Raw genomic sequence first — 112,637 nt, 5'->3', positions numbered from 1 at the left:
GCGCGTTCGTCTTGGGCATGGCGTTTACTTTCGTCAGCTATGTTCTATTGGATCATTTTTTGCGGCAGTGGATCGACGAGTTCTAACCGTCGCAACCGTGTTTGGGTAGCGGCCCCCACAGCTCAACCAATGGATCGCAAGGCTCCGGCCTGTCGATGCGCGGCTCGGCCCTCAACTCAAGCAGATCCTCCGCAACATCACCGTAGCCATGCGGCGGGGAATGACGCGCGAAACTCAATTTCACCGGCGTGGTCGGCCGCTCGCGCACGCTTGCTGTTAGCTCGTCTCGATGCGTTAGGTGGAGTTGGGCGTCCTTCGGGTGCTCACTCTCAGGGCAAGTGTGCGCTCTTAGGCACTGCGTGGACCAAGGCGATCGGAACTTCGTGCGCTACCGGGGCTTAGTCCTTTTCCACGAAATCTGCCGAAGGCGGCGCCAATGGCGCGCAACAAGAGTACGCGTTGGACCGAAGATCAAAAAGCGGAGCTGCTCAAGCTCGATGCAGCGGGAGATCCACCGCGGTTGATTGCTGCTAAATTGCAGCGCTCCGAACGGTCCATCTCCGTACGCCTAGCACAGCTCAGGAAATCTCCTCGACAAAAGGAACGCCGTCCTTAATTCGCCTCCTAAAGTCAGGCGACATCGCCGCTGGACTAAGGTCGCCATCTCAGCATTCAACGGAATGCAAAGATGTTTCGAGGCAATTGATTGCTCGATAAGAATGCATTCGCCTATCGATACCTAGTTGCTGCTGTGCCTTCACTCCGGAGACCAGCTCAGCGTTGCCGCCTTCAAAAACTTGAAATGCGCAATCGAGGAGCTGGGCTCCTTGCCTGCGCTGGCCATTCCGGTTTTCCCCTTGTACGAACAGATCCTGATGATGATTGTCCGGCCTCGCGCTCGCGGTATTCGTCATTTCCGTTAGCGAAGGGCACCGCAGCCTGCCATCACATCCTCGACCGGCGGTTCAGGCCTGATTGATCCCGCTCCGCCGCCTGCAAGGCGCTTCGATCGCGTCCATGATCGCTTCGATGCGCGCGGATACCGAATCCGAGGTACTCTGAAGGGGTCCTTGAGTACCGAACAGCCTCGGTCGATACTGCCGAAATTAAGAATTAGCCGGCCGAACAGTTGCTCGCGGCAGGTCCAAAAGCTGTTTGGCTAGCTTGAGATATCGATGCACAGCTTTCGAGTGCGGCTGCTCGAGCCCACTGCGACGGTGACTTGGTCTTGAGCTAGACGCGCACGTTAGCCTCACAGCGTTTGGGGCAAAGCAAATGTTAGCAGTTCAATCCGCTTTGTGCGTGTTAGTCATAGCTGCGGCAACGATCTTGGCTGACTATCTGCTGCTAAGACACCTCTTGGCCCAGTGGATTGACGAAGCGTGAGTTCGGGCGACTAACGAACCAGTCTATCCCCCCTATATTCTGGAAACCGGCTCAGCATCGCCGCCTTCAAGAACTTGAAATGCGCAATCGAGGAGCCGAGCTCCTTGAGCCTGCGCTGGCCGTTCTGGATCTCTTTGTCGAACAGATCCTGGTGGTGGCTGTCCAGCGCCTCGCGCTCGAGATACTCGTCATCGCCATTACCGATGGTCACCGCGGCGCGCGCCAGCACGTCCTCGACCCGGCGGTTCAGGCCCTCCTGCTCGCGTTCGGCCGCCTGCAAGGCGTTTTCGATGGCGTCCATGATGGCTTCGATACGCGTCCGGTCGGTCTCCGCATCCCGCTCGGGTGAACGCGCGCGGAACACCTGCTCGCCGCCCAGGCGATCTCTCAGGAAACTGTGGGTACGAGCCCGCAAGAACAGCTGGAACATGCGTGCCTTTTCCGGTTTGAGGCGCCAGACCAGAAAATGGGTCCGGCATGGTTAATAAAGGCTAAAGCTGCCGCCCTGATCTGCCCGGCTTTGCGCCATCCAGGCCTTCCAGGCGCCTTCGTGCTTGGCATAGAGTTCCCGCCAGCGCGCTTCGTCGCCCGCTACCCACAGGCCTCTGTCATCATGCGCGGCCTGCCCCCCTTCCTGAGGGAGGGCCGCCTGGCCGTCCAGACGCTCGAATTCAAAGGTCTCCTCGTGCGTCAGGCCGATCAAGACGCGTCGTCCCACCTCATCGACAAAATACCGGCGTGGAGCGTTGTTCTTCAAGCTAGTCACGGCGCGCCCCCTGCTTGACGATCCAGGGACCGGCCAACGCGTCGAGACGTCGACTATAGGCCCTGACAAAAAGGGGAGCAGCCACCAGCGGCACGATCAGAGCAATCAGCCAGATCATCAAGCACCCCCAATCAACGCAACACGAACGGCAATCATTTGTTTTGCAAAATTCGTGCGCAACCTAGCTACCGAGTGCCGCCCGAGCAACGGCGGATATGGCTTAACCTAACCAGACATGGTTACTCCCGTTGATCGTCGGATACACGACTCCTACACTTAGGTTGTAATTCCTTAGAATGCCCGTCGGGTGCTGGTCAGAGACGCAGCCGGCTGAGAGCGGGTGGGATCATAAGGGGCGTACAGCCGCCGGCGCTCACGACGCTTGCGCGACCGCCACGCGCGCATCGCGTAACCAAGACCGAAACCAGCGAAGAAGATCAAGAGCAGCATCAGCACGGGCGCCATCGCAATCTTTCCATTTGCGGAACGTTTCGATCTCCCCGGATGCCCTGTTCATTGGCGCTATTCTCATCGTCCAGTTGTGACGACATCATGATGAACGTCGCTGAATTCCTCGCCATGCCCGAGATTTTTTGGGCAGCATCTGCTCGCGAAGTGAACTTGGGTTTTCATCAACCAAGGAACCAGAGGAACAACTTCACCAGCAACAGCGTGATGAAATAGACCCAGCCTGCCATCGCAATTAGCGTCACGCTGAAAAATGCGCCTTCAAATGCCCGCTCTCTGATCTTTGCAAGCGGCAATGCAGTTAGAGCTCTCTGCAGCATGTCAGTGTTCGCGTTGTTGTTTGCGAAAGACATAGCAGACCGAATTCGTCGATCTCGTGACGCAAGGTGTCTCGCACAAACAATGCAACAGGATTCAATGCGCGGTTTGTGCGCAATTAGATTTGATGTTCAATCTGACTTGTCGCGGGAACTAGTTCGGTGTGAATCGATTGTCGCGCTCTCACCGCACGCAAGGCGATGAGAACTCCTACGCTTATCAGCGCGGAGTCATCGGGACGAACTCCGGCGTCTCGCCGTCCGGACCAGACCTGCCGCGGAAGATGAAGAGCCCTTTATCCGTCGACACGACATCCCCTGGTCGAAGCGTATCGTCGTTGAGCACGCGCTGGGTCGCGATTTTTTCGGGCGGATCGGGCGGGATCGCTGCCCGCAACGGCGCCTGCAGCTTCCAGTCCAATCGCGCCTGATCCGCGCGCTTGCGCGCGTCGGCAATGCGGCGCTTCCAGTCCTCGCGGGACATAAGGCTGTCCGGCGATAGCACACTCTGGGCGTCCACCGCATCGGCCGATGGAGATATTTCCGATGTCGAAGCTCCCGGCGATGCGGGCTGATCGCCAGCCAGCCCCTCTCCGCCGCCGGCGAGCGTCACCAGCATGAGCATTATCACGCCACAATGAGCTCGTTTTTGCGCCATCGATCGCGGCCCGCGGTCCAAAACATCTCGTCAACTTAGCTCGTTATCAATTTAGCGTCACTAGGCGGGTGAGACGACGCCGACCGTTCCAGTCGATGACGATTAAGGCTAATGGACCGGACCGATTTGACCACCGCGGTCGGTGCGCACTATCAATGGCCCGGACTGAGCCCCTGCCAAGCCGCGGAGACGAAATGACCAACCGACCGACTGTCCTCGTTACAGGAGGCGCCGGCTATATCGGCTCGCACGCCTGCCGCGCGCTGGCTGCGGCCGGCTATCAGCCGATCGTCTACGACAATCTCTCCACCGGCCATCGCCGCTTCCTATCTAGCCCGCTCATCACCGGCGACCTCCTGGACGAGGCAACGCTTGCGAGGGCCTTCGCCGATCAGACCATTTCCGCCGTGATGCATTTCGCCGCCGCGAGCCTCGTTGGCGAGTCCGTCGCCGATCCGCAGAAGTACTACATCAACAATGTGCAGGGCACACTGTCGCTGTTGAAGGCCATGCACAACGCCGGCTGCCATCGCATCGTATTCTCCTCCACCGGAGCGGTCTACGGCAACGCCGATAGCAAGGCGCTGCCGGAGAATTTCACCTGCGTACCGATCAACCCCTACGGCGCGTCGAAATGGATGATCGAGCGCATGCTCGCCGACTACCGCTCGGCTTATGGCTTCGGCGCGTTTTGCCTGCGCTACTTCAATGCCAGCGGGGCAGATCCCGCCGGTGGCATCGGCGAGCTGCGTGACAACGAGACGCATCTCATCCCGCGCGCCATGATGGCGCTGCAGGGCCATGTCGGCGACTTCGCCGTCTTCGGCGACGACTACGACACGCCCGACGGCACCGCAATTCGCGACTATATCCACGTCACTGATCTTGCCGCCGCGCATGTCGCTGCCTTGAGGCTGCTGCTCGACGGACATGCCGGCGGCAGCTTCAATCTCGGCACCGGCGCAGGCTTCTCGGTGCGGGAGATCCTGTCCGCGATCAGGCAGGAGACCGGGCGGGAGGTCCCCCGCGTCGTGAGGCCACGGCGGCCGGGCGACCCGACCTATCTTGTCGCCGATCCCTCCGCAGCTCGCGACGTTCTGGGCTTTAAGCCGCGCTATTCCGACCTGCCCACGATCATCCGCACGGCCTGGGCTTGGCACCAGACGGCGCACCCACTGAAGCGGAGCTGAATGTCGGAATGACGGGCCGATCACGCGACCCCCATCGCGGGTTTAAGAACCGGCTTGCACGCGTCCAGCCATCGCGTATCAAGGGCGGAGCAGCGTTCCGAGGGCACATGAAGGGCATCATCCTGGCAGGTGGAACCGGCTCCCGGCTCTATCCGGTGACCGCCGTCGTGTCGAAGCAGCTCTTGCCCGTATTCGACAAGCCGATGATCTACTATCCGCTGTCGACCCTGATGTTCGCCGGCATCCGCGACATTCTGATCATCACGACGCCTCAGGACCAGCCGCTGTTTCAGCGCCTCCTCGGCGATGGATCCGCGATCGGCCTTAAGTTTTCCTATGCGTTCCAGGAGCATCCGCGGGGTCTGGCGGATGCCTTCATCGTCGGGCGTGAGTTCGTGGGCGGGGATTCCGTCGCGCTGGTGCTCGGCGACAACATCTTCTATGGCAACCGTCTTCCCGAGATGCTGAGCCAGGCCGTCATGCGCACGCGTGGCGCCACGATCTTCGGCTACACGGTCAATACGCCGGAGCAATATGGCGTTGTCGAGCTCGACAGCAACGGTCGCGCGCTCTCCATCGAAGAGAAGCCGGCAAAACCGAGGTCCAACGTCGCCGTCACCGGTCTCTATATCTATGACAACGACGTCCTCGACATCGCGGCCGGCATCACGCCGTCTGCGCGCGGCGAGCTTGAGATTACCGACGTCAACAGGGTCTATCTGGAACGCGGCGATCTGGTCGTGCAATTGTTCGGCCGCGGTATTGCCTGGCTCGATACCGGCACGCATTCCTCGCTGGTCGAGGCCAGCCATTTCGTGCAGATTCTGGAGCAGCGCCAGGGGCTGCGCATCGCCTGCCCCGAGGAAATTGCGCTGCGAAAGGGCTACATCTCCCTTGATGCTTTCGAGAAGCTGGCGCAAAAGAATGCCAAGAGCAGCTATGGCGAATATTTGCTGTCAGTCTACCGCTCATTCAGGCACGAGGCGGGCAGCTCCTGAGCAGGGACTGCATGCGCTTTGATGGTCTCACCATCTTCGTGACCGGCGGGGCGGGCTTCATCGGCTCGGCCGTCATCCGTCTTCTGCTGGGAGGGACCGGCGCGCGCGTCGTCAACATCGACAAGCTGACTTACGCCGCCAACCTCGACTCGCTTCCGGGAGCCGCGGGTCATCCGCGCTACGCATTCGAGAAACAGTGTATCTGCGAAGGCACCGGCCTGCGTGAGCTGTTCGACAAGTATCAACCCGACGCCGTGATGAATTTGGCCGCGGAAAGCCATGTCGACCGCTCGATCGAAGGACCGGCCGAATTCATCCAGACCAACGTGGTGGGCACCTTCACGCTGCTCCAGGAGGCGCTGCGCTATTGGCGTACCCTCACGCCGCAGAAGCGCCCGCAATTTCGTTTCCTGCATGTCTCGACCGACGAGGTGTTCGGCTCGCTCGGCCCTGAGGGCCTGTTCAGCGAAACGATGGCTTATGCACCGAACTCGCCCTACTCCGCGAGCAAGGCTTCGTCGGACCATCTCGTGCGGGCCTGGCGGGAAACCTACGAGCTTCCCACGCTGGTGACGAACTGCTCGAACAATTACGGCCCCTATCAATTCCCGGAAAAGCTGATTCCGCACATGATCATCGGCGGTCTCGCAGGCGAGCCGCTGCCGGTCTACGGCGACGGCAAGAATGTCCGCGACTGGCTTTTCGTTGAGGACCACGCGAGAGCGCTGACGTTGACGCTCGCGCATGGCAAGGCCGGCGACACCTACAATGTCGGCGGCCGCAGCGAACGAACCAACCTGGACGTGGTCGAGCGCATCTGCGATCTGCTCGACGAAATTGCCCCAGGACCTACCGGCGCGCGGCGCAATTTGATCAGCTTCGTCACCGATCGTCCCGGCCACGATCGACGCTATGCGATGGACGCGAGCAAGATCGAGCGCGAGCTCGGTTGGCGTCCTGAAGAGAGTTTCGAGAGCGGGCTTGCCAAGACGGTCGGCTGGTTCTGCGATCACCGCAAATGGTGGCAGGACATTCTCGACCGCGGATATCAGCGCACACGGATCGGCCTTGCCTAGCGAAACTCCCGTGGTTGTACGGTGCTCCGCGCGCTGATTTCGTCGCGGTAAGGTTGAGCAGTTAGCTTAATGCGCGGTCTTTGTTGCGAGTTTTCGCCAATCGCTTATCCATCTCAGCACCGGGCTCCCCCAAGGCCCGGCCCCACCCAAGCAAAGCCGTCGAGCGAACATGGGTCGCTTGGCGGCTTTGTCGTTGTGTTGACGCTGAGAGGATCGTTTTCGTCATGGCCCGGAAGCCCTGGTCGTTCAAGGAAGACCGCCGGTTAATGGAGCTGGCCAAGTCTTCAATTACGTTGGAAGAGGCCGCGAAGCAGATGGGACGGTCGCCCGACGCGATCAAGCGCATGGCGTTGCGGCTTGGTCTGTCGCTCAAGTCCAAGGCCGTCAAGAAGAGCTGAGGCCGACAGGTAGGTTCCGGAATTGTTTCGGACCAGCGCTCGATTCAGGCGATCTCAACCTTTGGCTGTTGCCCGCCCCTGACGGCTTAAACCTTATCTTAGCGCCTCGGAGGGTAGGATTGGAGTCATCCTCTGTTAACCCCTCGCGGACCGGATGAAACCAGCGCGGCCGCCCGTCTCCCTCATCGCGCTCGTGTTCGCGAGCACGCTGCTCTTTGGTCTGGCTGGCCACCTGGCCGCGACGAGCTTCATCCGCCATCAGCAGGCGCGCCAGCTCGACGAATTGACCGGGGTGGTGCTGCGCCGTTCCGAGTTCGCGATCGACTTTGCCGCTGCTAGCCTCGACGAGCTCGCGGGCCGCGGACTTGCCGATTGCAGCCCCGCTTCGCTCCAGGCGATCCGCCTCCACGTCTACCAGCGTTCCACGGTCAAGGACGTCCGCCTCGTCAATGCCGACGGCTCGGTGATCTGTTCGGCCTATTCGGAGACGCTGGAATTCGACAAGGGCTGGGTCCACCGCGCAGACATGCAGGGATCACGCGATACGGGACTGCTCCTGTTCCGGGTCGAGCAGTTCGGCGGTGACGCCCTCGGCGTGCTCCGGGACATCGACCACAGGAAGGCGCTGGTCGCGATCCTCGGTGTCAATTCGAGCCTATTCGACATCATGCCGGCCGAACTGCGCGCGCACAGCGAGGTGCTGCTCGCGCTGAGCAATGGTGAGAAGCTAGGGGCGTTCATGCTCGACGCCGACAAGGCGCTACGCGAGGCCACCGATTTCGACAAGAGCTCGGCGCGCTATCCGCTTCGCACCACCATTCGCGTCGAACGCGCGGTGCTGGCGACGTGGAATTCTGAAGTCTATTGGCCCGCGATGGCGCTCGCTCTCGCGCTCGGCATCCTCTTCGGCATCTTGTTGTCCAGGAGCCGGCGCATGGAGGGTCCGGTCGCGGATCTCGACCGTGGCCTCGCGCGCGGCGAGTTCAAGCCGTATTTCCAACCGATCTTCGCGCTGCGCACGGGCCGGATCATCGGTTGCGAGATCCTGGCGCGCTGGCTGCGCGAGGACGGCTCGGTGGTGCCGCCGATGAATTTCATCCCGCTGGCCGAATCCAGCGGGCGCATCCAGGGCATGACCTGGCAGATCCTGGGCAGCGCGCTTGCCGACCTGCAGCCGCACCTGAAGGCGGACAAGGACTTCAAGCTGTCACTCAACGTCGTACCAAAGCACCTCTTGAGTGCCGGTTTCGTCGAGACGTTGCGCAGCACAGTGCTGGCCGCAAAGGTCTCGGCGCGGCAGATCGTAGTCGAGGTAACCGAACGCGAAGAGCTCGACGATCTCGCGCGTGCGGCGTCCGTGGTGCGCGAGCTGCGCGACTATGGCTTCCGCGTGGCCATCGACGACGTCGGCGTCGGCCACAGTGGCCTGTCGCGGCTGAAGGGATTGGGCGCCAACACCATCAAGATCGACAAGTTCTTCGTCGACACCATCACGGTGGATGCGTCGACCACGACCATCGTCGAGATGCTCGTCGAGCTCGCGCGCGACCTGCACATGACGGTGATCGCCGAAGGCATCGAGACCGACGAGCAGGTCCGCGCGCTGATCTCCTGCGGCGTCGAGGAAGGCCAAGGCTATCTGGTTGCAGCCCCCTTGCCCTTTGCCAAATTTATCGAGCTCCTCAAAACGCGCCGGTCGATCTCTGCCGATTCAGCAGCGGTGCTGGTCGCCTGAATCAATTTCGACACAATCCCATCCTCGGTACCGCGCAAGCGGTAGACCGATCCTCAGGGACAGAACGGTTGCTCCAGGGAGCGCTATTGCCGGTCCTCATATCGCTCGCAACGAGGATCGCCGCGTTTGACCAGTGCGAACTCGCTCAGTGGCGGGAAACACTGCTGAAGTGAATATTGATCGCCGTACGGAGGTGGCGAGCGGAAGCAAATCTTCACACCAATCGGCACCTCGTATTGCTTGCCCCCGATGGTATAGGTGCATGGATCGGTTTTTGGCTGCTGCACTTTCTCTTGCGCGCGAGCTGCAACGGGCAAGAGGAGCACGGACAAAGCAATGGCAAACACGCGCATAGGGAGGCTCCTCGAGTTTTCCCCTTTACCCCTCGCCGGCCGTCCGTCGCATTCTATGGCCACAGCCACGAACTTCGCAACGCAGAATGCATTCGGCAGGGATAAGGTCGGCAAGCACATTTGCAAACGTTTTTGGCCATTTTCAGCGTGTGCGCCGTATCGCGGCGATAAGGATAGCAGCCGAGAAAAAACGAGTCGCGGATTGCTCATGAGGCAAGCACGGCCGGTGCGCTGCCCATGGCGTGGTCACAAGGACGTGTGCCCCCTGAGCAGGACATTAACGATGTCCTTAACTTCCTCTGAGGCAAGGCTATCGTTGCATTAAGATAGGCCCATGACCCGGAACAAGCTTATTGCCGCAACGGGCATTTGCCTCGCGATCATCGTCTACGCAACTCTCGCCGCGCTGACGGGGCGTCCCGTGCTGATCGGTCATCACGAGGCCTATTGGGTCGTCGTGATCGAGCGCTTCAGCGCTTATGGACTGCTGGGCTTTCTGCTAGCGTTCGTGCTGCCCGGGCGCTTCACGCAGGCCTGCCTGCTCGTGATCGGCGTTGCCGTTTCGCTCGAACTCTTGCAAGCGCTGCGTCCTGACCGCGACGCAGCGTTCTTCGACGTGATCCAGAAAGCGGCCGGTGGCGTTGTCGGGGTCAGCATTGCGCAAACCGTTCTGGCATTTTTGCCTCGGGCACGCTCCTAATTCACGGGCCCGACGCGTAGCGACGCCGCTATGCGGCAAAAGGCCTTGCCGCAGGACGCCCCGCCTGCCTATTCTCCCGGCCACATCGAGGAGATCATTTGGTCATGAAGGGAATGGCGACGGCGCTGCTTGCCGCTTGGCTCATCGCTAGTGGGTCTGCATGGGCTCAAAGCACCAATTCGAACGGCATCCGCAGCGGATATGGCAGCCCCGTGAGCTCACCGCCGTCATCGGCTGCCCCCGCATCATCATCTTCATCTTCGACCCCATCGACAGGCACGCGTAGTCTGGGAACTGGCCAGGGCCGCACCGAGGGCGCGATGGGCCTCACCCCGCAGCTCCAGAGGGAACTCGGGATCGGTCGCCAGCAATAGCGCTAAACCCGTCTTTGCGCACGTCTGCTGCTACTTCGCCATCTGCCCGCGGAGCTCGCCCCCCGGGTTCGCCGCGGTGTGGATGTTGGCGTACCACTTGCCGGCCAGGAGATCCGCAGCCTGTGCATCCGAGAGCGTGGCTGTGCCCTGGATCGGGCTCTGGGCCGACTTGAACGGCAGCGCGATGCCGGCATTCTTGCCGGGCTCGCTCGGGCCATGGAAATGCGCGCCAACCGCGGGCCCGGTCAGGCCTGAATAGGTAACCGCATAGGTCAGGACCTTGCTGTCGGTATCGAAGGTCGCCTCGGCCTTGCCGGAGCCGGAACTAGAATTCGGCGGCACCTCGTTGCTGCCCTTGAGCTCGGCCGTGAGCTTGATCACCTCGGCACTGGCCGTCGTGCCCAAAACTGTTGCACCCAAGAGTATTGCACCTGCCAGACGCACGGCTTTCGTCATGACATCCTCCCCAACCTCCAGGTCGTATTGCGCTTCGACCCGTTCTGGTGGAACACCCGCGGCAACGGGAAATTCCGGCAGCAGATCTATGCCCGATTCGAAGGCATCGTGTCCGCCTGGCGCGGCGTCGACCATGTCATCCTTTGGGATGGGGCGCGGAGGACGCCTCAAGCCCCCCGCGCTTGTCGCCTTCTCCGGGCGTCAAAAGCTCGGCCATCTGCCGATGGGTATCGCGCAAGGCCTCGATCGCACCATCGAGATCGAACTCCGACTCGCGAATGCTGGCGAAGAAGCGGGCCGTCAACGCGAGATTAAGCTTCACGCGCGTCGCACCGTCACTGCTCTTGCGACGGTGAAGCGACAGATGTCGCGCCATGAGCCTGGCTTCCGCCGCGCTGCAATTGCAGAGCGTCGCGAGTTCATCGTACGTCATCCAGACCTGGGGCATGTTCCTGACCGCCGTTGCGCGACCCGCAACGTAGGGCGCATTCGTAAAGGCGGGGTTGCCGATCGCGACATCACTTTCCACAACGCCACCACGGCAGCGCTTACGCCGGGACGAGAGGGATCCACCCGCATGATCCTGGCTACCGGAGAGAGCCACTCGAGACCGCACAAATATCCGAAAGAGGTATAGGACGTACCCGAAAGGCCATTGGGACGCACGACGTTTGCCGCGCAGAATTTGCAATCGGTACGCAGCTGAACTTGATGGAGATCACCATGATCAAGTTTTTCCTCCCCGCGGTGCTTCTGACCCTCTCGATGTCCGCTCATGCTGGAGGAGCCGCACAGCCGTCACAGTCCAGCAGCAGCAACCTAAGTACCGCCGGAAACAGCCGCTTCCCCGTGGCCACGCAACCAAACAGCAACCCGTTCAGGAATCCGATCGCTCAGGGTGCGCCGCCTGCGGTTTCTGCCAACCCCGCCATAAACAGTAACCAAACGAATGTCCGCGCCCCGCAATGATTGGGGCTTGGGTACGTTACCGCCACTCCGCGGGGCCGAATTGCGGCGAGATGATCTAGCGTATTTCCACGCCCACAACGATCACGGACGTACCGCGGATCCTGTGATTTTCTCCCAGGACTTCCAATCTGAAGGAATCAAGAGATCCCGCCGCTGACGGCGCTCTGTAGTGGAAGGCCGGTCCGGAAATCCTCAGGCTGCCTGCTTTTGGTGGCTCAATGATCTTCACCTGATCGATCAGCATCGTATTGCCGCGAAGACCCTGCAAACACTCCGAAGATGAGCCGATGACAAAATTCCAATAGACGATATCCGCATTGAGCTCGAAGCCATCCAACTTCCAAATACAATTGCCGGCAGAAGCCGGTAGCACACCGAGTTCCAGCAGCATTGCGATCAGAGATGGAAACAGCAATCGTCGTCGATTCACCTGCGCCTCCTGAAAGCTTGCCGATCGCGATTTGCATCGTCGCAATGCGCGTGCTCGCGTCGGTTCGTTCGCCGCGAAGTCGAGGCACGACAGCACACTGCCGACACGAGAAGCTGGCAATTGATTTTACGGCGCGCTTCAGGTCATCCGAAAGAGGTAGGGACCCTAGCCCGAATGGTAGCGTGAAACGGTACCCGCCGAGAGCGAACTCAATGCACCGCGGCGTAGAGGATCTTGTCCTGCGTGGCCTCGGCGGCGTCGAACTCGGCGACGATGCGCCCGGTGCGGGCGACCAGGATGCGGTCGGAGACCGCAAGCACCTCCGGCAGGTAGGAGGAGATCACGACCACCGCCTTGCCTTCGTCGGCGAGCCGTCTGATCTCGGCATGGATGTGCGGAATGGTGCCGACATCGACGCCGCGCGTGGGCTCGTCGAAGATGATGATCGAGGGATCCTGCACCAGCGTCTTGGCCAGCACTACCTTCTGCTGGTTGCCGCCGGACAGCTCGATGATCCTTGCCTTGCGCTGGAGCGCGCTGATCTTGAGACGCTCGACCCAATAGTTGGCTAGCTTGCCGCGCCTTGCGCGCGACAGGAGGAAGCTAAAACCTTTCTTGGTGGCGAGCTTGCCGAGATAAACGTTGTCGTCGACCACCATGGTCTCGAAGAAACCGTTGGCCTTGCGATCCTCGGTGATGTAGGCAATGCCGTCGTTGATCGCCTGCCGCGGCACGCGGTAGCGGATCGGCTTTCCGCGCAGGCGAATGGTGCCGCCATTGATCAGGTTTCGCTTCAGCGCGCCGTAGATGACTTTTGCGATCTCGGTGCGGCCCGAGCCGATCAGACCGGCGATACCGACGACCTCGCCGGCATAGACCGAGAACGACATGTTCTTGACCGCCATGCCCATGGTGACGTTCTCGACGGTCAGCACCTTTTCGCGGCGCTGGTGCGTTTTCTCCTTGCGGCCATAAACGGCCTGCGCCACCTCGCGGCCGACCATGTGCTGCACCAGGCTATCGCGCGTGAGCTGTTTTGCCGGCGCGGTGATCACCAGCCTGCCGTCGCGCAGCACCGTGATGCGGTCCGCGATCTGGAGCGATTCCTCCAGCGCGTGCGAGATGTAGATGATCGACACGCCACGGGCGCGCAGGTCGCGCACCAGATGAAAGAAATGCACGATCTCTTCGGGCGTCAGCGATGCGGTCGGCTCGTCGAAGATGATGATGCGGGCCTTGTTGTAGATCGCGCGCGCGATCTCGACCATCTGCTTCTTGGCGGTACCTAGCATCGCCACGGGCGTTGCGGGATCGACGTGGAAGTTGAGCGATTGCAGGAGCTGCTGGGCCTGGATGTTCAGCGTGCGAAAGCGCGTCAGGAGCTTTTCGTTGCCGAGTTCGATGTTCTGCGCCGCCGTCATGGTCGGCACCAGGCTCGTCTCCTGATAGACCATGCAGATGCCGGCGTTCAGCGCATCGCGCGGCTGCTCGAAATTGGCGGGCTTGCCGTCGAGCCGGAACTCGCCGGAGGTGAGCCCGATCGCACCCGCGATCGCCTTGCACAGCGTCGATTTGCCGGCGCCGTTCTCGCCGACCAGCGCATGCACCTCCCCGGGATAGAGGTTGAAGTTGACGCCTTCGATGGCGTGCACGCCGCCATAGATCTTGCTGCCGCCGATGATCTCGAGCACGGGCTCGGCTGCGCCGTTGGCGAGATTGGCCCCGTCGCTCATCTGAGCTCTCCCGAATGGAGCAGAAGACAGCCGGTGCCGCGTGCGGCGATCACCACGCCCTGGCGCACCTTGCAGGCGGCCGTGACGCCGTGGAAGCGGCCGCCGGCACGGCTGTGCAGGCTTTCAGTCGCCTCGCCCTCGGCGTCGAGATGCACGAGCAATCCGTAGGAGCGCGGCGGCGCCCACGGCTTCTGGATGCCGAGCGCCTTGACGCCGCCGATCTGCATCGGCTCCAGGCAGTCGGCACCGCCGGCAAGCGCCGGCGCGATCCAGTAGTTCTCCGGCATCGTGCGCATCATCTCCTTGCGGAAATCGTCTTCCTTCAGCACGAACTCGATGAGATGCGTGCGCCGCGCGAACAGGCCGAGGAAGAAGCCCCGATTGCCGTCAGGATGCAGCCTTGCGGGATAGCCCGGCAGATTGCCCGCAATGACCTCGCCCTGCCCGAGGCCATCGGCGGTCAGCGGGAAGCGGCTGAGGCGATGGGCCCAGCTTTCGGTCAGCCACAGGCTGCCACCGTCCGCAGAGACCGCGACGCCATAGGGATACGGCAGGTTCCGCAACGGCACGGATGCGTTCCCAAGGTCTGATCCACAGGCGATCAGCCGGCCATTGCCTTGCTTCTCCATCAGATCGCGCCGCCACTGATCCGGCGTGCGGCCGGTCGAACCCTCGACCGCGAAGATGCGCCCGTCCGGCGCCGCTGTGACCGACAGCAGACCTGACAGACCACGGCCGTCGACGGTCTCCAGCCAGCGCGGGCTGGGGTTGGCTGGGTCAATCGCCGCGAGGCCACGTCCGGCGACGCAAACCAGCAGTCGCCCGTCCGGGTGGATCGCGAGCCCACCCGCCTCGCCGTCGAACTCGGCAACCAGCGTCCGTGTCGATAGATCATCGCCCGAGAGCTTCAGGACCCGCTTGCCGGCGGACAGGTAGAGCGCGCCGTCCGCGGCCGCGACGACGTCGTCGATGCCAGGCAAGGGCTCGCCAATCACCGTGCAGCCATCGAGCCGGTCGTTCGGGCTGAGCGCGCCGTCGAGCGGCGGGATCGCGTTCTGGCCGCCATCGCGATCGATGACGCTGCGGATGTCGCGCAGGAGGTGATCGAAAAATCCCATCGCTAACTCACCACCCTGCTCTTGTCGCCCCAATAGGCGTCATAGCCGGTCCAGCTCTCATCGACACCGTCGAGCTTGATGCGGCCGATGCGGTTGTTCTCGAGCCCGCCCAGATAGAGATAGCCCTTGTGCTCGCGCATCGAGGTCAGCGTCGAATGCGAGATGCCGGTCGGATCCCACCAAGATTCCAGCGCCTCGCCCTGCTCGTTGAACTTCAGCACGCAGCCGTGGTTGAGCGCCGGCGCGAGCCATTCGTCGGCAGGCACCTGCTTGACCATGCGCAGCCGGAAGCCCGGCTTGCGCACGGAGAGATCGAAGGTCGGCGTGCGGATACCGACCAGCGCCAGCCAGTAGGTGCCGTCGGAGGCGCGATTGATGTTGTCGGGGTTGCCCGGCAGCTCGTCGATCAGGACTTCGGTCTTGCCCTTCTTCGGTCCTTCGATCCAGTAGCGGAAGACCTTGCAGAGCGAGGTGCTCGCGATCAGCACAGACTTGCCGTCGTGCGAGACGCAAACGCCGTTCGGGAAATAGAAATGGTTGATGATCGTGCGCGTCGTCTTGGTCGCGGGGTCGTAGCAGACCACACGGCCGTTGGGCCTTGCTTCGAGGATGTCGAGCGTGTTGGTCGTCATCTCGTAGCGCGTGGTGCAGTCGCTGAAATAGATCTTGCCGTCGGGCGCGATGTCGAGGTCGTCGGCCATGCGCAGGCGGGAGTCGTCGTTGAGCTTGTACCAGGTGCGGTTGGTCTCGTCGGTGACCTTGAACACGCGCTGGTCCGGCGCGATGCCGTAGACGCCCATGCCGGCCACCGCGACGATCAGATTTTCGTCGCGGTCGAACTGCATGCCGAGCGGCCGGCCGCCGATATGGGCGAACACCTCGCGCGTCTCGAAGTTCGGCCCAGAGAAGCGGATCACGTTGCCGTCGCGGGTCGAGCCATAGACCCGGCCCTGGCGGTCGAGGATGACGTCTTCCGGTCCCTCGACCTGGTCGAGCCCGATCGCCTGCGCGCGGATCAGCCGGTCGTTTTGGGCATAGGGCGAGGCCGCCCCCGGCTGCACCGATGGCGCCGGCGCTAGCGCCACATAGGCGGGGTTCACGTAGATCTTCTGGATCGCCTTGCCGCGATTCTTCGACCATTTGACGTCGATGCCGACGGCGGCGAGCAGGATCATGCCCGTCACCGCCGAGGTGACGTAGCCGGGAATGCCCATGCGCACGAGGCCGTTGATGAGGAGGAAGATGATCAACGCCCCGATCATCGCCCGCCACACCGTGCCCTTGCCGCCGGCGAGCGAGATGCCGCCGAGCACGACCGCAGTCAGCGCCTGGAATTCCCAGCCCACGCCGGTCGTGGAATCCGTGCTCGCCTGCCGCGCCGCGTAGAAGATGCCGCTCGCCGCGCACAGCGCGCCCGACAACACGTAGGTCAGGAACAGCATCAGCCGGACACGAATGCCGGCGTGCCGCGCGGCCTTGCGGCTCGCGCCGATCGCGGTCAGGTGCCAGCCATAGCGCGAGCGCGACAGGAAAATATGGCAAACGAGCAGCACGACGAACAGCGTCGCCGCATTGACGGGAATGCCGAGCACGCTGCCGCCACCGATGAAATCCCAGGCATCGCTGTCAACGGAATTGGTTGCAAACACCTGCGCGTAGCCGGTATTGAGCAGGTTGACCGAGGCGCGCAGGATGATCAGCGTCACCAGCGTGGTGAGGAACGGCCGGGTCTTCAGAAAGCCGATCAGGAAGCCGTTGATGCTGCCGAGCACGGCGCCGACGGCCAGCGTCGCCACGACGACGAGACCGACCGGCCATTCCATCACCAGCAGGAAGAACAGCGCGGCGAAATTGCACAGAGCGAAGATCGCGCCGACGGACAGATCGATGCCGCCGCTGATCAGGCAAAATCCCATGGCGAGCGCCACGAAGCCGAATTCGGCGAACAGCCGGAGCAGCGATAGCGTGTTCTGCACCGAGGCATAGTCGGGAATCGTGAGCGCGAAATAGAGCCACAGGCCGATCATCACCGTGAACGGCACGACCGGCTCGAACCATTGCTTCAGCAAGAGCTCGGACAGCAGCAGGCGGGGCGAGAACCGCCGCGCCGACATTGTAAGAGACTCGGCAAAGGCTTCGATCGTCGACATGATCCTGGCACTCCCAAGCAGCCGGCGTGCGACGGCGCACACCGGCCAACGTTCAGGTCAGCTCTTCTTGGGAAGTGCGAAGCAGTTGGCGCCGGAGGCGTTGGTCTTATCGAGCCAGACCGGCCGCGTGTAGAACTCGAGATTCCGCGTGCCCGGCTTGTCGCCGAGCATCAGCAGCGTCTCGGCGGCGAACATCAGGTCATGGCCCTGCTCGGTCGCCTTGTAGCTCAGGAATTTGTAGAAATTGCCGGAGTTGACCTGATCGCAATCGAGCGAGGAGCCCTCGCCGGAGGCGAACACCTTGACGTCGTCGATCTTGCCGGCATTGCGGATCGCTTGCGCGGCGCCCGACTCCATGATGCCCCAGAAGCCGATCGAGGCGCAGAGATCGGGATGCTGCTGGATCACGGTGGCGGTGATGTTCAGCGCGGTGTTGGCGTCCCAATTGGCAGCCTGGTTCGAGACCACCTTGATGTTGGTATCCTTGTTCAGGACCTCCATGATGCCGCCGACCTGGTCGACGCTGGCCGCCGCCGTCAGCTCGCCCTGCACGATCTGGACCTTGCCGGACTTGCCGGTGCCCGTGCCGCACGCCTTGACCACTTCGGTCGCAAGCATCTTGCCGATCTCGCGCCAATCTGCGCCGACGAAGGCGCCTGACTTGTAGTTCGAGGACATGTTGATCTGGATGACATGCGTGCCCTGGCTCTCGGCGCGCTTCAAATCCTTCATCAGCAGCGTGACGCTCGGGTTCTGCACGATCAGCACGTCCGGCTTCTGGTCGACCAGCGCGGTCAAGGCCTGCTGCATCGCCGACGGGTTGTTGTTGGGATCGCGGACGATGAACTTCATGCCGCGCCACTCGGCCTCTTCCTGCACCACCCGGCCCCATTCATCGGAGAGGGGAACGCCGAGCGCGATCGGCAGGTATGCGATCGTCTTTCCTTGCAGCGACTTGTCGTAAGACGCGCGAAGCTCGCGCGCGGTCTTTGTGCCGCCTTCCTCCTGTGCTGCCGCCAACATCGGCAGCGCAACAAGCGCCGCAGCTGCCGCCGCGATCGTCCAGAACTTCCTATTCATGGGATCCTCCTCGTCCTGTTTTTGATTGTCGAAAACGGGATGCCTTGACCGGCATTCCTCGTTAGTCACCTTGCCGTGCCGTCTCCTCGTCCCGCGGATGCAGGAAGTTGTCGAGCACGATGGCAGCGAGCAGCACCACGCCCTTGATGATGTTCTGCACCTCGCTGTTGACGTCCATGATGGTGAAGGCGTTGAGCAAGGTGCCGATCAGGATGCAGCCGACCACGACGGAGAACACGCTGCCGCGCCCACCGATCAGGCTGATGCCGCCAATCACGACGACCAGCACGACGTCGAAGATCATGGTGCCCTGCGTGATCGCCATCTGCATGCTGCCGGTCGTGCCGACCCAGACGAGGCCGGCAAGCCAGGCCAGGAAGGCCACCAGCGAATATTCAAGGACGATCAGCGGCCGCAACGGAATGCCGGTCAGCCGCGCCGCTTCCGGATTGTCGCCCTGGGCATAGATGAACCGGCCGATCGAGGTGCGCGACAGGAACAGGTGCATCGCGATCGCCGAGACGGCGAACACCAGGATCGGCACGGGAATGCCGAACAGCCGCCCGGCACCTGCGAACATCAGTCCCGGTGCGTCCCTCGGCGCATAGACCACCCAGGCCGGCGCAAGCCAGAACGCGAGGCCATAGATGACGAAGCCCGCCGCGAGCGTCACGAACAACGGCGGCGCCTCCACGAACGCAACCATGACGCCGTTGATCACACCGATCAGCAGCGCGATCGCGAGCGCCAGCAGGACGGCGGCTCCGACCGGCATGCCGCGCTGCATTTCGATCAGGCCGATCGCCCAGCAGCCCGCCAGAGTCGCGACTTCGCTGAGATCGATCCCGCGGCTAATCACGATCAGCCCCATGCCGAGCCCGAGCACGCCGAGGATTGAAATGCTTCGCAACAGATTGAGCAGGTTGGAAATGGTCGCAAAACCGTTCAGCGTGAAGCCGAACACGATCAGCAGCACGATCGTGATCAGGAGAACGATCTGCTCCTGGTTGGGCTTGGCGATATTGAAGGGGATGCGAGGAGTGGTGGCCGGAACAGCAACACTGCGCGATGCCAAAGGCCACCGCATTTGTTTCCTCCCACTCTTATTTTGGTTGCGAGTGTAGGAGCGACAACCAGTATTCGTCAAATATATTTCTCAAATACGAGCAGATCACGCTCTCGCGATCATCGCATCGCCGACGATCGGTGTTTGATACTTAGTTTGATTTGACGCGATGAGACTCCCGTCTCGCTGCGGGTAAAATCCGAAGTGGCTACCATCACAACCAAAAGGTGGGGATTTCCACGAAACGGCATATTCGCAAGGCGCGGCAAATCTCGTTGCCGCGAAAAGCGGCATCAGGCCAGTGGACTCTTTGACGGCCCGGGTACGCGCGGCGGGCGCGGCCGCGAACGGCTGTCCACCGCCTTCGGCAACTTATCCGGCTTGAGCTTGACGACCGCGCATTTGGGGTCCGGCGGCGGCGCTTCATCCTGGCTGAAGATCAGTGTCGCCTCGAACAGCACGTCGGGCGCCTCCTTGGCGCGCCCCGAACAGGTCGCCATCGCGCCGGTGCAGATGCCGGAAAGTTTGACCTCAACCTCGTCCAGTCCAAACACAGTGGGCATGCCGTCGGCGTAACGGCGAGTGGTCAGCACAGCAGTGAAACGATCCTGGTCGACCTGGTAGGAGCCACCATAGGTGAAGAAGCTGTCGCTGCCCGATATCCGGCCCTGCGCGAGGTGCACGATCCCCGTCCCCTGGCCACGCGAGGTCCTGAACCATGCAGCGTATTTGCCGTCTTTCAGCATGGAAAACACCCGCAATAAAAGTCGCGCATATTTGCTACCAAGTCTGGGGCGCGACAATGGCGGATCGCACGGCGGTTCGGCCACGGTTAACGCTTCTCAAACCAATTCACACAAGTTGCACGCACTGACACGGCTCCTTACCCGGAAGGTGCTGATTTGCCAGACAGGCAAGCCGGTCGCCCTACTTCACCTCGGCGAGATAAAGACCCGTGTCGAAATAATCGGACGCCCGCACCGCGCTGGCGACGCCGGCATCCGCCATGAAGAAGTCGCTGACCTGCTGAAGCCACTTCACAACGGTGCCGTCAGAATAAAGCCGCTTCCACTCGCGCGATGAGTAGAGCTTCTGCGCCTTGAAAGCCTCGGTGATGTCGGCAACGGCTGCCTGCGTGTAGTGGTTCTTCTGCAAGCTTTCCGCTGCCGCCGCGCCGTTACGGACCATATGGTCGTTCGCCTCGACCCAAGCCCGGATGATGCGGACAAGGACATCCCTGTTCTCCGCATCGTAGCCCGGCCGCGCCACCCAGCCGCCGAGCACGGCAGATTGCGGGAAGAAGGCCGAGGCATCCACCAGCTTGACCGCGTCGGGAAGCGCCGTGCGCACGGTGATGTTGAAAGGCACCCATAACGCCACGGCCGGGACATCGCCGGCGATGAACGCCTGCACGGCGGCCGACATGCTGCCGTCGACGATCTCGACTTCGGACGGCGCGACATTGTTGGCGCGCAGTGCGCGGTCGAGAAAGATGTGCGCCGTCGTCTTCCGGGTCGTTGCGATGCGCTTGCCCCTGAGATCGGCAAAACGGCTCACGCCCAGCGCCGGCCGGACCCAGAGCTGGGCGGTTGCAACCTCGATGTCGTTGATGAGGAAGCCGCGGCCGCGGCCGAGCGCCAGGTAGTTGGAAATCACCCCACCGGCCGAGGCCACGTCGAGCTGGCCTTTCGCCATGGCCTCGAATACTTCCGGACCGGTATTGAACTCATGCAGTTCGAACTCGATCCCATGCCTGTCGAACGCGCCGCGGTCGATCCCGGTCCAGATATGGCCGTCGACGGCGACCACATGGAGGTAGCCGAGCCTGACCTTCGCGCTGGCTTGCGCGATCGCAGGCGCGGCGAGCGTGGATGCAGCCACAAGCGTCGCGGCACGCGTGAGCAGTTGCCGCCGGCTCATGGACAGCCCGCCCCTGGTGCCGCCGACGCTCATGCGGCCCGCCCCGGATTCCCGGCCGCTTTTCGGAAGCGCTGCGCATGGTATTGCGCGACGCTATCCTTGGGATAGTCGTGCAGGAAGCCGGACAACCGGACCACGGCGGTCTCATCTGCCTCCAGCGCAATCGCAGCGCGCACTTCGTCCCAGCGGCGGCACATCGCGATCTCGGCGTCGTCCGCGCGCGTGAGCTCCCCGCGCAGCTCGCTGACCTCGATCGCCTCCGCAAATCCCTTCGGCCTGATGCTGTCGACGCTCCGGAACAGGAACACGTGCCGAGCGCGATCGCGAACGGCGGAGCTGACCAGCACACGCGTACCATAGTTCTTGTTCAAACCTTCCAGACGCGAGGCGAGGTTGATAGTGGCACCGAGCGCTGTGTAGTTCATCCGGTCGCTGGAGCCGATGTTGCCGACTACGGCGTCGCCGACGTGAAGGCCGAAGCGGGTGTCGTAGGGCGGCCAGCCTTCGCGGCCAAAATCCTTGTTGAGCGCCTCGTTTGCCGCAATGCACGCCAGGACGGCACGGCAGGCATTGACGGTGTGATCGGGATCGTCGGCCGGCGCATTCCAGAACGCCATCACGGCATCGCCGATATATTTGTCGATGGTGCCCTGGTGCCTCATGATCTCTTCAGACAGCGCGGCGAAGTAACGCGAGGTGTAGATCATCACCTGCGACGGATCGGCCTTCTCCGTCTTGGCGGTGAAGTCGGCAACGTCGGTGAACAGCACCGTCACCTGGCGCCGCGATCCGCCGAGGCTGAGCGCGGATCCCGTCTCGATCAGCTGCCGCACGATCTGCCGCGGGATGAAGCTTGCGAAGCTGCGGACCACGCTGCGCATCGTGAACACCGAACGGCCGAGCTCCTCGACCTCTGCGATGACCGAGTGGATTCGCGGCCGCTCGGCGATCTGAAAGCGCTGGATCTCGTCGGTCTCCTCAGCCAGCTTGCGCAGCGGGCGCGCCATCAGCGACCCCAGCCAGAATGCGAACGGAAGCGTGCCGCCGACAAAGGCGAGCGCAAGCGCAAACAGCGTGCGACGCTCATCGATAATCCGGGAATAGAACTCGTCGAGCGGCGCGATCATCGCGAGGCGAATATTGGCGGAGCCCGCCGTCTCGAGCCGGTGCACGGCCGCGACGTAGACGCGTCCAGACGCGTCTGCAAAGAATTGCTGATCCGGCCCGCCTTCTCGCCACGATCGGATGACCGGCTCCGCGGCGGGCAATTTCAGTGCGCCGAGCTGCGGCAGATCGTCCTGCCGCTCCGGTATCTCCGCCATCAGCCGGCTCATCTCGGGATGCGCGACGATGTGGCCGGAATCGTTGAACAGGAATGCCAGGCCGGATTGGCCGAGCTTCTGCTGCGCCAGCATATCCTCGAACCGGTTGAGCAGCATATCGCCGGCGACGACACCGCGGCGCCCCTCCTTGAGCGGCGTCCGCAGCGTGTAGCCGGGCTCGCCCGTCGCAAAGAAGACGTAGGGGCCGGTCAGCAGCGTCTTGCCGTTCCTGAAGGCCTCGACATACCACGGCCGCGTCCGCGGATCGTAGCCATTGGGGCCGGCCACCTCGGCCACCTGGATCAGGTTTTCCGACAGGAAGATGGTGGCCGGCGCGGCGCCACCTGTGCGCGATATCAGGACCAGTCGGAAGGCCGCGTCCTCGTCGACATGCAGGCTCGCCCTGAAGGCCGGCTTGGCGCGGTCGATGACGTCCATCTCGAGGAACGAGCCATCCTCATAACCAATATAGAGATTGAAGAGGTGCGGATTATTGCGCAGCATCGCCGCCATCAGGCTGTAGAGCCGCGAATTGTCCGCGATATCTGCCTCCTGGATCGCCGGCAGGCCAGACAGGACGTCGAGATTGTCGCGAACGTTCTTGAACTGCTCATCGACGTGGTCAGCGCCGAGCTGCGCCACCTTCTCGATGAAGCCGCTCGCCGCCGTCCGCGTGATCAGCGTGACCCGCTCGAAGCTGAGATAAACCAGCGCCAGACCGACGAGCAGCATGACCGCCACGAACACCGTGATGATCGATGTCTGAAAGCCGATGCGAAATGAACGCTTGCCAGTGGTCCGGTCTCCGGTCATCGGATCGTCCTGCGCGCCTCCTCTAATATTTGCGAACGATCGGCTTCGCCGACGCCGGCTCTGGCGCGGCAGGCGAAATCGCGAACGTCACCCACGCTGTCCAGGTGCTGAGCCGGTTCTCGACCTCCAGGTCCTTGTAGCCCCTGAGATTGAGATAACCCTGGTAACCCTCGGACAGCGGAATGATGAATCCGACCTGCGGCCCGATGCCGATCGCCTGCCCCTTGAAGCCACCAAGCTTCGCCCCGGGGCCGCGGTCGTCCGTAAGCTGCTGGAAGAAATAGCCGGCAACACCAATGTGGACGTTTTTGGTCACGAACTGCGACGCGGCCCAGTCGACATGGAAATCGATGCCGTTCTGGTACTGGAGGAACGGATTCTCGAAATTGTAGGTGAGCCCGCCGACGACGGAGAACTCATGTCCGGTCTTTAGATCGAGATACGTGTAGCCGGCACCCGCATCGACCGCAGGGAAGCCGAAACTCAAATTGGCGAGGCGGCTGGAATCATAGGTGCCGCTCGGAATGTTGCCAACGACGTAAACCATCTCATTGTGGACGCCTTGATTCCATTTGAGGGTGCCCTGGTAGAACACGTCGGTCAGCGTCGTGCGGTTGTCTGATGCGCTCCCCGAGATGGTGTTTCCCCTTGGTCCGGTCAGCGTGGCATCGATTCCGATGCCGACATTTCCTGGCGCGGCGAGCACCGTGAAGGCAGCTTGGCCGCCGAGCACAGACATCGGCGACGTGTAAGTGATGCCTTGAACCAGTGCATCCACGTGCGCGTTGATGCCGGCCGCTACCGACCCGCGCGCCCCTCCACTGGTGACAAAATTCTGCCCCGCCCCGGCATTGCCCTGCAGATGGATGTAGATCGTCGAGTAGGCCCATCCCGGCATCCCCGGCACCGCGGCAAGGCTGCCGAAGATGCCCGGAAGCCAGAAGCTGACGCCGCCAGCGTCGGCGAGCGCGGGCTGAGGCGCGACGCCGGTTGTTGCGAGCGCCGCCAGCAGCGCGGCCTGTCGAATGTGTCCGATCATGTCGCGTCTCCCCACTTGACGTTGCACCCACCCAAATCACCTTCTCGAAACGAGGGCGCGGACCCGCTACTTCGTAGCCCCGCCCACAGTCGTCGCCACACGCTCGACGTCCGGCAGCTTCCAGCTGTGGTCGAACAGCGGCTTCTCCGGTCCGTAGAGGCGGAACAACAGCTCGAATTTTCGCGCGGCATCGGTCGGCACCCAGTTGGCCTCCTTGCCCTCCGGCGCCTTCGGGCCGAAATAGACATCGACCGAACCGTCGACATTCTTCTGGATGCCGGCGCTGATCGAGGCGCGACTTGCGCGGGGCATGTTGCGCACCAGCGCGTGCGTCTCGCGGTCATAGACGGTCGCCGACCAATATTGCTTGACGGGCGCGTTCGCCGGCACGGTCAGGCGATAGGTGGCGGCGCCGTCGAACGGCTGTCCGTCCCTGTCCTTGTTGGCCATCAGGTAGTACTGCGCCGTGCCGACGCGCTTGATGCCGGTGAAACCGAGCGTGTAGGTGACCCCTCGCACGTCGACGGGATAGGTGCTCGGGTCGGCGTATCCGGTGCTCGCCGCCTTCACCATCTCCGCCACCGCGGCCGGGAACCAGCGGATGCCCGGATTGATCACGGCGAAGCCGGCGTCATAGCGCTGCTCCAGCAGCGCATGCGCCTCGTGTGCGGCCTGATCAAGCAGCGCGAGCGTCTTCTGATCCGGGTTGAACATCTTACCCTTCTCGATGCCGATGGTCGCGAGTTGATCTATCATGGCTCGATCGCGATCGAGCCAGGGCTCGTTCTGCACCACGCGGTCGAGGTTGCGATAGAAGCTTGAGTCATAGGGAATCGTGGAATCGAACAGGACATCATAGGCGTCCGTGAAGTTGGTCGGCAGCGGATTTTGAGCTTGAGCGAGCGGATAGACCTTGACCAGCTTGCCATGGCGACTGACTTCGCGACATCCGCATCGCCATGGCCGGCGAGATTGGAGCGCAGCAGCGCGAAGCCGCTGAACGTGTCGGACTGAAGCGCAATGTAGCCCGCTGGCGCCTCGCCCTTGTAGCCCGGCGGCAGAATCAAATACTTCCCGCCCTGGCCCTTGTCGGCGCCTTCGGGACCTGCGTCCTCCAGCGGCATCTGCCAGGCGGTGACGATATTTCCCGCGATCGAACCGCCTTGCGCCGGCGGAATCTCGATCACGATCGGACCGTCTTTCACGTTCCAGAACGACATCAGATAGATCGCATCCGGATTGGGGGTCAGCGTCTGGTTCTTCCAATTCACCGGCTTCGACCAGTAGACGATCTCATTGACCTTGGCCTTGGTGCTGGTCAGCATCGCCTGGAGCATCAGATCGGTATTCACCGCGGGCATTGCCCAGATCATCGCCTCGACCGCGCGGCGCTGGATGTTTCGCGCGTTGAGGTCCTCGGAAGAGCGATCCTGTGCGTACGCACTCGCGGTCACCAGCATGATGGCAATTGCTCCAACGATGGTTCGCCTCATGATCGCCCTCCTTGTCCTCATCTTCAGCTCACCGGTTGCGGCTCCGGGAATTTCCACGTTCCGTTCAAGATCTCCTCGCGTGGCCGGTAGAGCCGCACGGTGTAGTTCCAGCCCTTCATGATCGGCAGGCAGTTCGGAATCTTGCCGTCGCAGCCTCCGAACTGGACGGCGACCGAGCCGTCCGCCGCTTTCGTTGCGGTGATGTTGTTGAGCGAGTAGGCGTTGAGATCGTTCTTCTGGAAGTAACCCTCGGCGTTGTAGAGGCTGATCGACCAGAAACCTTCGACCGGCACGTTGCCGGGGACGGTCAGCTTGTAGACCGTAACGCCATCGTTCCTGGCCGGCTCGACGCTGAGATAGGTCGCGTCCTTATCGGGATTGCCACCCCAGCCCGCAGCGGTCCCGATCAGGTGCCTGACCGGATCGACCTCGCTCTTGGCACCGAAAGCTCCCTTGAAACCGCCTGTGGCGGAAGCGAGCACCAGCAGCGCATCGCGAATCTTCTTCTGCGAGGCAGCATCCCAGTTCGGCACCTCGAAGCGACCGGCATCCTGCTGGCCGATCGTGGTCGCGTCCTGGAGCGCGTGAACCTTTTCGACATCCTTGGGGTCGTTGGGATCAACCAGCGTCCGCAACCCGATCAGCACATAGCGCGTCCCGACCTGCTTCCGGTCGAAAGTATAGCTCCCGGCACGATACTCCACGTCGCCGACGATATAATGGTCCTCGTTGACCACCATCAGGGAGCGAAAGCGCTTGCCCGCGTCCGGCAATGTGATCGTTGCCGGGCCGGCATCGAGATCGAACACGACCATGGAATACAGCGTGTCGCGATTAGACCGGATAACACCCTGCTTTTCGATCTGCATCGGCTCGCGATGGTGAAACAGCCTGCCGGTGCCCCCGGCATCCTTGATGCCATTGCCGAAATAGAGATCGGATTCCGCGCGGGCGAAATTGTCCACGGTGACGGGCACAGGCGATTGCGCCAGCGTCGGCGGACCGATGAGCATCGAAACCAGGATCGTGATAACAGCTTGTCTCATGTCATTGCCTCAAAACGGATTCACATAGTTGAGGATTGCGAGCTGCCGCAGGATCACGCGGCGAACGATGTGGGTCGGCTTCAGGTGCTCTGTGTAGATGGCCGCAGTCCCCGCGCTACCCGCCGGCAGCCGTCGCGTAAAATCAGCGTCGTCGAGCCTGACCCGCACCACGAAGGGGGCCGCCTCGATCGCGCTCGGCATCACGGCCGTGCCGGATGTCCGGGTCTGGCCGGGCGCGATCGCCTGCAGCACGCTCTCGACCCTGCCGGGGTAGATCTGCCCCGGCGCGAACTTGAAGGTGGCTTCGACTTCCTGACCGGGCGCGATGAAGCGCGCATCGATCTGATTGATCTGCACGCCGATGATGGTCACGGACGTGTCGATGAACGCCATCACCGGCGATAGCGGCAGGTTGGCGACGCGCGCGCCCTTGAGCAGCGCAAGGTTGGTGACATAGCCGTCGCTCGGTGCGCGCACGACGGTCTTGTCGAGATTCCATTGCGCGGATTCGAGCTGACCGGACAGCTGATCAACCTCCGACTGCCGCTGCTCGACATCGAACCCGCGCCCGGCATCGCGCTCGTAGAGCTGCGTCATCTGCCCGAGGCGCGTCCTGGCGAGCTTGAACTGTGCATCGATCGCCTTGACTTGCGCGGCGTAGGGTGTCGGGTCGATCTTGAACAGGACGTCGCCGGCCTTCAGCGGTGCATTCGCGACTACCGGCACATCGGTCACTTCGCCTGCGACGTCAGGCACGATCGAGACCGCGTTGCGCACGACGAGCGCATCGCCTTGCGGGGCGCCCCAACCCATCGGGACCAGCAGCCCGAACATCAGCAGCACCAGCACGATCGCCGGCGAGGCCTTCCAGAACAGGTTGAAGCGCACGATCCCGAAGTGCACGAGCACGAACAGCAGCACGAGGTAGGTGTTGAAGATCGCGATCCCCATTACGCATCCCCCGCCTTGCGTGAGGGCACGTCGACATGGGCCCAGATCAGCGCGATCGGCCATAGTGCGAAGCCGAAGAACAGCGTGACCCAGCCTGCAACCGTCACGGCTTGCGCCCATGGATGGTTGCGCGAGGTCGCGATGTGCCCGGGCAGCCATCCGGCGATGCATACCACGCCAATCGCGCTCGCGAGGAGAATCACCAGCACGATCCAGGCGAAGATGTCGTAACCGCTCATCGCGATGACCTCGCGCTCATCGATCCATCGGCAGCCTGGTCCGCCCTCATTGCGCTGCCCCCGCACTGCCGTGCTCGAATGCGAATACCGTTCTCCAATCCTGCTTCATGTCGACGACGGTCCAGCCGCGCTGCATCGCCTCGTCCAGCGCCTTGTCGAGCTTGCCGACTTTCGACTGGCGGTCGTAGGTATATTCGCGCTGCGCGTCGGTGTGATGGACGATGCCGAGAAAGCGCGCGCCGGGTCCGGCCGCGGTCCATTGCAGCATCTGCTGGTCGCCATCCGAATTGCCGAATGCGAAGATCGGCCGATGCCCGATGAAGCGGTTGATGCCGGACGGCTTGCCCGGCCCGCTATCGACGAACTCGACCTTGGCAAGCTTCATCAGCACCGGCCGGCCATCGGGACCGCTCTCGAACCGCGTGACGCCGGAGGAGCCGACCACCTGCTCCGGCGGAATGCCGTACGTCTTCTCGGTCCACACCCGCATGAACTCGACGCCGCCGCCGGACACGATGAAGGTCTTGAAGCCGTTGGCGCGCAGATAGCCGAGCAATTCGACCATCGGCTGGTAGACCAACTCATTGTAGGGACGGTTGAACCGCGGATGTCGCGCCTTTCCGAGCCAGTTGGAAACGGACTGCGCGTAGGCGTCCGTGGTCATGCCGCTGTGCGCGGCGGCGACCAGCGTCAACAGGCCTCTCTGGCCCTGCGCCGCCAATGCTGCCTTGTCGTTCGACAGGAACGCCTTGAACGGCTGCTGCCTCCATTCGGGATGCGCTTTCGCCATCGAGCGGACCTGGTCGAGCCCGAAGGCCAGCTGGAAATAGATCGGCTGCTCGCACCACAGCGTGCCGTCATTGTCGAACACGGCGATGCGCTCGGACGGCGGCACGAAAGCCGTGCCACCGTCTTTCGTCACGCGCGCGACGAAGTCGGTGATCGCCGCTTTCGCCGCGCCGTCATTCCAGGACGGCAGTGGATTGGCCTGGGCCGATGCATGCCACGCAAAGACCGACGCGAGCACTACGCCGACGAGTACCAGACGAAGCGGGGCTGCTGCGACGCACCACCGCCACCGCGGCAGCCGCTTGCACGCATCACGCTTCGGCTGCCTCGTCTTGATCCAGCTCGCCACCGTCAATTGCTCTGCACGGCGTCGAAGCTCTGCTGCATTTTCTCGACCATCTGATCGATGCTGAAGCTCGAAGGCCGCTGGCTCGGCGGATACTCCTTGAACGTCGTTAGGAACTGCCCGAGGATCGTCGGTCCGCCGATCATGACGCCCGCCGCGTCCGACATGAGCCAATCATAATAGACGTTGGACGTGACGTCGGCGCGCTCATAGGGATCGGAGCGCAGATTGAAGAATTTCGGGACGCGGAGCTTCGTGAACGGTTCGGCCCAGATCCGCAGCGTTCCCGTCGCTCGCTGCTCCTCGAAGACGATCTTCCAGTTCTCGATGCGAGCAGCAACCAGATCGCCATCGTCGTTGAAATAGATGAACTCCTTGCGCGCGCTGTTCGGCTGCTGTCCGGTGAGGTAGGCAAGCTGGTTGTAGCCGTCGAGGTGGACCTTGTAGGTTTTCCCGCTAACCTGATAGCCGGTGAGAAGCTTTTGCGTGATGTCTGGATCGCCGGCAACGGCAAGCAGCGTCGGCATCCAGTCCAGGCCGCTCACGATCTCGTTCGAGACGGAGCCGGCTGCGATCCGGCCGGGCCACCGGATCATGCAGGGAACGCGGAATGCGCCTTCCCAATTGGTGTTCTTCTCGCTGCGGAACGGCGTGGTCCCGGCATCCGGCCAAGAGTTCTGGTGCGGACCGTTGTCGGTGGTGTAGATCACAATCGTGTCGTTCGCGATGCCGAGATCGTCGAGCGATTTCAGGATCGTCCCGATCGTCGCATCGTGCTCGATCATCCCGTCGGCGTATTCGGTGCGCGAATTCAGCCCGGGCTTGTCGCGATGATCGGCGCGCACATGCGTGCGGAAGTGCATGCGGGTGGAATTGAACCAGCAGAAGAATGGCGTGTTGGCCTGGGCCTGGCGCTTGATGAAGTCGATGGCGGCGACTGATGTCTCGTCGTCGATCGTCTCCATCCGCTTCTTCGTCAGCGGGCCGGTATCCTCGATGGCCTGCTTGCCGACCCGTCCGAAGCGCGGGTGTTCGGTCGGATCGTCGCGATCGGTCGCCTTGCAACGCAGGACGCCGCGCGGTCCGAACTTCTGCAGGAATCCGGGATCGCGGGGATAGAACCAGTTCTCGGGATCCTCCTCCGCGTTGAGGTGGTACAGATTGCCGTAAAATTCGTCGAAGCCGTGCACGGTCGGCAGATATTCGTTGCGATCCCCCAGGTGGTTCTTGCCGAACTGGCCGGTGGCGTAGCCGAGCGGCTTGAGCAGCTCGGCAATCGTCACGTCGCGCGCCTGGAGACCGACGGCCGCACCGGGAATGCCGACCTTCGACAATCCCGTGCGCAGGGTGCATTGGCCGGTGATGAACGAAGATCGCCCCGCCGTGCAGCTTTGCTCGGCGTAATAATCGGTGAACATCATGCCTTCTCTGGCGATGCGATCGATGTTCGGCGTGCGATAGCCCATGACGCCGAAGGAATAGGCAGAAAGGTTGGCCTGCCCGATGTCGTCGCCGAAGATCACGAGGATGTTGGGCTTGCGACCGGGCGACGGGCCCGCAGTCGCCGCGGGCGCGGCCTTCTGGGCCTGTGCCAGTGCCTCCGACGTCAGCGTCGCGGCCGCGACGATCGATGACGTGCCCAAGAGGAGATGTCTGCGATTGATCGTCTGCTCAGCCCGGGACTTGTTGTTCTTATTCTCCAATTCGCTGCTCATGCGATACTCCTATGTTGCAGCAACTCCTTCTCGTTCGCGACCAACGCCAAGCGGCGATCTCACCACGCACCTGAACCCGACATGGCACGTCGACGTGTCGACGGGTTCTGCATGCCGCGCGGCCGGGCGATAGCGGCGGCAGTAGTTCGGTGCGCACAGATGCGAGCCGCCCTTCAGAACTTTACGAGGGATTCGGATGCTTGGTTGACATGGATCAAAACTCGCCTCCTCCCGACCGCCGCGCGGATTCAGCGGGATGCAGCAGGGCTTCACTGCGTCGGCTTGATGCCGTGGCGACCACCAGTCCGAGGTCCACTCCCAGACATTGCCGATCATGTCGTAGAGGCCGTAGCCGTTCGCAGGAAAGGCCATGACCGGCGAGGTACGCTCGAACCCATCCTCGCCGAGGTTCTGGACAGGGAAGCTTCCCTGCCAGATGTTGGCCATGTGCCTGCCGCCCGGCGTCAGCGTGTTGCCCCAGGCGAATTCCTCGCCGTCGAGCCCGCCGCGCGCGGCGAACTCCCATTCCGCTTCGGTCGGAAGGTCCTTGCCGGCCCAGCGCGCATAGGCGAGTGCGTCGCTATAGGAGACGTGGACGACCGGATGATCGTCGAGACCCCCGAGATTGCTCTTCGGACCGTAAGGATGCCGCCAGTTGGCGCCGCGCATGAAAGTCCACCACTGGCTCCAGTCCCTCAGATCGGTGATGCGCGGAAGCGGCAAGAACACCAGCGAGCCGGCATAGAGCATGTCGCGCACCGCGCCGGGATAGTCCTTCGGGTCAGGGACGATCTGAGCCTCGGTGACATGGCCGGTCGCGTTGACGAACTCCTTGAATTGCCCGTTGGTCACCGGCGTCCGATCGATCCAGTAGCCGTCGACCGAGACGCGGTGGCTCGGTGCCTCCTCGGGATAGTGATGATCGGAGCCCATCAGGAAGGTGCCGCCGGAGACGAACACCATCTCGCCGGTCCGCGTGTCGTCCGGCCGCCACACGCAGTGATCCATGTCCACCCGCAACATGGTCAAACTCCACATCGTTTCCGCTGCCTCAGAGTGAGGTAGTCCGGAGATGTCGGCGGTTGCGGCTTGCGCGTCTCAGGCGGCACATTGCTTGAGTTCCCCTGTCTGCCGGAGGTTCGAAGAGCCGATGGCCCCTGCCCTCCTTTTCTCTGCGCGCGCGTCAGTGCGCACGCAGCCGGCCTTGCGGCGCGTGATCCGCTTTCGGCGGATGATCGCGACGAAAATCATTGAGGTTGCAAAGGCTAACTCAAGTTTCGCGCGCTGACATGTGCAAATCGTGCCAGCGCGCCTTGCGTGCAGACGCAACGCGTTAGCGCGCGATGATGAGATTCTTCCGATCGTATCCGCGCAGCCCTGAGCACCTCCCCTATAAATCAAGGAAGATTTTCCTCAACTTCGGAGAGAGTTCGTCGCGGCGGTGTGATGACACGGGACTGCTACTTGCCGCAGAATCAACACGCTTCGGCGCCACGCTCAGGAAATGGGGACGCATCTACTGGTTGATTCGCGACGGCTCGACGGCTTCGAAGGGCTCCATCAGGCTGTCCACGGGACCCATGTCGACGTGATGCAGCTCGGGCGCGGCAGGCTCCGCGGCACGTTGTCTCACGTGGGCATCGGCGATTTTTCGCTCAGCATCGGCTCCTTCAACGTCGGCATGCGGACACAGCGGATCGCCAGCGACGACAAGCTGATCGTCGGCATGCTGCTGACGGCCGAAGACCGGGTCAATCACTGGTCGTTCGATATGCGGCCGACCGACGTGCTGGTCATGCCGCCGCTGGTCGAGCATGACGGCATCTTCCACGGTGCCTCCGCCTATGCGGCGATGCGGCTCGACCTCGACGAAGTTGCCTCGATCTTCGGCGGCGAGCCGCGGCTTGCCGATCCCGAAAGCTGGCGCCACAAGAACCACTTTCGCGCCGATCTTGACGTCGGCCACGTCGCCGCGTCGCGGCTGAGCCGGATCGTGCTCCAGCTCGGCTCGCATGACGGCGCTCTTTCAGCATCATCTGCCGAGTTCTGGAAGCGATCGATCGCCGAGTGCATGGGAATGACGATCCTGTCCTCATTGCCGCCGGACGGAAACGCACGCCTGCCGTCGGCGCGACGGATCATCCGCAAGGTCGAGGATTTCCTGGAGGAAGCCGGGACCCGTCCGGTCCATATCTCGGAGATTTGCGTCGCGCTTGCCGTGCCGCGTCGTTCGCTGCACCGCGCCTTCAACGAAGTGTTCGGCGTGGGGCCGGTGACCTTCCTGCGCCACAAGCGCCTGTGCGCCATCCACTCGATCCTGCGCGAAAGCATTCCCGGCACGACGACGGTGGCAACCGTCGCAATGCAGCAGGGCTTCTACGAGCTCGGACGGTTCTCGCATTACTACCGCGCGATGTTCGGCGAGTATCCGTCGCAGACGCTGGGCGTGCCGGTCGGCGAACTCATCGACCAGCAGCTTTGACGGCGGCCTCCAAAGCGGCTTGCCGGCCGATCCGGCGGCATTACGCCCTGCGTGCTGCGCATTGAACCTATCCCGGATAAAGTGCACCAATAACGAGAGTGATTCTGGTCACATTTCCTGCAGCCACCCCCTGCTACGCGGGGACGCCAGGGACCTTTTGAATTGGATGGGAAAGCTCATGAGACGCCTTATCGGTGCCATGGCCGGCGTGTTTTGCCTTGCGGCGCCCGCGTGGGCCGAAACTCCGGCCGCGATCGTCGAGGACGTGCAGGGCAAGGTCGACGGCGTCGAGTTCATGGACTACGTGGCGCCCGGCAAGGTTATCAAGCTCGGCCCAAAGGGCACGCTGGTGCTCGGCTATCTCAAATCATGCTGGCGCGAGACCATCACCGGCGGGGTCGTCCTCGTCGGCGCCGAGCAGAGCTCGGTGCAGCTCGGTGACGTCCAGCGTGTCAAGGTGCCCTGCGACGCCAACGCTGCGCAGCTCTCCGAGCGTGAGGCCAATCAGAGTGCGGCAACCACCTTCCGCACCATGCGCTCCGACACGAAGGGCGCGCCGGCAAAGCTGCCCACGATCTACGCCGTCTCGCCGCTGGTCCAGGCCAAGAGCGGCAGCACGCTGGTCGTCGAGCGCACCGACGGCAGGGAGCCAACCATCACCGTACCGCTGAAGAGCGATAGTCTGGTCGCGGGGAAGTTCTATGACTTCGCAAAGGCCGGCAAAACGCTGACCCCCGGCGGCACCTATCTCGCGACCTTGGGCGCGCGGCGCTACACCTTCCAGGTCGACGCTCACGCGACCGCGTCTGCGACGCCGATCGTCGGCCGCCTGCTGCGGCTCGAATAGGCGGCGCGCGACGGGGCGATGCGAGGGATCGGCAGGCGGGACATCGTTGCGGCGATCGTGATCGCGCTGCTCGCCGGTGCCGTCTTCACCTCGTCGCCTCTCAGTACGCTGCAAGGGCTTTCGCTCGACATCTTGACAGCCCTGCGCGCAACGTTTTTCAGCGATCGTCGCGATGCCGCGGCCTCGCCCGTCGTCGTCATCGCGATCGACGACGAAACCTATGACACGCCGCCGTTCAAGGGTTCGCCGACCCTGATATGGACACGTGAGATCGGACGCGTGATCGGCGCCGTGGTCGATGGTGGAGCCAAGGCGATCGGCTTCGACGTCATCTTTCCGAGCTCGATCGAGCAGTCGGAGATTCCCTTTGGCGATGCGCCACTCGGCGACCGCATGAAGGGCTTTGACCGGGACTACCTGATCGCTCTGCGCAAAGCATCCGATGCCGGCAAGCTGGTGCTCGGCGAGAGCCTGAGCAACGTCCGTCCGGACGTTCCGTATCGCGCGCAACAATTGGCGGTGAAGGGTAATATCCGCGCGCTCAACGTCAACACCGACCCCGACGACGTGATCCGGCGAATGCCGCTGAGCTTTTCGATCGAGGGCAAGCAGGTCCCCGCGATGGCGGTCGAACTGGCCTCGCGCGCGCTCGGCGCAAAGCCGGAGCTTGCGCCCGACGGCAGCGCGGCGCTAGCCGGCTATGCGATCCCGAGCGCCGAGCCGAACACGCTGACGCTCAATTTCCGCGGAGTCGGCCGCGATGTTCCGAAGTTCTCCTTCGCGGATTTGCGCGCCTGCGTCGAGAAGGGCGACGGCGAGTTCTTCCGCCGAGCCTTCGATGGCAAGGTCGTCATCCTCGGCAGCGCGCTCAACGCCGATGACCGCAAGCTAACCTCGCTGCGTCTTGCCGGTGGCTATGACGGGACGCCCGCGCCGCGCTGCGCCCTGCCCGCCTCCGCAGGGAAAGCACCGGCAGCGCGCAGCGATATCGCGGGCGTCTTCGTGCACGCGACCGTCGTACGTAACCTGATGGAGGGCGACGCGGTGAGCGAGCTCGGCTTTCCCATGCGGACGATCCTCACGATCGCCATCGCGGGGATCATCGCATTCGCTTCCTGCCTGCTTGCGCCTGGCCGCGCAATGCTCGCTTATCTTGCTCTCATGACCGTCCACACCGCTTGCGCCGTGAGCCTGTTCGTACGTGGATTGGCGCTTCCGCTCACCGAGCCGGTACTGGCAGGGCTTGCCGCGGCTGCCTTGATGATCGGCTACCGCTTCATCATCGCAGATCGCGATGAACGTTTCCTGCGCAGGAGCTTTGCACTCTACCTCGCCCCGCAGGTGATCGAGGGCATGGTGGCTTCTGGCAAGATGCCCGCACTCGGCGGCGAGATGCGCAACGTCACCGTGTTCTTCTCCGATCTCGCCGGTTTCTCCTCGATCGCCGAAAAGATGACGCCGGGCGAGCTGGTCGCGCTGATGAACGAGTATCTCTCCGCCATGACCGACGTCATCGAAAGCCATGGTGGCTACGTCGACAAATATATCGGCGATTCCATCGTGGCGGTGTTCGGCGCCCCGGTCGCCGATCCCGATCACGCCTGCAACGCCGTCCGCACGGCGCTCGCGTGCAACGCACGGCTCGACGAGCTCAACCGCAGCCATGCCGCCTTCGATAGCCTTGCGCACCGTATCGGCCTCAACACCGGTGAGGCCGTGGTCGGCAATATCGGCTCGCGCCGCCGCTTCAACTATACCGTCATGAGCGATACCGTGAACGTTGCCTCGCGCCTCGAAGGCGCCAACAAGTACTTTGCGACCTCGATCATGGCCTCCGAGATGACGGTCGCGCAAACCGCCGACAATTTTGTCTGGCGCGAGCTCGACGCCGTCCGTGTCAAGGGCCGCGGCGAGGCGATCAGGGTCTATGAGCCTCTGGCCACGCGAGGCGCGGAGACGCCGGAGCAGGCAAAGACGGCAACAGGCTATGCCGAGGGGCTCGACTATTGGCGGGCGCGCGAATTTGCAAAAGCCGCAGCTTGCTTCGAACACCTGGCTGCGACCGATGCGCCATCAGCGCTCTTTGCAAGACGCGCAACGGAACTCGCAGCGAATCCGCCACCGGCCGGCTGGAGGCCGGTCAACACGCTGGAAGGAAAGTAGCGCCCTAAAGCATGATCCGGAAAAGTGTGAAACGGTTTTCCGAAAAGATCATGCGCAAACGACAACCTGAAGCGCGATGATGATTCATCCTAATCTCATCGCGCTTTAGAACGGCAGCCCAACGTAATTCTCCGCGAGCAGACGCTGCGCTGTCTCTGACGAGAGCAAATATTCCAGCTCGGTCTGCTGGAGCCTATCCTCGTAATCGATCCGGTCGGGGAAACGATGCAGCATCATCGTCATCCACCAGGAGAAGCGCTGCGCCTTCCAGATCCGCGCGAGCGCCTTGGCCGAATAGCCCTCAAGGCCGGAATCGTCGCCCTTCTGATAATGGGCGAGCATCGCATGATAGAGATAGTAGATGTCGGAGGCTGCGCTGTTGAGCCCGCGCGCGCCGGTCGGCGGCACGATGTGGGCGGCATCGCCCGCGAGAAACAGGCGGCCATAGCTCATCGGCTCGGCGACGAAGCTGCGCAGGGGCGCGATGCTTTTCTCGATCGATGGTCCGGTGATCAGGTGCGCGGCGACCTCGTCCGGCAAACGGCGCTTCAGCTCGGCCCAGAACGCCCCGTCCGGCCAGTCCGCCACCCTGTCGGTCAGCGGCACCTGGATGTAGTAGCGACTAAGCACTTGCGAGCGCAAAGAACACAGCGCAAAGCCGCGCTCGTGCTTCGCATAGATCAATTCCGGCGAGACCGGCTTGGTGCGGGACAGGACGCCGAGCCAGCCGAACGGGTAGACCTTCTCGTATTCGCGCAGCACGTCCTTCGGGATCGACTTGCGGCTGACGCCGTGGAAACCGTCGGCGCCGACGATGTAGTCGCAGTCGACGCGGATGGTCTCCCCGTTCGCACGATAGGTCACGAACGGCTTGTCCGACTTCAGATCGTGCAGCGTGACGTCCTCGGCATTGTGCACGATCTTGCCGTCGAGACGGTCGCGTGCCTCGTAGAGATCGCGCGTCAGCTCGGTCTGGCCATAGACCAGGACCGAATTGCCACCGGAATATTTGTGCAGGTCGATATGCGAGAGCACGCCGTCATGGGCGATCTCGAACCCCTTGTGGATCTCGCCTTCACGGTCCATCCGCTCGCCGCATTGCGCCTCGCGCATCAGCTTGGCAAAGCCGTGCTCCAGCACGCCGGCACGGATTCGGGCGAGCACATGATCGCGGCTGTATTTCTCCAGCACGACCGTGTCGATACCCTTCAGGTGCAGGAGCTGGGACAGCAGCAGTCCCGACGGGCCGCCGCCGATGATACAGACCTGAACTTTCATTTTCCCGTCCTCCCTTTTGCGAGTTTTTCGCAGATTTCGTGCGGCAAACGGATGGAGGGATTGGCCTTTGTCTTGTACAATTCGAACATGCCCCCTGCCCCCTCGACATCGACCATCAAGGTCTACAATTTGTTCGGCGAATCCGGCGATCTGCCCGACGTCGTGCATTGCGAGACCATAGCCTCCCGCTCGGTGCTGCATGATTGGACGCTGGCCGTGCACCGCCACGCGCGGCTGCACCAGGTGCTGTTGATCGAGCGCGGCGGTGGCGAAGCGACGCTCGACGGGCGCGTGGTGCCGCTCAAGCCGATGCAGATCGTCAACGTGCCGGTCGGCCACGTCCACGGCTTCCGCTTCATCCCGGGCACGCAGGGTTGGGTGCTGACGATCGCAGCCGAAATTCTCGACGAGGCACTGCTCGCCTCGGAAGGCCTGCGCGGCGCACTGTCGCAATCGGCCGTGGTGCGCGGGACACCGCAGATCCGCGCCACCATGAAGCAGATCTTTGCCGAGCACGCAGGCCGCGGCTTCGGCCGCGCGCATGTGCTGCGAGCGCTGTCGGCGGCTGTGATCGGCCTCGTGGCACGCGAACTCGCCGGCAAGAGCGGCGGCAGCGGCTCAGCAGACTCCGACCTCTTCCGCCGGTTCGAAGCGCTGCTCGAGGCACACCATCTCGAACGCTGGAGCGTTGCCGACTATGCCGAGGTGCTGTCGGTAACGCCGACCCATCTCAACCGGATCACGCGCACCGCCACCGGAGACACCGCGTCGCATCTGATCCTCAACCGGCTGATCCGCGAGGCGCGGCGCAACCTCGTCTACACTAACCTGCCTGTATCGACGATCGCCTACGCGCTCGGCTTCGAGGATCCCGCCTATTTCAGCCGGGTCTACGCCGCCGCGACCGGACTTTCGCCGCGCGCCTTTCGCGCGCAGCTCCATGGCGATGAATGATGATCTCTACGTGGGGGGCGACCGGACGACCTGATTGTCGTTATGTCGCGTGCGGATTGACGACGGTATAGCCTCGCAATGACCGCGCGTGAATGCGCGTTGAGCGACCGCCTGAATTGGCGTCGTACGCCATCCACATGTCGCCCTGCAGGTGTTGCTCCAGGACAAAGACGTGTCCGCGTCGGGCCGCAACCATTCCCGGTGCGGGCGATGTCCGCGGGAAGCGCAGCCAATTGGACGCAAGGTTCAATTCCGGGACGATCCGGCCGAAGACGTGCAGGGCCGCGCCGCAACCACAGAAATTCCGCGGGCAACCGGACGGACGACTACCGACGATCTGGGTGCCGGAAACGTTCACCTCGGTCACGGCGGCTGGAGCGCCAGCGACCGCTCCTCGCATCACGAGGTGCGTTCGTCGCGTATCCAGCGAAACTCTCTCACGGCGAACTTGAGAATATGAGAAATCGCACGGCATCGTCACATTGCATTCCGATGCCGGATTGGTGCGGGAAGGACGTGCTTCCGAAGCGGTCGACCAGATCGCGACAAGCAGAGACGCAACAAGAACAGGCTTAAACATGCAGGACTCCATACTGTCCTGCCCCGGTGCTTAAGGGCCAATACCAGTTTGGCGAAATTTGGTCTGAACAAAGGCCGACGATCGTCTGCAGCGTATTCGAAGACGTCGTTCATCCGGGGGCTGGGTCAACCAGCCCCATTCATTTTGCAGTGAATTCCGGCGGAGCTTCGCGCGGCACGATGATGCGGAATGTCGTTCCCCCGCCGGGCTCCGTCTCCAGGTTGATCCGGCCGCCCAGACGGCTGGTCACGATGTTGTGGACGATGTGCAATCCGAGACCGGTGCTGCCCTGGTCACGCCTTGTTGTGAAGAACGGATCGAACGCCTGGCGCCTGACGTCGGCGGTCATGCCGCAGCCGTCATCCGAAAACAGCACCTCGACCTTGTCCTTGCCGAGCGCCTGCGCCGCGATATGAACCGATCCGCGCACGCCGTCCGGAAAGGCATGCACTGCGGAGTTGATCACGAGGTTGGTGAGCACCTGCCCGTAAGGCCCGGCGTAGCTGTTCATTGCAAGATTTGGCTCGCATTCGACCCTGACCAAGAGATTTTCGCTTCGCAGGCCCGAGCGCAGTCCCTTGACGACCTGCTCGGTGACCTCGCCGAGATCGAAGCGTCTGCGATCCGACACGTTGCGATCGGCCGCGACCTGCTTGAACGACTGGATCAGGTCGACGGCGTGATTGAGGTTGATGATGATCTGTGATGCGGCCTCGCGGCTGGCTCCGATGAATTCGGTCAGGGTCGACCGGCGCAGACCGCCGCTCGCGACATCGACCTCAAATCGATTGGCCTTGTTGACGAATGCAGAGGCGACCGTCAGGCTGGTCCCGACCGGCGTGTTGATCTCGTGCGCGACGCCCGCCACCAACCGCCCGAGCGCGGCGAGCTTCTCGGTTTGCAACAGGCCGTCCTGGGTGGCGCGCAATTCTTCCAGCGATTGCGACAGTTGCCGCGTGCGTTCCTGCACCTCGGTCAGCAGTCGCGTATTCTCGATCGCGATGACCGCCTGATCGGCGAAGGTTTTCAGCAGCTCGACCTGCACCTTTGGGAATAGTTGCGGTTCGAGCCGCATGACGGCGATCGCACCGATCGCGACCTCGTCGCGCATCATGGGCACGACGAGGATGCTGCGATAGCCCGACGTTCGCTGCAATTCGCTGTATCCGCCCGAGACCAGCACGTCCGGCTCGTGCACGAGGCGGCGCTCGCGAACGGCGACCGAGATCAGGTTTCCGCTCGAAAGCGGCGCCGGATAGGCTTTGCGGACCGCCGCCACCGATTCCGGCGAGAACTGATCGTAGGCAACGAGGTGAACGCGCTCGCCATCGCTTCGGTAGACGGCGCTGAGAACGCTCTGGCAGAGTCGCGCCGCGTTCCTGACGATCCTGTCGAATACCGGCGCCAGATCCGTCGGCGCATCCGAGATCAGGCTCAGGACCTCGGCCGTGGCGGCCTGGCGTTCCCGGGCCTCCTGAAGTTCGAGAGCGAGTTGCGCGACTTTTGCTTTCGCGCCTGCGGAAGCGGACGCGCGCGCCGGCTTTGGCGCGCTGCCGCGCGTTCGCGCCTTCGCCGCAACGCTGCGCGATTTGGTCGGCCCGCCGCCTGCACGAGAGCGCTGCTTCATGACCCTTCCCTGGCCCCGGTTGAGCCATGCTACCGGCTTCAGCCGACCGCGGGAATGGGCGATCGGTGTGGGCTTTTCGCAAAAAATCCGGCCTCGTCGTCGGACGAGGCCGGATTCTCGGGAGGCGGCGAAGGGCGTCAGACGTCGAAGAACACGGTTTCCTCGGGCCCCTGCAGATTGATCGTGAAGGCGTACACGACCTTGCCGGCGCGCTCGCTGCGCTTGGCGATCAGGGTCGACCGCCGCACCGGCTGCTCGATCAGATTGAGCACGGGATCGGCGGCATTGGCGGCCTCTTCATCCGAGAAATAGAGCCGCGTGTTGAGCCCGATATTGATGCCGCGGGCGACGATCCAGACATTGATGTGCGGGGCACATTTGCGCCCCGCTTTATCGGTGACCGCGCCCGGCTTGATGGTCTCGAAGGTGATCAACCCGCTGTCGAAATCCGAACCCGCGCGACCCCAGCCGCGAAAGTCCTCGTCCAATGCGCCCGCGGAGCGGTCGGCCGGATGGTTGTAGCGGCCGGCTGCGTTGGCCTGCCAGATCTCCAGCAGCACGTCACGTAGCGGCGTGCCCGAACCGTCGAGCACGCGGCCCTCGAGCGTGATGCGCTCGCCCTTGGTGTTAGGCGTGACCAGCACGTTGGAAAAATTCTTCTCGAAGATGTCGAACCCGGCCATGCCCGGAATCAGGCCAATATGGACGTAGGGCCCGGCGGTTTGCGACGCGGTTTCCTTGAGATAATCGAGCTTCTGCACCATGGCTCAGTTTCCTTCCGGGCGATTTTCGAAATAGGTGGAACGCTGGCCGCGCAGCACGACGTCGAAGCGGTAGGTGAGCGAGTCGAGCGGCACGCTGGCATTGAGGTCGAGCGCCGCGACGAGACGGTCGAGCGCGTCCTTGTCCGGGATCGTCGTGAGGATCGGGCAGACCGGGATCAAGGGATCGCCCTCGAAATACATCTGCGTGATCAGCCGCTGCGCAAAGCCCGAGCCGAACACCGAGAAGTGGATGTGGGCCGGCCGCCAGCTATTGACGAAGTTGCGCCAGGGATAGGGGCCAGGCTTGATGGTGCGGAAGTAATAATAGCCGGTGTCGTCGGTCAGCGCGCGGCCGCAGCCGCCGAAATTCGGATCGATCGGCGCGAGATAGGTGTCCTTCCGGTGCCGGTAGCGGCCGCCGGCATTGGCCTGCCAGACCTCGACCAGCGTGTTCGGCACGCCGCGCCCGGTTTCGTCCATCACGCGGCCATGCACGATGATGCGCTCGCCGACGGGATCGCCGTCCTTGGCGTAGTTGCGGATCAGATCGTTATCGAGCGACCCGAGGTCGTTGTGACCGAACACGGGCCCTGTGATCTCCGAGACCGAGTTCTCCAGCGAGAGCAGCGACTGCCGCGGCGAGCGCAGCACCGAGGATTTATAGCCGGGCGCGTACGCCGGCGGATGGATCGAACGGTCGCGCTGGAAGAAGCCGCCGTCGCCAAGCGGCGACGTGAACGGTTCTGGGCGGTTGAGGCGGGCGGCGTCCTGCGCGGCTGCGATGCGAGCGGCCTGGGCGGTCATCTGGCGTTGTCTCCCTTTGGCGCCCGGTCGGGCGCGCGGCTTATGGGGAGAGCATGGGCCGGCCTATTCTCAAAATAAATAGATGAATTATAATGTATTACATGAAGGAAATCGATCATTTGGCCCTCGACGGCCATTCGCTGTCGCTGTTTCTCGCAGTCCTCGAGGAAGGCTCGGTGACGGCGGCCGCGACGCGGCTCGGCCTCACCCAATCCGCGGTCAGCCACGGGCTGAAGAAGCTGCGGCGCATCGCCGGCGATCCCCTGTTCGCCAAATCCGGCCGCGGCATCGTCGCCACCGCACATGCCCAGGCGCTCGCCGCCAAGGCGCGCGCGCTGATCGACGAGATGCGGAGCTTTGCCGGTGGCCTCACCTTCGAACCGAACGCCGCGCAACTCTCGCTGACGATCGCCGCCAATGATTTCCAGCGCGATCTGTTGCTGCCGCGCTTCTTCGGCCATGTCGCAGCCCAGGTGAAGAGCCTGAATCTGCGCGTGATCCCCTCGCAATCGCCCTCGCCTGCCATGCTGCGCGAGAACCGTTGCGACCTCCTGATCAGCCCGCTGCCGCCGTCCGGCATCGACATCGTGCAGAAGCGCCTGCTGCGAGATCACTACGTCTGCTACTACGACCGAACGGCGCGGTCGGCGCCGACGACGCGCAATGCCTATCTCGCCGCGCGCCACGTCACCGTGGTCTATACCGATAACGAGCGGCTCGACTTCGACCGCAGGCTTGCGGCAAACGGCTTCCACCGCGACATCGCGATATCCGTGCCGAGCTTCTCCGGCGTACCGACCTTCCTGCGCGGCTCCGATATGCTGGCGAGCATGCCGAGTCTGCTGGCAGGCGGCCTGATGCGCGACTTCGCGCATGTGCACATTCCGCTCGCCTCGCGCGCAAGGACGCTTGCCGAGCTGCCGATGTTCATGGTCTGGCACCAGCGCTACCAGAAGGACCCGGCCCATCGCTGGATCCGCAGCCAGCTCGAGGCGGTCGCGGCGACCGCCGCGAGGGCATGAACAGGGGGCGCCCTGCCCCCCCGGCAAACCCACTGGTTGCGCCGCATCCGCCACGCTAGAATTCGGCCATGACCGTGACCGATATTGCGAGCCGAACCTATAACCACAGCTGGCGGCTGGACCCGATCGTCCGCAGCCTGCTCGACACCGATTTCTACAAGCTGTTGATGTTACAGATGATTCGGGAATTCTACCCGGATCAGAGGGTGACGTTTTCGGTCATCAACCGCTCGCGCCATGTGCGCCTCGCCGAGATCATCGATGAGGGTGAGCTGCGCGCCCAGCTCGACCACGCCCGCACCATCCGTTTCACCAAGAAGGAGCTGATCTGGCTTGCCGGTAACACGTTCTACGGCAAGACCCACATGTTCTCGGCCGACTTCATCCGCTGGCTCGCCGAATTCCGCTTGCCCGAATACGAGCTGCGCAAGGTCGAGGGCCAGTACGAGTTGCACTTTCACGGGCCCTGGACCCACACCACGATGTGGGAGATCCCGGCACTTGCGATCCTCAACGAGCTGCGCTCGCGTTCGGCGATCAAGGGCCGCGGCCGCTTCGAGCTCGACGTGCTCTATGCCCGCGCCAAGGCCAAGCTGTGGACCAAGGTGGAGCGGCTGCGCCAGCTCGAGAATCTGCGCCTGTCGGATTTCGGCACGCGTCGCCGGCACGGCTTCCTCTGGCAGCGCTGGTGCGTCGAGGCCGTGAAGGAAGGGCTCGGGCAATCCTTCATCGGCACGTCCAACGTCCTGCTCGCGATGGACAACGACCTCGAGGCGATCGGCACCAATGCACACGAGCTACCGATGGTGGCGGCCGCACTCGCCAAGGACGACGAGGAGTTGCGCTGGGCGCCCTATCGCATTCTCGACCAGTGGCGCCAGACCTATGGCGGCAACCTATTGATCGCGCTTCCCGACGCGTTCGGCACCAAAGCCTTCCTGCGCGATGCGCCGGAATGGGTCGCCGACTGGACCGGCTTCCGGCCCGACAGCGCGCCGCCGATCCAGGCCGGCGAAGAGATCATCAAATGGTGGGAGAAGAAGGGCCGCAATCCCAAGGACAAGCTGCTCGTCTTTTCCGATGCGATGGATGTCGGCTCGATCGAGGAGACCTATCATCACTTCTCGGGTCGGGTACGCCTCTCCTTCGGCTGGGGCACCAACCTCACCAATGATTTCGTCGGCTGCCCACCGGACGGCTCGGTCAATCTCGATCCGATTTCGCTTGTCTGCAAGGTGTCGTCGGTCGACGGACAGCCGGCCGTAAAGCTCTCCGACAATCCGGAGAAGGCGACCGGCATGCCGTCCGAGATCGAACGTTACTTGCGTGTATTCGGCGACGCCGGCCGCGTGCGCAAAGCTGTGCTGGTCTGACGCCTCGCGGAACTCCGAGAGCTTTCAATCGGGTAAATTGGCGCCTGGGGAATCCGCGACGTGCGCCAACATGTTGCCGGCGAGTTCCGGCCGCGCGGTATTTTGTCGATCTACCACCGCAGGTTTCACAGCGCATTTACCGTCATCCGTGTTCCCCGGACATTTTCAGGTCGAGTTAAGGCCCGAGGCGCCTACTCTGCGTTGTAAGCGGGACGCTCCGCTTGGGACGGCGACGCATTGGGGAACGCAGAGTGTTGCGCAGAGCCGCAGCTTCGATGAAGGGGCGCAGCTTCCTTCACATGATCAGGCTGGTCTCGCCGTTCGTCGCGGTGGTGCTGCTGCAAGCGGCAGTCGCAGGCGTCAGCCTCGAGGTCATGTCGTCGGTCCGCGCCTATGTCGCCGGCGAAGCGATGTGGTCACGCTCCCAGAAGAACGCTGTCTATTTCCTCAATCTCTACCTGCATTCGGGCGACCCGGAGCTGTTCCGGCAATATCAAGCCTCGCTTGCCGTTCCCATCGGCGATGAATTTGGACGATGGGAGCTCGAGCGCGACCCCGTCGACACCGAGGCCGCCCGCATTGGTTTCCTCCAGGGCGGCAACCATCCGGACGACATCCCCGGAATGATCTGGCTGTTCCGCCATTTCAGCGGCGTCAGCTTCTTCAAGGCCGCGATCCAGGAATGGACCGCCACCGATCCCATGCTGCTGGAGCTCAGCGTGTTCGGCGAGGCGATCGAGTCGGAGTTGAAGAACGGCACTCCGCCGGACGACGCCCGGCTGCAGGTGCTGTCGTCGCGCCTGTCGGAGCTGAACCGGCAGTTCACCGCGCACGCCATCCGCTTCTCCACCGTGCTCGGCGAAGGCTCACGCACGATCAAGCTGATCCTGACATTCGTGAACATCACGACCGCTGCGATCCTGATCCTGCTCCTGGTGTGGCACACGCGTCGCCTGGTGCTGCAACGACAATCCTTCGAGGACGCGCTGCGCGCCGAGAAGGAACGTCTGGCCTGGCAGGCCTCGCACGACTGGCTGACCGGCCTTGCCAACCGGCGCGCATTCGAGGCCTTCCTGAAGCGCGAGCTGCGCCGGCTTGGCAGCAGCGACGCACCGCTGGCGCTGTTCCTGCTCGATCTCGACCAGTTCAAGGTTGTCAACGACACGTGCGGCCATCCCGCCGGTGACCGCCTGCTGCGCGATATCGCAAACCTGCTGCAACGACAGGGCAGCGTCTCCGACGTCGTGGCGCGTCTCGGCGGTGACGAGTTCGGACTGATCGTGCGCGGCCGCACCTCGTTCGAGGCCGCCGAGTTCGCCGAGCAGCTCCGGGTTGCGATCGAACGGTTCTCCTTCACCTGGGGCGAACGGACCTTTGCCGTGACCGCGAGCATCGGCCTTGCCTGCATCTCCAGCGCGCAGATTGACGTCGAGGAAGCGTTACGGCAGGCTGACGTCGCCTGCTACGGCGCGAAGGAGAAGGGACGAAACCGCGTGCAGCTCTATCATTCGCGCGACGTCGCGCTTTTGCAGCGCGTCGACGAGATGACCTGGGTGCACCGGATCCAGGAGGCGCTCGAGAACGACCGCTTCTGCCTCTACGCCCAGGAGATCGCGCCGCTGCGGGAGAAGAATCCCGCCGGCCGCCATGTCGAATTGCTGCTGCGCCTGAAGGACCCTTCGGGACGGATCATCCCGCCGAGCGAGTTCATTCCCGCCGCGGAGCGCTACGGGCTGATGACGCTGATCGACCGCTGGGTGGTGCGCGATGCCTTCCGGCGCCTCGCGGAGAGCCTACGCCGGCCGCAGCCGGCCGCGATCGCGACCTGCTCCATCAATCTCTGCGGCCAGACCTTTGCCGACGAAGGTTTTGTCGAATTCGTCCAGGAGCAGCTCCGCGCCAACCGCATCCCCGTGGATATCATCTGCTTCGAGATCACCGAGACCAAGGCGATCTCGAACCTGGACTGGGCAAGCCACTTCATCTCCGCGCTGCGGCGTACCGGCTGCCGGCTTGCGCTGGACGATTTCGGCAGCGGCATGTCGTCCTTCGGCTATCTGAAGAAGCTGCCGATCGACTATCTCAAGATCGACGGCGGCTTCGTCAGGGACATCCTGACCGACCGCGTCGACCGCGCGATGGTCGAGATGATCGATCGCGTCGGGAAGATCATGGGCATCCGCACCATTGCCGAATTCGTCGAGACCGCCCCGATTCTGGAGGCCGTGCGCAGCATCGGCATCGACTATGCGCAAGGCTACGCGATCGGGACCCCGCGGCCGTTCGATGCGGCATTCTTCGAGATCGCACCCGCCGAGCCGCGACGGCGCGAGGTGGCGTGAGCAAGGCTAGCTCGCGCTGCGCCGTTCCTGCGCGTAGCGCACCAGGGCCGTGAAGCGGTAGATGCCGTGCACGAACTTGCCGTAAGGCATGGTGATGAACAGCGCGAACACCGCGCCGAGATGCAGCGCGAGCAGTGGGCCCATTGCGGCGGTCTCGCGCAGGATCAGTAGCACAAGACCGGTGATGCCGGTCAGGAATAGCATGGCGATGAAGCCGACATCCATGCCGTAGTGGCCCTCATCGCGCAGCTCGCTATCTCGCTGCATCCTGGCGGCGAACAGACCGACCGGTCCGGCGACGAGGCCGATGCCGCCAAGCGTGCCGAGCACGACCGGCAGGTCCCACCACGGATACGGCGCCTCACGTCCGAGCAGATAGTGATAGAGCGTGCCGACGCATGTCGCGGCAAAGCACAGCAGGAAGCCGTAGAAGGTGAGGTGATGGTAGAGCTTGCGCCGGTCGGTCGGCCGGTCGTCCTCATTGTAGCAGCCGACTCCGCCGCCATGGAGATAGCGGAGCTCGCCGGCATCGCGGATCGCCTGAAAGATCGAGCCGCCGTCTGCGCGGCCGCCGATCGGCGCACCGATGTCGCGCCAGAATGCGCGAACGCTCATCACCAGCGCCAGGATCGCGTAAAGGAACGCGGCACCGAATAATGCCGCCATCGCGTTGTGCGGCATCAGCTTGTAGAAGGCACCGGGGCCGGCGTGAACGCCGAACAGAACGTCACGGTCGTGCGCGGCCACAAAGCCGATGATGAACGCGGCCATGCTGAGCGCAGCCATGAGGCTGATGACGAGACCGTTGCGTGCGAACACGCCGGACAGGGCCCGCGGCCAGGCATAGGCCGCATAGGACTCCGCGCGCGCAACGGCGAGCGTCTTCGGGACGTTGACGTTGAACTCGTGCGGCGGCGAAAACTGGCAATCGACGTAGCAGGCGCCGCAGGCGTGACAGAGATTGGCGAGATAGTTGAGGTCACCGTCTGAAAATGCGCGGCGCATCTCCATCGCGGGGAACACCGCGCACAGGCCCTCGCAGTAGCGGCAGGAATTGCAGACCGTCATCAGACGGTCGGCTTCGTCAAGAATCCTAGTTCCGTGCATGCTTCGCTGCTTCCCGTCCTGCGATCCGCCCGAACACGCTGCCGATGGTCATGCCCATGCCGGCGGCATAGCCCTTGCCAAGCACATTGCCGGCCATGATCTCGCCGGCCGCGAACATGTTGGCCGATGGCTTGCCATCCTTCATCAGCATGCGTGCTTCCTTGGTGACGCGCGTGCCGAGATAGGTGAAGGTGATGCCGGGACGTACCGGATAGGCAAGATAAGGTGGCGTCTCGATCCGCCGCGCCCAATGCGTCTTCGGCGGCGTGATGCCCTCGGTGCGGCAATCGTCGAGAATGGTGTGGTCGAACGTGCCGGGCTGCACCGCGGCGTTGAAATCGGTGACGGTCTTTTCCAGCGCGACCGGATCGAGATCGAGCTTGCCGGCGAGTTCGACAACCGTCTGCCCCGCAATCGGCGGAAACAGCGTCGGCATGAAACTCGTGACGACGGTCGAGTCGAAGATGATGTAGGCGATCTGGTCCGGTTGCGCCGCGACCAGCCGGCCCCAGATCGCGTAACGCTTCGGCCAGATATCCTCGCCCTCATCATAGAAGCGCTGCGCGTGCTTGTTGACGACGATGCCGAACACGACGGAGTCGTGCCGTGTGATGATGCCGCCGTCGAATTTCGGCGCCCGCGCATCGATCGCGACCGCATGGCACTGGGTGGGATCGCCGACCTCCTGCACGCCCTTGGCAAGCAGCATCTTCAGGATGGAACCGCGGTTATAGGGGGTACCGCGGATCAGGAAATTGTCGGCGGCCTCGCCCCAATATTCCCTGAGCCATTCGATGTTGGCCTCGAAGCCGCCGGCGGCGGCGACCAGCGAGGTCGCGCGGATCTCGTCTGCGCCATCGATCGGCCGCTTGAGACGCGCGGCCAGAAACATGCCGTCCTCGATGACGAGATCGGTGACCTCGGCATCGTAGTGGATCTCCACGCCGAGCCGCTCGGCGGTGAGATACAGCGCATTGAGCATCGCCCGGCCACCGCCGAGGAAGAAGGAGTTGGTACGCCCAAGACTCAGCGTGCCGCCGAGCGAGGGTTGCCAGCGCACGCCCTGCTCCACGATCCAGTTCAGGATATCCTTGGACTCCCGGATCATGTGGCGCGCCAGCTCCTCGTCGGTCTGTCCGCCCGTAACCAGCAGCAGGTCCTTCCAGAACTCCTCTTCGGTGTATGGGCCGGTCAGGATCTCGGTCGCGGCGTCATGCGCGCAGCGCATGTTGCGGGTGTGGCGCGTATTGCCGCCGCGATAGAATTTCGGCGCGCCTTCCAGCACGACGACCGAGGCGCCGCCGCGCCGCGCGGCGATTGCCGCGCAGAGCGCCGCATTGCCGCCGCCGATCACCAGCACGTCGTATTTCTTGCTCATCGCGCCTGCCAGGTCCCCGGAGCTGGAACCATTCCATGTTTTCCTGACGCTAGCGCCATTGCGCACATTTGTATACAAAGATATACAAGATTGGCGCAACGCTCCGCTGTGCATGGCAACTGTGCGCCGGGATCGGAGGGACCATGGCCAGGCGCCCCGCAAAAACAAGCGGATCGATCGATCGCGGTTCCGGCGTAGCGCTGGGCGAAGCCGTGTTCCGCTCGCTGTGCGAGGCCCTCCAGGCTGGCAGCTACCGCGCCGGCGACCGCTTGCGGGAGGAGGAAGTCGCGCAACGGCTGAACGTCAGCCGCACGCCGGTTCGCGAGGCACTAGGGCGACTCGCCGCGCGCGGCTTCGTGCAACCGGCCGCGGGCCGCGGGGTCATCGTCCGCAATCTCGACATTTCCGAGGTCCTCGAGCTCTACGCCATGCGCGAGATCCTGGAAGGCGCGGCGGCCCGGCTCGCCGCCGAGCACGCCTCCCGCCTCGAGATCGACGCGATGACGGATATCGAGCAGGCCTTTACCGAACACTCCGGCGACGCTGCAGAGATGGCGAGGCTCAACCGCACCTTCCACGAGGCGATCTGCCGCGCCGCACGCAACCGCTATCTCGACAACGCCTCGAAGGAGCTTCAGGACTGGATCGCGCTGCTCGGCCCGACCACGTTCTCCGTCACCCACCGGCCTGAGACCAGCCACAGGGAACATCAAGCCATCATCAGCGCCATTGCCGCCCGCGACGGCGACAAGGCCGAAAAACTGGCGCGCGCTCACATTCGTGAGGCGCTGCGATGCAGGCTGAAGCTCTTGCAGAAGCAATAGCGAGACGTCGCCGGACGATCGATCACGAAACCTTGTGGGAATGGGATCGCGGCCACCGAGATCTCGGGGATGAACGGCGAGCTATCGGAGCCTGCCGCACCCCCTGCAAGGAGAACTCCCATGACTGTCCGCAAGATGCGCCCCGCTATCCTGGCACTGACGGCGCTCGCGGTCGGCACAGTTGCATTTGCCGCCGTTCCCGTTGCGGCAATGGCCCGCCCGATTGCCGGCGCGCGAACTACTCCAACGCGGCCAGCCGCACATGCCTATCGGACCCGCGAGCTGCCAGTGCCGCACATTCGGGCGCCGCAACCGTCCGACCATCCCGATGGGACGTTCCCGTTCATATGGCTCGGATGATGACGGTAGAGGTGCCGGTCTTATCCCCGCCTTCGGCGAACTAAGCTTCCAGCATGCGGGTGATAAGCCAATAGCACCCGAGAACGCTGATCGCGAACGATAACCCATAGACCAGCGGCGCCGCCCGCGTTGGTTTATCGCTATCCGTTGCGATCAGCCGGTCGAGCGCGATCAGGATGGGGAGCACGATCGCGACGATCGCGACCTGCCCGATCTCGACGCCGACGTTGAAGGCGGCCAGCGCCGGCACGACGGCGTCCGAGGGCAGGCCGATCTCCTGAAGCGCGCTGGCAAAGCCAAATCCGTGGACCAGCCCGAAGGCAAAGGCCACCTGCCACCGCCGCCCGATATCGCGGGAAAGGAAATTTTCCAGAGCAACGAACACGATCGAGGCCGCGATCGTGGGCTCCACGATCCGGCTCGGGATGATCACGACGCCGAGCGCCGCGAGCGACAGCGTGATCGAATGCGCGATCGTGAACGCGGTCACGATCTTGATCACGGGAATGAACCGGCGCGCCCAAAGCATCACTGCGATCAGGAAGGCGATGTGGTCGTAGCCGAGAAAGATGTGCTCGATGCCGGTGACGAGATAGCGGCCCATGGTCGACGAGATCGGCGGCGCGGGCGCCGACAGGGTGATGGTCGTGTTGCCGTCATCGAGCAGCACTTGGGCTTCACGGCCCCCTTGCGCGATCAGCACAACCTGACGCGCGCCGGGATCCTTCTCCGTCAGCACCGTCGAGCGATAGACGATGTCGCCGGCGACATCGGCGCAGGAATAGGTGCTGCGAAAGATGATGCCATCGTCGTCTGCGATGACCGCGGGAGCGATGGCCGGGCATGCCGTTCCATCGGCGCCTGCGACCGCAAGGTGCCCGGCCAGGTAGGCGAGGATCGCTGCTGATGAAGCAGCGACGGCCGCGGGATCAACGTCATCCGCCCTCGGATCGTAGACCTTCGTGCCGACCAGCCTGTCGACATCGCTGCCCTTGAGGGCCACTTCGATCACGACCGAGCGGTCCCTGGCCAGGGCCACGCGCGCGGTGGAGAGATTGGCCTGGTGAGCCGAGACAGGAGCACCACCGCCGAGGACGATCGCGATCGTCACCGCACCGCGCCATCGCCTGATGAACCCGCTCCGGCCGTCTGCCATTCGGCACCCCCTCAAGACCGCGGCGAGCCGGCCGCCGGTCAGGCTAGCACATCCGCGGCCGTGGCCTTCAAGACGTCACGCACATCGCGCGGACTGAGCCGCACCTGCAAGCCGCGCTGGCCGCCATTGACATAGACGAGGTCGTGCGCGAGCGCGCCCTCGTCGATGATGGTCTTCACCGCGCGCCGCTGCCCGAACGGGCTGATGCCGCCGACCTTGAAGCCGGTGACGCGCTCGGCTTCGGGCGGTTTCATCATCTGCGCCGATTTGCCGCCGGCGGCGGCCGCAAGCTTCTTCATCGAGACTTCCCGGTCGGAAGGAACGACGACGCAAACCGGCTTGCCGTCGACGAGCGCCATCAGCGTCTTCAACACCCGCGCCGGATCCTCGCCGAGCGCGGCAGCAGCCTGAAGCCCGATGCTCTCGGCATCGGGATCATAGTCATAGGCGTGGACGGTGAAGGATATGCCGGCGGCGGCGAGCGCGCGTGTGGCGGGGGTCACTTTGGACATGCGCCATCATCTAGCACCGTCATTGCGAGGAGCGAAGCAACGAAGCAATCCAGTCTGCCCGCCGCGGAAGCATACGGTTTGGGCACGCATATCCGCCACACACACTCAGCCGTCGTCCCGGCGAAGGCCGGGACCCGTAACCACAGGGAGTGGTTTGGCGAAGATTTGTAGTCCGGTACTGCGACTATCAGCAATCGATGGATTCCGCGGTATGGGTCCCGGCCTTCGCCGGGACGACACCGGGGATTTGGCTGCACGGAGCCGCTAACTACCGCCGAGCCTTACTCCGCCGCGTCGCGCATCTCGACGCGGTCGGCGCGCGCGGCGCAGAACTTGAACTCGGGGATCTTGCCGAAGGGATCGAGCGCCGGGTTGGTGAGGAGGTTGGCGGCCGCTTCCGCGTAACAGAACGGCATGAACACCATGTTCTCCGGCACGTCGCGGTCGGAGCGGACCTTGACCTCGACCGCGCCGCGACGAGTCTCCAGGCGAATGAAGTCGCCGGGCGCAAGCTTCTTCTTGCGCATGTCCTTCGGCGACATGAAGGCCACCGCCTCCGGCTCGATCTGGTCGAGCACCTGCGCGCGGCGCGTCATCGAGCCGGTGTGCCAGTGCTCGAGCACGCGGCCGGTCGAAAGCACCATCGGATATTCGTCGTCCGGCAGCTCGTCCGGCGGAATCACCTTGGCCGGCACGATCTTGCCGCGGCCGCTCGCGGTCGGGAAGCCCGTGGTGAAGATGATCTCGTTGCCTGGCTTGTTCGGATCGTCGGCCGGATAGGTGACGGCGCCTTCGCGCACCAGCCGCTCCCAGCTGATGTTCTTCAGCGACGGCATCAGCTCCGCCATTTCGGTATAGACATCGCCGGGGCCCGAATAATTCCACGGCAGGCCCATCCGCCTACCGATCTCCTGGATGATCCAGAGATCCTGCCGCGCATCGCCCGGCGGCTTGATCACCTGGCGCGCGAGCTGCACGCGGCGATCGGTATTGGTGAAGGAGCCGTCCTTTTCCGCAAATGCTGAGGCCGGCAGGATGACGTCGGCATGGAACGCAGTCTCCGTGACGAAGAGATCCTGCACCACGAGATGATCGAGCATCGCGAGCGCTTCGCGCGCATGCTGGAGATCGGGATCGGACATCGCAGGGTTCTCGCCCTCGATATACATGCCCCTGATCTCGCCGGCATGGATCGCATTCATGATCTCGACCACGGTCAGGCCGCGCACGGGATCGAGATCCTGCTGCCACAGCTTCTCGAAATTGCCGCGCATGTCGTCGCGGCCGACCGGCTGATAGTCGGGCAGGAACATCGGGATCAGGCCGGCGTCGGAGGCGCCCTGCACATTGTTCTGGCCGCGCAGCGGATGCAGGCCGGTGCCGGGACGGCCGACCTGGCCCGTGATCAGAGCGAGCGCAATCAGGCAGCGCGCATTGTCGGTGCCGTGGACGTGCTGGCTGATGCCCATGCCCCAGAAGATGATCGAGGATTTTGCGCGCGCGTAGGTCCTGGCGACCTCACGCAGGGTCTGCGCCGGAATGCCGCAGATCGGCGCCATCTTCTCCGGCGTGAATTCCTTGATCTTCTCCTTCAGGTCCTCGAAGCCTTCGGTGTAACCGGCGATGTACTGGTCGTCGGTCAGGCCTTCGGTGATGATCGTGTTGATCATCGCGTTCAGCATCGCGACGTCGGAGCCGGGCTTGAACTGCAAGTGCCTGGTCGCGTGGCGCGACAGCGTCTGCCTGCGCGGGTCCATGACGAAGAGTTTTGCGCCATTCTGCTTGACCGCGTTCTTGATGAAGGTCGCGGCCACCGGGTGGTTCACGGTCGGATTGGCGCCGATCACCCAGATCACTTCTGCGTCCATCGCTGCGGAGAACGGCGCCGACACCGCGCCCGAGCTCAAGCCTTCGAACAGCGCTGCCACCGACGAGGCGTGGCACAGCCGCGTGCAGTGATCGACGTTGTTCGAACCAAAACCGGTGCGCACCAGCTTCTGGAACAGATACGCCTCTTCGTTCGAACCCTTGGCCGAGCCGAAGCCGGCCAGCGCCTTCACCCCCTTCTCATCGCGGATCTTGACCAGGCCCTTGGCCGCGATGTCGAGAGCTTCCTCCCACGACGCTTCGCGGAAATGGGTGAAGGGATTGGCCGGATCGACCTGGTCGTTGGCGTCCTTCTTCGCATTGGGCAGCCGCACCAGCGGCTTTGTCAGGCGATGCGGATGGTGGATGTAGTCGAAGCCGAAGCGGCCCTTGACGCAAAGGCGGTTGTGATTGGCGGGGCCGTCGCGACCCTCGGCATAGATCACCTTCTCGTCTTTGACCTCATAGGTCACCTGGCAGCCGACGCCGCAGAACGGGCAGAGCGAATCGACCTTCCTGTCGGCATAGGTGACGCGCGTCTGCTTCTCGTCGAGCATCACGGCCGGCATCAGGGCGCCGGTCGGGCAGGCCTGCACGCATTCGCCGCAGGCCACGCAGGTGGACTCGCCCATCGGATCGTCGAAGTCGAACACGATTTTCGAATCGTGATTGCGATAAGCCATGCCGATGACGTCGTTGACCTGCACCTCGCGGCAGGCGCGCACGCACAGGCCGCACTGGATGCAGGCATCGAGATTGACGCGCATCGCCGGATGGCTGGCGTCGGTTTCCCAGCGCTCGGCGGCGGGGAAGCGGCTCTCGGTGACGCCGGTGGTCTCGGCCCAGTGCCAGAACTTCGAGTCCGGATCGTGCGAGGTCTCGCGCGCCGGCTGATCGGCAACGAGCAGCTCCATCACCATCTTCTGCGCAGCAACCGCGCGGGCGCTCTTGGTCTTCACCTTCATGCCGACCGACGGGGTGCGCTTGCAGGAGGCGGCGAGCACGCGCTCGCCTTCGATCTCGACCATGCAGGCGCGGCAATTGCCGTCGGGCCGATAGTCTGGCGCCGGTGAATAGCAGAGGTGCGGAATGTCACGGCCCTGGCGCTTGGCCACCTGCCAGATGGTCTCGCCGGGACCCGCTTCAACCTGCTTGCCGTCGAGCTCGAACGTAATCCTGGTCATTCGGCCGCTTCCTTGAACTCGTCAGGGAAATACTTGATCACGGATGTGAGCGGATTCGATGCCGCCTGTCCGAGCCCGCAGATCGAGGCATCGCGCATCGCCTGGCTCAATTCGTCCAGCAGGGCACGGTTCCAGACCGGCTTCTGCATCAACAGCGCCGCCTTCTGGGTTCCGACACGGCACGGCGTGCACTGGCCGCAGCTCTCGTCCTCGAAGAACTTCATCAGGTTCAGCGCGGCTGCCTTCACGCTGTCCTTTTGCGACAGGATCACGATCGCGGCGGAGCCGATGAAGCAGCCGTATTTCTCCAGCGTGCCGAAATCGAGCGGGATATCATCCATGGACGCCGGCAGGATGCCGCCGGACGCGCCGCCCGGCAAATAGGCGTAGAACGTGTGGCCGTCGGCCATTCCGCCGCAATATTCGTCGATCAATTCGCGCACGGTGATGCCGGCGGGCGCGAGCTTCATGCCGGGATTCCTGACACGGCCCGAGACCGAGAAGCTGCGCAGGCCATGGCGCTCATGACGACCGTGGCTCTTCCACCAGTCGGCACCCTTCTCGACGATGTCGCGCACCCACCACAACGTCTCGATGTTGTTGATCAGCGTCGGCAAGCCGAACAGACCGACCTGGAACGGATAAGGCGGCTTGTGCCGCGGCAGTCCGCGCTTGCCCTCGAGGCTCTCGAGCAGCGATGATTCCTCGCCGCAGATATAAGCGCCGGCGCCGCGCCGCATGTGCAGCGTCGGGGCGCCCGGCGGCAGCTTTGCGATCTCGCGCTCCAGGATCTCGCGCGAGGCCGGATATTCGTCGCGGATGTAGATGTAGACGTCGGAAGCCTGCACGACATGCGCCCCGATCAGCATGCCCTCGATGAAGCGGTGCGGATCGGTTTCGAGATAGTAGCGATCCTTGAACGTGCCGGGCTCGCCCTCGTCGCCGTTGATCGCCATCAGCCGCGGACCGGGCTCCCCCAGCACCGCGCGCCATTTGCGCCCCGTGGGAAAGCCGGCGCCGCCAAGGCCGCGGAGCGAGGCATCATCGAGCGCCTTGAGCAGATCATCCTTCGGCAATTCGCCGGAGCTCAGGCGATTGAGAAGCTTGTAGCCGCCAGCGGCGACATAGGCGTCGTAGTCGATGTATTTTGGCAGATGCGCGTGGGTGTCGCCGGCCTTCGCGGTGGCCAGAACGTTGCCGACGGTGGCGTGATCGACGAAGTTGTGACCGACCTCGGCGGCGGGCGCCGTGTCGCAGCGGCCGACACAGGGCGCGCGCACCACGCGGATGCCCGGGCCGCTCGCGCTCTGGAGGTCCTCGAGCAGCTTCTCGCCGCCCATCATCGCGCAGGTCAAGGAATCGCAGACGCGGATGGTGAGCGGGGCGATGTCCGGCTCGCCCTCCTTCACGACGTCGAAATGCGCATAGAAGGTCGCGGTCTCGAACACCTCCGCGAAGGCGAGCTTCATCTCGTCGGCGAGCGCTGCCAGATGCGCGGCCGAGATCTGGTGAAACTTGTCCTGGATGAGGTGGAGATATTCGATGAGCAGGTCGCGCCGGCGCGGCCTGTCGGCGAGCAATTGCTCGATCTCGTGAGCGGCGGTCGGATCGACCTGCCGCCCCTTGGGCGTGGCCTTGGCTCGTTTCCGTCCCTCGCCCGGATGTTCGAACGAGCGGACCTGGTGCACGTCGTGGCTCATCGATGCGTCTCGTATCCCTTCTTTAGAACAACTCCAAGTCTAGCCATTGGTATACCAGATGCCAAGATAATTCTTATGTTCCAATAAGCATTTAAGGGGCATGCAGCCTGCCAAAGCTCCACGCCCCCTCACCCGATTCGAGCGGCCATGGCCTCAGGTCTTGCTCATGCACTCTTCGATGTAGAACCAGCGGTCGTCGCCCGTAAGGCCCTTCGATTTCACCTCGGCGCGGCATGCTTTCAGCTTCGGCTTGTTGGCCGCCCACTTGGCCTTCATGTCCTTGAGCTTCTGCATGGTGAGCTTGATCTTGCCCGGCTTGGCCTCGGTCGTCGCGGCCGGCGCTGTGGTGGCAGGTGCCGCCGCGGTTTGCGCGGACGCGGCATGAAGGTTTGCGGCCAGCAGCATGGCGGCAATACAGATACGGGTGCGAAGCATAAGAATCCCCCTAGATCCCATTCTTGACTTGAAAGACGAGCATCGCGGGATGTCGAGTGTTCAGCATCCCGCAATGATGTGGGTTTAAAGATCAGAAGATCTTCACCGCGCTTTCGAGCGTCTTGTAGACGCCGTAGGCCAGCGGAACCGCAACGAACAGCCAGAACAGCGCCGCCTTGCCGTCGAGGCCGCCCGTGCCGATCCCGAACGAGCCGGTCTGCCCGGTATTCGCGCCCGCGGTCGAGGCCTGGAGCTTCGCCACCTCCGCTTCGCTCATGTACCATTTCGGATCGACCGGCTTGACCAGATGGTTGCAGATCAGACCCGCGATCAGCATCGCGCAGAGAATGTACATGGTGGTGTTGTAGAGCTGGTCACGCGGCACGCCCGCCGCGAGCTGGAACTCGCGGATGTAGTTGACGACGACGGGACCGATGATGCCAGCAGTCGACCACGCCGTCAGCAGCCGTCCGTGGATGGCGCCGACGAACTGGGTCCCGAACATGTCGGCAAGATAGGCCGGCACGGTGGCGAAGCCGCCGCCATACATCGACAAGATGATGCCGAAGCCGAGCACGAAGAGCAGTTTTGAGCCCATCGCTGCAAAGGTCGGCGCCAGTGCGTAGAGCACGATGCCGAGGATGAAGAACGTATAGTAGGTGTTCTTGCGGCCCATATAGTCCGACAGCGAGGCCCAGAAGAAGCGACCGCCGATGTTGAACAGTGACAGCAGGCCTGCGAAGCCCGCGGCGATGCCGGCGATCTGCGCCTTTTGCGCGGCGTTTAACGCATTGAAGCCGACGTCCGGAAGGCCGATCAGCTTGCCGGCGAAGATCTCCTGGAGCATCGGCGAAGCCATGCCGATGACGCCGATGCCGGCCGACACGTTGAGGCACAGCACACCCCAGATCAGCCAGAACTGCGGCGTCTTGTGCGCGTTGTTGAGATGGACGTGATGCTCGGAGATCATCGTCTTCTTCTCGCTCGGCGGCGTCCAGCCCTCCGGCTTCCAGCCGGTCGGCGGCAGACGATAACGGAACGCGCCGATCATCATGAAGACGAGATAGATGATGCCCATGGTGAGGAAGGTTTCCCAGACGCCGACCGAGGTCGGAGTCTTGAAAAAGTCCATCAGCCAGTTGGCCAGCGGCGCGCCGATCATGGCGCCGCCGCCGAAGCCCATGATGGCCATGCCGGTCGCCATGCCGCGCCGGTCCGGGAACCATTTCACCAGCGTCGACACCGGCGAGATGTAGCCGAGCCCGAGGCCGATGCCGCCAATCACGCCGGAGCCGAGCCACATGATCCAGAGCTGGTGGAGATAGATGCCGATGGCGCCGAGCAGGAGGCCGCCGCACCAGCAGCAGGCCGCCACGAAGCCCGCCTTGCGCGGCCCGGCCCGCTCGAGCCAGCCGCCCCACATCGCCGCGGAGAGGCCGAGGACGACGAAGAACAGTGTGTACATCCACCCCAGGCTTGCGACCTTCCAGTCGCACGTCGTGGTGAAGAGCTCCTGCCACAACGAAATGTCCGGGCAGGCCTTCGGCGCAGTCAACCCGATCGCGCGGGAGAGCGGCAGCCAGAACACCGAGAAGCCGTAGGCCATGCCGATGCACAGATGGATGCAAAGTGCGGCCGGCGGCACCAGCCAGCGATTGAAGCCGGCCGTCGCGATCGTGCGCTCGCGATCGAGAATTCCCGCGCCAGCGCTCGAAAGTCTCCCAGCGCTTTCAACTGTAGCCATACAATCCTCCCCTGCAGCCGCCCTTCTGAGCGCCTGCTGCTGCGATCCCGTTCCTCAGCCCGCGCGCTCCAGCTTGCTGATTGCGCCGCAATTCACCATCGACATGCGCCGGGATCACGAAGCGCATACGAGATGTCTAACCCCTTTAAGGGAGGTCTTATGCCGGACGCCGATGGGCGATGTCCCTTGGCCCATCGAACCACGCGCATGAATGCGGATAGCACAAGTTGGGTGCCGATGCGGAGAGCCAATTACCGGCGCGGCAATGTCGATAGACGAAAGTAGAAATCCGCAATTTAAGAGTGCACCGCGTCATTTGACTCTTCTATCGGACCATTCGCCTTTTCTATCAAAAACACGATACGCGCGTCGTTGCGCTCGGTGATCTCCACCTTGTCGCCGGTCTCGCGGATCAGATTCGGAATGTCGATCACCGACAGGGGATCGGTGCAGTGGACTTCAAGCTGATCCCCTGCGCGCAAAGGCTTCAGCGCCTTGCGCGTCTTCAAGGCCGGCAACGGGCATTTCAGGCCGGTGAGATCGAGAGTCGTTCTGGTCATGGCGGCACCATGGCGAGGCGGGTCGGGAGCGTCAATGCACGACGCTCAGATCATGTTGGCGTAGGATAGAAACCCGATGCTCTGACCGGGCTCGACCCGCGTCACCGCCTCGCCGAGCTCGACCAACCCATCCGTCTCGACGAGAGAGGACAGAAGCCCTGCGCCCTCGCGTGGAAACTTGATGGCCTCGAGCGCGCCGTCCTCGGCCTTGCGCAAGGAGACGCGCACATATTCGCGTCGGCCCTCCTTCTTCTTGTAGGTGAAGGCGGCGCGCACGGGAATCGGAAGCAGCGGCTCCGGCAGGCCGCCCGCGAGCGCCAGCACCGTCGGCCGCACCACATGGACGAAGGTGACGAAGCTCGCGACGGGATTGCCGGGCAAGCCGATCAGCGGCGTACCGCCGATGATGCCCATCGCGACGGGCCGGCCCGGCTTGATCGCCATTCGCCACAGCACCAGCGTGCCGATGCTCTCGACAGCGGCCTTGACGTGATCCTCCTCGCCGGTCGACACACCGCCGGTGGTGAGGATCAGGTCATGCTGGCCTGCGACCCGCTTCAGCCCGTCCGCGAGCAAGGCTTGCGCGTCGCGCAAGATACCGAGATCAGAGACCTCGCAGCCGAGCCGGCGCAGCATCGCCATCAGCATGAAGCGGTTGGAGTCGAACAGTTGCGAAGGCGCGCGCACTTCGCCCGGCGAGACCAGCTCGTCGCCGGTCGAGAACACCGCGACGCGGATGCGTCTGACGACGTCAAGCGTGGTCAGGCCGAAGGCGGCGGCGAGCGCGACATGTTGTGGCCGCAAGCGCTGGCCGGCGCGCAAGGCGACGTGGCCTTGCGGAATGTCCTCGCCGGCGGGCCGGACGTTGGCGCCGGGCTTGAGCCCAGGCGGCAGAACGATCCTGCCGCTCTCATCAATCCGCACGTCCTCCTGCATGAAGACGGTCTCGGCCCCCTGCGGCATCGGCGCGCCCGTGAAGATGCGCGCGGTATGGCCGGGCTTGATCGGATGATCGGCGGCACTGCCAGCCGCGATACGACCGTCGAGCGGAAACTCTTCTGCGTTCGCTTGCGGCAGGTCCGCATTGCGTACCGCATAGCCGTCGACCGCGGAATTGGTGAATGGCGGCAGCGGCAGCGGCGCGACGATGTCGCGCGCGAGCACCCGTCCGTCGGCATCCACCAGCGCCACGGTCTCGATGTCGGCGATCGCGTTGACGCGGGCCGCGATCAGGCCGACGGCGTCATCGACCGACATCATCGGCCCACCGAAGGCAAAGCAATCGTCGGACAGTTGCGCCATGATGCCTCGTCAGCGCGCGAGCGCGCTCTTTGCCATCGCCTCGTCGGCCGGCATTGCGGAGCGCAAGACGAGCGCGGCCACTGCCGGGATATCATCGAGATGGACCGTCGGCAGCCTGGTTTCAACCGCAACGTCGGTTGCAATCCCGACGATGCCGGGATCGTCGGGAAACAGTAGCGGCTTGGCATTGGCAGCGCGGTGCACCTCGATCTTGCGATGCGGTTCGCGCTTGAAACCTTCGACCACGACGAGGTCGACCGCCGACAGCTTTGCGAGCAGTTCCGGCAACCGCGGCTCGGCCGCACCGCGCAGCTCATGCATCAGCGCCCAGCGTTTCTCGGAAGCCACCAGCACCTCGGCCGCACCCGCCTCGCGATGGCGCCAGGAATCCTTGCCGGGCACGTCGACGTCGAACTGGTGATGGGCATGCTTGATCACGGAGACGCGCAGGCCTTGCGCATTGAAATGCGGAATCAGCCGCGTCAACAGCGTGGTCTTGCCCGCTCCGCTCCACCCCGCCAGGCCGATGATTTTCATTCCAGTTCTTTCTCCGCGAGGCGCAGGCGGTATGTGGAACCGCCGCTTCCACCGTCATTGCGAGCAAAGCGAAGCAATCCAGAATCCCCCAGCGGCAACGGTCTGGATTGCTTCGTCGCTGCGCTCCTCGCAATGACGAGGGAGGCGGCATTTCGTTTTCTCCCCACCATGCTTATATCGGCCTGAGCCGAATGTCATGCTAACCTCGCGCCCATGATGAAGATCGACAAAGCCCCGGTCCCCCTGATCGTCCCGAACCCGGACGATCCGCGCCTGACGCAGAGCGTCGTGGGCGTCGACCAGGCCGGCGCGAGGATCGAGACCAAGGTGCCGATGGAGCGGCCGTTGACACTCTATCTCAACGCCCAGGAGATCGTCACCATGATGACGATCGGCGACTATCCGGAGTATCTGGCGCTCGGCTATCTCCTCAACCAGAACATGCTGAAATACAGCGACGTCGTCACCGAGGTCGAATATGACGACGACCTCCAGGTCGTCGTGGTGCGCACCTCGCATCACACCAATTTCGAGGCGAAGCTGAAGAAGCGCACGCAGACCTCGGGCTGTGCGCAAGGCACGGCATTCGGCGACCTGCTGGAAGCGGTGGAAAGCGTGGCGCTGCCGAAGGCCGAGCTGCGCACCTCCTGGCTCTACCAGATGACGCAGACCATCAACACCATGCCCTCGCTCTATCTCGAGGCCGGCGCGATCCATGGCTGCGTGCTGTGCAAGGAGGGCACGCCGCTCTGCTACACCGAGGATGTCGGCCGCCACAACGCCGTCGACAAGATCGCGGGCTGGATGTACCGCCACGGCGTCGAGGCCTCCGACAAGATCCTCTACACCACGGGCCGGCTGACTTCCGAGATGGTGATCAAGACGGTACGGATGGGCATCCCCATCCTGGTGTCGCGCTCCGGCTTCACCGCATGGGGCGTCGATCTCGCCCGCCAGGTCGGGCTGACGCTGATCGGACGCACCCGCGGCAAGCGCTTCATCGCGCTCGCAGGCGAAGAGCGCATCGTCTACGACCAGAACCTCGCTTATGTCGAGGAGGAGTCGGCCAAGCACAAGCGCAAGGGTGAAGGTGGTGACGACTGAGATTCCGCCCACCGTGGGCGTGCTGCTCGCAGGCGGCCTCGCGCGGCGCATGGGCGGCGGCGACAAGCCGATGCGAACGATTGGCGGCCGCACTATCCTGGAGCGCGTGATCGCGCGCCTGAAGCCGCAATGTGACGGGCTGATCCTCAACGCCAATGGCGAGCCTTTGCGTTTTTCCGCGTTCGGATTGACCGTCGTCGCCGATGACGTGCCGGGCTATCCCGGGCCGCTCGCCGGCATTCTCGCCGCGCTCGACTGGACCGCGACGAACCGGCCCGGCATCAAATGGGTTTTGAGCGCCGCCGGCGACTGCCCTTTCCTGCCGCGCGATCTCGTCGCACGCCTGCATGCGGCGCGCGCGGCAGACAATGCGCAGCTCGCCGTCGCCGCGTCCGGCGAGCAGTCGCATCCGGTGATCGGATTGTGGCGCGTCGCCTTGCGCGACGAATTGCGTCAAGCTCTCGTCGTCGAAGACATCCGCAAGATCGACCGCTGGACCGCGCGCTATCCGCTCGCAACGGTGACTTGGCCGATGGAGCCGCTCGATCCGTTCTTCAACGCCAACACGGTCGAAGACATCGCGGAAGCCGAGCGGTTGGCGGCGCTGGATGAGCGTTCAGCTCAATAAAGTTGGATTTTGGGGAATTCGGTCAGCAATTGCGCCCACACGATCGCAAAGGCGATCAGGCCGCAGAGGCCAAAAAGCATCGTAAATCGCGGCAGCCGACCAATCGCGACCAGCAGCCAGGCCGGCAGGAAGAACAGGGCGAAGATCATCCCGAGCGGAAACACCGCGAGCCATTGAAACCCGGTGCCGTCACCCGGCGGGACGTGCGCGATGGCATAGAAGGTGTAGAGCCAGAACAGCGTGCCGGCGGCCGCGACAAAGGCGGCGATCATGCGGAAATTGAGCTGGGACGACAGGGGCATGGGTTGATCCTCGCCACATTGGTCGCTGTGGCAGGGCGGCGAGTTCACGGGCCGGACGTACCCTGAACCGGGTTGAGCCGCAGCGCGACCAAGGATCGTTCGATACCTTTACCGGTTGACGGTGATGATCGAGATTGTCTGGGGCTTCCTGGTATTCCTTGTCCGCGCGGTCAACTTCGCGCTCGATATCGCGATCTTCATCGCCGACTCGCAGTACCTTGCGCGGCTGACCACCGGCGCCGACAAGCTCGTCGAGGTCCCGCCGGATACCAAACCACTTCCGCCCGCGGCACAGCGCGCACTTGCCGAGGCGGAAGAGCGCGAACGCCTACGGGCGCAGCCTGATCAGGCCGCGAGCGGCACGATCCAGGCGTCATAGCCATCGAGCAGATGCTACCGGTTCTCTCTCTTGATTTACTGATTTACGCCGGCCGGAATCCGGCCCGCGACAGCGCCGCGCGGCTTTCGTCCGAGGCAAGCGCATCCAGAAAAGCCTGCACCGCCCGGCGCTGCTTGCGCGCGCTCACCAGCGCGAAATCATAATGCTCCTCTGCAAGCGGAATGAAACCGAGGCCGGATGCATGGGCGACCGGCGCGATGGTCATGCCCCAGTCGGCGCGATGCTGCGCCACCGCGGCAGCCACCGCATTGTGCGAGCGCGGCTGATTCCAATAGCCTTCGGGCCGCGCGCCGCCGAGCAGGCGGTCGATCAGGATGCGCGTGCCGGCGCCCTGGTTGCGGTTGACCATGATGCAGGCGGGATCGGCGAGCGCCACAGCGACGGCGTCCTTTGCGCTAAAGCCCTCGAAACGCCTGTCGCCCAGACGGAACACGATGCCCTGCATCCGCCGCCAGCCCGGCACCAGTTCGAGCCCGTCGGCGAGATAGGGCGTGTTGTAGGTCTCGGTCTTCTCGTCGAACAGATGGATCGGCGCGAGATCGCACTCGCCGCGCCGCGCCGCCGCCAGACCGCCGAGACTGCCCACCGCAATTGAGCGCACGCTCAAGCCCGCACGCGCAAGCGGCGCGGTGACGAGATCGAGCCCGGTGCAATGGCTGCCGATGATGACGAGATCGGGCACGCGCACATGCGGCGTGAACAGCGTCACCTCGGCCTCGGTGCCCGCCGGCATCTGGTCGGCGAGCGCATCGATGCGCAAAAATCCGTCTGCCTGCGCGAAGGACGTGATCGCGCCGGAGCCCTTTCCCGAGGGGTAGGCGATCAATCCGTCCCTGGCCTCGACCAGCGACACCATCACGAACTCGGTGCGGCCAAGCTCGGAGGCGATGCGCACGGGCACCATCGCACTCACTTTGGCATCCGCACGCGGCGGCAGGCCCGCCATCCGCCGTAACACCGGCACGATCATGTCGTGGAAGGTGAACATCGCAGAGGTCGGAAAGCCCGGCAGGATCACCACCGGCTTGCCGTCGCAGACCGCAAGGCACAGCGGCTTGCCGGGCTTGAGCGCGACGCCGTGGGCGATGATGCCGGGCTGGCCGAGGCGTCCGATAATGCGATGGGACACATCGCCCGCCCCTTTCGACGTGCCGCCCGACAGCACCAGCATGTCGGCCTCCGCCAGCGCCTCGCGCATCGCCGCCTCGAGCTTGGCCTCGTCGTCCGGAATGGCGCCGACGAAATGCGCCGCGCCGCCGTTCTCGTCGATCGCAGCCGCGACGATCGCGCCATTGGTGTCGTAGATCGCAGGGGGCGCGAGCACCTCGCCGGGTTGCACCAGCTCGTCGCCGGTCGAGACGACCGCAACGCGCGGCCTCCGCACGACCTTGACCTCGGCAATGCCGCAGGCCGCGAGCATTCCGATCTCGCGCGAGCCGATGATGGTGCCACTGCGCAGCAAGGCTTCGGCGCGCGCGATGTCCGAGCCGGCATAGGACACGAACTGGCCCGGCGAAGCCGCGCGCCGGACCTCGATCGCGCCCGTTCCCGCCGGCTGGGTGTGCTCGACCATGACCACAGCATCGGCGCCGCGCGGCAGCGGGCCGCCGGTTGCGATCGCCGTCGCCGTGCCGGAGGCGACCTGTAGCACCGGCGCCGTGCCGCAGGCGATGATCTCGCCGTTTAGGGCGAGACGCACGGGCGCGGCCTCGCTCGCCGCGGCAAGATCTGCGGAGCGGATGGCAAAGCCGTCGACATTGGAGCGGTCGAAGGGCGGCACGTCGATCGGCGCAAAAATGTCTTCGGCGAGTGCGCGTCCGAGCGCAGCCGCAAGCGTGCGGATCTCGCTCGGCAGCGCGCGGGGGAACAGCGCCGCTTCAAAGCGCGCCAGCGCCTCCTCGCGGGAGAGGATCTTGAGGAACTGCTCCTGATCGACCGAACCGCGGTCGCTCGGTTGCGGAATCTTGTTCATGCCGGAACCCATATCATTCCCGCATCAGATAGGCATCGACCGGCGCACCCGCCGCAAATCCTTCACTGTCGCCGGGAACGAGCAGCCATGCATCGGCACGGGCGATCGCCTGCAAGGACAGCTCACCGACCGCGAGCGGCAGCCACGCGCCTTGTTCCTCGGCCAGCAGCGCGATCTCCGCCATGCCGACATTTGAGGCGATCTTGCGGGCGAGCGGCATGGCGACGGATTTGCGCGAGGCCCGCGCCGACCGATGATCCAGCACCGGACAGGCCACCGCGAGCCAGGCCGCAAATGCCTGATCCGGCGCGCCCGGCAGCGCGATGACGGGAACCGATCCGAGCTTTCCGATCGCCGCGGTTCGTCCCGGCTGCATCGCAATGCCGTGGGCCAGGACCTCGCCGCGATCAGCCAGCGCAGCGACGGCAGCATCCTTGCGGCCGACGCCGCTGCCGCCGATCGTCAGCAGCAGGTCGCAAGCGCTGGTATCGAGCACGTTCGCGATCGAGGCCGCATCGCGCGCGCTTGCCTCAGCAGCAGTCACTTGCGCGCCCGCGGCGCGAGCCTGATCCTCAATGAGCTGCGCGGCCACGGTGCCGCCGGGCGTGTTGACGATGCGCAGCCGGGGACGCCGCACGCTCAAAGTCTTCAGTTCCGCAGCTCGCGCCAGCAGAAGCCCGGTCGCGCGAACAGGCAGGCCCGCGGAAACGATCGAGATGTCCGCGGCCATATCGCTACCCGTCCGCCGGACTCCCCGCCCGGGAAAACCTTCGGTGAGCACTTCAGTGATCGGCCCCGCCATATCGACCGCATCGGCATCGAGCACGCAGTCGCATCCCTCAGGCATCGCGTCGCCGGCATCGACCCAAACCGGAGGCGCTGCCAAACGCAACGGCGAGTAGGAGGACGCGCCGACGAGATCGCTGGCGCGCAAGGCCCAGCCATCCGAGGCAGCGATATCGTACGGCGGATAAGCACCGAGCGGCAGCATTCCGGCCGCGACGCAGCCGAGCACCTCGGTGAGCGGCAAATCGACCGGCGTAACCGGCTCGACGCCGCGCAACAGTGCGGCGAGCGCGAGATCGAGCGGTGTGAGGGACGGCGGCAGGCGCTGGGTCATCCCTCAGAAGGACCACGCAGCGCCCCGTTTGGCAACTCGCCTAATCGGGCTTCTTCGCGGCATCCGGAAAGAACAGCTGCTGGCCGTCGATCTTGTAGCCGGCGATTGCGACCTGGCCCTCCGGCGAGATCAGCCAGTCGACGAAGGTCTGCCCCAGCTCCTTCTTCACGCTGGGATACTTTTCCGGATTCACCAGCATCACGCCATATTGGTTGAACAGCCGCTTGTCGCCCTCGACGACGACGTCGAGATCGCCGCGGTTCTTGAACGCGATCCAGGTGCCGCGATCGGAGAGCACATAGGCATTCATCGCGCTCGCGGTGTTGAGCGCCGCGCCCATGCCCTGCCCGATCTCGCGATACCAGGCAGCCTTGGCGCTCGCGACGTCGATGCCGGCGATGATCCAGAGTGCGAGTTCGGCGGCATGGGTGCCGGAGCGGTCGCCGCGCGAGACGAACGGCGCGCCCTTGGCCTCGATCGCCTTCAGCGCGGTCGCGATGTCCTTGCCCTTGACGCCGGCGGGATCGCTCTTCGGCCCGATCAGCACGAAGTCGTTGTACATCACGTCGAAACGCTTCACGCCAAATCCGTCGGCGACGAACCTCTCCTCCTGCGGCTTCGCGTGCACGAACACGACATCGGCATCACCGCGGCGTCCGGTGTCGAGCGCCTGGCCGGTGCCTTGCGCGATCACCTTCACGTCGATGCCGGTCTTGGCCTTGAACAGCGGCAGGAGATAACCGAACAGGCCGGAGTCCTGCGTCGACGTCGTCGAGGCCACGACGATCGAGCGATCCTCGGCCGACGAAGTCGAACTGACCAAGGCGATGCCCAGCAGCATCGCGAGCGCAAGGAACGGGCGGCGAAAAGCCATCAGAAAACTCCACCTTCAAATCACGAGATCGCCGCGCAGGAAGGCCTGCGCCTCCGGCGTTGCCGGATGGTCCAGGAATTCGCTCGCCCGCGCGCGCTCGCACAGCGTCCCGCGCGCGAGGAAGACCACCTCGCCCGCAAGCCGCCGCACCTGGCCGAGATCGTGCGAGGCCATCACGATCTTGATTCCGGATTGCGCCGCGCTCGTGACGATCTCTTCCACCGCGCGCGTTGCGGCGGGATCGAGATTGGCGGTCGGCTCGTCCAGCAGGAGAAGCTCGGGATCGCGCGCGAGCGCCCGGGCCAGCGCCAGCCGCTGCTGCTCGCCGCCGGAGAGGAGCCTCGCCGGACGGTGCGCGAGATCGGCAAGGCCGACCCGCTCCAACAGCGCCGCCGCGCGACCGGTCCGCTGCGCGTGCGGCGCGCCGGCCTGCGCCAGGGCGTAGGTGACGTTGGCTGCGGCCGTGCGCCGCAACATCACCGGGCGCTGGAACACGAAGGCGCGCCGCGTCGGCGCCGGATCGCTGCGGCCACCCCAACTGATGCGGCCGCCCGTCGGCGTCACAAGTCCCATGCACAGCCGCAGCAGGCTGGTCTTGCCGGAGCCGTTGGGGCCGATCAGCAGCGTCGGCGGACCCGGCGTGATCGTAAGGCTGATGCGATCGAGGATCGCAGCCGCGCCCCTCCGGAGCGAGACGTCCTCGAGCACCATGGGAAGATCGCTGATCGGCGCCCGCATGGTCACCCCGTCACCCGCTGCGACCAGACGCGCGTGCCCCATGCGGCCGCGTTGATGGCGAGCACGATGACGATCAGGATCGCGCCGACACCCATGGCCAGCGGCAGATTGCCTTTGGATGTCTCCAGCGCCACCGTCGTGGTCATGGTGCGGGTAAAGCCGGCGATATTGCCCCCGACAATCATGACCGCGCCGACTTCCGCCGCAGCGCGGCCGAAGCCGGCCAGTAGCGCCGTGAGCAGGCTGAAGCGCGCATCCCACAACAGCGTCGTCATGCGGCCGAGCGCACCGACATTCATGGCGCGAAGCTCGTCGTGATATTCGACCCAGAGGTCCTCCACCGTCTGCCGCGTCAACGCGGCGATGATCGGCACGATCAGCACCGTCTGCGCGATCACCATCGCCGTCGGCGTGAAGAGAATGCCGAGTTCGCCGAGCGGCCCCGCGCGCGACAGCAGTAGATAAAGCGCAAGCCCGACCACGACCGGCGGCAGGCCCATCATCGCGTTGAGCAGCACGACCAGGACAGCGCGCCCCCGGAAATGCGTCAGCGCCAGCAACGCGCCGAGCGGCATACCGATGGCAGACGCCAGCGCCACTGCCGCAAGGCTCACACCAAGTGAGAGCCGTACGATCGCCAGCAGCGCAGGATCGCCGCTGAGGATGAGTTGCAAAGCACTGAGATGATCGGGCATGGTTCCCATAAGACGACATTCAACTGCAAAAATTCCGGCCTGCGTCAAATGCCAAAAAGAAAGCAAAGATATGCATAGGAATGCAGAATGGAATTTCTGACGACCGGTGAGGCGGCGGACTACCTCCGGTTGGGCGAGCGCAAGCTCTATGAGCTCGTCACCAACGGGGCGATTCCCTGTAGCAAGGTGACGGGGAAGTGGTTGTTCCCGCGCCATGAGCTCGATTTATGGGTGCTGTCAGGCCTGGCGCGCCCGGCGGGCATGAGGGCGACCGAGCCGCCGCCGATCGTCGGCGGCAGTCAGGACAGCCTGCTGGAATGGAGCCTCAGGGAGTGCGGCTCCGGCCTTGCTTCGCTCAACGAGGGCACCGCGCGAGGGCTGGAACGCTTGCAGCGCGACGAGGTGATGGCGGCGGCGCTGCATTTTCACGGCCTCGACAGCTCGGACAATTTCGCCAACGACGCCAATGCTGCCGCCTTGCGCACCGCGCCGGACCTGCACGATGCCTTGCTGGTCGGCCTGGTGCGCCGCGAGCAGGGCCTTTTGGTGCCCCCCGGCAACCCGAAGCGGCTGCGCAGCCTGCCGGACGTGCTCGCGCTCGGGGCCAGGATGGCGCTGCGGCAAGAGGGCGCAGGCGCGCAGATGCTGCTCGACGTGCTGCTCAAGCGGGCCGGCGCCTCCTTTCGCGATCTGCGCCGGCTGGATGCGCCGAGCCTCACCGGGCCCGACCTCGCCACCACGATCCGCGCCGGGCACGCCGATTGCGGCGTCGCAACGCGGGGGGCGGCGAAGTCGGCCGGGCTCGATTTCGTCCCGCTGCTCTGGGAGAATTTCGATCTCGCCATGCGGCAGCGCAGCTATTTCCGCCCGCCGATGCAGGCGCTGATCCGGTTCCTCAGCGAGAAGAAGCTGCGCCAGCGTGCCGAGGAGCTGACTGGCTACGATCCCTCGCCGGCCGGCCAGATCCGCTTCTCCGCCTGACCAACGTTGACGCCCGGCCCCAAATAGTTGCAAAAGAAACCAATTCAGCCGGGCCATACCCGGCCGCAATCAAATCAAGGGAACAGCGGCCAACGAGCCGCATGAGGGGAGGAATAGCGTGACTCCAGTCAGAACAGGACTGTCCGTCGTCGCCGCGCTCGCGGCCGTGACGCTGCTGTCGGGCACCGCCTCGGCGCAACTGTCCGACGACGTCGTCAAGATCGGCGTGCTCACCGACATGAACGGCCCGGCCTCGACGCCGACCGGCCAGGGCTCGGTGACGGCGGCGCAGATGGCGATCGACGATTTCGGCGGCAAGGTGCTCGGCAAGCCGATCAGCATCACCGTCGGCGACCACCAGCTCAAGGCCGACATCGGCGCGGCGCTGGCACGGCGCTGGTACGACGTCGATCAGGTCGACCTCATCGTCGACGTCCCGGTGTCGGCGGTGGGGTTGGCGGTGCAGAACATCGCCAACGAGAAGAAGAAGCTCTTCATCACCCATTCGACCGGGACGGCCGACTTCCACGGCAAATTCTGCTCGCCCTACGCGATCCAGTGGGTGTTCGACACCCGCGCGCTCGCGGTCGGCACCGCGCAGGCCGTGGTCAAGCGCGGCGGCGACAGCTGGTTCTTCATCACCGATGACTACGCCTTCGGACATTCCCTGGAGCGCGATGCGTCCGCGGTCGTGACGGCGAGTGGCGGCAAGGTGCTGGGCTCGGTGCGGCCGCCGCTGGCAACGCCCGACCTGTCCTCGTTCGTGCTCCAAGCGCAGGCCTCGAAGGCGAAGATCATAGGCATTGCCGCAGGCCCCCCGAACAACATGAACGAGATCAAGACCGGCGCCGAGTTCGGCGTGTTCAAGGGCGGCCAGCAGATGGCGGCGCTGCTCGCGCTGATCACCGACATCCACGGCCTCGGCCTTCAGGCCGCACAGGGCTTGTTGCTGACGACGTCCTTCTATTGGGACATGGACGACAAGACCCGCGAATGGGCCAAACGCTATTTCGCCAAGATGAACCGGATGCCGACGATGTGGCAGGCCGGCGTTTATTCATCCGTGATGCACTATCTCAACGCCGTCAAGGAGACCGGCACCGACGATCCGCTCAAGGTCGCGGCGAAGATGCGGGAGAAGCCGATCGAGGATTTCTTCGCCCGCAACGGCAAGCTGCGCGATGACAATCTGATGGTGCACGACCTCTGGCTGGTGCAGGTCAAGTCGCCCGAGGAAAGCAAATATCCCTGGGACTATTACAAGATCCTCGCGACCATTTCCGGCGACCAGGCGTTCGGCCCGACCGATCCGGCCTGTCCGCTGGTGAAGAAATAGACGCGAACTCCGTGTCCCGGACGCGCTGCGGCGCGAAGTGCCGCTGCGCAGAGCCGGGGACCCACGATTCCACCAGGCACACACTGGGCCCTGGATCAGCAGCGCATCACGCCGCAAGCGCGGCGCGCTGCGCAGCATCCGGGGCACGAGACTGCCATGTCACTTCGCCACGTCGATCTCGCGGAAGTATTTCATCACACCCGGATGAATCAATTCCGGCCTCGGCGCGGCCGCGACGGTATTCGCCGCCGTGGTCTCGCAGGCCTGCGCGAGTTTCTTGCAGAACACAGACTCGACAGCGTGTAGCGTCTTCGCCAATCGATACGCGACATCGTCCGGCAAATCCTCGCGCGTAAGCACAAAGCTCCAGGAGCCGAGCGAGGCGATCGGCTCGGTCTGCTTCGGATAGGAGCCGGCCGGCACCGTCAGCGCCTTCAGGAAGGAATGCTTTGCGCGGATGCGCGCGATCTCCTCGGCGCTCGGCGCGATGAAGCGCGCACCGGATGCGCTCGATGCGACCGCGGCAAAGCCGGGCCAGCCGATGCCGGCGCCCCAGAGTGCGGCGACGCGGCCGTCTTCGACCATCGCAGGGCCGTCGCCGGCGCGGTCGAGATAGATCGCCTTGAAGTCCTCGTCCTGCTTGAGGCCAAGGCCGTCGAGCACATAGCGCGCCAGGATCGGCAGGCCCGAGCCCTTCGCGCCGAACGCGACCGGCTGTCCAACGAGATCGCGGATGGACTTGTAAGGACTATCCGCCCGCACCACGAACATGCCGGGATTGGAATAGATCGCCGTGAGAATTTTTAGCCGCACCGGCGCGCGGCCGATGCCGGCAAAGGCCTCGTAGGCCGGCTCGCCGGCTACCAAAGCGAGGTCGAGCTCGCCCTTCTCCAGCAGCGGAATGTTCTCGTTGCTGCCCTTGGTGTTGCGCGGGGCGATCGCGAGCGCGGGATCGGCCGTATTCATCACGTCGGCGAAGGCGTTGCCATAAAGCGGGAAACCGCCGCCGGGCGTGGCGGTGCCGAGGCTGATTGTCGTTTTCGAAATGGCCTTGTCTCCATCCTGTTGATTTTGGGCCGTGGCTGCGCCTGCAAACAGCACCGCGCCCAGCATGATCAGCGAACGAAGTTTCATGAGGGCTCCTCGGCGCCTGCTGCGTCAAACCGAACTCGTGACGATGTAGGCAGCCGCTCGATTTTATGGAAGCATGGCGGCAACGACAATAAAGCAATGGGAGGCGTCATGTTGGGAGTTTTGCGTCGCGGTCTTTTCGGTCTTGCTCTTCTTTCCGGCATCGTCGGCGCTTCACCCCCCGCCTCCGCCGCCGACTATCCGAACCGCCCGGTGCACTGGCTGATCGGCTTTGCCGCGGGCGGCCCGGTCGACATCGTGGCGCGGATCATGGCGCAATGGCTGTCGGATCGCTTCGGCCAGCAGTTCATCGTCGAGAACCGCACCGGAAGCGGTGGCAACATCGCGGCCGCCGCGGCGATCAACGCGCCGCCCGACGGCTATACGCTGCTGTTCGTCGCGCCCAACAACGCGATCTCGACCTCGTTGTACAAGAAGCTGCCGTTCGACTTCCTGCGCGACACGACGCCGGTCGCAAGCATCATGCAGCTCACCAACATGCTGGTCGTCTCCAACGCCATGCCGGTGAAGACAGTCCAGGAGTTCATCGACTACTGCAAGGCCAATCCCGGCCAAATCTCCTATGCGTCCTCCGGCAACGGCACCTCCGTGCACATGTCGGCGGAGCTGTTCAAGGCGATGACCAAATGCGACATGGTGCATGTGCCCTATCGCGGTTCGGCGATCGCCTTCCCCGACATCATCTCCAACAAGGTGCAGCTGATCTTCGACAACCTTCCCTCCGCGCTGGAGCAGGCGCGCGGCGGCAATGTCCGCGCGCTCGGCGTCACCTCGCCGCAGCGCTGGCCGAGCGTGCCCGATGTGCCCGCCATCGCCGAGACAGTGCCGGGATTCGAATCGGTCGGCTTCTACGGCATCTCGGCGCCCAAGGGCACGCCGGGCGAGATCGTCGATCTCCTCAACAAGGCCGTCGGCGAGGCGCTGAAGGACCCGAAGCTGGTGGCACGGCTCGCCGAGACCGGCGGCATCCCGAGGCCAATGACATCAACCGAGTTCGGCAAGCTGGTCGAGGACGAGACCGAGAAATGGCGCAAAGTGGTCGAGTTTGCGGGCGTTTCGGTCGACTGATGGGCGGCATTGCACTCTTGCCCAGGCCCCTGCACGGTCGGAGGGGTCTCGTCCCGACCAAAATTATCGAAAACAACCCCATGCAAAGGAGAAATGGCGGTCTGAACGGATGCGGTCGACGCCCGGTCAGTTGACACGTCGGGCAAAACAGGAGCATAAGTGCAACATCGCCAACTTCGGTAATTCGTAAGCGACACCTCGGGCACGGCTTGGGGGGAAGCGCCGGCATTTCGGTCGATCAGGGTCGGCATTGCACCCCCGGCTCAGGCCCTGTAAACGAACGGCGCACCGTTGCCGGCCGCACCTGCCGCGGCCGCCTCGCGGCGGGGCCTGTAGCTCAATGGTTAGAGCCGGCCGCTCATAACGGTCTGGTTGCAGGTTCGAGTCCTGCCGGGCCCACCAGCCTTCGCTCGCTTCGCGAGCTTCGGCTAGGCAAGCCGTTGCCGCAAGTGGTCAGCGAAGCGAGTGAAGGCTGTCGCGCCGAAGCCTCTCGGCGAAGGCGGACCGTTGACCGCAGGCTACGCGTGGCGCACCCACGCGCTAGACGGAAGGGCGAAGCATGTCCGGCGTAGCTGGAGCGCAGCGGAAGCGAAGACGGGCTGGGGCCGGATCGCGGACCTCGCTGGCGTACCAAGACAGTTGCGGCGCGGTCAAATAGTCTGACTGATAATTGAGGTTTCCAATTTTGGGGATGCGCAACTTTTGTGGGGACCTGGTCGCCGCGGCGAGCGCGCCAAAGAATCGACGCACCCTACCCCCCATCGTCTCCTTCAATTGTGGTGGACTTTCTTGGGATGTGATGCGCGCCGCTGCTTAAAGAGATAGTGCCGATTCATATCGCAGTATGTATTCCACCGGCCGGATGCTGAAGCCAAGCACTGTTCTCTTGTCTGGTAAGAACAGTCACCGGAGGCGCCAAGCCCTCCGCCATAGACACACCAAGGATAATCGTGTGCGGCATGAGCAGTGGTGACGGCTGCTAACAGCGTCAGTGCGACCAAGATTGTGCGCATGGTAGCTCCAATGGAATGCAGGACAATATGACCGCATTGAGCGGGCATCGAAACGACAAGGCGACTGTTGAGCTAGATCAACCGTTTTCGGGCTCTTAGCCGTTTCCCTTGGCGCATATACAGTGGGGTGCCCAGACAGTAGCCAAACATCAAAACGCACCATGGGCTGCTAGCCCATCCTTGCGGCGACTTACCGGAAGATAAGAGACAATCAGGCCAAGCTTCGGTGTAAACGCCGGACCTCCCGGGTGATTTACCAGTCCAGCGTCGTCACGCGCGATATCTGCTTTGTCCTAACGGGCGGTACGAAGGCGGACATCGCCGGAGATCCGCGTTGGGCCCACTTGCGGGCTCATGCGCCGCATCGAGTCCCAATCGCCGCGCAGGGGCTTGGAGGACCTAGTGCCCTGGGTTGTTGAGAACGTACAGCACCCAGCCACCTTCGCCATTCAACTGGATCTTGTATCGAAGCGTCTCCGGGTTGCCGGCGCCTTCGGCTTGATTGATGTTGTAGGCGATCTGCGACAGCGTATGCTTGCCGATAATGCCATCTTCTATTTCGTGAGCAGCCTGCTCATTGCCATGGAGAGTGATCCGGCAGAATTTAGCACCGTTGTTACGATCGATCCCAATGCTCTGAGCCTGACCCGGTTGAATTATCCGCATGAGGCTTTCATCTACGTGGCCCAATGTGGAATTGCTGAATACTTTCATCAACACCCGCCAAACATTCGCATCACCGCAATTCGGAAGACCGTCTAGTTGGGCGTTCTCGTAACGAGTGCGGGACTGATCCGCTTGGCGCTGTAGTTGGAGGTCCTGCGTGTTCGGGTTGGGCTGGTCCCAACGATTATGCGCGTCCTGTTCGCTGGTTTGAACTGGAGCGTTGGAAGCGACTGTGGGCTGTGTTCCGGTCGGCCAGCAACGGAAGGCGTCTTTGTGCTCAAGCACACCTTTGTCGGTGTAATGATCCTCGCGATAGGTTTCATTTGGATCATTCGGCTTGACGAACGCGACAGTGTGGTGGTTGCCGGGTCCATAGTATCCCTGCCACATCGTGGCCGGGCCGCTCGATGAGCTGACCGGTTCAACGCGCCATCCCTTCTGGTACTGGACGGAACGATCGCGGGTCTCACCGTTCTGGAGGGTGAATACCGGTTGCAGATTACGGATGGTGTTTCCATATTCTCGGCCGGTGATGCGGAGCGCGACCACAGCGTGCGGGTCCATATCCGGTGGAGGCACAGCGCATGTGAGGTCGAGTGCGAGTGCGGCGTTAGCGGACAAAGCGGTGGCAGTGGCCGCAAACAGTGCGGCTGCGAGTGTCTTCATGGCTCAGCCTTCTCATATCGTCTGTACGGTCCCCAACGACCGTAGCGGGTCCCAATCGCCGCGTTCTCGATGTGGGGTGGCGAACCGGGTTCGACGTGCGTAGGTAGGCCAAAGTGTTGTTCAAATGTGCCAGGTCGTCTGCGGCGCGAACCGACAAATCATTGGCGTGCATTCACAAGACCCTTGCCTCAACGCACCTTTAATTCTGCCTCGCTTGCGAGATGAGAGCCCAGGTCAGCTTTCTGCTGATTTCCGCCGCCTCGATAACCACTCGACAAGTCTCACAGGAACGAGCGGCAACAGACGGTGATAGCGGCGTTCTGCAGTTCCCGTGGGGTCTGGAGCAAAGAGCAGGCAAAAGGGCCGGCATGAACCAAGCGGAGAACCACTGCGCGCGATGCGGACGCAAACTGATCCATACGCCGGACATCAACTTGCAAGGCGTGGTCGTAACTGGCCGGCAATGGTGCGAGAACCACCGGTGTCCAAATGGCATGCAGGTGCCGATCTCGCCGCTGCTATACCACTGGTTGTCTTGGGGCGACCTGCCGGAGGACAAGAAGCTTATTGAACAAGGCTCGATAGCGTGGAAGCCATCACCACCTTGAATCAACGTGAAAGCCGAAGCTCTCGGGGCGACTTGCCAGTCCACCGTCGGCATGCGTGACTGAACGAACTGGCATCCTCGAAGCCGAGAAGCCAGGCGATCTTTGAGATCGGCAAACTATCCTCCTCCAGGTAACGCCTTGCCAAACTTGCCTTGAGCTGCTGTAGGATCTCGTTAAATGTTGCGCCCTCCTCGGCAAGCCTACGTGTCAGCGTTCTCGGGCTCATCCCAAGTTTCTTGGCAATAACATTCATCTTTGCGAGACCGTGCGGAAGTAGAGGCGAGGCTGTGTTCTCGACCTGAACGCGGAGCGCACTGGTGTTGCTCCTGCGCGAGCTAAGACTCTCTTCACAGAGCTCGCGCAGGATCTTGTTCAATCGCTTGTCGGCATCGACCAGCGCCCAATCGGCTGAGCCAACCGGGAAATTGATTTCGTCCGCAGCACCGCCAAATTCAAGGCTCTTTCCAAGTAGGCTGGCAAACTTCGCGATACCTTTCGGCCGGATGTGACTGATGGATATGTGCCTGGGAAAAAACTGACGGCCGCTCAACACGCGAGTTAGTCGAACTATTGCGGCAATACAGAATTCGATCTGCTGGAGATCAGCATGACGTGGAACCCCCGAATATACTAGCCGCAGTTTTGGTTCGTGGGCGTTTTGATACTGAAGCATGATCGCTTCATTTGTGATGCGGCTGTAGCGCGCGGCGCGATTCAGCGCATCTCCAAGTGTGTCGGACGATGCCATGACGTAATACAACAATCCGAGTTCTCGCAGATCGAACTCGCCGGCGAGGTGAAAGCCAAGGAAATCGTCTTTCAGCGCATGGGCCGCGGCCTCGAGGAAAGCGATCTGGTTGGACGCGCCGATACGTCGTTCGGAATCATCGATCTGGTCAAGCGCCAACCCGACGCGCGACAACAGCGGCTCTAATCTGACTCCCGCTTTGCGCACGCGGTCGGCAGCCAGTCGCGACAGTCCCCCTTGCACCATTGGCAGGTCGGACAATCGCTTGATCGATCGTCCAGTGGTAGTTCGCGACATTATTCGCAACCAAGTCTTTGGCGCAAAATAACAAGAGAATTCCTTGGCGGCAATCTAAATACCGCTTCGGTGAACCAGAGGCATGCGCAAGGCGCGAGATACCGGCGACACGTTCAGGTCGTTCGCCAAGGCCTGAAGCCGTCGTTCGTCGTGGCGCGGATCGGCGAGCGGCGTCCGAACGTGCCCTGGCCTAGCAGTTCATGCCCCTCGGGGAGCGGCGCAATCGCTACCGCCAGATGATCGACGCGGCAGTCGCCGAGGCCAAAGACCGGCGGGCGGCGTGACCCAATCCATCTCGCCTTGTCCCCGGCGGCGCAAGCCAACCGGGGTGGGGGCATTGGGAGAGCTGCAATCGTGCGGCTGGACACCCACCCTGCAAGGAGACTGTTTCGAATGAGACACCTATTCACTCTTGCTGCCGCCATGGCGGTGTTTGCCAGTCCCGTCATGGCCAGAGGCACGATCAAAGCCAAAACCGGCGACGAGGTCGTTGCCGACGTGAAGCCCGGCAACGAAGCCAAGGCTGACGCCAGCAAACCGGACATCTTCTTCCGCACATGCAGGGAGGCCCGCGCCGCCGGATACTCCCGCATGCGTGTCGGCGAGCCTGGCTATGCTCGCCACCTCGACCGCGACAACGACGGCATCGCGTGCGAGTAGCCATGAAGACGCGGCTCGCGACCGTCCTGACGTTGGCGACATTGAGCCCGGCGATGGCCGGGGTCCGCGTCGTCGACGGCGACACGGTGGACATCGACGGGACCCGGATTCGCATCCTGCAGATCGACACCCCCGAGACCTTCCGTTCTCGCTGCGAGAACGAGTACAAGCTCGGCCTCGCTGCCAAACAGCGGCTAAGCGAGCTGCTCGACAAAGGCGACGTGTCCTACACCCCTGACGGTCTCGGACCGGTTCGGCCGGACGTTGGCCCGCGTCTACACGGGCGAGGTCGATGTCGGCGAAGTCCTGCTCAAGGAGGGCCACGCCCTGCCTTATGTGCCCGGACCGGAAGCCAAGGCCAAGCGCCTCGCGACATGGTGCCCCAAGGGCAACTGACGTCCGTTCGTAAAATCACAGCGCAACAGAAGCCAGACCAATGAAACGATGTCTATCTGCACCACGCATTTGCCCGGAGTGTCAGCGCGTTTTCCAAGGCAACGGTTGGGACGGCATCGACGCCCATCTGGCGCGCGAAGCATGGCGACGTGATGCGATACGAACAAGCGTGGCCGTTGATCAAGTCCGGCCAATACAAAAGGAGCAACTCAGATCAATGAGACGATCCCTACTCGCCGCCGCAGCGCTCGCGCTGCTGATCTCCACTGCATCGGCAGGCGACTTCAGAGCTGCCGATATTGCCAAACTGCCGCAAGACAAAGTTGCGGTGATCAAAGCCAACTGCGCCAAAGAATGGGGCGACAATTTTCGGCTGCGGGAATACTGCGAAGATCTGAAGTACGAAGCCCTACAGAACCTGATTTCTCGCGGCAGCATCGGCCCGAAAGGGGAGCGGCTGTGAGAGGGATCGATGACCTGAGTCCGCTCGAGCAGGCCAAGATTGCCGCGAACGTATACGTTACGATGGCGGACGATTCGAAGCCCTTGCCGCGCAAGCGAAGCGAGCTGCGCTGGCAAGTGACGGTTGCTGCGGCAATCGACAAGCATGTGCTGGTGCGGTGGCTTGGAGCGCGGCCATGCGCTTGAAGCATTATCTGTTCGCGTTGGCAACGATGGCGCTGACGGCATCCCCGGCGATCGCCGCATCGGATGGCGGCAACGCCGCAATGGGCTTGATGCTCATCATCGTGATGATCGCTTGCTACTTCTTCCCGACGATCATCGCAGTGTTTCGCGGTCATCACAACACGCTGGCGATCTTCCTGCTCAACCTGCTGCTCGGCTGGACCTTCATCGGCTGGGTCGGCGCGTTGGTCTGGGCGGCAACCGCCGTGCAGAACATCAACCGGCTTCGGGACGGCTACTGATGGACGACCTCGTCATCTTGGCCTTCAAGATCCTGGTCGCCGTCTCTGCTGCGTTCGCTGGCGACTACTTCGCCGGTTATGTGCATGAGCGATGGCGGAAGCGAACCAAATGACGGAGCACAATGGAGCATCACAACGGCAAATGATTGAACATTTCGCGAAAACGATTGATCCAGCCCTCAACCGCCGGTCTGGAAAGGTCTTCTATTCGGGGCGCGCCGCCTTTAGTCGTCCCACTGATCTGTACCTCATCGGATTGAACCCCGGTGGCGACCCGACCACGCAGGCAGCCGAAACAATCGGCTCCGAAACCGCGCGGGTCCTGACGCAGCTCCCAGATCGCTGGTCGGCCTATAGCGACGAAAGCTGGCAAAACAGGAAACCCGGCACACACAAAATGCAGCCGCGCGTCCTTCATATGCTGCGACAACTCGAACGCGATCCTCGTGAAACACCCGCGAGCAATCTGATATTCGTGCGAAGTCGCCGGGAAACGAATTTGGCCGGTGGGGTCGACGAACTCGTCGATCAGTGTTGGCCATTCCACGAAGCAGTGATCGCCAGGCTCAAGCCGAAGGTGGTTGTCTGTTTCGGACAGACCACCGGCGGCCAGCTAAACCGCAAGCTCAAGGCGAATGCGCGGCCAATCGCGCAATTTGTCGAGAAAAACAATCGTGGCTGGGCGACCACAGCTTATCGTGCGGAAGGCCAGATCGTCATCGTCGCCACCCATCCAAGCATCGCCGATTGGACGAATCCCGAGGCCGATCCGACGCCATTGATTCAAGAGATGCTTCAAGCGAATTAAGCCTCTGCAACGGCCTTCTACCCTATAAGAGCTTTCACATCGATCGGCTTGACGCTGACACGGTCGTGCGAGCGCAGGCCGGATGGCGCATCTTGCACTCGATCGCCGGCATTGCCACTGCGGCCTACTGAACCTGTGCTCGCAGCGCGTTCCATAGAGCAAACAGCTCGGCGGTTTCGGGCGGGCCACCGCTGAGCGCGGTCTGCACGAGAACAAGCTTCAGGTCCGGATCGACAAAGACAAATTGTCCGCGAAGGCCTCGCAGCCCAAAACGTCTGGTGTCTGCGGAATACCAGATTTGATAGCCGTACTTCGTCAGCGGCGAGTCGGTCGGAAGCGCATTCGCGGCCGACGCCGTGAGCCAGTCCTCGGGAACGACGGTCTTGCCCTGCCAATTGCCGCGATTGGCCAGCATCAGGCCGAGACGCGCCCAGTCGCGCAGCACCGCATTGACATAGGCAAACGTAATTTCCTGCCCGGTTGTATCGATGATCCACGTCGCATCGGCTTCCGCTCCTAGCGGCTGCCAGAGCTTTTCGGCGGCATAGTCGGCTACGGTCCGTTTGGTGGCGGCCGCGAGCACAAGGCCGAGAACCAGCGATTCAGCCGACGAATAGGAGAAGCGCGCACCCGCCGCGTCGCGACGAGTGTTGAACTGCTTCACCGCAGCGAGGCTGCCGGGAGAGCCCGGCTCAACCGTCATACGTGCCAGCTTGTTGATGTCGCTGGATCGGTCGGCGTAGTCCTCCGAGAAGGCGACGCCTGAGGCCATCAGTAGCAGCGCCTTGATCGGGGTGCGGCCGTATTCGGTGTCCTTCAGACCGGGGACATAGGCTTCCGCGAGGTCGTCGATAGACCGGATGGCGCCCTCCTTCACGGCGATACCGATCAGCAACCCAACCACGGTCTTCGCCATCGAGAAGGACGTCAGGCGATCCGTATCGGTGCGACCGTACTGGTAACGCTCGACCAGAATCGTATTGTCTTTCGCGATCAGCAGGCCGGTGACCGGTTGACGATTGAGGTAGTCGTCGAGCGTCAACTCGAGCCCGGCGAAGCCATAGCGAATGACGGGTTCGCTCGCTGCGCGCGCCAGCGGGACTGATTGTTTCGGGGCCGTGATGGTGCGCGCAGGAAACAGCGCGTCATAGCGGCTCAGTGCTCCGACGCGGCAGCGCGTTTGGTCGACATACTCAATTCCCTTGCAACTCGGATACCCCTCCTTCTGGCCGAACTCGTCCGCATTCGGCCCGTCCGCACGGAAGCGAGGGCCGGCACCTTGTGAGGCCGGTGCTGCCTGGGCGAAGGCTCGATGCGAATTCAGTGTGAGCGCATCCAGCATGAAAGGGAATGCCACTGCGCAGGCGACGCAAAGCAGCCGTGTGAAGCCGCGTCCGGTCATTGAGCAAGCACCCAAGCTGTTGCAGCTGCGCTTGATCATAGTTGACCCCGATGCACTAGCCAATGTCCGCTTCGGGGTCATTCGCCGACATCCTGCCCGTACCAGACTTTGTCGGCTACGCCTCGCCTGTACCGCCTGCGGACATATTGCAAAACTGGCAGATTTCGCCCGGGCTCATATAACGACCCGACAGCTCAACTGCACACCATCTCAGCTGAACCGATCGGGTCGGAATGCCGGAAAGCTCGAAACATCGTTTTGATTTTCGATGAGACTTGCGACGATGCGGCTCGTCGCGCCCGCGAGCGTCATGCCGAGATGTCCGTGACCAAACGCGAGGATCACGTTTGGATAGCGTCGGCTGGGTCCGATCACCGGCAGTGAATCGGGAAGCGACGGCCGAAAGCCCAGCCATTGGGTCTGGACGGGTCCCAGATCCGGAAACAGCTTGCGCACACCGCGCTCGAGCACAGCGATACGATCGGGATTGAGGGGCGCGGACAGGCCGCCAAGCTCGACCGTGCCGGCTACTCGCAGACGGCCTTCCATCGGCGTGATGTAGAACCCGAGATCGACAGGGCTTACGGGCCTCTTGATGGGACAAGCCTCCATCGCGAATTCGATGTGGTAGCCACGCTCGGTATCGAGGGGAACGCTCTCTCCACCTTGCCGCGCGAGAGAGCGCGACCATGCGCCGGCGGCGAGAACGACGGCACGCGCATCGACAACGAGATCGCGGCAGGTGAGCGTGACGTGCCCGCCGTTCCCAGGCTCCAGCTGCTCGACACGAGAGCGTTGAAGCGAAGCACCTCTCGCTTCCGCCGCAGCCGCCAACCGTCGAGTCAAGGCACCGGGATCGACGATATGCGCCGCATCCGGAAAGAACACGCCGCCAGCCGCCGGAGGCAGCGCAGGCTCGAGCCTGGCGACTTCGCCCGGGGTCAACCTGTCGTGCCGGACACCCAATTCGTCTCTGAGCCGCGCGGCCCATTCGCTGTCCCCGGCCGGCATCTTCTCACGATAGAAATAGAGGCAGCCTTCATGGCGAAAGAGATCCGAAACTCCCGCCTGCGTCGCGAGATCGCGCCAGGCCGGAATCGCCTCCTTCAGGAGACCCGCCAATGCATGACCATTGCGGCGCGCGCGGGCCGGCATGGACTGCCAGACAAAGCGCGACAGCCAGGGAAGCAGTGCAGGCAGCCCAGCAAGGCGAATGGCAAGCGGGCTGTCCGAGGCGAAGAGCAAACTCGGCAGAGTGCGCAGAACGTCGGGGTTGCCGATCGGCGCACAGCCATAGGGCGCGATGGCACCGGCATTGCCGTATGAGGCTCCCGAGCCCGGCTCGTTCGGGTCGATGACGACGACCTCCCGGCCTTCCGCCGCCAGCCGAAATGCGATCGCAAGCCCGATGATGCCGGCACCGACGATTGCGACATCCGTTTTGATCGGCGCTGCCATGACGCTTCAGACTGAGCCGGAGATTTCGAGATGGCCGGCATTCAACAGCGCAGCGATGATCGAAAGCGCATGGCGCAGCTCATTGAGCGAAGGCGCCGCACCCAGGTTGATCCGCACGGCATGAGCGAGAGTTTCGCGTCCGACGGCGAATGCGTCTGCCGGAAGCAAGCCGACGCCACGCTGACGGCAGGCCCGGGCGAATCCGGCGCCTCGCCAGGGTTCTGGCAAATGCAACCAGGCATGCGGCGAGGTCTCGTGGGTCTGAACGTCGAAGGCCGCCAGCACCTCGCGCAAAACGGCTTGCCGCCTGCGCAGTTCCTCCCGCTGGACTTCGATGATCCGCGTCGCGGTCCCGTCTTCGAGCAGATTGGTGGCGATGAGCGCGGTGAGCGGGCTGATGCTCCAGCAATCGATGCGCAGCGCGGCCGCGACATTGCCCAGAACCGCGCGGGGGGCGACCACGAAGCCATAGCGAAGACCGGGCGCGATGCATTTCGACAGTCCACTGATATGAACCGTCAGCTCAGGCTCGAGGGCTGCGAAGGATGGAATGATGCGATCGAGCAACGGACGATAGACATCGTCCTCGATGATCAGCACGTTGTGGCGACGGGCGATTGCGGCCAGCGCACGGCGGCGCTCTTCGCTCAAGGTGACCGTCGTCGGATTGTGCAGGCTGGGCACGAGAAAAACGGCGCGAGGCCGCAAGGTCGCGCAGGCGGTCTCGAACGCATCCGGCCGCATGCCCTCCCGGTCAATCGGCAATCCCCGCAGGTCGAGCCCCTGCGATCGACACAGCGCGCCGATGCCCTGATAGGTGATGGCGTCCGCCAGGATGACGTCGCCGCGTTCGGCCAAGGCCCGCAGGACGCAGGCGAGGCCGTGCTGGGCGCCGTCCGTCAGGACCACGCGGCCGGCATCACCGTCTCCGGCGACGCCATTGAGCCAATCCGCGACCGCGGAGCGCGCCCATAGCGGACCTTCGGGCGGGTGATAGTCCTGCAAACTGCCGAACCGGCGATCCCTGGCGAGACGGGGCATCAGCGTCGACAACGCCTCGAGATAGGCTGACGTCGCCGGCCTGTTCACCGACAGATCGATCAATCCGGCTTCGTCGCTGGGCGCGGATTTGAAGGAGCTTTCTTCCGTCTCGCGTATCGCGATCAGGGTTCCGCGGCCGGGACGCGCCTCAACCAGACCACGCTGTTGCAAAGCCGAGAAGGCGCGTGTGACGGTCGTGACGTTGATGCCGAGCGAGCGCGCAATTTCGCGATGAGGCGGCAGCCTCTCGCCCGCTACGAGCTCGCCGCGCGCGATGCGCTCGCCGATGGCATCCGCCAGGCGCTGATAGATGGGTGCATCGCTTTCGGGCAGTTCCAGGTTTTCGAGCATACCGCGCCGGCGTCCTTGGCGTTCACCGTCCTCCGAACACTTCACCTATCATGCGCGAATACGTCAGACAATTCAACTTGTCTCCAGAGAATAAGCGATCGATGCCGAACAAACGTCCATATATCTGACCTAAAAATGTGCATAAGTTGGCATTGACGACCATATTGTCTGGTTGTACCGTCACTCAAAGGTGACTTGTATGGTCATACAATAGCTGAGGCACGAAGACGCGTTCTTGGAGGTCAGCGATGGTTTGGGCCAAGCAGGAGTCGGTGATTCCCGAGAGTTCGAGCGCGGCCGCGCAGCGCCGTCCCAATACATGGACCGCCCCGGGAAGCGTCAGCCGGGAGGCGGGTTCGGCGTTGACCCGCGAGCCGGCCAGCGACGGACGCCGCGACGCCAAGTTCGTCGATTTCATCGACGTCGAGAAAAACTACGGCTCCTTCCAGGCCGTGCGACGGCTCAATCTGAGCGTCGGGCGCGGGGAGTTCCTGACGTTCCTCGGGCCGTCGGGCTCCGGCAAAACCACGACGCTCAACATGCTGGCGGGCTTCGAGCGGCCGAGCCAGGGCGTCATCACGCTCGACGGCAAATCGGTCGACCGCCTGCCGCCCTACGATCGCAATATCGGCATGGTTTTCCAGAACTACGCGCTCTTCCCGCATATGAGCGTGGCCGACAACGTCGCTTTCCCGCTTTCGGTACGGAAGTATCCAAAGGCCGAGATTGCACCGCGCGTCACGCGGGCGCTCGACATGGTGAAGCTCGAGCGCTTCAAGGACCGCAAGCCGACACAGCTTTCAGGCGGCCAACAACAGCGCGTCGCGCTCGCCCGTGCGCTCGTGTTCGAGCCGGCGCTCGTTCTGATGGACGAGCCGCTCGGCGCGCTCGACAAGAAGTTGCGCGAACACATGCAGATCGAGCTGAAGCAGATCCACGAAATGCTCGGCGTCACGATCGTCTATGTGACCCACGACCAGAGCGAAGCGCTGACCATGTCGGATCGCGTCGCCATTTTCGACAGCGGGTCCATCGTTCAGATCGGAACACCCGACGCATTGTACAACGAGCCGGCAACTGCGTTCGTCGCCGGGTTCATCGGCGAAAACAATGCGCTGGACGGCGAGGTTGAAAGCGTCGGCAACGGGCGATGCGTCGTTGCCCTGCCGAACGGATTAAAGGTCGCTGCGCTCGCGATCGGCGACCTTCGTCCCGGCGCTCCAGTCCACCTGACGGTCAGGCCCGAGCGGATCGCATTGTCGAACGCAAACGGCCAATCGGACAATCGCCTTCAGGCGACGGTCGATGGCTGCATCTATCACGGTGATCATCAGCGTCTGCTCGCGCGCCTGGCGAGCGGACAGGTGCTGACCGTGAAGATCGGACCGGAAGCAACAATGGCGGCGGGCAAGGCCATCGAGCTCTGCTGGCCGGCATCCGATTGCCGGGCTTTTCCGGCGGGCGCCGTCGCGGACGGCAAACCATCGAACACGGGGAGTGGTTCATGAAGAGCGTATGCAGGACGAATTTGCTTGCTTTGGCGGGCGCCGCGATCATCTGTCAGCTTCAGCCCGTCGGCGCCGAAGAGCTCACCATCATGGCCACCGGCGGCGCATGGCAGGCCGCGCTGCGCCAAGCCTGGTTCGAGCCCTTCGCCAAGAAGGCGGGCGTCAAGTTCAACGAGCAGGAATACACCGGCGAGCTCGGCAAGATCAAAGCGATGGTCGAGACGGGCAATGTGCCAATCGATCTCGTCACGGTCGAGACCTCGACCGTGCTCCAGGGGTGTGACGCCGGCGTTCTGATCCGTATCGACTATTCGAAGGTCGCCGATCGTTCGCGATTCCTGCCGGGCACGGCACTCGATTGCGGCGTCGGCATCGACGTCTATGGCGACGTGCTGGCCTATGACACGACCGTGCTGAAGGAAGCGCCGACTTCGGTGCTCGATATCTTCGACACCAAGAAATTCCCCGGCAAGCGCGCCATGCGCAAGGCTCCTGCGCAAAATCTCGAATGGGCTCTGATGGCCGACGGTGTGCCGATCGCCGAGGTCTACAAGGTGCTGGGAACGCCTGATGGCGTCGACCGCGCCTTCAAGAAGCTCGACACGATCAAGAAGGACATCGTCTGGTGGGATGCCGGCGCCCAGCCGCCGCAGCTCCTCGCCTCCAAGGAGGTGGTCATGACGACGGCGTGGAACGGACGCATCCAAAGCGCTATCGATCAGGACAAGCGTCCATTCGCGATCGTCTGGGACAACCAGATCGTCGAGTACGACATGATCGCGATCCCGAAGGGCGCCAAGAATCTCGACCTCGCCTACAAATATCTCGCTTACGTGGCCCAGCCCGACGTGGGCGCGCAGCTCGGCCGCTTCATCCCCTATGGCCCGGTGCTGTCGGACTCGACCCCGTTCGTTCCCAAGGACGTCTTGCCGAAACTGCCCACCGCGCCGGACCACATGAAGAACTATCTGGTCGGCGACGTGGAGTTCTGGGGTGATCACGGCGAGGATCTGGTCAAGCGCTTCAACGCCTGGCTCGCCCAATAACAGCGCCAGCACCACGGGATCGGACCTTCTGCCCGATCCCGCACCACGCGAGGATCGCTTCATGTCGTCGATCGCAATGCCAACGACCAAAACATGGATCAGCGCGAGAGATCATAGCGACAGCCTGCGCCCGCTCGCGCTGGCCGCGCCACTGCTCCTGCTGTTGTTGTTCAGCTTCGGCGCGCCGATCGTGGCGCTGTTGTCGCGGGCGGTGTACGAACCGACCATTGCCAACGCGCTACCGCTCACCATCGCGGCGCTGCGGCAGGACAGCGGCGCCGGCGTGCCGGACGAGGCGGTCTTCCGCGCCTTCGCTATCGATCTGAAAGACGGCCAGGCCGCGGGGACCGTCTATGAGTTTGCCAAGAACCTCAACACCCGCCTGCCGGGCGCGCGCAGCCAAGTGCTACGCGTGGCCCGCCTCGCCGCGCAGGATCAGGCGATCACCAAAGAGGCCATGATCAAGGCAGCGCCACTGCTCGGCGAGGAGAAGAGCTGGAGCGCAATCCGGGTCGGAACGAACAGGTTCACGTCGTTCTTTCTCCTCAGCGCCTTCGACCTGCGCTGGACCGGTCAGTGGACGATCGGTGCCGTTCCCGCCGATCAAGCGGTCTTCCTGCGTGTCTTCGGCCGCACCTTCCTGATCGCGACACTCGTCACGCTGGCGACGCTGGCGCTTGCGTTTCCGCTCGCATATTTGATGACCAACCTGCGACCGGCGATGGCCGCCATCGTCCTGGTTCTGGTGCTGCTGCCGTTCTGGACCTCCATCCTCGTGCGCACCGCCGCCTGGACCGTCATCCTGCAGAAATACGGCATCCTCAACGATCTCATGCTCTGGCTCGGCGTGACATCCGACCGCATCGAGCTGATGTATAGCCGCACCGGCCTCATCATTGCGATGACGCACATCCAACTGCCTTTCACGCTTCTTCCGATCTACAGCGTGATGCGCTCGGTTCAGCCCTCGCAACTCAGGGCAGCCCAATCACTCGGCGGTCGTCCCTTCACCGTATTCCGGCGCATCTACCTGCCGCAGGTCATGCCGGGAGTTCTGGCCGGCTGCCTGCTCACCTTCATCCTGTGCCTCGGTTACTACATCACGCCCGTGCTGATCGGCGGGGCCAGCGACCAGCTCATCAGCAACTTCATCGCCAACTACGTCAATGCCGAGCTCAACTGGGAAATGGCCGCCGCGCTCAGCTTCGTGCTGCTCGCGTCCACGCTCGGCCTGTACATCACGATGACGCGCTATCTCGGCCTCGACCTCTTCAAGATGGGATGAAGCGCCATGTTGTTGTCGCCATATCCGACCAATGCCGAACGGATCCGCGTCGCAGCGCTCTGGTTCTGGTGCGTGTTGGTGCTGATCTTCCTGGTCGTGCCGATTTTCGTGCCCGTGCCGCTGTCTTTCAACAGTGGCTCCTTCTTCACCTTCCCGCTCGCCGGCGTTTCGACGCGCTGGTATGAGGTCGTGCTCGGCACGCCGCGTTGGCGCGCCGCAATCGGCAACAGCCTGCTGATCGGATTTGGCACGACCATCCTGGCGACCGTATTGGGAACGCTGACTGCGATCGGCCTGTCCGATCCCAAATTTCCCGGACGCCGGTTCGTCGTGCCCCTGCTGATTTCGCCTCTGATCGTCCCCGTCGTCGTGACGGCGGTCGGCACCTACCTCTTCTACGCACGCATCGGCCTCGCCAACACCTACGGCGGCATCATCCTTGCGCACACCGTTCTGGCGAGTCCGTTCGTCGTGGTGACCGTCAGCGCCAGCCTGGCGGGCTTCGACCGCAACCTGATGCGGGCCACGTCCATTCTCGGGGCCAAGCCGCTGACCGGATTCCTTCGTGTCATGCTGCCGCTGATCCTGCCCGGTGTCCTGTCAGGCGCCGCCTTCGCCTTCGTGACGTCGTTCGACGAAGTCGTCGTGGTTCAGTTTCTTGCTAATGCCCAGCAGCGTACCCTGCCGCTCGAAATGTTCACGGGCCTGCGCGAGCAGTTGAGCCCCGCGATCACGGCGGCGGCCACGCTGATGATGGGCTTGTCGATCCTCTTGCTGATCGTCGCGAATTTGCTTGCGCGTCGATCGCGGAAGAACGCCGGCGCTGCATCCGAATAGGCGGCGTCGGACGAAATCTCTGTGAGAGGCGTTCCTGCATGTCTTATCACGCAACGGTCAACGGCACGCGCTGGACTTTCGCCGACCTGAAGACCCTGCTTGCCAAAGCCTCCCCGGCGCGCTCCGGTGATGCCTTGGCCGGGATCGCGGCGCAGAGCGCCATCGAGCGCGTCGCAGCGCAAATGGCGCTCGCCGACCTCCCGCTCAAGACCTTTCTGAACGTCGATCTCGTGCCGTACGAGGAGGATGAGGTTTCCCGATTGATCCTCGACGGCCATGATCAGGCTGCCTTCGCGGCGATATCGCATTTGACGGTCGGCGCGTTCCGCGAATGGCTGCTCGACGCGCGAACCACGACGAGCGATCTTGCTGCGCTTGCTCCGGGCCTGACGCCTGAAATGGCCGCCGCCGTCTCGAAGATCATGCGCGCGCAGGATCTGATCGTCATCGCCGCCAAATGCAGCGTCACGACGGCCTTCCGCAATACGATCGGGCTTGCCGGACGGCTCTCGACGCGGCTGCAGCCGAACCATCCGACCGACGATTCCCGCGGCATCGCCGCCAGCCTGCTTGATGGGCTGCTGTTCGGAGTCGGCGACGCCGTGATCGGCGTCAACCCGGCGACCGACAGCGTAGAAGACTATGTGCGGATCGTGACGCTGCTCGATGAAGTCCGGCAGCGTCTCGACATTCCGGCGCAGAGCTGCTGCCTCGGCCACGTCACCACCGCGATCCAGGCCATCAATCTCGGCGCCCCCGTCGATCTCGTCTTTCAATCCATCGCAGGCTCGGAAAAGGCCAATCGCGGGTTCGGGATCGATCTATCCGTTCTGGCGGAAGCTCATGATGCCGCGCTTTCGCTCAACCGCGGCACGGTCGGCAAGAACGTCATGTACTTCGAAACCGGGCAAGGCAGCGCCTTGTCCGCAGACGCGCATTTCGGGGTCGATCAGCAGACGATGGAAGCGCGCGCCTATGCCGTCGCGCGGCGGTTCAAGCCGCTGCTGGTGAACACGGTCGTCGGCTTCATAGGCCCCGAATATCTCTACAACGGCAAGGAAATCACGCGAGCCGGGCTCGAGGACCATTTTTGCGCCAAGCTGCTCGGCCTGCCGATGGGCTGCGACGTCTGTTACACCAACCACGCAGAAGCCGATGCGGACGACATGGACGCGCTGCTCACGCTGCTGAGTGCGGCCGGGGTGACGTTCGTCATTGCAGTCCCGGGCGCCGACGACATCATGCTGAACTATCAGAGCCTGGCGTATCATGATGTCCTCTACGTTCGCCAAACGCTCGGCCGGCGATGCGCGCCGGAGTTCGAGGATTGGCTGCGCAAGACGGGGCTCACCGATGCGGACGGGCGTTTGCTTGAGAGGCCGGCGTCCGCAGCCATCGGCCCGGCCGTGGCGCTGATCGAAGCCATGGAAGCCTGATGATGCCGGACCGTCCACCAGATGAAAGCGGTCAGCTCGCAGTCGCCAGCCACCTCGCGCCGCTGCGACGCTTCACGCCGGCCCGGATCGGGCTCGGGCGAGCCGGATCCGGACAGCTGACAGCGACAAACCTCCAGTTCATGCTTGACCACGCGCGCGCACGGGACGCGGTTCACGCCGCGCTTGATTTCGAGACTCTCGGCCAATTGCTTCGCGAGCAGGGCTGGCGCGTCGCTCGCGTCCACAGCGCCGCCAGCGACCGGTCGGAATATCTGCGCCGGCCGGATCTGGGGCGACGTCTGTCTGCCAGCGGGCGCGCTGTCGTCGAGGGAGCGACGCGGGGAGATGACATCGCGATCGTTGCCGCCGATGGTCTGTCGGCCCTGGCCGTCGAGACCAATCTCCTGCCGGTGCTCGACTGTTTGCGACCGCTCCTAGTGGCGCGCGGCCGCACCATCGGCCCGCTGGTTGTCGTCGAACAAGGACGGGTCGCCATCGGCGACGAGATAGGCCAGTTGCTGGGCGCCAGGCTGACTGTGGTTCTGATCGGCGAGCGGCCCGGTCTGTCGGCTGCCGACTCGCTCGGTGCCTACATCACCTGGCGACCGATGATCGGCACGATGGATTCGAGCCGCAACTGCATATCCAATATCCGGCCCGCAGGGCTTTCGCCCGGAGAGGCGGCCGCGCAGATCATCGACATTATCGAGCAGGCATTTGCGTATGGAGCGACAGGCGTTCGGTTGAATGATCTTCGTTCCACGGCGCCCGGTCTTCGCACAATTGCGAACGCCCCTTGATTCGAGGTGATGCGAGGCGCAACAGCTCCACAGCTGTGGGCGGCCGCTGCCTTCACCCCAGATCATCAAACACGCGACGCAGATTGCCCTTGTGGCTTGCCAGAAGCTTCGCCGCTTCGGTCCTGTCGTATCCAAGCACCACGAGCGCGGCCAACTTGATGTCGCCGCCGGTCTCTTCCAGGGCGGAGGCAGCTTGCGCCTCGCTACAGCCGGCAATGCGGGCGACCATCGCCTCGGCGCGGCGCTTCAGCTTCGCGTTCGTGGGCAGCATGTTGACCATCATGCCGCGGTAGACGCGACCAAGGCGCAGCATGATGCCGGTCGACATCAAATTGAGCACGATCTTCTGGGCGGTGCCGGCCTTCATCCGCGTCGAGCCGGCGATGAGCTCCGGCCCGGTCTCGACCAGGACAGGATATTTCGCTGCCGCGAGCAGCGGGGCCTGGCGGTTGTTGGCAATGCCGACGGTCACGGCCTGGTACCGGCCGGCCTGGCGCAAGGCGGCCACAGTGAACGGGGTCGTGCCGCTCGCCGCAACCGCAATGACCACGTCGTGCGCTGATAGCCTTGCCGCATCGATCTGGGCGATCGCGTCGTCCATGTCGTCTTCCGCGCCTTCGACGCTGGTGACAAACGCGCTCTCTCCGCCCGCGATGATGAAGTGGACCCGTTGCTGAGGCCAAGCGAAGGTGGGCGTCAGCTCGGCGCCGTCCTGGATGGCCACCCTGGCCGACGTCCCTGCGCCGACATAGACCAGGCGCCCGTCATCTCCGAGCGCGTCCGCCGCCGCATCCGTCGCCGCGGCGAGCGCAGGAAGACATTGGCCAACGGCTGCGACCGCCGCGAGCTGACCTTCCCACATCGCCTCCAATGCCGCGGTCCCGGACCACGCGTCCAAATCCGTGAAGCGAGGATCGACGGCTTCGGTTGCATTGGCGCGATCCGTTCGTTTCATGGGCTTGTACCACCGTAACGGCCACTCTGCGTTGGCGGCCGGCCTCCCGCCAGCCAAACACATGTCGCCGTTCATCACATCCTCGGGAATGCCAGCGCGACCGGCAGACTAACATGGATCCCGGCACATGGGTTCCAGTCCCGTCTAAGCTTTCCCGCTCACCTCCAGGCCGCGCAGCGCGGCGGGGATCGTAGCCGGCAGTCGCCCCAGCCGTTGAACGGCGGCCAGGATGGCAGCGATATAGCCGTAGGGGCCAAGTCCGCAGATCACGGCGGTCGACGCGCTGGAGATGATCGAATGCCGGTGCAGCTCGTCGCGGGCGTGGATGTTCGAGATGTGGACCTCGATCTTCGGGCCATCGAAGATCTTCAACGCGTCGATCAGGGCGATCGAGGTGAACGAGAACGCGGCTGGATTCATGATGATCGCATCGGCGCTGCCGCGGGCCGCGTGGATCAAGCCGATGAGCTCACCCTCGACATTGGATTGATGGAACGCAAGCGAGACGTCCAGAAGGCTGGCGACCTCATTGCAGCCCGCCTCGATTTCACCAAGTGTCGTCGAGCCGTAGATATGTGGCTCCCTAATGCCGAGGAAATCGAGATTGGGGCCGTTCAGGATCATGATCCGCGTGGCCATCGGGCCGCTCCTTCTTTCGACGGGACCTGACTGGCCACCGAACCAGTTTGCGGGTCCCGTGACCAGTCGCCGGAAGAGCACTATCTCGACCTGATCCTGCCGCGCTCTGACGTCGCTGAACACCCCCAAAAAAATGCCGTGCCTGATGGCACGGCCAGTTTCAGGGAGCAAACCGGCGCGTGGACAGCCCGCTAGCGGGGCCGGCATTCCATCGCGGCGGAGTTCGGGATCGGTCGACGGTCCATGTCAGGCGATGCTCACCATTTGAGGGCTGCGGTGCGCACCGGATGGTCCCACAGCGCCGTCGTCTCGGCATCGAGCAGGCTTAGCGTGAGCGAGCAGCCGGCCATGTCCAGCGAAGTGACGTAGCTGCCGACCAGCGAGCGGCTGATGCGCAGGCCGCGCTTCTCGAGCAGTTTGCGCGCCGCTTGGTACATCAGATAGAGCTCGATCGTGGGCGTGCCGCCGAAACCGTTGACGAGCAGGAGCGCTTCGGTCCCCGCGCGTGCGTCGAGATCTTCCGCGATGGCCGTCGTCATCTCGAAGGCGATGGCATCGGCCCGCTCCAGCTTGACGCGGCGACGCCCGGGCTCGCCGTGAATGCCGACGCCCATCTCCATCTCGCCTTCGCCGAGCGCGAAGGTCGGCCCGCCCGCGGCCGGGACCGTGCAGCTCGTCAGCGCCACGCCCATCGAACGCGTCTGCGCATTGACCCGCTCGCCGAGCGCGACGCAGCCGGCAAGATCAAGGCCCTTCTCGGCCGCCGCGCCGACGATCTTCTCGACGATCAGCGTCCCGGCGACGCCGCGGCGACCGATGCTGTGGGTGGAGTTCTCCACCGCGACATCGTCATCCGTCACGATGGTCGCGAAGCGGCCTTCGGCGATCTCCGCCGCCATCTCGAAATTCATGCGGTCGCCCGCGTAGTTCTTCACGATGAACAGCACGCCGGCCTCGCTGGCGACGGCCTGCGCGGCCTCGACGATCTGGTCCGGCGTCGGCGACGTGAAGACCTGCCCCGGACAGGCGGCGTCGAGCATGCCGTAACCGACGAAGCCGGCATGCAACGGCTCGTGCCCGCTGCCGCCGCCGGAAACCAGCGCGACCTTCTTCCGGTTGGGCTCACGGCGGCGCACGAATTTGCGTTCCGGTCCCAGCGTGACGAGATCGGCATGCGCCGCGGCAAAGCCGTCCAGGCTCTCGGCCAGGACATCGTCGACGGAATTGATGAACTTCTTCATGCGACCCTCCCCATCACTGATTTTCCTGCCTCATTCTTTTTCCTGCATGATGGCAATCAGCCGCCGCGCGAACTCCTGGAGCAGCGCGTCGAGCTGAGCATTCCGCTTGCCGCTGCCGAGATCGGGCAAATGCAGAGTCAAGGTCCGCTCGTGCGGTCCCTCGGTCAGCCGGCTGATCCTGCGCGGATGGGCGCGCGCATAAGCGCGCAGAAACGCTGCCTTGGCCTGCGGAGGGAAATGGCAGACGTCGAAGATTGTATTGAGATGTTGCACCGGGATCGGCACCGGATAGGCCGGATTGGAGATCTGGCTGACGAAGCTCCGGTTCTTCCCCATGGCATGGGCGAGCCGGAGCCGCATTCCCGAGGGGCGCTTGTCCAGGACCTCCTTGAAAATGCGCTTGTAGACGGCAACGGCGCCGGCTTCCGCCGGTTCATCGGCAACGGCGTCAGTCAAGTCCCACCTCCGCCGCCCAGACGATCGATCGTTTGCTTGATCTGCGCAAGCGCGGAAACATTCACGGAGAGCTCGCGCAGCCCGCAATCGAGCAGCGCAGGAATGCAGCGCGGGTCGCTCGCCATGTCCCCGCACAGGCTCACCGGGATCCCGGCGCGCCGGCCGTGCTCCGCGGTCCGCGTGATCAGTTCGATAACGGCCGGATGCAAGGGATCCATCATAGGCGCGAGAGCTCCATTCGAGCGGTCGCAGGCAAGGACGTATTGCGCAAGGTCGTTCGAGCCGATCGAGAAGAAGGCGCTCTTGAAGCTGGCGATCGAAAGCGCCGCCGCCGGCACCTCGACCATGATTCCGAGCTCCGGAAGCATCGCGGCAGTGCCCTTCGCCTGCAAGCCCTGCACGATCTCGGCGAACAGCTTTCGTGCCGCCTCGAGCTCGTCGGCTGAAGTCACCATCGGAAGCATGACCTTGAGATTTCCGCGCACCGCGGCCCGCGCCAGCGCGCGGAGCTGAACCGCAAAGATCTCGGGCTTGGCGAGACAAAGACGAAGGCCGCGAACGCCGAGGAAGGGGTTTGCCTCGCCATCCGACGTGAAGCCCGGCACCGGCTTGTCGCCTCCCGCGTCAAAGGTACGGATCGTCACCGGACGCCGGTCGGCCCAGCGCAAGACCTGGTCGTAGACCTGAAACTGCGTCTCCTCGTCGGGCAGGCCGCGCTCCGACAGCAGAAACTCGGTGCGCATCAGGCCGACGCCGTCGGCATATTGCGCATCCGGATAGTCGAGATCCTCGACCCGCTGGATGTTGATGAGAAGCTTGATCCGTTCGCCGCGCCAGGACGCCGCCGGCCGCCGCAGGATCGCTCGCGCGGAGGCCCTGCTCTTGCGGTGCATCTCCCGCCGCTTCTCGAACAGGCCGATCTGCTCGACGCTGGGATCGAGCTCGAGCGTTGCGCCCTCGCCATCGAGCAGCGCCGTGGCTCCTGCCGCCGGCACCGCGCCGAGCTGCACCACCATCGGGATGCCGCGGGCGCGCGCCAGCATCGCGACGTGGCTCGTGGGGCTGCCGTGCAGCAGCGCCAGGCCGCCGCCACCGGACCAGTCGATCTCGAGGAAGCGCGAAGGCGGCAGATCGTCGGCGCAGACGACCGCACCGCTCGGAATTCTCAGCGCATGGCCCTCGCCGCCGCGCAAAATGTTCAGCACGCGATCGCGCAAATCGGCAAGGTCCGAGCTGCGCGCCTTCAGATATTCGTCCGGCGCTGAATTATAATCCGCGATCTGCTCGTCGAGCGCCGCGCGCCAGGCGGCGTCCGCGGCCTCCCCCTCGCCGATCGACGCGAGGATCGCGCTGATCAGGTCCTCGTCGTCCAGCAGCGCAACCTGGAATTCCAGGATTTGCGCGGCTTCGCCGCCGGCGATTGCGGCAAGCTCGGCGATCTGCCGGCTCGCGGTGTCGATCGCACTCCGCAGCGCAAGCGCTTCGTCGACCAGGGTGCCGGCGACCCGTTCGCCGTTCGCGCCCGCATCGACCCGGACGAACGGCCCCTGGGCAAAACCGATCGAGGCGGTTCTGCCGCGGTAGGCCAGTCCTGAAGCGCTGTCTCGCATGCTACGCCGTCCCATCCGGAAAATCGGTCGCGATCAGATCGACCAGCGCGGTGACGGCGGCTTCCGCATCACCGCCGAACGCCTTGATCTCGATGATGCTGCCATGGGCGGCGCGCATGGCCATGATCTTGGCCACGCTCTTGGCATTGATCCAGTCGGCCGCGCCGGCAACGCGGACGGAAATCTGCGCCTCGAACTTCTTGGCAAGCTTCGTCAGCTTGACTGCGGGACGCGCGTGCATGCCGACCGCGTGCACCAGCCGCACGTTGCCGGTAAAGAACTGTCCGTTCACATTTGAAGTTTCCAACATAGCCATATTCCGTCATCGCTTCGCCGACGTCAGTCGGCAGAGAGTTCCTCAGCCACCGCCCGCACCTCGGCGAGCGAGCTGCCGCCAGCCGCTTCAGTCGCCGCCATCACGGCGCCTTCGACGATCGGCGCGTTGCAGACGACGACGAGATCCCGCCGCTCGGGGTCCAGCATCTCGACCGCCATTTCGCTGTTGGTCTCGGCGCCGCCGAGATCGACGAGGATCGCAACGCCCTTCGGCGACCAGGCGTCATTGATGGCATCGACGATCAGGGCGACGCTGGTGCCCAATCCGCCGTCGGGATTGCCGCCGCAGAAGGCGACCTTGATCTCACTGCCGACCATCTGCCGCACCATGTCGGCGGTGCCCTTGGCGATGTCCTTGGAATGCGAGACGATCACGATGCCGACAGTGTCGTTCATGCCCGTCCCTCCAGGCTCGCGCACACCGCTTGCAGAAGGACGCAGCTCGACCGCGCGCCGGGGTCGACATGTCCGACGCTGCGAGCTCCGAGGAACGATGCCCGTCCCTTGGTTGCCTGCATCGGCGCGGTCCGTGCCGCGGCCTCGGCGGCCGTGGTGCGAATTCGCTCGACGATGTCGGGCTGGCCGGCATCCGTCTTCAACGTCTCCAAGACAGGAACGAGCACGTCGAGCATGGTTTTCTCGCCGGCGTGTGAGCGGCCGCGCTTGCTCACCGCGTCGACCCCGCTTGCGAAGACCTCGGCGAGATCGTCCGGCAAATGCTTGTCATGCGAGAGCGCCTCACCCGCGGCCAGGAAGAAGCTGCCATAAAGCGGCCCCGACGCGCCGCCGACGGTCATCACCAGGGTCTTGCCGATCGTCTTCAACGCCTCGTCAAACGGCTGCGCTGAGATCGCATCGAGCTTGCCGAGCACGGCCTCGAAGCCGCGCTTCATGTTCGTTCCGTGATCGCCATCGCCGATCGCCTGGTCCAGCGTCGTGAGCTCCGGCGCGCTGGCGATGACCTGCTCGGCGGCCACCTTGACCAGCGACTTGAATGTCTCGGGTTGCAACGACATCGATTCGTCCTCAGTGGGTAGCTGCGGGGATACGCTGTCCCGCGCCGTCGAAATAAAGCGGATGCATCAGATGCAATTCAATCTCCTGACCGGCCTGCAGCGCCTCACGTGGATCGGCCAGCGTCACCAGCATCTGGCCCTTATAGTCCAGGTGGACGTGATTCTGCTCGCCGAGGTGCTCGACCCGGTGCACGCGGCCGACCAACGGCCCGCCATTGCGCGCGGCAAGCTGAAGGTGCTCGGTGCGGACGCCGACGGTCTCCGTCCCCGCCGGGAGCGCGATTTCGGACAGCACGCGGGCTGGGAGAAGATTGATCTGCGGCGTGCCGAGCCGCGATGCGACGTAGCTATCCGTCGGGTTTTCGTAGATCTCGCGCGGGGTACCGATCTGCAAGAGCCGGCCATCCCTGATCACGCCGATGCGCGTCGCCATGGTCATCGCCTCGACCTGATCATGCGTCACGTAGAGCACCGTGGCCCCCAGTTCGAGCTGGATCCGCTTGAGCTCGAGGCGAAGCTCGGCGCGCAGCTTCGCATCGAGCGAGGACAGCGGCTCGTCCATCAAATAGATCGAGGGATCGCGCACAAGGGCGCGGCCGATGGCGACGCGCTGCATCTCGCCGCCGGACAGGCGGGTGGCGCGGTTGTTCAGCTTGCTGGCGATGTGCAGCAGCTCCGCGGTCTGCTCGACGCGCTTGCGGATGACCGGCTCCGGAACGCGGCGCGCCGGGGAGCGCAGCGGAAACGCCAGATTGTCGTAGACCGTCAGGTGCGGATACAGCGAATATTGCTGGAAGACGAACGCGATGTCGCGCGATCCCGGAGGATCCAGCGTGACGTCGCGGCCGTTGATCATGACCGAGCCCGAATCGGGTTGCTCGAGCCCGGTGATCAGCCGCAACGTCGTGGTCTTGCCGGCGCCGCTCGGGCCGAGCAGGACGAGAAAATCGCCGTCGTTCACCGCCAGCGACAATTCGCGCACCGCCTCGATCGCGCCAAAACGCTTGCTGATGTTGCGCAGGATCACGTCAGCCATGGCGCACCCCTCCCCCATTCGCGGTCCGGATCGCGAGGCCGCTGCCGGCATCGAACAGCGCCAGCCGTTCGGAGTGAAACTCGAGTCCGACCGTCTCGCCGACCCGCACCGGCATGGCGGACGGCAGCCGGGCTGCAACGCGGCCATGCGCGGTGTCGACGGTCACGATCTGCGTGGTGCCGAGATATTCCGCGCCGAACACCTCGCCGCGAACCGGGGCCGCGTCGGTGAAGCGGATGTGCTCCGGACGCACACCGAGCACCAGCGGCGCGCTGGCGCGGTCCTCGCGGATCTCGGGCACGATAATGTCGGTGTCGTGGAAGCTGATCGCGCGGTCCCCGCAGTGCAGGCCGCCCTCAAAGCGCAGGAAGTTCATCGGCGGCGAGCCGATGAAGTCGGCGACGAACATGCTCGCCGGCCGGTCATAAATCTCCTGTGGCGAACTGATCTGCTCGACGCGGCCCTTGTTCATGACCGCGATCTGGTCCGCCATCGACATCGCCTCGAGCTGGTCGTGGGTCACGTAGATCGTGGTCGCACCGATGCGATCATGGAGATCACGGAGCTCGCCGCACATCAGATGGCGGAACTCGGCATCGAGTGCCCCGAGCGGCTCGTCCATCAGGAAGGCCTTTGGCCGCCGTACCATCGCCCGGCCGAGTGCCACGCGCTGGCGGTCGCCGCCCGACAGCTTTGACGTCTTGCTCGACAACAGATGCTCGATCCGCAGCAGCCGCGCGGTCTCCTCGACGCGCTGGCGAATTTCGCGGCGGCCCATGCCCTGGCACTTCAGGGGAAAGCCGATGTTTCCCGCGACGTTCATATGTGGATAGAGCGCGAAAAGCTGGAACACGAAGGCGATGTCGCGGGCGGATGCACGGTCGAAGGTCACGTCCTTGCCATCGAGCAGGATCTTGCCTTCGGTCGGCAGCTCGAGGCCGGCGATCATGCGCAGCGTCGTCGTCTTGCCGCAGCCGGAGGGACCGAGCATCGCAAAGAAGGTGCCGTCGTCGATCGTGAAGTTCGAGCCTTCGACGGCAGTGAACTGATCGAACGATTTTCGCAGGTTTTCGACGCGGATCTGTGCCATCTCTGCAGCCCTACTCCGGAAAGTGGCTCACGATGACGTATCCGAGCGTGCCGGCCAGGATCGTCACGAATGAATAGCTGTAGAGATCGAGTGAGAAGGGCTGCACCAGCATGACGATGCCGCCGCCGATCAGGATCGTCGCTCCCGTCTCCCAGGGGCCGCGCCGGAACCAGCGCATCAAGCCGCCATTGGCAATCGCAGAACCGCTCATTTGCGTACAGCTCCGAAGGTGATGCCGCGCAACAGATGCTTGCGCAACAGAACGGTGAACAGGACGATCGGGACGACGAACAACGTGGTCGCGGCAGCAACCGCCGGCCAATCCTGGCCGCCCTCGCCGATGATGAAGGGAATGAAGGGCGGCATGGTCTGGGCTTCGCCGCTGGTGAGAAGAACCGCGAAGGCATATTCGTTCCAGGAGAAGATCAGGCAGAAGATTGCGGTTGCCGCGATGCCCGTCACCGCCTGCGGCAGCACCACCTTGCGCAGCGCCTGCAATCGCGTGTAGCCGTCGACGAGCGCCGCCTCCTCATACTCGCGCGGAATCTCGTCGATGAACCCCTTGAGCAGCCAGACCGCGAGCGAGACGTTGACCGCGGTGTAGAGCAGGATCATCCCGAGCCTGGTGTCGGTCAGGTTGAGCTGGCGATACATCAGATAGATCGGTATCGCCACCGCGACGGGCGGCATCATGCGCGTCGACAGGATGAAGAACAGGAGATCGTCGGCAAGCGGAATGCGAAATCGCGAGAAAGCGTAGGCCGCGAGCGTGCCGAGGAAGACGGCGAGGAAGGTCGAGCCGAAGCCGATAATCAGCGAATTGACGAAACGCGGCACGACCTTCGAGGGACCGGCAATCACCATGTCGTGCTGGCGCACGAGCTTGTCGTACCAGGTCTGCGGCGGCGGCAGTTTGGCGATGAAATCCGGTGTCTGGCGCGTGCGCACCGTAAACAGGTTCACATAGCCCTCTAACGTCGGCTGGAACAACACCTTGGGCGGATAGGCGATCGCATCGCTCTGCGACTTGAACGCGGTGGCGACGATCCAGACCAGCGGCAGGATGGTGATCATCGCATAGAGGATGACCAGGCTGCCGGCGACCGCCTTTGCGCGCGACGAGGATTCGACGATCGAGTGGGCGGTGGATTTGGCGACAGCGGCAGTCATCGTTGCTTCACCTTGTTGAGCACCTTGACGTAGATGTTGGCTGCACCGAACACGGTCACGAACAGGATAATGGCGAGCGCGCTGGAATAGCCGGTGCGCCATTTCTCGAATGCCGCGCGCTTCAGCGTGATCGAGACCAGCTCAGTGGTCGATCCCGGTCCGCCCGAGGTCAGTAGGTTGACCATGTCGAACATCTTGAAATTCTCGATGGCGCGGAACAGGACGGCGAGCATCAGGAACGGCACCGTCATCGGCAGCGTGATCGACCAGAATTGCCGCCAAGCCGAGGCACGATCGACTTCCGCGGCCTCATAGATGTAGTCGGGAATGGAGCGCAGTCCGGCGAGGCAGATCAGCATGACGTAAGGCGCCCACATCCAGGTATCGACGAGGACGATCGTCCAGGGCGCCAGCGCGACCTCGCCGGTCATGCTGAACGAGCTCGGCGGCACGCCGGTGAACAGGCTGATCAGGTAATTGAACGGTCCGATCTGCGGCTGGAATAGCAGGGTCCAGAAGTTACCGACCACCGCAGGCGACAGCATCATCGGCAGCAGGATCATCGTGGTCCAGAAGCTGTGACCGCGAAACTGGCGGTTGATGAGCAGCGCGAGCCCAAATCCGATCACCACCTGCAACGCCACCGACGAGATCACGAATTGCGCCGTGGTCTGAAGCCTGATCCAGACATCCTCGTCGGTAAGGATGTCGGTGAAATTATCCAGCCCGACGAACCGCAGCGGCAGATAGGACATGCTGAGGTTGAGGCTCGTGAAGGAAAGCCTGATCATCCAGACCAGCGGAAAGATGTTGATCGCCAGCAGCAGCGCGATCGTCGGCGCGACGAAGAGCCAGGCGATGGCCCGGTCCGACAGACCGCGGACGCGCCGCGTGGCACGAGATTTGGCGGGCTCGCTCACGCCGGGGATCATAGCATCATCGGGTTGAAGGATCGTCGTCATCTTGTCCATCGGCTGGCTGGTTCGGTTTCCCCGGGGCACATCCCCGGGGAAATCAGTTCGATTGACGCGAATACCGTGCCTATTGCGACGCGACCTGCTTGCCCTGCTCCTTGAAGACCTTGGTCCAGTCCTTGACGAGGAGATCGAGCGCCTGCTGCGCAGTGCCCTTGTCGGCAACGACGTAGTCATGCACCCGCTTCTGCATGTCGAGCAGCAGTTGCGCGTAGGACGGCTCGGCCCAGAAGTCCTTGACGATGCCCATCGACTCCAGGAACTGCGGTGCAAACGCCGCACTCTTCGGGAAGTCGGGCGCGTCGACCACCGCCTTCAGGGCCGAGTAGCCACCGAGCTGCCACCATTTCTGTTGCACCGGCGGCTGCGCGAACCACTTGATGTAGGCGAGCGCATCGTCCTTGTGGTCAGACGTCGCGACGACCGAGATGCCCTGCCCGCCGAGCTGAGTGAAGTGACCATTCGGACCGGCCGGATTGACGAAGAAGCCGATCTTGTCGCCGCCGACGTTCGGATCCTTGTAGAGCCCGGGGAAGAAGGCGAACCAGTTCATCTGCATCGCGACCTGGCCGGACTTGAAGGCATCGAGGCCTTCCTGCATGTAGGCGTTGGTCATACCCGGCGCCGTGCAGCACTTGTAGAGCTCCTTGTAGAACTCCAGCCCCTTGGCCGCTTCGGGCGAATTGACGACGCCCTGCATCTGGTACGGCTTCTTTGGATTGTCGTAGCTGAAGCCGTAATTGTAGAGCACGTTGGTCACGCCCATGGTGATGCCTTCGGAGCCGCGTTCGGTGAAGATGTAGGCGCCGTACACCTTCTTGCCGTCGATCTCGCGGCCCTGGAAGAACGTGGCGATGTCCTTCAGCTCGTCATAGGTCTTGGGCGGCGCCAGGTCGCGGCCGTACTTGGCCTTGAACGCCGATTGGATCTCGGGTCGCGAGAACCAGTCCTTGCGGTAGGTCCAGCCGACCGCATCGGCCATCGCCGGCAGCGCCCAGTAGTTCGGCGAGTTCTTCGGCCATTGCGAATAGCCGACGACGGTCGCCTGGACGAAATCGTCCATCGAGATCTTCTCCTTGTCGAAGAAGTCGTTCAGCTTGACGTACCACTTGTTCTCGGCGGCGCCGCCGATCCACTGACTGTCGCCGATGATCAGGTCGCAGAGCTTGCCGTGCGAATTGAGCTCGTTGAGGAAGCGATCGGCATAGCTCGTCCAGGGGACGAACTCGTATTTCATCTCGATACCGGATTGCTTGGTGAAGTCCTTGCCGAGCTCGACCAGCGCGTTGGCCGGATCCCATGCCGCCCAGCACAGCGTGAGCTGCTTCCCCTGGGCCGCGGCTTCGCCGCCGCCCGTCACCACCAGCGCGGCGGCCCCAAGGACCGCAGACGTCACTGCACCACCTAGCCATTTGAGTCTTCGCATGTCCGTTTCCTCTCTATCGTTGAACCACCGAACCCGCTCGGCGCGCTCCTTTTTCGGAAACGACGCCAAGACCCTGAAACCGAGTTGATGAGCGATGAGATGACTTGAGGACGAGACTGACCGCGCCCGGAAACGGGTCCGGACGGTCTGGGCTCCTCCCACACATCAGCTCGATGCGCGATGTTTATTTTTTTGTAGTACTAAACGTATTACTAAATTCTCGGGGCCGTCAAGCCGGTTTCTGGCGAGCACAACGAAAAGCTGTCCGGCGGCTGCGCCCACCTACGACTTCGCTGCAATGCAGCAGCATAACTGCCATTTTGATGAATTCGCGCCCAACCCTCGTATGCGGGCCGCGCCCACGCCGCCATGTTTCACGGCGATCGACGCGCGGCAATTTTGTTTAGCGAATTATTTTACTGAACGTTCAATGTGGCGCGCAGTTTTCACGCTGTTACGTCGACTGCCTTCGCCTCTGCAACTGCGCTACAGTCAAAGGGGGCTGGCCTGATCGTCGTTCACGTTGGGAGCCCGCATGTCCACGGCAATCTCGGTCCTCGGCGGCGTAGGTCTTTTCCTGCTTGGCATGACCGTGATGACGGAAGGCCTGAAGGTGCTGGCCGGCTCCGCGCTGCGCACCGTGCTCAGCAAGGCCGCGGCGACGCCGCTGCACGGCTCGTTCTGGGGCGCTATCGTCACGCTCCTGGTGCAGTCATCGAGTGCAACGACGATGACGACGATCGGTCTCGTCAGCGCGGGCCTGTTGACGTTCCAGCAAGGCTTGGGGCTGGTGTTCGGCGCCAATATCGGCACCACGGGAACCGGCTGGCTGGTCGCGCTCATCGGCGTCCGCGTCTCGCTCACCGCCGCGGCCCTGCCGATGATCTTCGCCGGTGCGTTGACCAAGCTCCTGGCGCGCGGGCGAATATCCGGCGCAGGCGCAGCGCTCGCCGGATTCGGGCTCGTGCTCTTTGGGCTGACCACCTTGCAGCAGGGCATGGGCGGGCTCGCCGAACGATTGCACCCGGCGGACCTTCCTGCCGTTCTCACAGGTCCCGACGGGCGGTGGTGGTGGTCGGGCCTGTTCGGCGCACTGGTGCTCGTCGTGACTGGCCTTGTGATGACTGCGCTGATGCAGTCGTCGACCGCCGCCGTCGCGGTGACCTTGTCCGGTTACTTCGCCGGCGCAATCGGGCTGGACCAGGCCTGTGCGCTGATCATCGGCCAGAATATCGGGACGGCAACGAGCTCCGCTTTGGCCGCGATTGGCGCGAGCACCACCGCCAAGCGGCTGGCCATCGCCTATGTTCTTTTCAAGCTGATCGCGGCCGTCATCGCGCTCGGGCTTTTTCCGGTCGTCATCCCCCTGCTCGTGCGTGCCTCTGACAGTATCGATGGCGTCACGCTGCTGGCCGGATATCACACCGCGTATAACGTCGTCGGCGTGGTGGTCCTGCTGCCGCTGGTCGACCGGTTCACGCGGCTGGTCGAGCGCATCCTGCCCGAGCGCGGCTCGCCGCTCACACGGTGCCTCGATCCCTCGGCGCTCGCGACCCCGATCGTGGCCGTGGAGGCGGTGCGCCGAACGATCGCGCGCGTGCTCGTCACGGTATGCACCTGGGTCGAGGCGGCACTTGCCGGCCGCGCGGCACCGGTTCTGCTTGGGAAGGATGCCGTATCGATGCAGGACGCCGCCGAAGCCCTGCGCCAGGCACAGATCTTCTTGTCGGAGGTCACCGGACCGCCCGATACCGAGGACGAGCAACAACGTATGACGAGCACACTGCACGCACTCGACCACGCGTCTCGACTGACCGATGTGGCAAATAGTGGAATCAATTTCGCTTCGGTGGCGGACGGACCAGAGGACATCCGCGCCGGAGAGCTATGCGCCGAAGCGATGCGAAGCGCAGCCGCAATTACACGCGGCGTGGCCGTGCCGCCCCACCCTTCCGGATCGCAGCCGGTCACGCCAGTCCCGCATGGCGCTGACGCCATGACCGGTCCGCGCGCGATTCCAACTGACGAGGCCATCGCCGAGCTCGAGCGCTGTGCGACACAACTCGGCGACGTGCTGCGCACCCACCGCAGCGCGACGCTCGGTGCGGTCGCCAGTGCAACGCTTAGCACTGATGCCGCACTCGTTCGCGTCGAAACGGTCCGAAACCTCCAGGCGATGGCGCATCATGCCTGGCGCTCCGCGGCGCATCTCGTCGGTCGCGGCTAGTCGTATCCGCTAGACGCCGAGGGCTTTCCGGTTGAAGTTTCGCAACAGACGTAGCGTCAGCGTTCTGGCGTTCGCGACATTGAGCAGCCAGGCTGCGCCGGCATAAGCAATGCCGCCGGTCAAGCTCACCGCGATCAGCGATAGCAGGCCGGTGCCGTTGACCTGGGATCGCACCGCGAGAATCGCCACCGCCATGATCGCGGCCGAGGCGCCCACGCCTGCGAGCCGGCTGGGATCGAACGGCAGCACATAGGCCCGGCGCATGAGCACGACCGCAGCCACGAAGCCGATGGCTTCGGTCGCAAACGTTGCCAGCGCTGCGCCATACAGCCCAAAGCCCGAAATCAGCGCGAACATCAGCGCGATGCTCAACACCAGCGTGAGGAACGACTGCGCCGCAAGGATGAAGGGCCGCTCGGCGAGCTGGAAGCTGATCTGGACGTAGAACTGATTGGCGATGCCGAGCATCCGCGCGACGACCAGCATCGGCAGCAGCGCCGACACGCCGGCGCGGAAGTCGACGCCGACCAGCGTTCCGGCGACCTGGTCCGCAGCGAGCGCGAGCCAGATCGCGACCGGCATGATCACGACGAGCAGGAGCTCGAGGCTTTCGTTGAGCCGTTCGCGGGTCGCAGCGTGGCCCTCCTGGCTCAACGTCCGGAACACGATGGGCACGGTGGCCGCCGCGACGCTCGAGGCCAACATCACGAGGAACTGCCGCGGCAGATCGGCGGCGACGCCGAAAATGCCGGCGGCGTCCTTGCCGAGAAGGTAGGCGACGATCAACCGGTCGCTGGTCGAGTAAAGCGCGACCGAGAGGCCGCCTATGGTCAGCGGCAGGCCGTAGCGGGCGAGTTGCGTGAGCTGGCTCTTCTGCCAGCGCGCGATCCTGGTCTTGTCGCCCGCAAGATTGAGAATGATGCCGGTCAGCGAGCCCAGCCCGAACGCCGCGAGCAGGCCCAGCCCGCCCCAGCCCAGCCAGATCGCGAGCAGCCCGAAGCCGACGCTCGACAGGCTGCGCGCGATTGCAATTGCCGCGAACCTGTAGGGACGCAATTTGGCGCGCTCGAATTCCTGACCGACATCGACCGCATTCGCGGTGATGGCGACGAACACGCTGGCGAGCAGCAGCTCGTAGCTGACGTCGCGATGGAACAGGAACGTCAAGGGCGCCATGGCGCAGAGAGCGGAAACGGTCAACGCGAAGGCGACCATCGCCGTGCCGCGAAAATCCACCTCCGGCGACATCGCCTGATAGCGCGAGACCGAAAGCCTGATCCAGGCGAAGAAAATCGCGCCCAGGATGCCGGCGATGCTGAGGCCGACGACATAGACGCCGTACTCGGCCGGACTCAGGAGCCGTGTGTAGGCCGTGATCGCGAAAAAGCCGACTGCGGCGGGCAGGATGTAGGCCGCAAGATAGATGGAGAAATGGCGATTCAGCATGCGAGCAAGGGAGCGTGACCGTCCCAGCCAATTAACGCATCGTTAATCAGTTGGACGTCGGGTTGGCTATTTTGACGACTGCGCCGCAGCATGTCCGAGAATACTCACATAAATGGGCTAATCGGATCGGCGAATTCCCCGTTAGGCTCTATTTCGTACGTTAGCGTTAAATTTGCGGTTGTCTTGAACTCGTAGGTTCAATCATCCAATAGAAACAGTGGTTTCGAGCGTCGCCGACCGTCGCCAAGTGTGGACCCGACTGACATGGAAGTTGCTGAACGTGCGCGGGCGGATGTGTACCTCTCCGATGCCGGCCGCAAGGGCGCCGGCCGGAGCGTGAGTGCGGCGTTGCCCCCGAAGCAGCCGGAGAACGCGCGCGGCGAGCGGATGGTGCTCAATCTCTTCTTCGAGGAAAGGGACGACCGCTGGTTTCAGGGCGACCGGCATCTGCGGCCGCTGCTCCGGCGCCTGTTGCTCGGCAAGCCGTGGATCAGCGGCCAGCAGCGCGTGTTCCTCAATCTGTGCGCTGGCCTCGACAGGCTCGGCATTCGCTATCGCGTCAACGACTACCGCTATATCCGCAAGCACCCCGAGGAGCTCGCCTGCATCATCGGCCGGCCGTTCGTGCTCGACCGGATCGAATGGAAGAACCCGATCCTGCTCGGCGTCGCCATGTACAATCATCCGATCGACGATCCGGATCTGCTGACGCGCGTCCCGATCAAGCACATCGTGGTCCCCTGCGACTGGTACGTCGAGATGTGCAGGCCCGGCTGGCCGAGCGTCGAGGCTTGGCCGGTCGGCATCGATACCGATGCCTGGTCGCCCAAGCCGGCCGCACGGAAGAGCGTCGACGTGCTGCTCTACGACAAGGTCCGCTGGGATCACGATCGCTACGAGCAGGAACTGATCGAGCCGATCCGCGCGCATCTGCGTGCGAGCGGCCGCTCGTTCGAGGAGATCCGCTACGGCAGCTACAAGGAGGACGATTACCAGGCCGCGCTCGCGCGTTGCCGGACCATGATCTTCCTGTGCGAGCATGAGAGCCAGGGGATCGCCTGCCAACAGGCGCTTGCGAGCAACGTGTCGGTGTTCGCCTGGGATCGCGGCGGCGCATGGCAGGATCCGAACTATTTTCCGCATAAAGTCCGCTTCGAAGGCGTTTCCTCCGTGCCCTATTGGGACGAGCGCTGCGGCATGAAATTCGCCAACACGGAAGGCTTCGGGGCGCGCTGGGCGGAGTTCTGGGCGCACAGCCAGGCAGGCAACTTCAAGCCGCGCGATTACATGCTCGACAACCTCACGCTCGAAAAAGGCGCGCTGCACTACTACGAGATCGCGCAAGCCGTAATGCAGCGTCTGTCGGCGCGTTAGGGAACGCGCAACATGGCGAGCCTCGACAGACGCCAATTTCTGCTCGGCTCGGTTGCGACGCTCGCAGCCGGCTCCGCGGCAGGTGCCCAGACATCAAAGCTGCTCAGCCGCCGTCCCGGCTATGGCGCCGCGGCCACGTTGTGGGATTTGCAGGCCGACCCGCGCCTCGGCGAGGCCATCAGCACATATTGCACGCAGATCGTTCCGGTCCTCGAACTGAAATGGCCGATGCTGCGGCCGGATCCGCACACCTTTGCGTTCGAGCGCGCCGATGCGATCCTGGACTTCGCCCGGCAGAATGGCCTGACGATGCGCGGCCACACGCTGGCCTGGTATCACGACATCCCGGACTGGACGAAGCAGATCAAGGAGACGAAGGCGGCCGAGCGGGCCTTCGTCGATCACATCTCGACCGTCGTCGCCTACTACAAGGACAAGCTGACCTCGTGGGACGTGGTCAACGAGCCGATCCCCGACAATCCGCGCAAGATCACCGATCGGCGCGACTGCTACTGGTCGAGCATGCTGGGCCAGCGCTGGATTCCGCTGGCCTTCCGCACGGCGGCGGCCGCCGATCCCTTCGTCAAGCTCGCGATCAACGAGTACGACATCGAATCCGCCAAGGACAGTTTCATCGCCAAGCGCGCGGCCTACCGCAACCTGATCCAGGAGCTGCTCGATCAGGGCGTCCCGCTGCACGCGGTCGGATTGCAGTCGCATCTGCATGCCGAGCTCGAGATCGACAAGGACGGGCTTGCCGCCTTCGTCGCCGAGGTCCGCTCGTGGGGGCTCGAGGTCCTCGTCACCGAGCTCGACGTCGACGACCAGAAACTATCGGGCGATCCGGCGCAGCGCGACACCATCGTGGCCAAGCGCGTGGACGACCTCTTGACGGCGATCACCGCGAGCGGCCCGCTCAATTCGATCCTGAGCTGGGGCATCTCGGATCGCTACAGCTGGATCAACGGGACGTTCAAGCGGCCCGACAAGCAGCCGAACCGGCCGCTGCCGCTCGACGGCAACTTCCAGCCGAAGCCGCTGATGGACGTGATCAGCAAATTCACGAAGGCCACCTGAGCGGCGCGCCAAAGCGCGATGAGATTGGGATGAATTGTCATCGCGCTTAGGTTCATTGTTTGAGCATGATCTTTTCGGAAAACCGCTTCACACTTTTCCGGATCATGCTCTATCGCACCGTCTTCGGCGCTTCGATCCCGACGCCATCACCGACGTGATCGCCTGGCGCCAGACTCGGCGCGCGCGAGCGCCGTCGGAACACGTCGCGGATGTCCTCGATCGAGGTCGACGAATAGGACTGGATGCAGAGCGCGACCTGCCGGGGCGAGGCAGCACGCATCATCGCTTCGATCGCCGCACGGTCGAGCCGCGTGTCGTCCCAGTGCGACACCGCAATGCTGTCCTCGGTGATCTCGTGCGCCGCCAGATGTTTTGGTGAATTGGCGACGAAGTGGCCGTAGAGCAGGTACTCGGAGAATTTCTTGCGGCGGCACAGCGCCAGGATCCAGTTCGTTCCGGTCGCCGAGCTGATCGCGTCGGTCATCGCCCGCACCGAATCCCTGTCCCAGACCAGCGCATTGCCGACATAGTCGTCCGCCGGGATGGGCGTGTCGGGCACCCCGAGCAATTGATCGACAGTGCGCAGCCACAGGCAGTGCAACGGCGTCTCGGCGCCGATCGCACCGCGCGTGACGAACAACGGCGCCTTCGCGGAGCCGGCATATTGGCCGACGTCGAACTCGCGGAAGAACAGATTGTCGGAATCCAAAATGCAGACGCGCTGCTCGGGGGCGCCAAGCACGCCCGCGATCTTGACGATCTGCTGAATGTGCCAGCCGTGCACCGGAGATGACAGCAGCGACAGCCAGACCTTGCGGTTGCCCCGCCGCAGGAACGAGGGCGCGGCAAACAGCCATCGCGGCAGATACCGCGACACCGGCACGATGACGCGCTTGTCGGAGGCGAACCGCGCGAACAGGGGAACGTCCTCGTCGTTAACGACGACGTAATGCCTGGTGTATCCCGTTAACCAATTGTCGACGCTCTCGGCGAGCAGCGAGAAGCGCTCGATATCCTTGGCGTAGCTGGCTGTCAGCAGTGCAACGGAATGCATGATCGCGCTCAGGATGGATTGTCGGGGGGCATCACGGGACAATTTACCGGGGCCGGGTACAGCGGGGAACTCACTTTCCAAATCAAGGTAAAGCCCCGCTATATCCGTGGAAGAGGCCTGTTCGAGTTTGGCACCGCGATCGGACGCCACGTCTCATCCGGACTTGACCGCAGCAACTGTCGGCGGCGCTTTATCGCGGAACCTCACCTGCGCAGAACCCCGTCTTCGTTATGGCCCGACAAAAATATCGAAAACAACCCCATGCAAAGGAGCCGATGATCGCAGGCGTGATAACTACGGATTTTACGAAATAAATTGACGCGTCGGGCAAATCACTGGTAATATGCCATCATGCTGTTTCCCGCATAGGCGATGCTGTCAACGTGCACGCTGTCGCCAATTGCTCGGGGTCTCGCCGGTCAGCTTCCTGAAGGCAGCCGCGAACGCGGTCTGGGTGGAATAGCCAAGCGCGACTGCGACCGAGATGACCGACGCGTCGGTGTCGCGCAGCATGTTCTTGGCCTCCTCGAGCCGGTGCTGACGCAGCCAGGCGTGCGGCGACACCCCGGTGCTTTTCTTGAAAGCGCGGCAGAAGTGGAAGCGCGACAGACCGGCATCCGAGGCGAGCGCGGCGAGGGAGACGTCCGCATCGCTGTCCGGCCGCAGGCGTTCGATGGCGCGGCTGAGCACCTTCGGCGAAAGACCACCCACGGTGGGCTGGATCGTGGTTGGCAAGCCGGTGTGCGCAGCCAGGAGACGCGTAGCCAGAAGGTTTGTCAGTTGACGCCTGAACAGCGTATCCAGAGCCTCGTTGCCCTCCAGGGCATCCGCCGCGGTCAAGAGCAATCCGGATGTAACGGGGTCGGGATGCGCCGTTCGCTCCAGGAGATTGACTGGTCCGGCGGTGTCGGCTTCTTCGGCGACGCGCTCGAGCGTCGCGTGCGGAAGATAGAACTCAACGACGTCAACAGGTTTTGGAACGTCCCATCGCGAGCTTGATCCTTTCGGAATGATTATCACAGCCCCGGGACGGAACGTTCCGGTCGCAACTGATCGTCCCGACCGCCGTTCCATGCGCTGTACCGAGCCGTTGTAAGCCATGATGACGTGGTGGGTCTTGGGCCCGCAGACGTCGTGCACTCGTTCATATTTCCGGTGGGCGATCGCGGCACCGGAGGTGTCCAGAGCCA

The 112,637-nt window shown here is 63.6% G+C and carries 109 protein-coding genes and 1 tRNA gene (1 of these 110 only partly in view); 38 read left to right on the top strand and 72 right to left on the bottom strand.

Features of this window, described 5'->3' with window-relative positions; translation table 11 throughout:
• Positions 1-1,396 precede the first annotated feature (1,396 nt).
• The 5 genes from QQL28_RS26405 to QQL28_RS26385 all read right to left on the bottom strand — a co-directional run bounded on the left by QQL28_RS26405 (position 1,397) and on the right by QQL28_RS26385 (position 3,556).
• The gene (locus QQL28_RS26405; RefSeq protein WP_284270168.1) at positions 1,397-1,816 is read right to left on the bottom strand and encodes a hypothetical protein; all 420 of its coding nucleotides are present in this window, start codon (positions 1,814-1,816) and stop codon (positions 1,397-1,399) included.
• A 51-nt stretch (positions 1,817-1,867) separates the two neighbouring features.
• On the bottom strand, positions 1,868-2,089 hold the full coding sequence (locus QQL28_RS26400) for a hypothetical protein (RefSeq protein WP_348522522.1): 222 nt from the start codon (positions 2,087-2,089) through the stop codon (positions 1,868-1,870).
• A gap of 55 nt (positions 2,090-2,144) precedes the next feature.
• Positions 2,145-2,270, bottom strand: a complete 126-nt coding sequence (locus tag QQL28_RS26395) for a hypothetical protein (RefSeq protein WP_284270162.1) — start codon at positions 2,268-2,270, stop codon at positions 2,145-2,147.
• Positions 2,271-2,784: 514 nt separating this feature from the next.
• A complete protein-coding gene (locus QQL28_RS26390) occupies positions 2,785-2,940 on the bottom strand; it encodes a hypothetical protein (protein WP_254097376.1) in 156 nt (51 codons plus the stop codon).
• Between the two features lie 217 nt (positions 2,941-3,157).
• The gene (locus QQL28_RS26385) at positions 3,158-3,556 is read right to left on the bottom strand and encodes a hypothetical protein (RefSeq protein WP_284270159.1); all 399 of its coding nucleotides are present in this window, start codon (positions 3,554-3,556) and stop codon (positions 3,158-3,160) included.
• 233 nt (positions 3,557-3,789) lie between these two features.
• Between QQL28_RS26385 and galE the strand changes: the two genes are divergently transcribed.
• The 5 genes from galE to QQL28_RS26360 all read left to right on the top strand — a co-directional run bounded on the left by galE (position 3,790) and on the right by QQL28_RS26360 (position 8,992).
• Complete coding sequence (gene galE / locus QQL28_RS26380) at positions 3,790-4,785, top strand: UDP-glucose 4-epimerase GalE (protein WP_284270158.1); 996 nt, start codon at positions 3,790-3,792, stop codon at positions 4,783-4,785.
• Between the two features lie 107 nt (positions 4,786-4,892).
• Positions 4,893-5,783, top strand: coding sequence for a glucose-1-phosphate thymidylyltransferase RfbA (gene rfbA / locus QQL28_RS26375; RefSeq protein WP_284270156.1), 891 nt, complete (start codon positions 4,893-4,895; stop codon positions 5,781-5,783).
• An 11-nt stretch (positions 5,784-5,794) separates the two neighbouring features.
• A complete protein-coding gene (gene rfbB / locus QQL28_RS26370; protein ID WP_284270155.1) occupies positions 5,795-6,859 on the top strand; it encodes a dTDP-glucose 4,6-dehydratase in 1,065 nt (354 codons plus the stop codon).
• Positions 6,860-7,083: 224 nt separating this feature from the next.
• Positions 7,084-7,257 (top strand): hypothetical protein, encoded by a 174-nt coding sequence (locus QQL28_RS26365; RefSeq protein WP_284270153.1) that lies wholly within the window; start codon positions 7,084-7,086, stop codon positions 7,255-7,257.
• A 154-nt stretch (positions 7,258-7,411) separates the two neighbouring features.
• A complete protein-coding gene (locus QQL28_RS26360; RefSeq protein WP_284270151.1) occupies positions 7,412-8,992 on the top strand; it encodes an EAL domain-containing protein in 1,581 nt (526 codons plus the stop codon).
• Positions 8,993-9,075: 83 nt separating this feature from the next.
• Here the strand turns inward: QQL28_RS26360 and QQL28_RS26355 are convergent, their stop codons facing one another.
• Complete coding sequence (locus QQL28_RS26355) at positions 9,076-9,345, bottom strand: hypothetical protein (RefSeq protein ID WP_284270149.1); 270 nt, start codon at positions 9,343-9,345, stop codon at positions 9,076-9,078.
• A 334-nt stretch (positions 9,346-9,679) separates the two neighbouring features.
• On the opposite strand from QQL28_RS26355, the gene QQL28_RS26350 reads away from it, so the two are divergent.
• A complete protein-coding gene (locus QQL28_RS26350; protein ID WP_284270147.1) occupies positions 9,680-10,045 on the top strand; it encodes a VanZ family protein in 366 nt (121 codons plus the stop codon).
• A 404-nt stretch (positions 10,046-10,449) separates the two neighbouring features.
• Here QQL28_RS26350 and QQL28_RS26345 read toward each other — a convergent pair whose 3' ends face one another.
• Both QQL28_RS26345 and QQL28_RS26340 read right to left on the bottom strand, forming a co-directional pair.
• Positions 10,450-10,875 (bottom strand): CHRD domain-containing protein, encoded by a 426-nt coding sequence (locus QQL28_RS26345; protein ID WP_284270189.1) that lies wholly within the window; start codon positions 10,873-10,875, stop codon positions 10,450-10,452.
• Between the two features lie 136 nt (positions 10,876-11,011).
• Positions 11,012-11,251 carry a hypothetical protein gene (locus QQL28_RS26340; protein ID WP_284270145.1) on the bottom strand — a complete coding sequence of 80 codons (240 nt, stop codon included), beginning with the start codon at positions 11,249-11,251 and terminating at the stop codon, positions 11,012-11,014.
• A 347-nt stretch (positions 11,252-11,598) separates the two neighbouring features.
• Here QQL28_RS26340 and QQL28_RS26335 point away from each other — a divergent pair, with 347 nt between their 5' ends.
• Positions 11,599-11,844, top strand: a complete 246-nt coding sequence (locus QQL28_RS26335) for a hypothetical protein (RefSeq protein WP_284270143.1) — start codon at positions 11,599-11,601, stop codon at positions 11,842-11,844.
• A 55-nt stretch (positions 11,845-11,899) separates the two neighbouring features.
• Here QQL28_RS26335 and QQL28_RS26330 read toward each other — a convergent pair whose 3' ends face one another.
• The 18 genes from QQL28_RS26330 to QQL28_RS26250 all read right to left on the bottom strand — a co-directional run bounded on the left by QQL28_RS26330 (position 11,900) and on the right by QQL28_RS26250 (position 32,117).
• The gene (locus QQL28_RS26330; protein ID WP_284270141.1) at positions 11,900-12,274 is read right to left on the bottom strand and encodes a hypothetical protein; all 375 of its coding nucleotides are present in this window, start codon (positions 12,272-12,274) and stop codon (positions 11,900-11,902) included.
• A 209-nt stretch (positions 12,275-12,483) separates the two neighbouring features.
• Positions 12,484-14,007, bottom strand: coding sequence for a sugar ABC transporter ATP-binding protein (locus QQL28_RS26325; protein ID WP_284270139.1), 1,524 nt, complete (start codon positions 14,005-14,007; stop codon positions 12,484-12,486).
• Complete coding sequence (locus tag QQL28_RS26320) at positions 14,004-15,125, bottom strand: SMP-30/gluconolactonase/LRE family protein (RefSeq protein ID WP_284270137.1); 1,122 nt, start codon at positions 15,123-15,125, stop codon at positions 14,004-14,006. Before QQL28_RS26320 ends, QQL28_RS26325 begins: the two co-directional genes overlap by 4 nt.
• 2 nt (positions 15,126-15,127) lie before the next feature.
• Positions 15,128-17,275 (bottom strand): ABC transporter permease, encoded by a 2,148-nt coding sequence (locus QQL28_RS26315; RefSeq protein ID WP_284270135.1) that lies wholly within the window; start codon positions 17,273-17,275, stop codon positions 15,128-15,130.
• Positions 17,276-17,332: 57 nt separating this feature from the next.
• Entirely contained in the window at positions 17,333-18,355 is a 1,023-nt protein-coding gene (locus tag QQL28_RS26310) for a sugar ABC transporter substrate-binding protein (protein WP_284270133.1), read from the bottom strand.
• A gap of 61 nt (positions 18,356-18,416) precedes the next feature.
• Positions 18,417-19,442, bottom strand: coding sequence for an ABC transporter permease (locus tag QQL28_RS26305; RefSeq protein ID WP_284270131.1), 1,026 nt, complete (start codon positions 19,440-19,442; stop codon positions 18,417-18,419).
• A gap of 272 nt (positions 19,443-19,714) precedes the next feature.
• Positions 19,715-20,167, bottom strand: coding sequence for a hypothetical protein (locus QQL28_RS26300; RefSeq protein ID WP_284270130.1), 453 nt, complete (start codon positions 20,165-20,167; stop codon positions 19,715-19,717).
• Positions 20,168-20,348: 181 nt separating this feature from the next.
• Complete coding sequence (locus QQL28_RS26295; protein WP_431309643.1) at positions 20,349-21,374, bottom strand: ABC transporter substrate-binding protein; 1,026 nt, start codon at positions 21,372-21,374, stop codon at positions 20,349-20,351.
• Positions 21,371-23,476: an adenylate/guanylate cyclase domain-containing protein gene (locus QQL28_RS26290; RefSeq protein WP_284270128.1), complete on the bottom strand. Its 2,106-nt coding sequence runs from the start codon at positions 23,474-23,476 to the stop codon at positions 21,371-21,373. Before QQL28_RS26290 ends, QQL28_RS26295 begins: the two co-directional genes overlap by 4 nt.
• A gap of 22 nt (positions 23,477-23,498) precedes the next feature.
• Positions 23,499-24,515 (bottom strand): SphA family protein, encoded by a 1,017-nt coding sequence (locus tag QQL28_RS26285; RefSeq protein WP_284270126.1) that lies wholly within the window; start codon positions 24,513-24,515, stop codon positions 23,499-23,501.
• A 66-nt stretch (positions 24,516-24,581) separates the two neighbouring features.
• Positions 24,582-25,271 (bottom strand): DUF1214 domain-containing protein, encoded by a 690-nt coding sequence (locus QQL28_RS45945; RefSeq protein ID WP_348522520.1) that lies wholly within the window; start codon positions 25,269-25,271, stop codon positions 24,582-24,584.
• Positions 25,268-26,008 carry a DUF1254 domain-containing protein gene (locus QQL28_RS45940; RefSeq protein ID WP_348522519.1) on the bottom strand — a complete coding sequence of 247 codons (741 nt, stop codon included), beginning with the start codon at positions 26,006-26,008 and terminating at the stop codon, positions 25,268-25,270. Before QQL28_RS45940 ends, QQL28_RS45945 begins: the two co-directional genes overlap by 4 nt.
• 23 nt (positions 26,009-26,031) lie before the next feature.
• The gene (locus QQL28_RS26275; RefSeq protein ID WP_284270125.1) at positions 26,032-27,054 is read right to left on the bottom strand and encodes a DUF1214 domain-containing protein; all 1,023 of its coding nucleotides are present in this window, start codon (positions 27,052-27,054) and stop codon (positions 26,032-26,034) included.
• Between the two features lie 9 nt (positions 27,055-27,063).
• Complete coding sequence (locus QQL28_RS26270) at positions 27,064-28,005, bottom strand: HlyD family secretion protein (protein WP_284270123.1); 942 nt, start codon at positions 28,003-28,005, stop codon at positions 27,064-27,066.
• Complete coding sequence (locus QQL28_RS26265; RefSeq protein ID WP_284270121.1) at positions 28,005-28,244, bottom strand: DUF3302 domain-containing protein; 240 nt, start codon at positions 28,242-28,244, stop codon at positions 28,005-28,007. Before QQL28_RS26265 ends, QQL28_RS26270 begins: the two co-directional genes overlap by 1 nt.
• 46 nt (positions 28,245-28,290) lie before the next feature.
• On the bottom strand, positions 28,291-29,271 hold the full coding sequence (locus tag QQL28_RS26260) for an HAD family hydrolase (RefSeq protein ID WP_431309646.1): 981 nt from the start codon (positions 29,269-29,271) through the stop codon (positions 28,291-28,293).
• 113 nt (positions 29,272-29,384) lie between these two features.
• Complete coding sequence (locus QQL28_RS26255; protein WP_284270119.1) at positions 29,385-31,094, bottom strand: arylsulfatase; 1,710 nt, start codon at positions 31,092-31,094, stop codon at positions 29,385-29,387.
• Positions 31,095-31,103: 9 nt separating this feature from the next.
• Positions 31,104-32,117 carry a formylglycine-generating enzyme family protein gene (locus QQL28_RS26250; protein ID WP_284270117.1) on the bottom strand — a complete coding sequence of 338 codons (1,014 nt, stop codon included), beginning with the start codon at positions 32,115-32,117 and terminating at the stop codon, positions 31,104-31,106.
• A gap of 481 nt (positions 32,118-32,598) precedes the next feature.
• Between QQL28_RS26250 and QQL28_RS26245 the strand changes: the two genes are divergently transcribed.
• The 3 genes from QQL28_RS26245 (at position 32,599) to QQL28_RS26235 (ending at position 36,586) form a co-directional block, all read left to right on the top strand.
• A complete protein-coding gene (locus tag QQL28_RS26245; RefSeq protein ID WP_284270115.1) occupies positions 32,599-33,576 on the top strand; it encodes a helix-turn-helix domain-containing protein in 978 nt (325 codons plus the stop codon).
• Positions 33,577-33,754: 178 nt separating this feature from the next.
• Positions 33,755-34,423 carry a hypothetical protein gene (locus QQL28_RS26240; RefSeq protein ID WP_284270113.1) on the top strand — a complete coding sequence of 223 codons (669 nt, stop codon included), beginning with the start codon at positions 33,755-33,757 and terminating at the stop codon, positions 34,421-34,423.
• A gap of 18 nt (positions 34,424-34,441) precedes the next feature.
• On the top strand, positions 34,442-36,586 hold the full coding sequence (locus QQL28_RS26235; RefSeq protein ID WP_284270111.1) for an adenylate/guanylate cyclase domain-containing protein: 2,145 nt from the start codon (positions 34,442-34,444) through the stop codon (positions 36,584-36,586).
• 105 nt (positions 36,587-36,691) lie between these two features.
• Here QQL28_RS26235 and pobA read toward each other — a convergent pair whose 3' ends face one another.
• A complete protein-coding gene (gene pobA / locus QQL28_RS26230; protein ID WP_284270109.1) occupies positions 36,692-37,864 on the bottom strand; it encodes a 4-hydroxybenzoate 3-monooxygenase in 1,173 nt (390 codons plus the stop codon).
• Positions 37,865-37,915: 51 nt separating this feature from the next.
• Here pobA and QQL28_RS26225 point away from each other — a divergent pair, with 51 nt between their 5' ends.
• Entirely contained in the window at positions 37,916-38,818 is a 903-nt protein-coding gene (locus tag QQL28_RS26225) for a helix-turn-helix domain-containing protein (protein ID WP_284270108.1), read from the top strand.
• A 40-nt stretch (positions 38,819-38,858) separates the two neighbouring features.
• Here the strand turns inward: QQL28_RS26225 and QQL28_RS26220 are convergent, their stop codons facing one another.
• The 4 genes from QQL28_RS26220 to pcaH form a co-directional block, all read right to left on the bottom strand.
• Positions 38,859-39,398, bottom strand: a complete 540-nt coding sequence (locus tag QQL28_RS26220; RefSeq protein WP_284270106.1) for a hypothetical protein — start codon at positions 39,396-39,398, stop codon at positions 38,859-38,861.
• Positions 39,399-39,537: 139 nt separating this feature from the next.
• Positions 39,538-41,025, bottom strand: coding sequence for a GAF domain-containing sensor histidine kinase (locus QQL28_RS46190; protein ID WP_431309642.1), 1,488 nt, complete (start codon positions 41,023-41,025; stop codon positions 39,538-39,540).
• Positions 41,026-41,162: 137 nt separating this feature from the next.
• A complete protein-coding gene (gene pcaG, locus QQL28_RS26205; RefSeq protein ID WP_284270105.1) occupies positions 41,163-41,789 on the bottom strand; it encodes a protocatechuate 3,4-dioxygenase subunit alpha in 627 nt (208 codons plus the stop codon).
• A gap of 3 nt (positions 41,790-41,792) precedes the next feature.
• A complete protein-coding gene (pcaH, locus tag QQL28_RS26200) occupies positions 41,793-42,593 on the bottom strand; it encodes a protocatechuate 3,4-dioxygenase subunit beta (RefSeq protein ID WP_284270104.1) in 801 nt (266 codons plus the stop codon).
• A gap of 92 nt (positions 42,594-42,685) precedes the next feature.
• Between pcaH and QQL28_RS26195 the strand changes: the two genes are divergently transcribed.
• The 3 genes from QQL28_RS26195 to QQL28_RS26185 all read left to right on the top strand — a co-directional run bounded on the left by QQL28_RS26195 (position 42,686) and on the right by QQL28_RS26185 (position 47,330).
• Positions 42,686-43,615, top strand: coding sequence for a LysR family transcriptional regulator (locus QQL28_RS26195; RefSeq protein WP_284270102.1), 930 nt, complete (start codon positions 42,686-42,688; stop codon positions 43,613-43,615).
• A gap of 68 nt (positions 43,616-43,683) precedes the next feature.
• Positions 43,684-44,988 (top strand): nicotinate phosphoribosyltransferase, encoded by a 1,305-nt coding sequence (gene pncB / locus QQL28_RS26190; protein WP_284270100.1) that lies wholly within the window; start codon positions 43,684-43,686, stop codon positions 44,986-44,988.
• 251 nt (positions 44,989-45,239) lie between these two features.
• Positions 45,240-47,330: a putative bifunctional diguanylate cyclase/phosphodiesterase gene (locus QQL28_RS26185; RefSeq protein ID WP_284270099.1), complete on the top strand. Its 2,091-nt coding sequence runs from the start codon at positions 45,240-45,242 to the stop codon at positions 47,328-47,330.
• A 6-nt stretch (positions 47,331-47,336) separates the two neighbouring features.
• On the opposite strand, the gene tcuB is transcribed toward QQL28_RS26185, so the two are convergent.
• Together tcuB and tcuA are read right to left on the bottom strand one after the other, a co-directional pair.
• Positions 47,337-48,437 carry a tricarballylate utilization 4Fe-4S protein TcuB gene (tcuB, locus tag QQL28_RS26180; protein WP_284270098.1) on the bottom strand — a complete coding sequence of 367 codons (1,101 nt, stop codon included), beginning with the start codon at positions 48,435-48,437 and terminating at the stop codon, positions 47,337-47,339.
• Positions 48,424-49,815 carry an FAD-dependent tricarballylate dehydrogenase TcuA gene (tcuA, locus tag QQL28_RS26175; protein ID WP_284270097.1) on the bottom strand — a complete coding sequence of 464 codons (1,392 nt, stop codon included), beginning with the start codon at positions 49,813-49,815 and terminating at the stop codon, positions 48,424-48,426. The genes tcuB and tcuA overlap by 14 nt, the downstream gene beginning before the upstream one ends.
• 143 nt (positions 49,816-49,958) lie before the next feature.
• Between tcuA and QQL28_RS26170 the strand changes: the two genes are divergently transcribed.
• Together QQL28_RS26170 and QQL28_RS26165 are read left to right on the top strand one after the other, a co-directional pair.
• A complete protein-coding gene (locus tag QQL28_RS26170) occupies positions 49,959-50,639 on the top strand; it encodes a GntR family transcriptional regulator (protein ID WP_284270096.1) in 681 nt (226 codons plus the stop codon).
• Positions 50,640-50,759: 120 nt separating this feature from the next.
• A complete protein-coding gene (locus QQL28_RS26165) occupies positions 50,760-50,999 on the top strand; it encodes a hypothetical protein (RefSeq protein ID WP_284270095.1) in 240 nt (79 codons plus the stop codon).
• Between the two features lie 40 nt (positions 51,000-51,039).
• On the opposite strand, the gene QQL28_RS26160 is transcribed toward QQL28_RS26165, so the two are convergent.
• From QQL28_RS26160 to mobB, 9 genes are all read right to left on the bottom strand, one after another.
• Complete coding sequence (locus QQL28_RS26160) at positions 51,040-52,155, bottom strand: HupE/UreJ family protein (protein WP_284270094.1); 1,116 nt, start codon at positions 52,153-52,155, stop codon at positions 51,040-51,042.
• 38 nt (positions 52,156-52,193) lie between these two features.
• Complete coding sequence (gene ybaK / locus QQL28_RS26155; protein ID WP_284270093.1) at positions 52,194-52,667, bottom strand: Cys-tRNA(Pro) deacylase; 474 nt, start codon at positions 52,665-52,667, stop codon at positions 52,194-52,196.
• A gap of 281 nt (positions 52,668-52,948) precedes the next feature.
• Entirely contained in the window at positions 52,949-55,717 is a 2,769-nt protein-coding gene (gene fdhF / locus QQL28_RS26150; protein ID WP_284270092.1) for a formate dehydrogenase subunit alpha, read from the bottom strand.
• Positions 55,714-57,417 (bottom strand): NADH-ubiquinone oxidoreductase-F iron-sulfur binding region domain-containing protein, encoded by a 1,704-nt coding sequence (locus QQL28_RS26145; RefSeq protein WP_284270091.1) that lies wholly within the window; start codon positions 57,415-57,417, stop codon positions 55,714-55,716. Before QQL28_RS26145 ends, fdhF begins: the two co-directional genes overlap by 4 nt.
• Positions 57,418-57,570: 153 nt before the next feature.
• Positions 57,571-57,852, bottom strand: coding sequence for a hypothetical protein (locus QQL28_RS26140; RefSeq protein WP_284270090.1), 282 nt, complete (start codon positions 57,850-57,852; stop codon positions 57,571-57,573).
• Positions 57,853-57,943: 91 nt separating this feature from the next.
• Entirely contained in the window at positions 57,944-59,596 is a 1,653-nt protein-coding gene (locus QQL28_RS26135) for an OFA family MFS transporter (protein ID WP_284270089.1), read from the bottom strand.
• 296 nt (positions 59,597-59,892) lie between these two features.
• On the bottom strand, positions 59,893-60,156 hold the full coding sequence (locus QQL28_RS26130; RefSeq protein ID WP_284270088.1) for a sulfurtransferase TusA family protein: 264 nt from the start codon (positions 60,154-60,156) through the stop codon (positions 59,893-59,895).
• A 45-nt stretch (positions 60,157-60,201) separates the two neighbouring features.
• On the bottom strand, positions 60,202-61,458 hold the full coding sequence (locus tag QQL28_RS26125; RefSeq protein WP_284270087.1) for a molybdopterin molybdotransferase MoeA: 1,257 nt from the start codon (positions 61,456-61,458) through the stop codon (positions 60,202-60,204).
• Between the two features lie 9 nt (positions 61,459-61,467).
• A complete protein-coding gene (gene mobB / locus QQL28_RS26120; RefSeq protein WP_284270086.1) occupies positions 61,468-61,995 on the bottom strand; it encodes a molybdopterin-guanine dinucleotide biosynthesis protein B in 528 nt (175 codons plus the stop codon).
• Positions 61,996-62,208: 213 nt separating this feature from the next.
• Between mobB and fdhD the strand changes: the two genes are divergently transcribed.
• Both fdhD and mobA read left to right on the top strand, forming a co-directional pair.
• On the top strand, positions 62,209-63,099 hold the full coding sequence (fdhD, locus tag QQL28_RS26115) for a formate dehydrogenase accessory sulfurtransferase FdhD (protein ID WP_284270085.1): 891 nt from the start codon (positions 62,209-62,211) through the stop codon (positions 63,097-63,099).
• Positions 63,044-63,727 carry a molybdenum cofactor guanylyltransferase MobA gene (mobA, locus tag QQL28_RS26110; protein WP_284270084.1) on the top strand — a complete coding sequence of 228 codons (684 nt, stop codon included), beginning with the start codon at positions 63,044-63,046 and terminating at the stop codon, positions 63,725-63,727. The genes fdhD and mobA overlap by 56 nt, the downstream gene beginning before the upstream one ends.
• Here the strand turns inward: mobA and QQL28_RS26105 are convergent.
• The gene (locus QQL28_RS26105) at positions 63,721-64,029 is read right to left on the bottom strand and encodes a hypothetical protein (protein WP_284270083.1); all 309 of its coding nucleotides are present in this window, start codon (positions 64,027-64,029) and stop codon (positions 63,721-63,723) included. The genes mobA and QQL28_RS26105 overlap by 7 nt on opposite strands.
• 124 nt (positions 64,030-64,153) lie before the next feature.
• On the opposite strand from QQL28_RS26105, the gene QQL28_RS26100 reads away from it, so the two are divergent.
• Positions 64,154-64,408 carry a hypothetical protein gene (locus QQL28_RS26100; protein WP_284270082.1) on the top strand — a complete coding sequence of 85 codons (255 nt, stop codon included), beginning with the start codon at positions 64,154-64,156 and terminating at the stop codon, positions 64,406-64,408.
• 43 nt (positions 64,409-64,451) lie between these two features.
• On the opposite strand, the gene QQL28_RS26095 is transcribed toward QQL28_RS26100, so the two are convergent.
• From QQL28_RS26095 to QQL28_RS26075, 5 genes are read right to left on the bottom strand one after another with little or no spacing between them, the layout of a single operon-like run.
• Positions 64,452-66,401 carry a molybdopterin biosynthesis protein gene (locus QQL28_RS26095; protein WP_284270081.1) on the bottom strand — a complete coding sequence of 650 codons (1,950 nt, stop codon included), beginning with the start codon at positions 66,399-66,401 and terminating at the stop codon, positions 64,452-64,454.
• Between the two features lie 13 nt (positions 66,402-66,414).
• Positions 66,415-67,521, bottom strand: coding sequence for a molybdopterin-binding protein (locus QQL28_RS26090; protein WP_284270080.1), 1,107 nt, complete (start codon positions 67,519-67,521; stop codon positions 66,415-66,417).
• A 40-nt stretch (positions 67,522-67,561) separates the two neighbouring features.
• On the bottom strand, positions 67,562-68,395 hold the full coding sequence (locus QQL28_RS26085) for an ABC transporter substrate-binding protein (protein WP_284270078.1): 834 nt from the start codon (positions 68,393-68,395) through the stop codon (positions 67,562-67,564).
• A 15-nt stretch (positions 68,396-68,410) separates the two neighbouring features.
• On the bottom strand, positions 68,411-69,133 hold the full coding sequence (locus QQL28_RS26080) for an ATP-binding cassette domain-containing protein (RefSeq protein ID WP_284270186.1): 723 nt from the start codon (positions 69,131-69,133) through the stop codon (positions 68,411-68,413).
• Positions 69,134-69,135: 2 nt separating this feature from the next.
• Positions 69,136-69,828: an ABC transporter permease gene (locus QQL28_RS26075; protein ID WP_284270183.1), complete on the bottom strand. Its 693-nt coding sequence runs from the start codon at positions 69,826-69,828 to the stop codon at positions 69,136-69,138.
• 87 nt (positions 69,829-69,915) lie between these two features.
• Here QQL28_RS26075 and QQL28_RS26070 point away from each other — a divergent pair, with 87 nt between their 5' ends.
• Both QQL28_RS26070 and QQL28_RS26065 read left to right on the top strand, forming a co-directional pair.
• Entirely contained in the window at positions 69,916-70,809 is an 894-nt protein-coding gene (locus tag QQL28_RS26070; protein ID WP_284270075.1) for a substrate-binding domain-containing protein, read from the top strand.
• Between the two features lie 118 nt (positions 70,810-70,927).
• Positions 70,928-72,145, top strand: a complete 1,218-nt coding sequence (locus QQL28_RS26065) for an ABC transporter substrate-binding protein (RefSeq protein ID WP_284270071.1) — start codon at positions 70,928-70,930, stop codon at positions 72,143-72,145.
• A 159-nt stretch (positions 72,146-72,304) separates the two neighbouring features.
• Here QQL28_RS26065 and QQL28_RS26060 read toward each other — a convergent pair whose 3' ends face one another.
• Positions 72,305-73,279 carry a TAXI family TRAP transporter solute-binding subunit gene (locus tag QQL28_RS26060; RefSeq protein WP_284270069.1) on the bottom strand — a complete coding sequence of 325 codons (975 nt, stop codon included), beginning with the start codon at positions 73,277-73,279 and terminating at the stop codon, positions 72,305-72,307.
• A 108-nt stretch (positions 73,280-73,387) separates the two neighbouring features.
• Here QQL28_RS26060 and QQL28_RS26055 point away from each other — a divergent pair, with 108 nt between their 5' ends.
• Positions 73,388-74,365: a Bug family tripartite tricarboxylate transporter substrate binding protein gene (locus QQL28_RS26055; protein WP_284270066.1), complete on the top strand. Its 978-nt coding sequence runs from the start codon at positions 73,388-73,390 to the stop codon at positions 74,363-74,365.
• A 326-nt stretch (positions 74,366-74,691) separates the two neighbouring features.
• Positions 74,692-74,767, top strand: a tRNA-Ile gene (locus QQL28_RS26050).
• A 368-nt stretch (positions 74,768-75,135) separates the two neighbouring features.
• On the opposite strand, the gene QQL28_RS26045 is transcribed toward QQL28_RS26050, so the two are convergent.
• Together QQL28_RS26045 and QQL28_RS26040 are read right to left on the bottom strand one after the other, a co-directional pair.
• Positions 75,136-75,378 (bottom strand): DUF3551 domain-containing protein, encoded by a 243-nt coding sequence (locus QQL28_RS26045; RefSeq protein ID WP_284270065.1) that lies wholly within the window; start codon positions 75,376-75,378, stop codon positions 75,136-75,138.
• A gap of 399 nt (positions 75,379-75,777) precedes the next feature.
• Positions 75,778-76,710, bottom strand: coding sequence for a hypothetical protein (locus QQL28_RS26040; RefSeq protein WP_284270064.1), 933 nt, complete (start codon positions 76,708-76,710; stop codon positions 75,778-75,780).
• A gap of 221 nt (positions 76,711-76,931) precedes the next feature.
• Between QQL28_RS26040 and QQL28_RS26035 the strand changes: the two genes are divergently transcribed.
• Positions 76,932-77,318: a hypothetical protein gene (locus QQL28_RS26035; protein WP_284270063.1), complete on the top strand. Its 387-nt coding sequence runs from the start codon at positions 76,932-76,934 to the stop codon at positions 77,316-77,318.
• Between the two features lies 1 nt (position 77,319).
• On the opposite strand, the gene QQL28_RS26030 is transcribed toward QQL28_RS26035, so the two are convergent.
• Positions 77,320-78,327, bottom strand: coding sequence for an AraC family transcriptional regulator (locus QQL28_RS26030; protein ID WP_284270062.1), 1,008 nt, complete (start codon positions 78,325-78,327; stop codon positions 77,320-77,322).
• Positions 78,328-78,756: 429 nt separating this feature from the next.
• Here QQL28_RS26030 and QQL28_RS26025 point away from each other — a divergent pair, with 429 nt between their 5' ends.
• The 5 genes from QQL28_RS26025 (at position 78,757) to QQL28_RS26005 (ending at position 81,156) form a co-directional block, all read left to right on the top strand.
• The gene (locus tag QQL28_RS26025) at positions 78,757-79,023 is read left to right on the top strand and encodes an excalibur calcium-binding domain-containing protein (RefSeq protein ID WP_284270061.1); all 267 of its coding nucleotides are present in this window, start codon (positions 78,757-78,759) and stop codon (positions 79,021-79,023) included.
• Positions 79,024-79,257: 234 nt separating this feature from the next.
• On the top strand, positions 79,258-79,419 hold the full coding sequence (locus tag QQL28_RS26020; RefSeq protein ID WP_431309645.1) for a thermonuclease family protein: 162 nt from the start codon (positions 79,258-79,260) through the stop codon (positions 79,417-79,419).
• A 40-nt stretch (positions 79,420-79,459) separates the two neighbouring features.
• Positions 79,460-79,882 (top strand): hypothetical protein, encoded by a 423-nt coding sequence (locus QQL28_RS26015; protein ID WP_284270059.1) that lies wholly within the window; start codon positions 79,460-79,462, stop codon positions 79,880-79,882.
• A 175-nt stretch (positions 79,883-80,057) separates the two neighbouring features.
• Positions 80,058-80,348 (top strand): superinfection immunity protein, encoded by a 291-nt coding sequence (locus QQL28_RS26010; RefSeq protein ID WP_284270058.1) that lies wholly within the window; start codon positions 80,058-80,060, stop codon positions 80,346-80,348.
• A 109-nt stretch (positions 80,349-80,457) separates the two neighbouring features.
• Entirely contained in the window at positions 80,458-81,156 is a 699-nt protein-coding gene (locus QQL28_RS26005; RefSeq protein WP_284270057.1) for a uracil-DNA glycosylase family protein, read from the top strand.
• A 124-nt stretch (positions 81,157-81,280) separates the two neighbouring features.
• Here the strand turns inward: QQL28_RS26005 and QQL28_RS26000 are convergent, their stop codons facing one another.
• The 3 genes from QQL28_RS26000 to QQL28_RS25990 form a co-directional block, all read right to left on the bottom strand.
• Positions 81,281-82,597 carry a serine hydrolase domain-containing protein gene (locus tag QQL28_RS26000; RefSeq protein ID WP_284270055.1) on the bottom strand — a complete coding sequence of 439 codons (1,317 nt, stop codon included), beginning with the start codon at positions 82,595-82,597 and terminating at the stop codon, positions 81,281-81,283.
• Positions 82,598-82,768: 171 nt separating this feature from the next.
• Positions 82,769-84,016 carry an NAD(P)/FAD-dependent oxidoreductase gene (locus QQL28_RS25995; RefSeq protein ID WP_284270053.1) on the bottom strand — a complete coding sequence of 416 codons (1,248 nt, stop codon included), beginning with the start codon at positions 84,014-84,016 and terminating at the stop codon, positions 82,769-82,771.
• A 6-nt stretch (positions 84,017-84,022) separates the two neighbouring features.
• Positions 84,023-85,408, bottom strand: coding sequence for an aminotransferase-like domain-containing protein (locus tag QQL28_RS25990; protein ID WP_284270051.1), 1,386 nt, complete (start codon positions 85,406-85,408; stop codon positions 84,023-84,025).
• 248 nt (positions 85,409-85,656) lie between these two features.
• Between QQL28_RS25990 and QQL28_RS25985 the strand changes: the two genes are divergently transcribed.
• From QQL28_RS25985 to eutC, 6 genes are all read left to right on the top strand, one after another.
• Positions 85,657-86,916: an ABC transporter ATP-binding protein gene (locus QQL28_RS25985; protein WP_284270049.1), complete on the top strand. Its 1,260-nt coding sequence runs from the start codon at positions 85,657-85,659 to the stop codon at positions 86,914-86,916.
• Positions 86,913-87,962 (top strand): ABC transporter substrate-binding protein, encoded by a 1,050-nt coding sequence (locus QQL28_RS25980; protein ID WP_284270047.1) that lies wholly within the window; start codon positions 86,913-86,915, stop codon positions 87,960-87,962. The genes QQL28_RS25985 and QQL28_RS25980 overlap by 4 nt, the downstream gene beginning before the upstream one ends.
• Positions 87,963-88,023: 61 nt before the next feature.
• The gene (locus tag QQL28_RS25975) at positions 88,024-89,247 is read left to right on the top strand and encodes an ABC transporter permease (protein WP_284270045.1); all 1,224 of its coding nucleotides are present in this window, start codon (positions 88,024-88,026) and stop codon (positions 89,245-89,247) included.
• A gap of 6 nt (positions 89,248-89,253) precedes the next feature.
• Positions 89,254-90,084 (top strand): ABC transporter permease, encoded by an 831-nt coding sequence (locus QQL28_RS25970; protein WP_284270043.1) that lies wholly within the window; start codon positions 89,254-89,256, stop codon positions 90,082-90,084.
• Between the two features lie 38 nt (positions 90,085-90,122).
• Positions 90,123-91,520 (top strand): ethanolamine ammonia-lyase subunit EutB, encoded by a 1,398-nt coding sequence (locus QQL28_RS25965; protein ID WP_284270041.1) that lies wholly within the window; start codon positions 90,123-90,125, stop codon positions 91,518-91,520.
• A 2-nt stretch (positions 91,521-91,522) separates the two neighbouring features.
• Positions 91,523-92,320 carry an ethanolamine ammonia-lyase subunit EutC gene (gene eutC / locus QQL28_RS25960; protein WP_284270040.1) on the top strand — a complete coding sequence of 266 codons (798 nt, stop codon included), beginning with the start codon at positions 91,523-91,525 and terminating at the stop codon, positions 92,318-92,320.
• Positions 92,321-92,372: 52 nt separating this feature from the next.
• Here eutC and QQL28_RS25955 read toward each other — a convergent pair whose 3' ends face one another.
• The 14 genes from QQL28_RS25955 to QQL28_RS25890 form a co-directional block, all read right to left on the bottom strand.
• Positions 92,373-93,275 (bottom strand): N-acetylmuramic acid 6-phosphate etherase, encoded by a 903-nt coding sequence (locus QQL28_RS25955; protein WP_284270039.1) that lies wholly within the window; start codon positions 93,273-93,275, stop codon positions 92,373-92,375.
• A gap of 144 nt (positions 93,276-93,419) precedes the next feature.
• Entirely contained in the window at positions 93,420-93,914 is a 495-nt protein-coding gene (locus QQL28_RS25950) for a type II 3-dehydroquinate dehydratase (protein ID WP_284270038.1), read from the bottom strand.
• Between the two features lie 257 nt (positions 93,915-94,171).
• On the bottom strand, positions 94,172-95,155 hold the full coding sequence (gene dhaK, locus QQL28_RS25945; RefSeq protein ID WP_284270037.1) for a dihydroxyacetone kinase subunit DhaK: 984 nt from the start codon (positions 95,153-95,155) through the stop codon (positions 94,172-94,174).
• 30 nt (positions 95,156-95,185) lie between these two features.
• Positions 95,186-95,611 (bottom strand): hypothetical protein, encoded by a 426-nt coding sequence (locus QQL28_RS25940; RefSeq protein ID WP_254097481.1) that lies wholly within the window; start codon positions 95,609-95,611, stop codon positions 95,186-95,188.
• Positions 95,608-97,221: a phosphoenolpyruvate--protein phosphotransferase gene (gene ptsP / locus QQL28_RS25935; protein WP_284270036.1), complete on the bottom strand. Its 1,614-nt coding sequence runs from the start codon at positions 97,219-97,221 to the stop codon at positions 95,608-95,610. The genes QQL28_RS25940 and ptsP overlap by 4 nt, the downstream gene beginning before the upstream one ends.
• A gap of 1 nt (position 97,222) precedes the next feature.
• On the bottom strand, positions 97,223-97,531 hold the full coding sequence (locus QQL28_RS25930) for an HPr family phosphocarrier protein (protein WP_284270035.1): 309 nt from the start codon (positions 97,529-97,531) through the stop codon (positions 97,223-97,225).
• 29 nt (positions 97,532-97,560) lie between these two features.
• Positions 97,561-97,953 carry a dihydroxyacetone kinase phosphoryl donor subunit DhaM gene (dhaM, locus tag QQL28_RS25925; RefSeq protein ID WP_283037441.1) on the bottom strand — a complete coding sequence of 131 codons (393 nt, stop codon included), beginning with the start codon at positions 97,951-97,953 and terminating at the stop codon, positions 97,561-97,563.
• Entirely contained in the window at positions 97,950-98,573 is a 624-nt protein-coding gene (gene dhaL / locus QQL28_RS25920; RefSeq protein WP_284270034.1) for a dihydroxyacetone kinase subunit DhaL, read from the bottom strand. The genes dhaM and dhaL overlap by 4 nt, the downstream gene beginning before the upstream one ends.
• 10 nt (positions 98,574-98,583) lie before the next feature.
• A complete protein-coding gene (locus QQL28_RS25915; RefSeq protein ID WP_284270033.1) occupies positions 98,584-99,609 on the bottom strand; it encodes an ABC transporter ATP-binding protein in 1,026 nt (341 codons plus the stop codon).
• Positions 99,602-100,699, bottom strand: coding sequence for an ABC transporter ATP-binding protein (locus QQL28_RS25910; protein ID WP_284270031.1), 1,098 nt, complete (start codon positions 100,697-100,699; stop codon positions 99,602-99,604). Before QQL28_RS25910 ends, QQL28_RS25915 begins: the two co-directional genes overlap by 8 nt.
• Positions 100,700-100,709: 10 nt before the next feature.
• Positions 100,710-100,910 carry a hypothetical protein gene (locus tag QQL28_RS25905; RefSeq protein WP_280965631.1) on the bottom strand — a complete coding sequence of 67 codons (201 nt, stop codon included), beginning with the start codon at positions 100,908-100,910 and terminating at the stop codon, positions 100,710-100,712.
• Positions 100,907-101,869, bottom strand: a complete 963-nt coding sequence (locus QQL28_RS25900) for a carbohydrate ABC transporter permease (protein WP_284270030.1) — start codon at positions 101,867-101,869, stop codon at positions 100,907-100,909. The genes QQL28_RS25905 and QQL28_RS25900 overlap by 4 nt, the downstream gene beginning before the upstream one ends.
• On the bottom strand, positions 101,866-102,801 hold the full coding sequence (locus QQL28_RS25895; protein WP_284270182.1) for a carbohydrate ABC transporter permease: 936 nt from the start codon (positions 102,799-102,801) through the stop codon (positions 101,866-101,868). The genes QQL28_RS25900 and QQL28_RS25895 overlap by 4 nt, the downstream gene beginning before the upstream one ends.
• A gap of 109 nt (positions 102,802-102,910) precedes the next feature.
• Positions 102,911-104,269, bottom strand: a complete 1,359-nt coding sequence (locus QQL28_RS25890; protein ID WP_284270029.1) for an ABC transporter substrate-binding protein — start codon at positions 104,267-104,269, stop codon at positions 102,911-102,913.
• Positions 104,270-104,804: 535 nt separating this feature from the next.
• Between QQL28_RS25890 and QQL28_RS25885 the strand changes: the two genes are divergently transcribed.
• Positions 104,805-106,496, top strand: a complete 1,692-nt coding sequence (locus tag QQL28_RS25885; protein ID WP_284270028.1) for a Na/Pi cotransporter family protein — start codon at positions 104,805-104,807, stop codon at positions 106,494-106,496.
• Positions 106,497-106,505: 9 nt separating this feature from the next.
• On the opposite strand, the gene QQL28_RS25880 is transcribed toward QQL28_RS25885, so the two are convergent.
• The gene (locus QQL28_RS25880; RefSeq protein WP_284270027.1) at positions 106,506-107,942 is read right to left on the bottom strand and encodes an oligosaccharide flippase family protein; all 1,437 of its coding nucleotides are present in this window, start codon (positions 107,940-107,942) and stop codon (positions 106,506-106,508) included.
• Between the two features lie 387 nt (positions 107,943-108,329).
• Between QQL28_RS25880 and QQL28_RS25875 the strand changes: the two genes are divergently transcribed.
• Together QQL28_RS25875 and QQL28_RS25870 are read left to right on the top strand one after the other, a co-directional pair.
• On the top strand, positions 108,330-109,316 hold the full coding sequence (locus QQL28_RS25875) for a glycosyltransferase family 1 protein (RefSeq protein WP_284270181.1): 987 nt from the start codon (positions 108,330-108,332) through the stop codon (positions 109,314-109,316).
• A 12-nt stretch (positions 109,317-109,328) separates the two neighbouring features.
• Positions 109,329-110,393 (top strand): endo-1,4-beta-xylanase, encoded by a 1,065-nt coding sequence (locus tag QQL28_RS25870; RefSeq protein ID WP_284270026.1) that lies wholly within the window; start codon positions 109,329-109,331, stop codon positions 110,391-110,393.
• A 109-nt stretch (positions 110,394-110,502) separates the two neighbouring features.
• Here the strand turns inward: QQL28_RS25870 and QQL28_RS25865 are convergent, their stop codons facing one another.
• Positions 110,503-111,447 carry a DUF6492 family protein gene (locus tag QQL28_RS25865; protein WP_284270025.1) on the bottom strand — a complete coding sequence of 315 codons (945 nt, stop codon included), beginning with the start codon at positions 111,445-111,447 and terminating at the stop codon, positions 110,503-110,505.
• A gap of 378 nt (positions 111,448-111,825) precedes the next feature.
• Positions 111,826-112,637: the 3' portion of a helix-turn-helix domain-containing protein gene (locus QQL28_RS25860; protein WP_284270024.1), read on the bottom strand. The gene runs 139 nt beyond the window's last position; 812 of the gene's 951 nt are visible here — the last part of the coding sequence; its start codon lies off the right edge, out of view — the gene reads right to left on this strand; the stop codon is at positions 111,826-111,828.

Origin of the sequence: Bradyrhizobium iriomotense, assembly GCF_030160715.1 — a bacterium.
Classification (GTDB): Bacteria; Pseudomonadota; Alphaproteobacteria; order Rhizobiales; family Xanthobacteraceae; genus Bradyrhizobium; species Bradyrhizobium iriomotense.
This window is presented reverse-complemented; position numbering and strand designations above follow the sequence as displayed.

Bases quoted from the DNA above. Each gene is read 5' to 3' on its own strand.
- QQL28_RS25950 (WP_284270038.1), bottom strand. From the start codon at position 93,914: ATGGCCACGCGGATCATGATCCTGAACGGCCCCAATCTCGATTTCCTC.
- QQL28_RS26335 (WP_284270143.1), top strand. From the start codon at position 11,599: ATGATCAAGTTTTTCCTCCCCGCGGTGCTTCTGACCCTCTCGATGTCC.
- QQL28_RS26235 (WP_284270111.1), top strand. From the start codon at position 34,442: ATGCGAGGGATCGGCAGGCGGGACATCGTTGCGGCGATCGTGATCGCG.
- QQL28_RS25875 (WP_284270181.1), top strand. From the start codon at position 108,330: ATGGTGCTCAATCTCTTCTTCGAGGAAAGGGACGACCGCTGGTTTCAG.
- QQL28_RS26385 (WP_284270159.1), bottom strand. From the start codon at position 3,556: ATGCTGGTGACGCTCGCCGGCGGCGGAGAGGGGCTGGCTGGCGATCAG.
- QQL28_RS25900 (WP_284270030.1), bottom strand. From the start codon at position 101,869: ATGACTGCCGCTGTCGCCAAATCCACCGCCCACTCGATCGTCGAATCC.
- eutC (WP_284270040.1), top strand. From the start codon at position 91,523: ATGCCGGACCGTCCACCAGATGAAAGCGGTCAGCTCGCAGTCGCCAGC.
- QQL28_RS26000 (WP_284270055.1), bottom strand. From the start codon at position 82,597: ATGATCAAGCGCAGCTGCAACAGCTTGGGTGCTTGCTCAATGACCGGA.
- QQL28_RS45940 (WP_348522519.1), bottom strand. From the start codon at position 26,008: ATGAGGCGAACCATCGTTGGAGCAATTGCCATCATGCTGGTGACCGCG.
- QQL28_RS46190 (WP_431309642.1), bottom strand. From the start codon at position 41,025: ATGAAGCAGCGCTCTCGTGCAGGCGGCGGGCCGACCAAATCGCGCAGC.
- QQL28_RS26300 (WP_284270130.1), bottom strand. From the start codon at position 20,167: ATGCTGAAAGACGGCAAATACGCTGCATGGTTCAGGACCTCGCGTGGC.
- QQL28_RS26125 (WP_284270087.1), bottom strand. From the start codon at position 61,458: ATGGCGCAACTGTCCGACGATTGCTTTGCCTTCGGTGGGCCGATGATG.
- QQL28_RS25955 (WP_284270039.1), bottom strand. From the start codon at position 93,275: ATGAAACGAACGGATCGCGCCAATGCAACCGAAGCCGTCGATCCTCGC.
- QQL28_RS26100 (WP_284270082.1), top strand. From the start codon at position 64,154: ATGATCGAGATTGTCTGGGGCTTCCTGGTATTCCTTGTCCGCGCGGTC.
- QQL28_RS25890 (WP_284270029.1), bottom strand. From the start codon at position 104,269: ATGCGAAGACTCAAATGGCTAGGTGGTGCAGTGACGTCTGCGGTCCTT.
- QQL28_RS26035 (WP_284270063.1), top strand. From the start codon at position 76,932: ATGAGAGCCCAGGTCAGCTTTCTGCTGATTTCCGCCGCCTCGATAACC.
- QQL28_RS26160 (WP_284270094.1), bottom strand. From the start codon at position 52,155: ATGGCAGACGGCCGGAGCGGGTTCATCAGGCGATGGCGCGGTGCGGTG.
- QQL28_RS26355 (WP_284270149.1), bottom strand. From the start codon at position 9,345: ATGCGCGTGTTTGCCATTGCTTTGTCCGTGCTCCTCTTGCCCGTTGCA.
- rfbB (WP_284270155.1), top strand. From the start codon at position 5,795: ATGCGCTTTGATGGTCTCACCATCTTCGTGACCGGCGGGGCGGGCTTC.
- QQL28_RS26015 (WP_284270059.1), top strand. From the start codon at position 79,460: ATGAAACGATGTCTATCTGCACCACGCATTTGCCCGGAGTGTCAGCGC.
- QQL28_RS25965 (WP_284270041.1), top strand. From the start codon at position 90,123: ATGTCTTATCACGCAACGGTCAACGGCACGCGCTGGACTTTCGCCGAC.
- QQL28_RS26130 (WP_284270088.1), bottom strand. From the start codon at position 60,156: ATGACCAGAACGACTCTCGATCTCACCGGCCTGAAATGCCCGTTGCCG.
- QQL28_RS26165 (WP_284270095.1), top strand. From the start codon at position 50,760: ATGACTGTCCGCAAGATGCGCCCCGCTATCCTGGCACTGACGGCGCTC.
- QQL28_RS26270 (WP_284270123.1), bottom strand. From the start codon at position 28,005: ATGGGGATCGCGATCTTCAACACCTACCTCGTGCTGCTGTTCGTGCTC.
- pncB (WP_284270100.1), top strand. From the start codon at position 43,684: ATGACCGTGACCGATATTGCGAGCCGAACCTATAACCACAGCTGGCGG.
- QQL28_RS26005 (WP_284270057.1), top strand. From the start codon at position 80,458: ATGACGGAGCACAATGGAGCATCACAACGGCAAATGATTGAACATTTC.
- QQL28_RS26055 (WP_284270066.1), top strand. From the start codon at position 73,388: ATGTTGGGAGTTTTGCGTCGCGGTCTTTTCGGTCTTGCTCTTCTTTCC.
- QQL28_RS26240 (WP_284270113.1), top strand. From the start codon at position 33,755: ATGAGACGCCTTATCGGTGCCATGGCCGGCGTGTTTTGCCTTGCGGCG.
- QQL28_RS25980 (WP_284270047.1), top strand. From the start codon at position 86,913: ATGAAGAGCGTATGCAGGACGAATTTGCTTGCTTTGGCGGGCGCCGCG.
- QQL28_RS26090 (WP_284270080.1), bottom strand. From the start codon at position 67,521: ATGACCCAGCGCCTGCCGCCGTCCCTCACACCGCTCGATCTCGCGCTC.
- QQL28_RS25870 (WP_284270026.1), top strand. From the start codon at position 109,329: ATGGCGAGCCTCGACAGACGCCAATTTCTGCTCGGCTCGGTTGCGACG.
- QQL28_RS25975 (WP_284270045.1), top strand. From the start codon at position 88,024: ATGTCGTCGATCGCAATGCCAACGACCAAAACATGGATCAGCGCGAGA.
- QQL28_RS25895 (WP_284270182.1), bottom strand. From the start codon at position 102,801: ATGATCCCCGGCGTGAGCGAGCCCGCCAAATCTCGTGCCACGCGGCGC.
- QQL28_RS26195 (WP_284270102.1), top strand. From the start codon at position 42,686: ATGTATTACATGAAGGAAATCGATCATTTGGCCCTCGACGGCCATTCG.
- QQL28_RS25930 (WP_284270035.1), bottom strand. From the start codon at position 97,531: ATGTTGGAAACTTCAAATGTGAACGGACAGTTCTTTACCGGCAACGTG.
- QQL28_RS26250 (WP_284270117.1), bottom strand. From the start codon at position 32,117: ATGTTGCGGGTGGACATGGATCACTGCGTGTGGCGGCCGGACGACACG.
- rfbA (WP_284270156.1), top strand. From the start codon at position 4,893: ATGAAGGGCATCATCCTGGCAGGTGGAACCGGCTCCCGGCTCTATCCG.
- QQL28_RS25985 (WP_284270049.1), top strand. From the start codon at position 85,657: ATGGTTTGGGCCAAGCAGGAGTCGGTGATTCCCGAGAGTTCGAGCGCG.
- QQL28_RS26085 (WP_284270078.1), bottom strand. From the start codon at position 68,395: ATGGCTTTTCGCCGCCCGTTCCTTGCGCTCGCGATGCTGCTGGGCATC.
- QQL28_RS26095 (WP_284270081.1), bottom strand. From the start codon at position 66,401: ATGAACAAGATTCCGCAACCGAGCGACCGCGGTTCGGTCGATCAGGAG.
- QQL28_RS26295 (WP_431309643.1), bottom strand. From the start codon at position 21,374: ATGAGCGTCGGCGGCACCAGGGGCGGGCTGTCCATGAGCCGGCGGCAA.
- QQL28_RS26170 (WP_284270096.1), top strand. From the start codon at position 49,959: ATGGCCAGGCGCCCCGCAAAAACAAGCGGATCGATCGATCGCGGTTCC.
- QQL28_RS25990 (WP_284270051.1), bottom strand. From the start codon at position 85,408: ATGCTCGAAAACCTGGAACTGCCCGAAAGCGATGCACCCATCTATCAG.
- QQL28_RS25915 (WP_284270033.1), bottom strand. From the start codon at position 99,609: ATGGCTGACGTGATCCTGCGCAACATCAGCAAGCGTTTTGGCGCGATC.
- QQL28_RS26320 (WP_284270137.1), bottom strand. From the start codon at position 15,125: ATGGGATTTTTCGATCACCTCCTGCGCGACATCCGCAGCGTCATCGAT.
- dhaL (WP_284270034.1), bottom strand. From the start codon at position 98,573: ATGTCGTTGCAACCCGAGACATTCAAGTCGCTGGTCAAGGTGGCCGCC.
- QQL28_RS26010 (WP_284270058.1), top strand. From the start codon at position 80,058: ATGCGCTTGAAGCATTATCTGTTCGCGTTGGCAACGATGGCGCTGACG.
- QQL28_RS26220 (WP_284270106.1), bottom strand. From the start codon at position 39,398: ATGTTTAAGCCTGTTCTTGTTGCGTCTCTGCTTGTCGCGATCTGGTCG.
- QQL28_RS26225 (WP_284270108.1), top strand. From the start codon at position 37,916: ATGGAGGGATTGGCCTTTGTCTTGTACAATTCGAACATGCCCCCTGCC.
- pcaG (WP_284270105.1), bottom strand. From the start codon at position 41,789: ATGGTGCAGAAGCTCGATTATCTCAAGGAAACCGCGTCGCAAACCGCC.
- QQL28_RS26325 (WP_284270139.1), bottom strand. From the start codon at position 14,007: ATGAGCGACGGGGCCAATCTCGCCAACGGCGCAGCCGAGCCCGTGCTC.
- QQL28_RS26290 (WP_284270128.1), bottom strand. From the start codon at position 23,476: ATGACCGGAGACCGGACCACTGGCAAGCGTTCATTTCGCATCGGCTTT.
- QQL28_RS25970 (WP_284270043.1), top strand. From the start codon at position 89,254: ATGTTGTTGTCGCCATATCCGACCAATGCCGAACGGATCCGCGTCGCA.
- fdhD (WP_284270085.1), top strand. From the start codon at position 62,209: ATGATGAAGATCGACAAAGCCCCGGTCCCCCTGATCGTCCCGAACCCG.
- QQL28_RS25865 (WP_284270025.1), bottom strand. From the start codon at position 111,447: ATGCATTCCGTTGCACTGCTGACAGCCAGCTACGCCAAGGATATCGAG.
- tcuB (WP_284270098.1), bottom strand. From the start codon at position 48,437: ATGCACGGAACTAGGATTCTTGACGAAGCCGACCGTCTGATGACGGTC.
- QQL28_RS26255 (WP_284270119.1), bottom strand. From the start codon at position 31,094: ATGAGCAGCGAATTGGAGAATAAGAACAACAAGTCCCGGGCTGAGCAG.
- QQL28_RS26315 (WP_284270135.1), bottom strand. From the start codon at position 17,275: ATGTCGACGATCGAAGCCTTTGCCGAGTCTCTTACAATGTCGGCGCGG.
- QQL28_RS25880 (WP_284270027.1), bottom strand. From the start codon at position 107,942: ATGCTGAATCGCCATTTCTCCATCTATCTTGCGGCCTACATCCTGCCC.
- QQL28_RS26080 (WP_284270186.1), bottom strand. From the start codon at position 69,133: ATGCGGGCGCCGATCAGCGATCTTCCCATGGTGCTCGAGGACGTCTCG.
- QQL28_RS26135 (WP_284270089.1), bottom strand. From the start codon at position 59,596: ATGGCTACAGTTGAAAGCGCTGGGAGACTTTCGAGCGCTGGCGCGGGA.
- QQL28_RS26145 (WP_284270091.1), bottom strand. From the start codon at position 57,417: ATGAGCCACGACGTGCACCAGGTCCGCTCGTTCGAACATCCGGGCGAG.
- QQL28_RS26395 (WP_284270162.1), bottom strand. From the start codon at position 2,270: ATGATCTGGCTGATTGCTCTGATCGTGCCGCTGGTGGCTGCTCCCCTT.
- QQL28_RS25910 (WP_284270031.1), bottom strand. From the start codon at position 100,699: ATGGCACAGATCCGCGTCGAAAACCTGCGAAAATCGTTCGATCAGTTC.
- QQL28_RS45945 (WP_348522520.1), bottom strand. From the start codon at position 25,271: ATGATAGATCAACTCGCGACCATCGGCATCGAGAAGGGTAAGATGTTC.
- QQL28_RS26105 (WP_284270083.1), bottom strand. From the start codon at position 64,029: ATGCCCCTGTCGTCCCAGCTCAATTTCCGCATGATCGCCGCCTTTGTC.
- mobA (WP_284270084.1), top strand. From the start codon at position 63,044: ATGTCGAGGAGGAGTCGGCCAAGCACAAGCGCAAGGGTGAAGGTGGTG.
- QQL28_RS26275 (WP_284270125.1), bottom strand. From the start codon at position 27,054: ATGAGACAAGCTGTTATCACGATCCTGGTTTCGATGCTCATCGGTCCG.
- QQL28_RS26310 (WP_284270133.1), bottom strand. From the start codon at position 18,355: ATGAATAGGAAGTTCTGGACGATCGCGGCGGCAGCTGCGGCGCTTGTT.
- QQL28_RS26075 (WP_284270183.1), bottom strand. From the start codon at position 69,828: ATGCCCGATCATCTCAGTGCTTTGCAACTCATCCTCAGCGGCGATCCT.
- ptsP (WP_284270036.1), bottom strand. From the start codon at position 97,221: ATGCGAGACAGCGCTTCAGGACTGGCCTACCGCGGCAGAACCGCCTCG.
- QQL28_RS26340 (WP_284270145.1), bottom strand. From the start codon at position 11,251: ATGGCGCGACATCTGTCGCTTCACCGTCGCAAGAGCAGTGACGGTGCG.
- dhaK (WP_284270037.1), bottom strand. From the start codon at position 95,155: ATGAAGAAGTTCATCAATTCCGTCGACGATGTCCTGGCCGAGAGCCTG.
- pobA (WP_284270109.1), bottom strand. From the start codon at position 37,864: ATGAAAGTTCAGGTCTGTATCATCGGCGGCGGCCCGTCGGGACTGCTG.
- QQL28_RS26345 (WP_284270189.1), bottom strand. From the start codon at position 10,875: ATGACGAAAGCCGTGCGTCTGGCAGGTGCAATACTCTTGGGTGCAACA.
- QQL28_RS25995 (WP_284270053.1), bottom strand. From the start codon at position 84,016: ATGGCAGCGCCGATCAAAACGGATGTCGCAATCGTCGGTGCCGGCATC.
- QQL28_RS26040 (WP_284270064.1), bottom strand. From the start codon at position 76,710: ATGAAGACACTCGCAGCCGCACTGTTTGCGGCCACTGCCACCGCTTTG.
- QQL28_RS26350 (WP_284270147.1), top strand. From the start codon at position 9,680: ATGACCCGGAACAAGCTTATTGCCGCAACGGGCATTTGCCTCGCGATC.
- QQL28_RS26305 (WP_284270131.1), bottom strand. From the start codon at position 19,442: ATGCGGTGGCCTTTGGCATCGCGCAGTGTTGCTGTTCCGGCCACCACT.
- QQL28_RS26285 (WP_284270126.1), bottom strand. From the start codon at position 24,515: ATGATCGGACACATTCGACAGGCCGCGCTGCTGGCGGCGCTCGCAACA.
- pcaH (WP_284270104.1), bottom strand. From the start codon at position 42,593: ATGACCGCCCAGGCCGCTCGCATCGCAGCCGCGCAGGACGCCGCCCGC.
- mobB (WP_284270086.1), bottom strand. From the start codon at position 61,995: ATGAAAATCATCGGCCTGGCGGGGTGGAGCGGAGCGGGCAAGACCACG.
- QQL28_RS26140 (WP_284270090.1), bottom strand. From the start codon at position 57,852: ATGCTTCGCACCCGTATCTGTATTGCCGCCATGCTGCTGGCCGCAAAC.
- QQL28_RS25885 (WP_284270028.1), top strand. From the start codon at position 104,805: ATGTCCACGGCAATCTCGGTCCTCGGCGGCGTAGGTCTTTTCCTGCTT.
- QQL28_RS26405 (WP_284270168.1), bottom strand. From the start codon at position 1,816: ATGTTCCAGCTGTTCTTGCGGGCTCGTACCCACAGTTTCCTGAGAGAT.
- fdhF (WP_284270092.1), bottom strand. From the start codon at position 55,717: ATGACCAGGATTACGTTCGAGCTCGACGGCAAGCAGGTTGAAGCGGGT.
- QQL28_RS26245 (WP_284270115.1), top strand. From the start codon at position 32,599: ATGGGGACGCATCTACTGGTTGATTCGCGACGGCTCGACGGCTTCGAA.
- QQL28_RS26360 (WP_284270151.1), top strand. From the start codon at position 7,412: ATGAAACCAGCGCGGCCGCCCGTCTCCCTCATCGCGCTCGTGTTCGCG.
- QQL28_RS26365 (WP_284270153.1), top strand. From the start codon at position 7,084: ATGGCCCGGAAGCCCTGGTCGTTCAAGGAAGACCGCCGGTTAATGGAG.
- dhaM (WP_283037441.1), bottom strand. From the start codon at position 97,953: ATGAACGACACTGTCGGCATCGTGATCGTCTCGCATTCCAAGGACATC.
- ybaK (WP_284270093.1), bottom strand. From the start codon at position 52,667: ATGTCCAAAGTGACCCCCGCCACACGCGCGCTCGCCGCCGCCGGCATA.
- QQL28_RS25905 (WP_280965631.1), bottom strand. From the start codon at position 100,910: ATGAGCGGTTCTGCGATTGCCAATGGCGGCTTGATGCGCTGGTTCCGG.
- QQL28_RS26060 (WP_284270069.1), bottom strand. From the start codon at position 73,279: ATGAAACTTCGTTCGCTGATCATGCTGGGCGCGGTGCTGTTTGCAGGC.
- galE (WP_284270158.1), top strand. From the start codon at position 3,790: ATGACCAACCGACCGACTGTCCTCGTTACAGGAGGCGCCGGCTATATC.
- QQL28_RS26390 (WP_254097376.1), bottom strand. From the start codon at position 2,940: ATGCTGCAGAGAGCTCTAACTGCATTGCCGCTTGCAAAGATCAGAGAG.
- tcuA (WP_284270097.1), bottom strand. From the start codon at position 49,815: ATGAGCAAGAAATACGACGTGCTGGTGATCGGCGGCGGCAATGCGGCG.
- QQL28_RS26070 (WP_284270075.1), top strand. From the start codon at position 69,916: ATGGAATTTCTGACGACCGGTGAGGCGGCGGACTACCTCCGGTTGGGC.
- QQL28_RS26265 (WP_284270121.1), bottom strand. From the start codon at position 28,244: ATGAGCGGTTACGACATCTTCGCCTGGATCGTGCTGGTGATTCTCCTC.
- QQL28_RS26045 (WP_284270065.1), bottom strand. From the start codon at position 75,378: ATGCGCACAATCTTGGTCGCACTGACGCTGTTAGCAGCCGTCACCACT.
- QQL28_RS26025 (WP_284270061.1), top strand. From the start codon at position 78,757: ATGAGACACCTATTCACTCTTGCTGCCGCCATGGCGGTGTTTGCCAGT.